The 109,896-nt window shown below is 62.5% G+C and carries 109 protein-coding genes, 2 tRNA genes, 1 pseudogene and 1 riboswitch (1 of these 113 running past the window's edge); of the genes and pseudogenes, 49 read left to right on the plus strand and 63 right to left on the minus strand.

Annotated elements, in window-relative coordinates:
- Positions 1–347 precede the first annotated feature (347 nt).
- The 6 genes from AC07OJ_RS08765 to AC07OJ_RS08790 all read right to left on the minus strand — a co-directional run bounded on the left by AC07OJ_RS08765 (position 348) and on the right by AC07OJ_RS08790 (position 7,551).
- The gene (locus AC07OJ_RS08765) at positions 348–1,247 is read right to left on the minus strand and encodes a DMT family transporter (RefSeq protein ID WP_065899454.1); all 900 of its coding nucleotides are present in this window, start codon (positions 1,245–1,247) and stop codon (positions 348–350) included.
- Positions 1,248–1,491: 244 nt separating this feature from the next.
- The gene (locus tag AC07OJ_RS08770) at positions 1,492–4,062 is read right to left on the minus strand and encodes a TonB-dependent receptor (RefSeq protein ID WP_495094391.1); all 2,571 of its coding nucleotides are present in this window, start codon (positions 4,060–4,062) and stop codon (positions 1,492–1,494) included.
- A 127-nt stretch (positions 4,063–4,189) separates the two neighbouring features.
- Complete coding sequence (locus AC07OJ_RS08775) at positions 4,190–5,158, minus strand: FecR family protein (protein ID WP_495094392.1); 969 nt, start codon at positions 5,156–5,158, stop codon at positions 4,190–4,192.
- Positions 5,155–5,694 (minus strand): RNA polymerase sigma factor, encoded by a 540-nt coding sequence (locus AC07OJ_RS08780; RefSeq protein WP_065899451.1) that lies wholly within the window; start codon positions 5,692–5,694, stop codon positions 5,155–5,157. Before AC07OJ_RS08780 ends, AC07OJ_RS08775 begins: the two co-directional genes overlap by 4 nt.
- A gap of 172 nt (positions 5,695–5,866) precedes the next feature.
- Positions 5,867–6,739 (minus strand): dihydrodipicolinate synthase family protein, encoded by an 873-nt coding sequence (locus AC07OJ_RS08785; protein ID WP_495094393.1) that lies wholly within the window; start codon positions 6,737–6,739, stop codon positions 5,867–5,869.
- A gap of 29 nt (positions 6,740–6,768) precedes the next feature.
- The gene (locus AC07OJ_RS08790; RefSeq protein WP_213551979.1) at positions 6,769–7,551 is read right to left on the minus strand and encodes an aldolase; all 783 of its coding nucleotides are present in this window, start codon (positions 7,549–7,551) and stop codon (positions 6,769–6,771) included.
- Positions 7,552–7,711: 160 nt separating this feature from the next.
- On the opposite strand from AC07OJ_RS08790, the gene AC07OJ_RS08795 reads away from it, so the two are divergent.
- Positions 7,712–8,239, plus strand: coding sequence for a helix-turn-helix domain-containing protein (locus AC07OJ_RS08795; protein WP_065899448.1), 528 nt, complete (start codon positions 7,712–7,714; stop codon positions 8,237–8,239).
- Between the two features lie 80 nt (positions 8,240–8,319).
- Here AC07OJ_RS08795 and AC07OJ_RS08800 read toward each other — a convergent pair whose 3' ends face one another.
- On the minus strand, positions 8,320–9,336 hold the full coding sequence (locus tag AC07OJ_RS08800; protein ID WP_495094394.1) for a DUF4917 family protein: 1,017 nt from the start codon (positions 9,334–9,336) through the stop codon (positions 8,320–8,322).
- Between the two features lie 125 nt (positions 9,337–9,461).
- On the opposite strand from AC07OJ_RS08800, the gene yiaY reads away from it, so the two are divergent.
- The 6 genes from yiaY (at position 9,462) to AC07OJ_RS08830 (ending at position 15,998) form a co-directional block, all read left to right on the plus strand.
- Positions 9,462–10,610 (plus strand): L-threonine dehydrogenase, encoded by a 1,149-nt coding sequence (gene yiaY, locus AC07OJ_RS08805; protein ID WP_065899446.1) that lies wholly within the window; start codon positions 9,462–9,464, stop codon positions 10,608–10,610.
- A 109-nt stretch (positions 10,611–10,719) separates the two neighbouring features.
- Positions 10,720–11,394: an NAD(P)H-binding protein gene (locus AC07OJ_RS08810; RefSeq protein WP_213551981.1), complete on the plus strand. Its 675-nt coding sequence runs from the start codon at positions 10,720–10,722 to the stop codon at positions 11,392–11,394.
- Positions 11,394–12,302 (plus strand): LysR family transcriptional regulator, encoded by a 909-nt coding sequence (locus tag AC07OJ_RS08815; protein ID WP_495094395.1) that lies wholly within the window; start codon positions 11,394–11,396, stop codon positions 12,300–12,302. The genes AC07OJ_RS08810 and AC07OJ_RS08815 overlap by 1 nt, the downstream gene beginning before the upstream one ends.
- A gap of 172 nt (positions 12,303–12,474) precedes the next feature.
- A complete protein-coding gene (locus AC07OJ_RS08820; protein WP_120447825.1) occupies positions 12,475–13,668 on the plus strand; it encodes a CaiB/BaiF CoA transferase family protein in 1,194 nt (397 codons plus the stop codon).
- Entirely contained in the window at positions 13,665–14,606 is a 942-nt protein-coding gene (locus tag AC07OJ_RS08825) for a hydroxymethylglutaryl-CoA lyase (protein WP_495094396.1), read from the plus strand. The genes AC07OJ_RS08820 and AC07OJ_RS08825 overlap by 4 nt, the downstream gene beginning before the upstream one ends.
- 60 nt (positions 14,607–14,666) lie before the next feature.
- A complete protein-coding gene (locus AC07OJ_RS08830) occupies positions 14,667–15,998 on the plus strand; it encodes an MFS transporter (RefSeq protein WP_065899441.1) in 1,332 nt (443 codons plus the stop codon).
- Here the strand turns inward: AC07OJ_RS08830 and AC07OJ_RS08835 are convergent, their stop codons facing one another.
- Positions 15,999–16,487 (minus strand): DMT family transporter, encoded by a 489-nt coding sequence (locus tag AC07OJ_RS08835; RefSeq protein WP_065899440.1) that lies wholly within the window; start codon positions 16,485–16,487, stop codon positions 15,999–16,001.
- A 77-nt stretch (positions 16,488–16,564) separates the two neighbouring features.
- On the opposite strand from AC07OJ_RS08835, the gene AC07OJ_RS08840 reads away from it, so the two are divergent.
- The 4 genes from AC07OJ_RS08840 to AC07OJ_RS08855 all read left to right on the plus strand — a co-directional run bounded on the left by AC07OJ_RS08840 (position 16,565) and on the right by AC07OJ_RS08855 (position 19,237).
- Positions 16,565–17,482, plus strand: coding sequence for a LysR family transcriptional regulator (locus AC07OJ_RS08840; protein WP_242485882.1), 918 nt, complete (start codon positions 16,565–16,567; stop codon positions 17,480–17,482).
- 12 nt (positions 17,483–17,494) lie between these two features.
- Positions 17,495–17,905 (plus strand): fosfomycin resistance glutathione transferase, encoded by a 411-nt coding sequence (fos, locus tag AC07OJ_RS08845; RefSeq protein ID WP_495094397.1) that lies wholly within the window; start codon positions 17,495–17,497, stop codon positions 17,903–17,905.
- A gap of 44 nt (positions 17,906–17,949) precedes the next feature.
- A complete protein-coding gene (locus AC07OJ_RS08850) occupies positions 17,950–18,591 on the plus strand; it encodes a LysE family translocator (protein WP_106804881.1) in 642 nt (213 codons plus the stop codon).
- A gap of 118 nt (positions 18,592–18,709) precedes the next feature.
- Positions 18,710–19,237: a DUF4142 domain-containing protein gene (locus AC07OJ_RS08855; RefSeq protein ID WP_016975135.1), complete on the plus strand. Its 528-nt coding sequence runs from the start codon at positions 18,710–18,712 to the stop codon at positions 19,235–19,237.
- A gap of 52 nt (positions 19,238–19,289) precedes the next feature.
- Here the strand turns inward: AC07OJ_RS08855 and AC07OJ_RS08860 are convergent, their stop codons facing one another.
- On the minus strand, positions 19,290–19,715 hold the full coding sequence (locus AC07OJ_RS08860) for a low affinity iron permease family protein (RefSeq protein ID WP_065899436.1): 426 nt from the start codon (positions 19,713–19,715) through the stop codon (positions 19,290–19,292).
- Between the two features lie 179 nt (positions 19,716–19,894).
- Between AC07OJ_RS08860 and AC07OJ_RS08865 the strand changes: the two genes are divergently transcribed.
- On the plus strand, positions 19,895–20,719 hold the full coding sequence (locus tag AC07OJ_RS08865; protein WP_495094398.1) for a GNAT family N-acetyltransferase: 825 nt from the start codon (positions 19,895–19,897) through the stop codon (positions 20,717–20,719).
- On the opposite strand, the gene AC07OJ_RS08870 is transcribed toward AC07OJ_RS08865, so the two are convergent.
- The 4 genes from AC07OJ_RS08870 to AC07OJ_RS08885 all read right to left on the minus strand — a co-directional run bounded on the left by AC07OJ_RS08870 (position 20,678) and on the right by AC07OJ_RS08885 (position 22,947).
- Positions 20,678–21,178: a methylated-DNA--[protein]-cysteine S-methyltransferase gene (locus tag AC07OJ_RS08870; RefSeq protein ID WP_106804878.1), complete on the minus strand. Its 501-nt coding sequence runs from the start codon at positions 21,176–21,178 to the stop codon at positions 20,678–20,680. The two genes, AC07OJ_RS08865 and AC07OJ_RS08870, sit on opposite strands and share 42 nt — an antisense overlap.
- 90 nt (positions 21,179–21,268) lie before the next feature.
- A complete protein-coding gene (locus tag AC07OJ_RS08875; protein WP_065899433.1) occupies positions 21,269–21,679 on the minus strand; it encodes a type II toxin-antitoxin system HicB family antitoxin in 411 nt (136 codons plus the stop codon).
- A 23-nt stretch (positions 21,680–21,702) separates the two neighbouring features.
- Positions 21,703–21,885 (minus strand): type II toxin-antitoxin system HicA family toxin, encoded by a 183-nt coding sequence (locus AC07OJ_RS08880; protein ID WP_065899432.1) that lies wholly within the window; start codon positions 21,883–21,885, stop codon positions 21,703–21,705.
- 168 nt (positions 21,886–22,053) lie between these two features.
- Positions 22,054–22,947, minus strand: a complete 894-nt coding sequence (locus AC07OJ_RS08885; protein WP_495094399.1) for a LysR family transcriptional regulator — start codon at positions 22,945–22,947, stop codon at positions 22,054–22,056.
- Between the two features lie 95 nt (positions 22,948–23,042).
- On the opposite strand from AC07OJ_RS08885, the gene AC07OJ_RS08890 reads away from it, so the two are divergent.
- Positions 23,043–24,206, plus strand: a complete 1,164-nt coding sequence (locus tag AC07OJ_RS08890; RefSeq protein ID WP_495094400.1) for an MFS transporter — start codon at positions 23,043–23,045, stop codon at positions 24,204–24,206.
- On the plus strand, positions 24,203–25,399 hold the full coding sequence (locus AC07OJ_RS08895) for an MFS transporter (protein ID WP_495094401.1): 1,197 nt from the start codon (positions 24,203–24,205) through the stop codon (positions 25,397–25,399). The genes AC07OJ_RS08890 and AC07OJ_RS08895 overlap by 4 nt, the downstream gene beginning before the upstream one ends.
- A 96-nt stretch (positions 25,400–25,495) precedes the next feature.
- On the opposite strand, the gene AC07OJ_RS08900 is transcribed toward AC07OJ_RS08895, so the two are convergent.
- The 13 genes from AC07OJ_RS08900 to AC07OJ_RS08960 all read right to left on the minus strand — a co-directional run bounded on the left by AC07OJ_RS08900 (position 25,496) and on the right by AC07OJ_RS08960 (position 38,777).
- On the minus strand, positions 25,496–25,801 hold the full coding sequence (locus AC07OJ_RS08900; protein ID WP_262133991.1) for a DUF6482 family protein: 306 nt from the start codon (positions 25,799–25,801) through the stop codon (positions 25,496–25,498).
- Positions 25,802–25,821: 20 nt separating this feature from the next.
- On the minus strand, positions 25,822–26,346 hold the full coding sequence (locus AC07OJ_RS08905) for a DUF3833 domain-containing protein (RefSeq protein ID WP_106804874.1): 525 nt from the start codon (positions 26,344–26,346) through the stop codon (positions 25,822–25,824).
- 198 nt (positions 26,347–26,544) lie between these two features.
- Positions 26,545–26,618, minus strand: a tRNA-Gly gene (locus AC07OJ_RS08910).
- Positions 26,619–26,826: 208 nt separating this feature from the next.
- Positions 26,827–27,711: an alpha/beta fold hydrolase gene (locus tag AC07OJ_RS08915; protein ID WP_106804873.1), complete on the minus strand. Its 885-nt coding sequence runs from the start codon at positions 27,709–27,711 to the stop codon at positions 26,827–26,829.
- Between the two features lie 304 nt (positions 27,712–28,015).
- On the minus strand, positions 28,016–28,708 hold the full coding sequence (locus tag AC07OJ_RS08920) for a 16S rRNA pseudouridine(516) synthase (RefSeq protein WP_495094402.1): 693 nt from the start codon (positions 28,706–28,708) through the stop codon (positions 28,016–28,018).
- Positions 28,698–28,904 (minus strand): cysteine-rich CWC family protein, encoded by a 207-nt coding sequence (locus AC07OJ_RS08925; RefSeq protein ID WP_065899424.1) that lies wholly within the window; start codon positions 28,902–28,904, stop codon positions 28,698–28,700. The genes AC07OJ_RS08920 and AC07OJ_RS08925 overlap by 11 nt, the downstream gene beginning before the upstream one ends.
- A 47-nt stretch (positions 28,905–28,951) precedes the next feature.
- Positions 28,952–32,569 carry an urea carboxylase gene (gene uca, locus AC07OJ_RS08930; RefSeq protein ID WP_495094403.1) on the minus strand — a complete coding sequence of 1,206 codons (3,618 nt, stop codon included), beginning with the start codon at positions 32,567–32,569 and terminating at the stop codon, positions 28,952–28,954.
- A gap of 239 nt (positions 32,570–32,808) precedes the next feature.
- Complete coding sequence (locus AC07OJ_RS08935) at positions 32,809–33,438, minus strand: urea amidolyase associated protein UAAP2 (RefSeq protein ID WP_495094404.1); 630 nt, start codon at positions 33,436–33,438, stop codon at positions 32,809–32,811.
- A 9-nt stretch (positions 33,439–33,447) separates the two neighbouring features.
- Entirely contained in the window at positions 33,448–34,173 is a 726-nt protein-coding gene (locus AC07OJ_RS08940) for an urea amidolyase associated protein UAAP1 (RefSeq protein ID WP_495094405.1), read from the minus strand.
- Positions 34,170–34,934 carry an ABC transporter ATP-binding protein gene (locus tag AC07OJ_RS08945; protein ID WP_065899420.1) on the minus strand — a complete coding sequence of 255 codons (765 nt, stop codon included), beginning with the start codon at positions 34,932–34,934 and terminating at the stop codon, positions 34,170–34,172. Before AC07OJ_RS08945 ends, AC07OJ_RS08940 begins: the two co-directional genes overlap by 4 nt.
- Positions 34,931–35,746 carry an ABC transporter permease gene (locus AC07OJ_RS08950; protein ID WP_120447837.1) on the minus strand — a complete coding sequence of 272 codons (816 nt, stop codon included), beginning with the start codon at positions 35,744–35,746 and terminating at the stop codon, positions 34,931–34,933. Before AC07OJ_RS08950 ends, AC07OJ_RS08945 begins: the two co-directional genes overlap by 4 nt.
- A gap of 12 nt (positions 35,747–35,758) precedes the next feature.
- Positions 35,759–36,826, minus strand: coding sequence for a putative urea ABC transporter substrate-binding protein (locus AC07OJ_RS08955; RefSeq protein ID WP_495094406.1), 1,068 nt, complete (start codon positions 36,824–36,826; stop codon positions 35,759–35,761).
- A 59-nt stretch (positions 36,827–36,885) separates the two neighbouring features.
- Positions 36,886–36,987, minus strand: a riboswitch (guanidine-I (ykkC/yxkD leader).
- Between the two features lie 167 nt (positions 36,988–37,154).
- Positions 37,155–38,777: a methyl-accepting chemotaxis protein gene (locus AC07OJ_RS08960; protein WP_315416011.1), complete on the minus strand. Its 1,623-nt coding sequence runs from the start codon at positions 38,775–38,777 to the stop codon at positions 37,155–37,157.
- Between the two features lie 316 nt (positions 38,778–39,093).
- Between AC07OJ_RS08960 and AC07OJ_RS08965 the strand changes: the two genes are divergently transcribed.
- The gene (locus AC07OJ_RS08965) at positions 39,094–39,459 is read left to right on the plus strand and encodes a hypothetical protein (RefSeq protein ID WP_083221300.1); all 366 of its coding nucleotides are present in this window, start codon (positions 39,094–39,096) and stop codon (positions 39,457–39,459) included.
- Between the two features lie 55 nt (positions 39,460–39,514).
- On the opposite strand, the gene dspII is transcribed toward AC07OJ_RS08965, so the two are convergent.
- Positions 39,515–40,627: an enoyl-CoA hydratase/isomerase DspII gene (gene dspII / locus AC07OJ_RS08970; protein ID WP_495094407.1), complete on the minus strand. Its 1,113-nt coding sequence runs from the start codon at positions 40,625–40,627 to the stop codon at positions 39,515–39,517.
- Between the two features lie 135 nt (positions 40,628–40,762).
- Here dspII and ung point away from each other — a divergent pair, with 135 nt between their 5' ends.
- The gene (ung, locus tag AC07OJ_RS08975; protein WP_065899415.1) at positions 40,763–41,455 is read left to right on the plus strand and encodes a uracil-DNA glycosylase; all 693 of its coding nucleotides are present in this window, start codon (positions 40,763–40,765) and stop codon (positions 41,453–41,455) included.
- A gap of 100 nt (positions 41,456–41,555) precedes the next feature.
- Here ung and AC07OJ_RS08980 read toward each other — a convergent pair whose 3' ends face one another.
- The 5 genes from AC07OJ_RS08980 to AC07OJ_RS09000 all read right to left on the minus strand — a co-directional run bounded on the left by AC07OJ_RS08980 (position 41,556) and on the right by AC07OJ_RS09000 (position 46,990).
- On the minus strand, positions 41,556–42,584 hold the full coding sequence (locus AC07OJ_RS08980; RefSeq protein WP_495006493.1) for an AbrB family transcriptional regulator: 1,029 nt from the start codon (positions 42,582–42,584) through the stop codon (positions 41,556–41,558).
- Positions 42,577–44,091, minus strand: coding sequence for a tripartite tricarboxylate transporter permease (locus tag AC07OJ_RS08985; protein WP_065899413.1), 1,515 nt, complete (start codon positions 44,089–44,091; stop codon positions 42,577–42,579). Before AC07OJ_RS08985 ends, AC07OJ_RS08980 begins: the two co-directional genes overlap by 8 nt.
- A 1-nt stretch (position 44,092) precedes the next feature.
- Positions 44,093–44,551, minus strand: coding sequence for a tripartite tricarboxylate transporter TctB family protein (locus AC07OJ_RS08990; protein WP_065899412.1), 459 nt, complete (start codon positions 44,549–44,551; stop codon positions 44,093–44,095).
- Positions 44,552–44,680: 129 nt separating this feature from the next.
- Positions 44,681–45,664, minus strand: a complete 984-nt coding sequence (locus AC07OJ_RS08995; RefSeq protein ID WP_065899411.1) for a Bug family tripartite tricarboxylate transporter substrate binding protein — start codon at positions 45,662–45,664, stop codon at positions 44,681–44,683.
- Positions 45,665–45,697: 33 nt separating this feature from the next.
- Entirely contained in the window at positions 45,698–46,990 is a 1,293-nt protein-coding gene (locus AC07OJ_RS09000; protein WP_065899410.1) for an OprD family porin, read from the minus strand.
- 235 nt (positions 46,991–47,225) lie between these two features.
- Here AC07OJ_RS09000 and AC07OJ_RS09005 point away from each other — a divergent pair, with 235 nt between their 5' ends.
- Positions 47,226–47,897: a response regulator gene (locus tag AC07OJ_RS09005; protein WP_010212220.1), complete on the plus strand. Its 672-nt coding sequence runs from the start codon at positions 47,226–47,228 to the stop codon at positions 47,895–47,897.
- The gene (locus AC07OJ_RS09010; protein WP_065899409.1) at positions 47,890–49,275 is read left to right on the plus strand and encodes a sensor histidine kinase; all 1,386 of its coding nucleotides are present in this window, start codon (positions 47,890–47,892) and stop codon (positions 49,273–49,275) included. Before AC07OJ_RS09005 ends, AC07OJ_RS09010 begins: the two co-directional genes overlap by 8 nt.
- On the opposite strand, the gene AC07OJ_RS09015 is transcribed toward AC07OJ_RS09010, so the two are convergent.
- Both AC07OJ_RS09015 and ygfZ read right to left on the minus strand, forming a co-directional pair.
- Positions 49,276–50,097, minus strand: coding sequence for an HDOD domain-containing protein (locus tag AC07OJ_RS09015; protein ID WP_065899408.1), 822 nt, complete (start codon positions 50,095–50,097; stop codon positions 49,276–49,278).
- 36 nt (positions 50,098–50,133) lie between these two features.
- Complete coding sequence (gene ygfZ, locus AC07OJ_RS09020) at positions 50,134–51,075, minus strand: CAF17-like 4Fe-4S cluster assembly/insertion protein YgfZ (protein ID WP_495094408.1); 942 nt, start codon at positions 51,073–51,075, stop codon at positions 50,134–50,136.
- 140 nt (positions 51,076–51,215) lie between these two features.
- On the opposite strand from ygfZ, the gene AC07OJ_RS09025 reads away from it, so the two are divergent.
- Positions 51,216–51,470 carry an FAD assembly factor SdhE gene (locus tag AC07OJ_RS09025; protein WP_010563680.1) on the plus strand — a complete coding sequence of 85 codons (255 nt, stop codon included), beginning with the start codon at positions 51,216–51,218 and terminating at the stop codon, positions 51,468–51,470.
- Positions 51,454–51,900, plus strand: a complete 447-nt coding sequence (locus AC07OJ_RS09030) for a protein YgfX (RefSeq protein ID WP_120447842.1) — start codon at positions 51,454–51,456, stop codon at positions 51,898–51,900. The genes AC07OJ_RS09025 and AC07OJ_RS09030 overlap by 17 nt, the downstream gene beginning before the upstream one ends.
- Here the strand turns inward: AC07OJ_RS09030 and nadB are convergent.
- Positions 51,869–53,485 carry an L-aspartate oxidase gene (gene nadB / locus AC07OJ_RS09035; RefSeq protein WP_065899405.1) on the minus strand — a complete coding sequence of 539 codons (1,617 nt, stop codon included), beginning with the start codon at positions 53,483–53,485 and terminating at the stop codon, positions 51,869–51,871. The two genes, AC07OJ_RS09030 and nadB, sit on opposite strands and share 32 nt — an antisense overlap.
- A 464-nt stretch (positions 53,486–53,949) precedes the next feature.
- On the opposite strand from nadB, the gene rpoE reads away from it, so the two are divergent.
- The 4 genes from rpoE (at position 53,950) to AC07OJ_RS09055 (ending at position 57,798) form a co-directional block, all read left to right on the plus strand.
- Positions 53,950–54,531: an RNA polymerase sigma factor RpoE/AlgU gene (gene rpoE, locus AC07OJ_RS09040; RefSeq protein ID WP_003172477.1), complete on the plus strand. Its 582-nt coding sequence runs from the start codon at positions 53,950–53,952 to the stop codon at positions 54,529–54,531.
- A gap of 32 nt (positions 54,532–54,563) precedes the next feature.
- Positions 54,564–55,151 carry a sigma-E factor negative regulatory protein gene (locus tag AC07OJ_RS09045; protein WP_003172479.1) on the plus strand — a complete coding sequence of 196 codons (588 nt, stop codon included), beginning with the start codon at positions 54,564–54,566 and terminating at the stop codon, positions 55,149–55,151.
- 16 nt (positions 55,152–55,167) lie between these two features.
- On the plus strand, positions 55,168–56,127 hold the full coding sequence (locus AC07OJ_RS09050; RefSeq protein ID WP_065899404.1) for a MucB/RseB C-terminal domain-containing protein: 960 nt from the start codon (positions 55,168–55,170) through the stop codon (positions 56,125–56,127).
- A gap of 234 nt (positions 56,128–56,361) precedes the next feature.
- Complete coding sequence (locus AC07OJ_RS09055) at positions 56,362–57,798, plus strand: DegQ family serine endoprotease (protein WP_065899403.1); 1,437 nt, start codon at positions 56,362–56,364, stop codon at positions 57,796–57,798.
- A 66-nt stretch (positions 57,799–57,864) separates the two neighbouring features.
- Here AC07OJ_RS09055 and AC07OJ_RS09060 read toward each other — a convergent pair whose 3' ends face one another.
- A complete protein-coding gene (locus AC07OJ_RS09060) occupies positions 57,865–59,298 on the minus strand; it encodes a M48 family metalloprotease (RefSeq protein ID WP_065899402.1) in 1,434 nt (477 codons plus the stop codon).
- A gap of 95 nt (positions 59,299–59,393) precedes the next feature.
- Between AC07OJ_RS09060 and AC07OJ_RS09065 the strand changes: the two genes are divergently transcribed.
- Both AC07OJ_RS09065 and AC07OJ_RS09070 read left to right on the plus strand, forming a co-directional pair.
- Positions 59,394–59,633, plus strand: a complete 240-nt coding sequence (locus tag AC07OJ_RS09065; RefSeq protein ID WP_437396690.1) for a sulfurtransferase TusA family protein — start codon at positions 59,394–59,396, stop codon at positions 59,631–59,633.
- 31 nt (positions 59,634–59,664) lie between these two features.
- Entirely contained in the window at positions 59,665–60,735 is a 1,071-nt protein-coding gene (locus AC07OJ_RS09070; protein WP_065899401.1) for an AI-2E family transporter, read from the plus strand.
- Positions 60,736–60,850: 115 nt separating this feature from the next.
- Here the strand turns inward: AC07OJ_RS09070 and AC07OJ_RS09075 are convergent, their stop codons facing one another.
- Together AC07OJ_RS09075 and AC07OJ_RS09080 are read right to left on the minus strand one after the other, a co-directional pair.
- On the minus strand, positions 60,851–61,324 hold the full coding sequence (locus tag AC07OJ_RS09075; RefSeq protein ID WP_025855402.1) for a peroxiredoxin: 474 nt from the start codon (positions 61,322–61,324) through the stop codon (positions 60,851–60,853).
- A gap of 12 nt (positions 61,325–61,336) precedes the next feature.
- Positions 61,337–61,897 carry a glycine cleavage system transcriptional repressor gene (locus tag AC07OJ_RS09080; protein ID WP_003172487.1) on the minus strand — a complete coding sequence of 187 codons (561 nt, stop codon included), beginning with the start codon at positions 61,895–61,897 and terminating at the stop codon, positions 61,337–61,339.
- Positions 61,898–62,170: 273 nt separating this feature from the next.
- On the opposite strand from AC07OJ_RS09080, the gene dapA reads away from it, so the two are divergent.
- The 5 genes from dapA (at position 62,171) to AC07OJ_RS09105 (ending at position 65,859) form a co-directional block, all read left to right on the plus strand.
- Complete coding sequence (gene dapA / locus AC07OJ_RS09085) at positions 62,171–63,049, plus strand: 4-hydroxy-tetrahydrodipicolinate synthase (protein ID WP_495094409.1); 879 nt, start codon at positions 62,171–62,173, stop codon at positions 63,047–63,049.
- A gap of 17 nt (positions 63,050–63,066) precedes the next feature.
- Positions 63,067–64,182, plus strand: a complete 1,116-nt coding sequence (gene bamC, locus AC07OJ_RS09090; protein WP_065899399.1) for an NlpB/DapX family lipoprotein — start codon at positions 63,067–63,069, stop codon at positions 64,180–64,182.
- Between the two features lie 4 nt (positions 64,183–64,186).
- Positions 64,187–64,945 (plus strand): MBL fold metallo-hydrolase, encoded by a 759-nt coding sequence (locus AC07OJ_RS09095; protein ID WP_065899398.1) that lies wholly within the window; start codon positions 64,187–64,189, stop codon positions 64,943–64,945.
- A gap of 27 nt (positions 64,946–64,972) precedes the next feature.
- Positions 64,973–65,686 (plus strand): phosphoribosylaminoimidazolesuccinocarboxamide synthase, encoded by a 714-nt coding sequence (purC, locus tag AC07OJ_RS09100; RefSeq protein WP_495094410.1) that lies wholly within the window; start codon positions 64,973–64,975, stop codon positions 65,684–65,686.
- 83 nt (positions 65,687–65,769) lie between these two features.
- Positions 65,770–65,859: transfer RNA gene (locus tag AC07OJ_RS09105), tRNA-Ser, on the plus strand.
- Between the two features lie 61 nt (positions 65,860–65,920).
- On the opposite strand, the gene AC07OJ_RS09110 is transcribed toward AC07OJ_RS09105, so the two are convergent.
- A complete protein-coding gene (locus AC07OJ_RS09110; RefSeq protein ID WP_065899394.1) occupies positions 65,921–67,147 on the minus strand; it encodes an MFS transporter in 1,227 nt (408 codons plus the stop codon).
- 279 nt (positions 67,148–67,426) lie between these two features.
- On the opposite strand from AC07OJ_RS09110, the gene AC07OJ_RS09115 reads away from it, so the two are divergent.
- Positions 67,427–67,681 carry a hypothetical protein gene (locus tag AC07OJ_RS09115; protein WP_495094411.1) on the plus strand — a complete coding sequence of 85 codons (255 nt, stop codon included), beginning with the start codon at positions 67,427–67,429 and terminating at the stop codon, positions 67,679–67,681.
- Between the two features lie 108 nt (positions 67,682–67,789).
- Here AC07OJ_RS09115 and AC07OJ_RS09120 read toward each other — a convergent pair whose 3' ends face one another.
- The 4 genes and pseudogenes from AC07OJ_RS09120 to AC07OJ_RS09135 all read right to left on the minus strand — a co-directional run bounded on the left by AC07OJ_RS09120 (position 67,790) and on the right by AC07OJ_RS09135 (position 74,472).
- Positions 67,790–68,653, minus strand: a complete 864-nt coding sequence (locus tag AC07OJ_RS09120) for a methyl-accepting chemotaxis protein (protein ID WP_495094531.1) — start codon at positions 68,651–68,653, stop codon at positions 67,790–67,792.
- Positions 68,645–69,415 (minus strand): annotated as a pseudogene (locus AC07OJ_RS09125) (MCP four helix bundle domain-containing protein); the annotation flags it as partial. The pseudogene AC07OJ_RS09125 and the gene AC07OJ_RS09120, both read right to left, overlap by 9 nt.
- A 138-nt stretch (positions 69,416–69,553) precedes the next feature.
- Positions 69,554–70,756, minus strand: coding sequence for an EAL domain-containing response regulator (locus AC07OJ_RS09130; RefSeq protein ID WP_495094412.1), 1,203 nt, complete (start codon positions 70,754–70,756; stop codon positions 69,554–69,556).
- 98 nt (positions 70,757–70,854) lie between these two features.
- Positions 70,855–74,472, minus strand: coding sequence for a transporter substrate-binding domain-containing protein (locus tag AC07OJ_RS09135; protein WP_495094413.1), 3,618 nt, complete (start codon positions 74,470–74,472; stop codon positions 70,855–70,857).
- A 165-nt stretch (positions 74,473–74,637) separates the two neighbouring features.
- Here AC07OJ_RS09135 and AC07OJ_RS09140 point away from each other — a divergent pair, with 165 nt between their 5' ends.
- The 5 genes from AC07OJ_RS09140 (at position 74,638) to AC07OJ_RS09160 (ending at position 77,877) form a co-directional block, all read left to right on the plus strand.
- Positions 74,638–75,264, plus strand: coding sequence for a response regulator (locus AC07OJ_RS09140; protein ID WP_495094414.1), 627 nt, complete (start codon positions 74,638–74,640; stop codon positions 75,262–75,264).
- Positions 75,265–75,403: 139 nt separating this feature from the next.
- Positions 75,404–75,955, plus strand: a complete 552-nt coding sequence (locus AC07OJ_RS09145) for a cytochrome b (protein ID WP_495094415.1) — start codon at positions 75,404–75,406, stop codon at positions 75,953–75,955.
- A gap of 48 nt (positions 75,956–76,003) precedes the next feature.
- On the plus strand, positions 76,004–76,555 hold the full coding sequence (locus tag AC07OJ_RS09150; protein ID WP_495094416.1) for a tetratricopeptide repeat protein: 552 nt from the start codon (positions 76,004–76,006) through the stop codon (positions 76,553–76,555).
- 60 nt (positions 76,556–76,615) lie between these two features.
- Positions 76,616–77,113, plus strand: a complete 498-nt coding sequence (locus tag AC07OJ_RS09155) for an RNA polymerase sigma factor (RefSeq protein WP_065899485.1) — start codon at positions 76,616–76,618, stop codon at positions 77,111–77,113.
- Positions 77,110–77,877 (plus strand): anti-sigma factor family protein, encoded by a 768-nt coding sequence (locus AC07OJ_RS09160; RefSeq protein ID WP_495094417.1) that lies wholly within the window; start codon positions 77,110–77,112, stop codon positions 77,875–77,877. Before AC07OJ_RS09155 ends, AC07OJ_RS09160 begins: the two co-directional genes overlap by 4 nt.
- Positions 77,878–77,879: 2 nt before the next feature.
- Here the strand turns inward: AC07OJ_RS09160 and AC07OJ_RS09165 are convergent, their stop codons facing one another.
- The 3 genes from AC07OJ_RS09165 to AC07OJ_RS09175 form a co-directional block, all read right to left on the minus strand.
- Positions 77,880–78,899 carry an AraC family transcriptional regulator gene (locus tag AC07OJ_RS09165; protein WP_495094418.1) on the minus strand — a complete coding sequence of 340 codons (1,020 nt, stop codon included), beginning with the start codon at positions 78,897–78,899 and terminating at the stop codon, positions 77,880–77,882.
- Positions 78,900–78,917: 18 nt separating this feature from the next.
- Positions 78,918–79,739: an SDR family NAD(P)-dependent oxidoreductase gene (locus AC07OJ_RS09170; RefSeq protein WP_065899389.1), complete on the minus strand. Its 822-nt coding sequence runs from the start codon at positions 79,737–79,739 to the stop codon at positions 78,918–78,920.
- Between the two features lie 112 nt (positions 79,740–79,851).
- Positions 79,852–80,793, minus strand: coding sequence for a LysR family transcriptional regulator (locus tag AC07OJ_RS09175; RefSeq protein WP_282397393.1), 942 nt, complete (start codon positions 80,791–80,793; stop codon positions 79,852–79,854).
- Between the two features lie 157 nt (positions 80,794–80,950).
- Here AC07OJ_RS09175 and AC07OJ_RS09180 point away from each other — a divergent pair, with 157 nt between their 5' ends.
- The 3 genes from AC07OJ_RS09180 to AC07OJ_RS09190 all read left to right on the plus strand — a co-directional run bounded on the left by AC07OJ_RS09180 (position 80,951) and on the right by AC07OJ_RS09190 (position 84,617).
- Positions 80,951–82,270: an MFS transporter gene (locus AC07OJ_RS09180; RefSeq protein ID WP_495094419.1), complete on the plus strand. Its 1,320-nt coding sequence runs from the start codon at positions 80,951–80,953 to the stop codon at positions 82,268–82,270.
- A 13-nt stretch (positions 82,271–82,283) separates the two neighbouring features.
- Positions 82,284–83,513, plus strand: coding sequence for a Zn-dependent hydrolase (locus AC07OJ_RS09185; protein ID WP_495094420.1), 1,230 nt, complete (start codon positions 82,284–82,286; stop codon positions 83,511–83,513).
- Between the two features lie 78 nt (positions 83,514–83,591).
- Complete coding sequence (locus AC07OJ_RS09190; RefSeq protein WP_495094421.1) at positions 83,592–84,617, plus strand: histone deacetylase family protein; 1,026 nt, start codon at positions 83,592–83,594, stop codon at positions 84,615–84,617.
- 134 nt (positions 84,618–84,751) lie between these two features.
- Here AC07OJ_RS09190 and AC07OJ_RS09195 read toward each other — a convergent pair whose 3' ends face one another.
- The 7 genes from AC07OJ_RS09195 to AC07OJ_RS09225 all read right to left on the minus strand — a co-directional run bounded on the left by AC07OJ_RS09195 (position 84,752) and on the right by AC07OJ_RS09225 (position 91,115).
- A complete protein-coding gene (locus AC07OJ_RS09195; RefSeq protein WP_495094422.1) occupies positions 84,752–85,636 on the minus strand; it encodes a hypothetical protein in 885 nt (294 codons plus the stop codon).
- Between the two features lie 83 nt (positions 85,637–85,719).
- Entirely contained in the window at positions 85,720–87,654 is a 1,935-nt protein-coding gene (locus tag AC07OJ_RS09200) for a PAS domain-containing hybrid sensor histidine kinase/response regulator (RefSeq protein ID WP_495094423.1), read from the minus strand.
- Positions 87,644–88,507: a sensor histidine kinase gene (locus AC07OJ_RS09205; RefSeq protein WP_065899383.1), complete on the minus strand. Its 864-nt coding sequence runs from the start codon at positions 88,505–88,507 to the stop codon at positions 87,644–87,646. The genes AC07OJ_RS09200 and AC07OJ_RS09205 overlap by 11 nt, the downstream gene beginning before the upstream one ends.
- Complete coding sequence (locus AC07OJ_RS09210; RefSeq protein WP_106804854.1) at positions 88,500–89,507, minus strand: ATP-binding protein; 1,008 nt, start codon at positions 89,505–89,507, stop codon at positions 88,500–88,502. The genes AC07OJ_RS09205 and AC07OJ_RS09210 overlap by 8 nt, the downstream gene beginning before the upstream one ends.
- Positions 89,498–89,902, minus strand: a complete 405-nt coding sequence (locus AC07OJ_RS09215; RefSeq protein WP_120447872.1) for an ATP-binding protein — start codon at positions 89,900–89,902, stop codon at positions 89,498–89,500. The genes AC07OJ_RS09210 and AC07OJ_RS09215 overlap by 10 nt, the downstream gene beginning before the upstream one ends.
- Positions 89,899–90,261: an STAS domain-containing protein gene (locus AC07OJ_RS09220; protein WP_106804853.1), complete on the minus strand. Its 363-nt coding sequence runs from the start codon at positions 90,259–90,261 to the stop codon at positions 89,899–89,901. The genes AC07OJ_RS09215 and AC07OJ_RS09220 overlap by 4 nt, the downstream gene beginning before the upstream one ends.
- 2 nt (positions 90,262–90,263) lie before the next feature.
- Positions 90,264–91,115, minus strand: coding sequence for an STAS domain-containing protein (locus tag AC07OJ_RS09225; protein WP_065899380.1), 852 nt, complete (start codon positions 91,113–91,115; stop codon positions 90,264–90,266).
- Positions 91,116–91,448: 333 nt separating this feature from the next.
- Here AC07OJ_RS09225 and AC07OJ_RS09230 point away from each other — a divergent pair, with 333 nt between their 5' ends.
- Positions 91,449–92,351 (plus strand): LysR family transcriptional regulator, encoded by a 903-nt coding sequence (locus AC07OJ_RS09230; protein WP_065899379.1) that lies wholly within the window; start codon positions 91,449–91,451, stop codon positions 92,349–92,351.
- Here the strand turns inward: AC07OJ_RS09230 and AC07OJ_RS09235 are convergent.
- Positions 92,343–93,101, minus strand: a complete 759-nt coding sequence (locus AC07OJ_RS09235; RefSeq protein WP_495094532.1) for a substrate-binding domain-containing protein — start codon at positions 93,099–93,101, stop codon at positions 92,343–92,345. The genes AC07OJ_RS09230 and AC07OJ_RS09235 overlap by 9 nt on opposite strands.
- The gene (locus AC07OJ_RS09240; protein WP_065899377.1) at positions 93,101–94,405 is read right to left on the minus strand and encodes an MFS transporter; all 1,305 of its coding nucleotides are present in this window, start codon (positions 94,403–94,405) and stop codon (positions 93,101–93,103) included. Before AC07OJ_RS09240 ends, AC07OJ_RS09235 begins: the two co-directional genes overlap by 1 nt.
- Before the next feature lie 196 nt (positions 94,406–94,601).
- Between AC07OJ_RS09240 and AC07OJ_RS09245 the strand changes: the two genes are divergently transcribed.
- Positions 94,602–94,745, plus strand: coding sequence for a hypothetical protein (locus tag AC07OJ_RS09245; protein ID WP_162946067.1), 144 nt, complete (start codon positions 94,602–94,604; stop codon positions 94,743–94,745).
- Positions 94,746–94,821: 76 nt separating this feature from the next.
- On the opposite strand, the gene AC07OJ_RS09250 is transcribed toward AC07OJ_RS09245, so the two are convergent.
- The gene (locus tag AC07OJ_RS09250; RefSeq protein ID WP_065899376.1) at positions 94,822–95,001 is read right to left on the minus strand and encodes a hypothetical protein; all 180 of its coding nucleotides are present in this window, start codon (positions 94,999–95,001) and stop codon (positions 94,822–94,824) included.
- Positions 95,002–95,130: 129 nt separating this feature from the next.
- Between AC07OJ_RS09250 and AC07OJ_RS09255 the strand changes: the two genes are divergently transcribed.
- Both AC07OJ_RS09255 and AC07OJ_RS09260 read left to right on the plus strand, forming a co-directional pair.
- Positions 95,131–96,054, plus strand: a complete 924-nt coding sequence (locus tag AC07OJ_RS09255; RefSeq protein WP_106804849.1) for a LysR substrate-binding domain-containing protein — start codon at positions 95,131–95,133, stop codon at positions 96,052–96,054.
- 79 nt (positions 96,055–96,133) lie between these two features.
- Positions 96,134–96,496, plus strand: coding sequence for a 5-carboxymethyl-2-hydroxymuconate Delta-isomerase (locus AC07OJ_RS09260; RefSeq protein WP_065899374.1), 363 nt, complete (start codon positions 96,134–96,136; stop codon positions 96,494–96,496).
- 15 nt (positions 96,497–96,511) lie between these two features.
- Here the strand turns inward: AC07OJ_RS09260 and AC07OJ_RS09265 are convergent, their stop codons facing one another.
- The 4 genes from AC07OJ_RS09265 to AC07OJ_RS09280 all read right to left on the minus strand — a co-directional run bounded on the left by AC07OJ_RS09265 (position 96,512) and on the right by AC07OJ_RS09280 (position 102,053).
- Positions 96,512–97,447, minus strand: coding sequence for a LysR family transcriptional regulator (locus AC07OJ_RS09265; RefSeq protein ID WP_106804848.1), 936 nt, complete (start codon positions 97,445–97,447; stop codon positions 96,512–96,514).
- Between the two features lie 137 nt (positions 97,448–97,584).
- Positions 97,585–98,772, minus strand: a complete 1,188-nt coding sequence (locus AC07OJ_RS09270; RefSeq protein ID WP_495094424.1) for a cyanate transporter — start codon at positions 98,770–98,772, stop codon at positions 97,585–97,587.
- Positions 98,773–98,988: 216 nt separating this feature from the next.
- A complete protein-coding gene (locus AC07OJ_RS09275) occupies positions 98,989–100,431 on the minus strand; it encodes an aldehyde dehydrogenase family protein (RefSeq protein WP_495094425.1) in 1,443 nt (480 codons plus the stop codon).
- Positions 100,428–102,053: a 5-guanidino-2-oxopentanoate decarboxylase gene (locus tag AC07OJ_RS09280; protein ID WP_495094426.1), complete on the minus strand. Its 1,626-nt coding sequence runs from the start codon at positions 102,051–102,053 to the stop codon at positions 100,428–100,430. Before AC07OJ_RS09280 ends, AC07OJ_RS09275 begins: the two co-directional genes overlap by 4 nt.
- 111 nt (positions 102,054–102,164) lie before the next feature.
- On the opposite strand from AC07OJ_RS09280, the gene AC07OJ_RS09285 reads away from it, so the two are divergent.
- Positions 102,165–103,043, plus strand: a complete 879-nt coding sequence (locus AC07OJ_RS09285) for a LysR substrate-binding domain-containing protein (protein WP_495094427.1) — start codon at positions 102,165–102,167, stop codon at positions 103,041–103,043.
- A 276-nt stretch (positions 103,044–103,319) separates the two neighbouring features.
- On the opposite strand, the gene AC07OJ_RS09290 is transcribed toward AC07OJ_RS09285, so the two are convergent.
- Positions 103,320–103,934, minus strand: a complete 615-nt coding sequence (locus AC07OJ_RS09290; RefSeq protein ID WP_495094428.1) for an NAD(P)-dependent oxidoreductase — start codon at positions 103,932–103,934, stop codon at positions 103,320–103,322.
- Positions 103,935–103,968: 34 nt separating this feature from the next.
- Positions 103,969–104,835, minus strand: coding sequence for an MBL fold metallo-hydrolase (locus AC07OJ_RS09295; protein WP_201143726.1), 867 nt, complete (start codon positions 104,833–104,835; stop codon positions 103,969–103,971).
- 104 nt (positions 104,836–104,939) lie between these two features.
- Here AC07OJ_RS09295 and AC07OJ_RS09300 point away from each other — a divergent pair, with 104 nt between their 5' ends.
- Together AC07OJ_RS09300 and AC07OJ_RS09305 are read left to right on the plus strand one after the other, a co-directional pair.
- Positions 104,940–105,854, plus strand: coding sequence for a LysR family transcriptional regulator (locus AC07OJ_RS09300; RefSeq protein ID WP_065902103.1), 915 nt, complete (start codon positions 104,940–104,942; stop codon positions 105,852–105,854).
- A gap of 90 nt (positions 105,855–105,944) precedes the next feature.
- Positions 105,945–106,121 carry a hypothetical protein gene (locus tag AC07OJ_RS09305; protein WP_162844255.1) on the plus strand — a complete coding sequence of 59 codons (177 nt, stop codon included), beginning with the start codon at positions 105,945–105,947 and terminating at the stop codon, positions 106,119–106,121.
- Between the two features lie 9 nt (positions 106,122–106,130).
- On the opposite strand, the gene AC07OJ_RS09310 is transcribed toward AC07OJ_RS09305, so the two are convergent.
- Positions 106,131–107,015: a helix-turn-helix domain-containing protein gene (locus AC07OJ_RS09310; RefSeq protein WP_120447879.1), complete on the minus strand. Its 885-nt coding sequence runs from the start codon at positions 107,013–107,015 to the stop codon at positions 106,131–106,133.
- Positions 107,016–107,204: 189 nt separating this feature from the next.
- On the opposite strand from AC07OJ_RS09310, the gene pobA reads away from it, so the two are divergent.
- The gene (gene pobA, locus AC07OJ_RS09315) at positions 107,205–108,389 is read left to right on the plus strand and encodes a 4-hydroxybenzoate 3-monooxygenase (RefSeq protein ID WP_213552097.1); all 1,185 of its coding nucleotides are present in this window, start codon (positions 107,205–107,207) and stop codon (positions 108,387–108,389) included.
- A 67-nt stretch (positions 108,390–108,456) separates the two neighbouring features.
- A protein-coding gene (locus AC07OJ_RS09320; RefSeq protein WP_495094429.1) for an MDR family MFS transporter crosses the window boundary here: on the plus strand, positions 108,457–109,896 show its 5' portion. It continues 78 nt past the right edge of the window; only the first 1,440 of its 1,518 coding nucleotides appear in the window; the start codon lies at positions 108,457–108,459; its stop codon lies beyond the right edge, outside the window.

Here is a 109,896-nt window from a genome sequence, read left to right on the forward strand (position 1 = left end):
AGGGGTTGGCTGACCGGCCGCCTTCGCGGGCAAGCCCGCTCCCACAGGGGGTTCAAGGTATGGCTCAGGCACCCGGGTGTATGGAGATCAAATGTGGGAGCTGGCTTGCCTGCGAAAGCGGTGGATCAGGCAGCGAATGCACCAACTGATACACCGCCTTCGCGAGCAAGCCCGCTCCCACATTTTGACCGTACCCCGCCACAGATCTCGTAGCCATCCCGCGATCCCCCTGTGGCAGCTGTCGAGCTTTAGCGAGGCTGCGAAAGCGGCGGTATTGGCGATAGCGGGGTTGGCTGACCGGCCGCTTTCGCGGGCAAGCCCGGCTCCCACACAAGCCGGCGCCTGCATTAGATAGCGTTTACCTTTGGCGCCGGCGCAGGCTGCACCGCCGTCTTGCGCCCGAGCATCACCGTGACGATCACCCCACAGGCGAACAGCCACGTAATCGGCTCGATATGTTCGCCAAAGAACAGCGCCGAAAACGCGATGGTGAAGAAGATCTGCAGCAATTGGATCTGGCTGACCCGCGCGATCCCGCCCATGGCCAGCCCGGCGTACCAGGCGAAGAATCCCAGGAACTGCGAGAACAGCGACACATAGCCAAACGCCCACCAGGTGCGCATCGAAATCGCGCCTTGATGCTGCGCCGCCAGGTACCAGACCGGGCCGATCAGCACCGGCGTCGACAGCACCAGCGCCCAGCAGATCACTTGCCAGCCGCCCATCTCCTTGGCCAGCCGGCCGCCTTCGGCATAGCCCAGCCCGCCGACGGCAATCGCGCCGAGCATCAACAAATCGCCGGCCTGAATACTGCCGGCGCCGGTGATCAGCGCGTAACTCAACACCAGCGCACTGCCGAGCGCCGCGCAGGCCCAGAAGGCTTTGGACGGTCGCTCATGCGACAGCCACGCGGCATACAGTGCCACGCACAAGGGTTGCAGGCCGTTGACCAGCGCGCCATGGGAGGCTGGCAAGGTTTGCATGGCCCAGGCCGACAACACCGGAAAGCCCAGGATCACCCCGGCGATCACCAGGCACAGCCCGCGCACCTGCCGCCAGGTCGGCCAGCGCTCACGACGCCACAGCAACAGCGCCGCCGCCGGAATCGCCGCGAACAGCGCACGGCCGAGGCCGTTGAGCAACGGGTGGATTTCCTGCACCACGATGCGGGTGAAAGGCAGGGTCAGGCTGAAGATGATGACGCCCAGCAGGCCGAGGGCCATGCCGGTATTTTCGCGCGAGCTCATGGGAGGGATCCGAAATCCAGAGGGCTTCAAGGGAAGCCCATCTAGCCACATCCCCCGCCAATCGCGGGCCTACAGCTGGGTGCGGATTTATCCGTACAGTTGCGTGCCAGGGCCGACAGTGCCGCCGCCATCGCCGCCATCGCCGTGTAGGCGCTGTCGGCTTGAGCGAGACGGCGATGGGATCGCTGCTGTTTCGCGGGTAGACCGAGTCGCCCGCATCGCCGGCACGCCGGCGCCTACAGGTTCAGAAGAACCGCGTGATGCTGATCTTGGCGTTGCGCCCTTCGCTGTAGACACCGTCGCCGCTGAGTGCTGGCTGGTAGCTGCGGTTGAACAGGTTGTCGACGGTGAAGTTGATCTCGGTGCCTTTGAGGCCCGCCTGCTGCGGTTTCCAGTTGGCGAATAGGCCCTGGGTGTCGTAGCTGGGGTTCTCGGTCTGGTCGTAGATAAAGTCGCCGATGGTGGAGTTGAAGCCGCCAGGATAGATGTCGGTAGGTACGCGATCGGTCTTGCGCACGAACTGGCCCTGCCAGCCCACCTGCGCGTCCCAGCTCGGGATCTTGGTGCCGAGGACTACCACCCATTTGGCCGGTGGAATATCCCGTGCCCACACGTGCCGGTCGGTAGCCCAAGGGTTGGTGTAGGGGTTGTCTCGTTTACCTGTAGCCCAGGAGTAAGTCAGGGAACCGAACACGTACGTCGAGTCGTAGTAGCTTTCCAGCTCGAAGCCCTTGATGGTCATGCCGCCCACGTTGCGATAGTTGGTCCTGGACGCCGCGTCGGTGCACACCGCATCGATACTGCCCGGCACGGTCATTTGCCGTTCGCAGCCGAGGCCGGTGGCCTTCATGATCTCGTCTTCGATGCGGTTGTGAAACAGCGTGGTGCGCAACTGCAGGTTGTCATCGCGGGTGAAGACGCCAGAGAAGTGCGTGACGTTGCCCGCCGTAATCGCGGTGATGCGCTCCGGGTCGAGGTTGAGGCTGGTGGCGCTGCGCGTGCTGGCAGAGCCTTGCACCTCGTACTGCTCATCGATGACCGGCGCGCGCCAGGTGCGGTTCCAGCTGGCGAAGAAGGCGACATCCGGGGTCACGTTCCAGAAGGCTGCCAGGCGTGGCGACCAACCGGTGTAGGTGCGGTCGCTGTAGTCATGGCCGACACGCGGGTCCGGGCTGCTGTAGTACGGCGCATCGTTGGCTTCGCCGCGGTTGCGCACGTGGTCATAGCGCAGGGACGGCGTGAGGGTGACGTCGCCGAGTGTCACGGCGTCCTGCAGGTAGAACGCATTGGTGTCGACTTTGCCGTGGGGCATGAAGTACGGCTGGAAATGGCCATAGTTGTATTTAGCTGTGTTGTAGGTCGCGCCCGGCATCCAGCTTTCGGTTTCGCGATCGTGCTTGCGCACCTGCACGCCGGTGGTCACGGCGTGCTCCAGCGGGCCGGTGGTAAACAGGCTGATGTTGCGCAGCTCAAGGATGCGGTCGGTGTAAGACGTTTGCATCTTGCGCCCGCCGGTGGCCAGGCTGATCACCGCATTCTCGGCGCGCTCGTCGGTCTGATCGGTCTTGGAGAACGAGTAGCTGAGTTTCAAGTCGATCAGCGGGTTGTTCAACGGCTGGTATTCGTACTTGCCTGACCAGGTGGTGTCCACGGTTTCGCGGTCGGCCAGAAAGCGTTTCAGTGCGCCTTCGTAGCCATATCGGTCGATGGCTGATTGCGTCGGCGGCGACGGGTAGGTTTTAGCCGAGAACGGCGCCATGCGCTCGCTTCTGGCGCTGGAATAGGACAGGCCCATGCTGTGCTCGTCGGTGAAGTGCGCGTTGAACTTGAGCAGCTCGCCTTCTACATCCTGCGCGCTGTTGGGCAGGCGCTTGGGGTTGATCGGGTATTCGTTGCGTGGGTCGGGCGGGGTGCCGGCGAGCTTCAAGTCGTCGCCGTCGCGTTTGGTCAGGTAGATCAGGCCATCCATGCGGCCGTCGTCGGTGCGGCCATACACTGCGCCGGTGTACACCTGTTCGTGGGTGTTGCTGGAGTAGCCGTACTTGGCCATCGCCCCGGCGTTACGCCCATCCTTGAGCAGGTCCGGTGCATCCTTGGTGATCATGTTGACCGTGCCGCCGAAACCGCCGTTGCCGTTGAACGGCGAATACGGGCCTTTCTCCACCTCAATGCTTTTGATCAGCTCGGGTTCGATGAACACCGTGCCTTGCTGGTAGCGCTCGAAGCCGCTTTTGGTCGCGCCATCCACGGTCATTGGCACATCTTCGGCATCGCCCATGCCGCGAATGTTGATGGTCTGGCCACCGGGCTTGGGCGAGCCGCCCATGGACACTCCCGGCAAGGTCTGCAGCAGCGAAGGGATGTTGTCGGGTTGGTAGCGGTCGATATCGGCCTGGCTCAAGGTGGAGCGCCCGACGGTGCTGGAGTCGACCTCGTTGCCGGTGCCGATCACGCTCAGGGCTTCCAGCTGGATCGCGCCGCTCTGGGTGGTTTTTGCCTCTTCGGGCTTTACCACGTAAGTGCTGCCGACCCTGATCAGGATGAACTCGCCGTTTTTCAGCAGGGTGCGAATCGCCACTTCCGGGCTGAACTCACCGTTGAGCGCCGGTGCCTGCACGTTCTTGAGCAGTGCTTCATCGAACAACAGCTGGATCTTCGCCTGCTGCGCCACTTGGCTCAGCGACGTGGCCAGCGACTGGGCGGGCAGTTGCAGCTTGAACGACTCGGCCTGGGCGCTGAGGCTGAAGGCCAGGCAGGTGGCAATGACGGTCGGTCGAAGAAACAGGTGCGAAGCGTGGCAAGGCGCGCGAAACATGAAATCCCCCGGTGTGGCCAAGTGGCCGAAAAATGCGTGCGTATCAAACGCAGACCGGAGGAAGACGGGGCAGGCAAAAAAATCCACACCTGCGAATGAAAAATATTCTCAAGTACTGTTTCGAGGTTTATTTGCTGGGCTCGATCCGCACGATGCCATCGGCCGAGGCCACGGTTTTCACTGGCAGCAAGGCGGGCAGGGCGTTGAGCAGGGCGTCCGGGTCGTTGACATCGAGGTTGCCGGAGACCTTCAGTTGCGCCACCGCAGTGCTGACCTGCAAGGGCGCCTGGGGACGGTAGAGGCTCAGTTCATCGATCAGGCTGACCAGCTCGCGGTTGCGAAACGACAAGTGCCCGCTGCGCCAGTCGGCCACTTCTTCGGCGGTGAGGGTTTGTTGCTGCACGGTGCCCTTGGCGTAGCTGTAGGTGGCGCGCTGCTGGGCGCCGAGCAGGGTCACCGGGCTCTTTGCGTCCGGCTCGAAAGCCACCTTGCCGTGAGCGACGCTGACCACCAGTTGCTGCTGGCTGCGGCGTACATCGAAGCCGGTGCCGACCACCCGCACATTGGCCTCGCCGGCCTGCACGAACAGCGGTCGCTCCTTGTCGGCGGCCACCTCGATATACAGCTGGCCCTTGTCCAGGTGCACGATGCGCTGGTGCGCGGTGAAGTCCACACGCAGGCGCGTGTTGGCATTTACATACAGCGTGCTGCCGTCGGGCAGGTTGAAGGTGCGCATGCCCTTGGCATGAGCCGCCACTTGCGTGTGATACAGCTCGCGGGGCGCGCCGATATGCGTGGCCAGCACGGCGCACAACACTGCGGCGGCGACGGCCAGGGCAGGGCGCCACACCGACGGTTTGCGCTTGGGCAGGGGCACCGGTTTGTTCAGTTGCTGCAACTGTGCCAGGTCGGCCCACAGTTGCTCGAACTCGGCATAGGCGCGAGCATGCGCCGCAACCGCATGCCAGGCGGCAAACGCCTTGCGGTCGGCACGGCTCGCGTCATTACGGTTACGTGCAAACCAGCTGGCGGCTTGGGCATCGATGGAGTCACTCGCTTCGATATCCAGGGCGTCGGTGTCGCTCAGGCGGTTCATTCTGGCTGCTCCGTGCCGGGGTCTGATTGAAGGCGTCGCTTGCAATGCAGCAGGGCAAAAGCGATGTGCTTTTCCACCATGCTCGTCGAAATGCCCATGCGCTCGGCGATCTGCGCCTGGCTCAAGCCTTCGAAGCGGTGCAGCATAAGGGCTTCTCGCCGGCGCGGCGAGAGTTCGGCGAGGACTTCTTTCAACTGTTCCAGGCGTTGCAAGCGCTGCGCGGCGGCCATGGGATCGTTTTGCTCGTCGGTGACCGGTTCGGCGTCCCTGTCGGCCTGATCGGAATGGGCGGTGTGCCGTACCTTCTGTCTGCGCCAGTGATCACGCAGCAGATTGCGCGCCATCTGGAACAGAAAGGCCCGTGGCTGCTCGACCTTGGCCCGGTCGCGGTAGTCCAGCCACTGGGTAAAGACATCCTGGGTCATGTCCGCCGCGTCGCTGGCGTTGTCCGTGCGTTTGCGCAGGAAATGCAGGATATCTGCATAAAACCCGCGAAAAGCATCGGCCGACAGCGGGTCGGGCTTGGGACGAGACATGGATATCCTTCGTGACGAAGCACGGCGTAGAAATGCCGCGAATGATATCGAGAATTATTGTCATTTGTCTCGGTTTAATTGTCGGCGCCGGCTTGTCGACGATCGCGTCGGGGCAGTCGATGTTGATGTTGACTGCGAGAGCGCTATCGCCGGCAAGCCGGTTCCTACAGGGTCAGCGCAGCAATGTCTTTAGTTGCTCGATCCCGGCTTCACTCAACGGGAACACCGGCAACCGTGGATCGCCGGCTTCCAGCCCGGTCAGGCGCAAGCCGGCCTTGATCGTTGCCGGTAGCCCGCCCTTGAGGATGAATTCCAGCAGCGGCAGTTGGCGGTAGAACAGTTCCCGCGCCTGGGTCAGATCATTCGCCAGCACCGCGTCGTACAAAGCCAGATTGAGCTGTGGGATCAGGTTCGGCGCTGCTGTGCACCAGCCTTTGGCGCCCGCCACGAAGGCTTCCAGTGCCAGCGGGTTGCACCCGTTGAAGAACGGCACGTCGCTGTAGCGCCGTAATTGGTGCATGCGTTGAATATCGCCGGTGCTCTCCTTGACCATCGTCACGTTCTCCACGTGCTTGACGATCCGCAGGATCAAATCCACCGACATGTCCGTGCCGCTGGTGGCCGGGTTGTTGTAGAGCATGATCGGCACGCCGATGCTGTCGCCAATCGCAGCGTAGTGGGCGAGGATTTCCGCTTCGCTGAGTTTCCAGTACGAGGCCGGCAGCACCATCACCACATCGGCGCCATTTGCCTCGGCGTAACGGGCGCGCCGCACGGCTTTAGCGGTGGTCAGGTCCGAGACGCTGACCACAGTCGGTACCCGCCGGGCAATTTTTGCCAGGCTGTAGGCGCTGACTTCATCCCACTCGGCATCGCTCAGGTAAGCGCCTTCGCCGGTGCTGCCCAGGGGCGCGATGGCATGGACGCCGGCGTCGATCAAGCGGTCGATGGAGCGGCCGAGGGCGTCGAGGTCGATGCGCTTACCGTCAGCGCTGAAGGGGGTGATGGTGTAGCCGATGATGCCGTGAATATCGGGGCTGGACATGGGAAGTCTCCTGTCAGAAAAGGGGCGGGTCAGTTCAGGCAATCGGCGTGCTGGCGCAGGCTCTGTCGCACGTAGTAATTGAACGCGGCGCCATGGCGCTTGGGCCGGGAGATCCAGTCGTGGGCCTCGCGCCCCAGCTCCGGCAGGATCGGCTTGATCGTCCCGGCCGCCATCGCCAGCAACTGCAGCTTGGCGGCGCGCTCGATCAACTGTGCAATCACGCAGGCCTCCTCGACGCTCGCGCCGGTCGACAACTGGCCGTGGTGCGAAAGCAGGATCGCGCGTTTGTCACCGAGTGCCGCGGTGATGATTTCGCCTTCTTCGTTGCCCACCGGCACCCCTGGCCAGGCCTCGAGGAACGCGCAGTCTTCGTACAGCGGGCAGAGGTCCATGTGGGACACCTGCAGCGGTACTTCCAGCATCGACAGCGCGGCGATATGCGTGGGGTGCGTGTGAATGATGCAGTTCACATCGGGGCGCCCTCGGTAGACCCAGCTGTGGAAACGGTTGGCCGGGTTGGGAATGCCGTGGCCTTCCAGCACTTCAAGGTCCTCGTTTACCAACAGCAGGTTGCTGGCGGTGATCTCATCGAAGCCCAGCCCCAATTGCTGGGTGTAATAGGTGCCGTGTTCGGGCCCGCGCGCAGTGATCTGCCCGGCGAGGCCCGAGTCGTGGCCGTGCTCGAACAGGATACGGCAGGTCAGCGCCAGCTTTTGCCGCACGGTCCACGTATTATCCGCCAGGGTATTTTGCATCTGGATCAGTGCTTGCTTGACCAGCTGGTCTTTCGGGAGTGCTAATGTCTTGGCCATATCGGTGTCCTTTGGGTGGTTCAATGGACGTCTGGTTTGCTGGTCTCCCGCTGCTCGCAAGGTCGCTGGGTGAACGCAAATGACACTAAAGATGCTATATGACACAAAGTGTCATTAGCAAGCACAGCTCATCGCTTCCTGCATGGATTAACCGCGGAATATGTCTATCCGTTTGAAATTATTGAGAAAAAAACTTGGCGTTACCTTGGAGAGCCTGGCTGAAAAGTCCGGGATGACCAAGAGCTACCTGTCCAAGGTTGAGCGCGGCCTCAACACGCCGTCGATTGCCGCCGCGCTGAAACTGGCCAAGGCGCTGAACGTGAAGGTCGAAGAGCTGTTCAGCGAAGACAGTGTCAGCCTCGACAGCTACAGCCTGGTGCGCAGCCATGAACGGCCCGACACGGCGCCCGGTTACGCGGTGCTCGCCCATCAGGTCAGCGAGCGCAGCCTGCTGCCCTTCATCATCTACCCGCCAGCGGAATTCACCGACAAGAGCTTCAAGGAGCACGTGGGGGAGGAGTTTCTGTTTGTGCATGAAGGCCAGGTCGAAGTGGATTTCATGACTGAGCGCGTGATCCTGGAGCGTGGCGATGCGCTGCACTTCAATGCGCAGAAGCCCCACCGCCTGCGCTCGGTGGGGCCGGTGCAGGCGCAATTGCTGGTGGTAGTGCACAGCGCGCAGGACTGACGTCAATTGGCTGTTGTGAACACGCTCATGGTGGGCGCTGGCTTGCCAGCGCCTGTATTTGATCGGAGTCGCCCGGAAAGTCAGCGTTCGACCGGGACTGACAGCGCAGGATTGCCCAACGGGTGGGTGCGCGCCGCAAAGAATTCCAGCGCCACGCCCGACCCATCAAACAGCTCAGAGTACCGCCGCTTCTGCTGGCGAATAAACCCGTCGCTACGGCCCGATACCGAGATTGCCAGCGTGGTCACCGGGGCTTGGCGAATCGCATCCACCAGGTGTTTATCCTGCGGCCCGAGGTCGTGGCCGAAGAGGCATAGCGCGCCTTCATGGGTCAGCAGTTGCTCATAGCAGAACGACAGGTAATCCGAGCTGCGGATGGTCTTGAGCTTCTCGTCTACCGTGCCTTCGCTGACGAACAGCGGCACATCGTCGAGGGTCTTGATCGTGTTATTGATCGCAAAACTGCTCAGCAGGGTGCTGTCGGTGGTCGGCAATTTGCGCGCGGTACCGTCGAGGTTGCGCACCAGGTGCAGGCCTCCGTGCAGGTACAGAATGCGCGTGGCCTCGGTGCGCGTGTTGCGCAGGTCGAAGCTTGAGTCGGCGCTGCGAAACAGGTCGTCGATGCCTGGCGTGTGCAGGATCGCCCAGTAGTTGAGCAAGTCGTAGTTACTGGTAAACACCGTGGTGTATTGCGCCAGCTCCGCGTTGATCGTCGCCAGCGTCGACGGCTGCACCAGGCGCCACGGAATGTGCACCGCGTGGATGGTATTGATCAGCGCTTCCTTGATCGCGTAGTAGCGATTGCGCGGTGCCGCCGAGCTGACTGCCAGGGCCTTGTTGACCCGGCTGGTGGTCTTCAGCGCGCCAAGGGCCTGTTCGAAGCTGCGGGTTTGCAGGGCGTCGAACACGCTGAGTTCGGACTGGCCCAGGGGTTTTTCTTCGACGGTGCGCGCGTTTTCGAACAGCGAGTCGTAGGCGAAGTCTTCCCAAATCGTACGGCTGGCGCCGTTGCCGATCAGAATCCCGCTGAAGGCAATGCGGCTGCGCAGTGCGCTCCAGTCTTCAAGGTGGGCGTCAATATCCTGGAAATCCTTCATTGCGGCGGGTCTACTCGAATTCGGCTGGACGGTGACTTTATCACGAGCCGGCGTTGATCCTGATCAAGATGCCGCAGGCGGGTGAAGTCGATGCTGTAGGCATAAACGTCATCCGAGGATTCGCCATGAGCAGCACCTTCTTCATTCCCGCCGTCAACATCATGGGCACCGATTGCCTCGACGAAGCCATGACCGCCATCCGCAACTACGGTTTTCGCAAGGCACTGATCGTCACCGACGCCGGCCTGGCCAAGGCGGGCGTGGCCAGCATGATCGCCGAGAAATTGGCGATGCAGGACATCGACTCGGTGATCTATGACGGCGCCAAGCCCAACCCCAATGTGGAAAACGTCGAGAACGGCCTGGCGCTGCTGCAACAGAGCGCCTGCGATTTCGTCGTGTCCCTGGGCGGCGGCTCGCCACATGACTGCGCCAAGGGCATCGCGCTGTGCGCCACCAACGGCGGGCATATCGGCGACTACGAAGGCGTCGACCGATCGAGCAAGCCGCAACTGCCGCTGGTGGCCATCAACACCACCGCCGGCACCGCCAGCGAGATGACCCGTTTCTGCATCATTACCGACGAAAGCCGCCACGTGAAAATGGCCATCGTCGACCGTAACGTCACGCCACTGCTGTCGGTCAACGACCCGGCGCTGATGGTCGGCATGCCCAAGGGCCTCACCGCCGCCACCGGCATGGACGCCCTTACTCACGCCATCGAAGCCTATGTGTCCACTGCTGCCACGCCGATCACCGACGCCTGCGCGATCAAGGCCATCGAGCTGATCAGCGCCAACCTGCGCCTGGCCGTACGCGACGGCAGCGACAATGCCGCACGGGAAAACATGGCGTACGCTCAGTTCCTGGCGGGCATGGCGTTCAACAACGCGTCCCTGGGTTTCGTGCACGCCATGGCCCACCAGTTGGGCGGCCTCTACGACCTGCCCCATGGCGTGTGTAACGCGGTGCTGTTGCCCCACGTGCAAAGCTTCAACGCCAGCGTCAGCGCCAAGCGCTTGAGCGACGTCGGCCGCGCGCTGGGAGCGGATGTCAAAGGCAGCACGGACGAAGAGGGCGCCCAGGCCGCCATCGCCGCGATTCGTGCGCTGTCCCTGGACGTCGAAATCCCCGCCGGGCTGCGCGAGCTGGGCGCCAAGTTGCAGGACATTCCGCTGTTGGCCACTAACGCGTTGAAGGACGCGTGCGGGCTGACCAACCCGCGCCGGGCGGATCAGCGTCAGATCGAGGAGATCTTTCGCAGCGCGTTCTGACGGGGCAGCCACAAGCTGCAAGCGTTAAGCTACAAGCTGTTAAGGTGTGAGGCTCGCACTGCATTCAACTTGAGCATGAAGCTTGCGGCTTGCCGCTGAGGTCCCCCTTATGAGAGTTCTGTTATTCGGTGCCACCGGCATGGTCGGCCAGGGCGTCCTGCGCGAGTGCCTGCTTGCCCCTGACGTGCAGGAAGTGGTCGCCGTCGGGCGCACGCCGCTGACCCAGGAGCATGGCAAGCTGCATCAGGTGTTGCACAGCGACATGCTGGATTTCCAGCCGTTGGAAAACTTGCTGCAAGGCTTTGACGCGTGCTTTTTCTGCCTCGGGGTGTCCTCGGCGGGTATGAATGAAACCCGCTACACCCACCTCACCTATGACCTCACCCTCGTTGCCGCCAGCACCCTGGCTCGGCTCAATCCGCAGATGACTTTCATTTACGTGTCCGGCGCCGGGACGGACAGTTCCGAGGCCGGCAAGTCGATGTGGGCGCGGGTCAAGGGCAAGACCGAGAATGCCTTGCTGCGCCTGCCGTTCAAGGCGGTTTACCTGTTCCGACCGGGGATCATCCAGCCGTTGCATGGGGTGCGCTCGAAGACGCCGTTGTATCAGGCGTTTTACTCCGTGCTCGGGCCGTTGCTGTCGTCTGTGCGTCGGCTCAAGCCGGGTTGGGTGGTCAGTACTGAAACTGTCGGCCGGGCCATGCTGGCGGCGGTGCGCCATGGCGCGCCACAGCCGGTGGTGGAGCAGGTCGAGATCAATCGCCTGGCGTCCGAGCGCGGCTGATGTTGCACAAGAGCCTGGTGCGCCGCCTGGACCTGATCACCCTGCAACTGTTCGTCGCCGTGTTCGAAGAGGGAACCCTGACCCGCGCCGCGGCCCGCGAAGCCATCGCGGTGTCGGCTGCCAGCAAGCGCCTGATGGAGTTGGAGCAGGTGCTCGGCGTGAGCCTGTTCGTGCGTCGGGCCAAGGGCATGGACCTGACCGCGGCCGGCGAGACCCTGTTGCACCATGCGCGGCAGATGCTGTTCAACGTGGAAAAAATGGGCCTGGAACTCGGTGAGCACAGCCACGGTGTGCGTGGTTACGTGCGGATGCTGGCCAATTTGTCGGCGATCATTGAGTTCCTTCCGGAAGACCTGCGCGATTTTTCCGAACTGCACCCCGAAGTCAAGACCGACCTTGAAGAGCGCCCCAGCAACGGCGTGGTCCAGGGCGTGCTGGATGGCGTCGCCGACCTGGGCATCTGCTCCAGCGACACCGACACCAAGGGCCTGCCCAGCGTGACCTATCGCCATGACAAACTGGTGGTGCTGATGCCGGCGGATCACGCATTGGCGGCGCGCTCATCCCTGGCTTTCGCCGACACCCTGGACAGCGACTACGTTGGCCTGCACGCCGCCAGCTCGATCAACATGCGCACCCACGCCGCCGCGCGCGAGGCCGGCAAAATGTTGCGCCTGCGCATCCATGTGCCGGGGTTTGATGCGATGTGCCGGATGGTCCAGGCCAATATGGGCATCGGCATCCTGCCGCAGAAGGCCTACGAACTGTTTGGCCACGCCCTGGGATTGCACGCGGTGCCGCTGACCGATGCATGGTCGCGCCGCAGCCTGATCCTGGTAGTGCGCGATGAAGCGCAGTTGTCGCCCGTCAGCCGCTTGCTGTTCGACTACCTCAGCGCGCCCCTGTAGGCGCCCGGCATGCCGGCGATGGCGATCTCGACATCACCGCAGGGCTCAAGCATCCGGTCGCCCACCAACGTGTTCGCGTTTCGCGAACGCTCCTTGCCAACTGACGGTTGGATTTTTCCTGTGCCTGTCCTCTAGCCTTGGCCGCACATTCCAAGAACAAGAGGTACACCCCATGACGGCTCCCCTGAGCGGTATCAAGGTGATCGAGATCGGTACGCTGATTGCCGCGCCGTTCGCCGCCCGGCTGCTGGGCGAATTCGGTGCCGAGGTGATCAAGATCGAAGCCATGGGCCAGGGCGATCCACTTCGCAAATGGCGAAAGCTGCACGAAGGCACATCGCTGTGGTGGTACCTGCAATCGCGGAACAAGAAGTCCCTGGCGCTGGACCTCAAGTCCGCTGAAGGCCTGGGCCTGATCAAGCAACTGCTGGGCGACGCCGACGTGCTGATCGAAAACCTGCGCCCCGGTGGCCTGGAAAAGCTCGGCCTGGGCTGGGACGTGCTGCACGCGCTCAATCCCAAGCTGACCCTGGTGCGCATCTCCGGCTATGGCCAGACCGGCCCTTACCGCGACCGCCCAGGCTTTGGTGCGATCGGCGAGGCCATGGGCGGCATTCGCTACACCACCGGCAACCCGGATTCGCCACCGGCGCGGGTCGGCGTGAGCCTGGGTGACTCCCTTGCCTCGTTGCACGGTGTGATCGGCGCGCTGATGTCGCTGCTGCGGGTCAAGACCGGCCAGGGCGACGGGCAGATTGTCGATGTGTCCCTCGCCGAAAGCGTGTTCAACCTGATGGAAAGCCTGGTGCCGGAATACGACATGCTCGGCCACGTGCGAGAACGCAGTGGTGGCGCCTTGCCTGGCATTGCACCGTCCAATACCTACCTGACCGCCGACGGTGCTTATGTGGTGATCGCCGGCAACAGCGACCCGATCTACAAGCGCCTGATGACCACCATCGGCCGCGTCGACCTGGCCGAAGCCCCTGAGTTTGCCCACAACGACGGCCGCGCGGCGAAGAGTGGGTTGCTGGATGCCGCGATCACCCACTGGACCAGCAGCTTGCCCATCGACCAGGTGCTCAGCGCCCTGGAAGCTGCCGAAGTGCCGGCCGGACGCATCTACTCGGTGGCGGATATCGTCAGCGACCCGCATTACCAGGCGCGCGATATGTTGCTCGATGCCGAGTTGCCTGGCGGTGTGTCGGTGAAGATGCCCGGCATCGTGCCCAAACTTTCCGAAACCCCCGGTGGCGTCAACTGGCAGGGTCCGGCCCTGGGCCAGCACACCGATGACATCCTTGGCAGCCTGGGCCTTACCGGCGCCGATATCCAACGCCTGAAAACCTCGGGAGTGGTGCAATGATCACTGACTATGGCGACCGGCTGATCGTCCAGGAAGTCTCCCCGCGCGATGGCCTGCAAATCGAACCGACCTGGGTCGAGACCGTCGACAAGATCGCGCTGATCGATCAGCTGTCGCTGGCCGGTTTTTCGCGTATCGAAGCCGGTTCGTTTGTGTCGCCCAAGGCCATCCCCGCGTTGCGCGACGGCGAGCAGGTGTTCCAGGGCATCGCGCGCAAACCCGGGGTGATCTATGTGGCGCTGATCCCCAACCTCAAGGGCGCCCAGCGCGCCATCGAGTCGCGCGCCGATGAGTTGAACCTGGTGATGTCCGCCAGCCAGACCCACAACCTGGCGAATATGCGCATGCGCTGCGAGGCCTCGCTGGCAGCGTTCGGTGACATCGTGCGCTTTGCCGCCGATCACGCGGTGCGCCTCAATGGCAGCATCGCCACCACCTTCGGCTGCCCGTTCGAAGGCAAGATCGATGAAGACCGCGTGCTACAGATTGTCGACGCGTATCAAGCCCTCGGCATCCAGGGCATCAGCCTGGCCGACACCACCGGCATGGCCAACCCGCGCCAGGTGGAACGCCTGGTCAAACGTGTGTTGCAGCGCGTGCCGGCGGGCGATCTGACCCTGCATTTCCACAACACCCGCGGCTTGGGCTTGTGCAATGTGCTGGCTGCCTACGAGGCCGGCGCCCGACGTTTTGATGCGGCGCTGGGTGGCCTCGGCGGTTGTCCGTTTGCGCCGGGGGCGTCGGGCAATATCTGCACCGAAGACCTGGTCAACCTGTGTGACGAGGTCGGCATTCACACCGGTATCGACCTGCCGCACCTGCTGCATATGTCCCGGCGCTTGCCGGCCTTGCTTGGCCATGAGTTGCCCGGCCAGGTGGCCAAGGCCGGGCGCAACAGCGACTTGCATCCGCCACCGGCCTACATCGCCACGCTGTAACGCCGCACCAGACAACAAAAACAATCGGACGCCTGTGAGCAGTCCGCTGGAGAGAAACCCATGAGCACTAATACGTTGGAGGCCGGCGCGCGCCCGGCCGCTGAAATCGATGCCGAAAAAGCCCTGGTCAGCAAGGTCGCCTGGCGCCTGATGCCGCTGATCATGGTGTGTTACCTGTTCGCGTTTTTTGACCGTATCAACATCAGCTTCGCCAAGTTTCAGCTGCAAACCGACCTGAGCCTCAGCGACACCGCCTACGGCCTGGGCGCCGGTTTGTTTGTGGTGGGCTATGTGATCTTTGAAGTGCCGAGCAACATGATGCTGTACAAGGTCGGCGCCCGGCGCTGGATCGCGCGGATCATGATGTCCTGGGGCCTGGCCACGGCGGCGATGGTGTTTGTCACGGCCGAGTGGCAGTTCTATGGCCTGCGCTTCATCATCGGCGCGATGGAGGCGGGCTTCGCGCCTGGCGTGTTGTACTACCTGACCCTGTGGTTCCCGCAGCATTTTCGTGGGCGCATCACCTCGATGCTGTTCCTGGCCTCGGCCTTCGCCGGCCTGGTGGGTGCACCGTTTTCCGGCCTGGTGCTCGAGCACCTCGACGGCGTACTGCAGATGCGCGGCTGGCACTGGCTGTTCCTGCTCGGCGGCTTGCCGTGCATCGGCCTGGGGTTCCTGGTGTTGACGTTGCTCAAGGACCGCATCGAAGACGCCCATTGGCTGACTTCTGCGGAAAAGGCCTTGCTGTCGAGCCGCATCGCCAAGCATGAGCCGAACACCCATGGCGGTTCACTGCTGTCGGCGATACGTATTCCGGGTTTCTTGATGCTCGGCTTTATCTACTTCCTGATCCAGGTGGCGTCCTACGGCCTCAACTTCTGGGCACCGCAATTAATCCGCAGCGCCGGCACCCAGAGCCCGGTGATGATTGGCCTGCTCACGGCCATCCCGTATGTGTGCGGTGCGATCAGCATGGTGGTGATCGGGCGTCTGTCGGATGCCACCGGCGAGCGCCGCAAGTTTGTCTGCGGCCTGGTGGTACTCGGCGCGGTGGGCTTCTTCAGTGCCGGGATCTTTGCCGACCACACGACGTTCCTGATCATCGCCCTGGGCATGTTGGGCGCGGGCATCATCGCCTCGATCCCGACCTTCTGGACGCTGCCTCCCAAGCTATTGGCCGGCGCCGGTGCGGGCGCTGCGGGTGGGATCGCGGTGATCAACACCCTCGGGCAGTTCGGTGGGATCGTCAGCCCGGTAATGGTAGGGCGGATCAAGGACCTGACCGGCAGCACCACCCCGGCGCTCTACGTGATCGGGGTGTGCGCGCTGTTGGCCGCGGCGCTGCTGCTGTGGGGCCTGCCGCAGAAACTGCGCACCCTCGACAAAGGCTGATCAGCCCGCCGTCGCCAAGGCCCGGGCCGGCGTGGCGCTGAACTGAATCAACGCCACGCCGCCGATCAACAGCAACGCCCCCAACACGCGGGGCGTTGTCAGTTGGCGCTCCACCAGGCCGAACAGGCCGAAATGGTCGAGCAGCAGCGAGGCAAGAATCTGCCCGGCCATGGCCAACGCAATAAACCCCGACGCGCCCAGCTTGGGCAGCAGCATCAACGCCAGGGAAATAAAACACACCCCGAATGCGCCGCCGGCCCACATCCACAACGGCGCCTTGCTGATGAATGCCAGGCTTGGCAACGGCAGGCGCAGCGCGATGATGACCGGCAGCAGCACGATAATGCTCACCAGCAACGAGGCGAGCGTGGCCCAGAGCGGGTGGCCAAGCCCGCGCCCGAGGTTGGCGTTGATCGCGCTTTGAAACGGCACCACCGCGCCGGCAATCACCGCCAACGCCAATAATCCCAGCCAGTGCAACGTGGTCATGGTGAATCTCCCAGAGGTTTTGCTGGACTCTAGGCTATTCGTCGCGCAAATTTAAATTCCAAATTCTTATGTCAGGCATGCAGCTGATGAATGATCTGCGCCGCATCGACCTCAACCTGTTGGTGATCCTCGACGCCTTGCTCAGTGAGCAACACGTCACGCGGGCTGCCGAGCGCCTGCACCTGAGCCAGCCCGCCGTCAGCCATGCGCTCGCGCGTCTGCGTGACCTGCTGGGCGACCCGTTGCTGGTGCGCCAGGGCGGAAGCCTGGTACCCACCGCCCGCGCCCTGGAGTTGGCGGCACCGCTGGCTGAAGCATTGGCCCAGGTACAGGCATTGCTGGCGCCGAATCGCTTCGACCCGGCCTCGGCCAAGCGGCGTTTTCGGCTGGCGATGTCGGACTACAGCGCGGCGATATTCCTGCCCGGACTGGTGCGCACCCTGCGCCGCGAAGCGCCGGGCATCGACCTGCAAATCATCCAGGCCAGCCGTGAAGGCATGGTCGACGGCGTGCTCAACGGCGACCTCGACCTGGCCGCTGGCGTGTTCCCTGACATGCCCGCCGAACTGCGCACTACGCCATTGTTCGACGAGCACTACACCTGCCTGGTGGACCGCGCCAGCCTGCCGGAAGGCGGCGTGCTGGACCTGCCCACCTACCTGTCGCGGCCCCATGTACTGCTGGAGATGCGCGGCAGCGGCACGCCGGAAATCGAGCGCGCGCTGACGGCGATTCGTGAGCGCCGACATGTGGCGATCAGCCTGCCGCACTGGGGCGTGGCGCCGCAGTTGATCCAGGGCACGGACCTGATCCTGACCGTCTCATCCCGAGGCTTGCTGAACATCGATCATCAGCACTTGGTGGCCATGCCGCCGCCGTTTCATATTCCCTCGTTTGCGTTCGAGCTGGCGTGGCATACGCGTCGCGGTGGCGATTCGGGGTTGCAGTGGTTGAAAGAGCAACTGCAGGGTGTATTGTCCGTAGGCCCCCGCTAACAGGAACCACACATGCTTTCAGGCCTCAACCACCTGACCCTGGCCGTCACCGATCTGGAGCGCAGCGTGCGCTTCTACCATGAGCGGTTGCACCTGAAACTTGACGCCACCTGGGACACCGGGGCCTACCTCTCTTTGCCGGGCCTATGGCTCTGCCTGTCGCTGGACCCTCTTCGCGAGTCCATGCCGGCGGCGGATTACACCCACTACGCGTTTACCGTCGAAGCGGCTGATTTCACCGCGCTGGTTGCGCAGCTGCGCGCCGTCGGCGTTCAAGAGTGGCGCGACAATCGCAGTGAAGGGGCTTCGTTCTACTTCCTCGATCCCGATGGCCACAAGCTCGAAGCGCATGTTGGCGACCTGGCCTCGCGTCTTGAGGCCTGCCGCAACAAGCCCTACGCCGGGATGAAGTTTTACCCCTAGCGCACATCCACCACACCTTTCCACCGTCTGTCAGAGTCGTGCCCATGACCCCATCCTTGCTGTTTGCCGTCCTCGCCTCCGGTTTCATCTACGGTATTACGCCTGGGCCAGGCGTGCTGGCCGTATTCGGCATCGGCGCCGCCCGTGGCCGACGTGCCGGAGCGGGTTTTCTGTGCGGGCACTTGCTCGGCGACGTGGTGTGGTGCAGCACCGCGCTGATCGCGATTGTGGGCGCGCGCGAAGTCGGCAGCCGTGCATTTGATGTACTGGGTGTGCTCAGCGGGTTGTACCTGTTCTGGCTTGGCTGGCGCGCGATCCGCACCCAGCGCCGCAGCAGTGATGCGCCCCAGGGCGCCGCGCGGCATCCGTTCTGGCACGGCATCCTGTTCGGCCTGACCAACCCCAAGGCCTACCCGGTGGCCGTGGCGACGTTTACTGCGTTGCTGTCCAGCCGTGCCGAACTGCTGACCTGGGCGATGCTGCCTTCGTTGATCTTTCTCAGCTTTGTCGGCGGCCTGCTGGCCTACGCGATCCTGATCGGCGTGGTCGGTGCCCAGCGGGTGCGTACCGTGTATCAGCGGCATGAAATCCTGATCACCCGACTCTGTGGCGTGATGTTCATCGGCTTTGCCATCAACGCCCTGGCCCATGCATTGCCGGGGCTGTTTGGCAGCAAACCGGCCTGAGGCGGCAGCGACCGTTCGTCGTACTGGCGAGTTTTTTCTAAACCTTTGCCGCCGTAAAAATTCGAATTCAGGGCGGGGTGTAGTCCCCGCACCCATTTTTGCCCTGGAGGAACCCATCATGAGCCGCATGGCTATCCGGTTACGCACCGCCAGTTTCGCGATGCTGCTGGGCCTCGGCGCCAGCAATGCTTTCGCCCAGTCGCCTGCCGAATTCATCGAGCAGGCTTCGGCCAAAGGTATGGCCGATATCGAAACCAGTCGCATGGCCCACGCCAAGACCTCGTCCCAGGAAATCAAGGACTACACCATCGAGGTGATCAACGAGCGCACCCTGGCCAACCAGCATCTGGCCGCCATTGCCAAGAAGCTCGACCTGCCGGTGGCGCCGCGCGAGAAGATCGTCGACAAGGCCGAGACCTTGATGCCTGAACTCAAGGACGGCGACTCGTTCGACGCCGCCTACACCGCCCAGCAGGTCAAGGAAAACGAAGACGCCATCGCCCTGTTCAAACAGGAAGGCGCAGCGTCGGACGTGCCGGAAATCAAGGCATTGGTGGATGAGACGCTGCCCAAGTTGGAAGAGCGCCTGCAAAAAGCCCGTGCCCTGGCATCGACCTACGGTAAAGGTCATCAAGGCGACGGCTGAAACTTTCGCCGGTAGCAAAAACGGCGGTTGGAGCACATCCAACCGCCGTTTTTTATGCCTGGTTCAAATCGGTTTTATTTGGCACTGCATCGTCGACGGCTTCGCCGCAACTGCTATTGAGCGTTACGCTGCCGGTGGCGCCGATGCTGCGGTATTCCTTGCGCAGTTTTTCCAGCTCCTTGCGGTCCAGCCCGTCCAGGCTCAGCACCGCGTTCTGCGCATCCTTGGACACACGCAGCAGTTCGTCGATCTTGATATGCAGGATGTCGTTGTCGCGGTTTTGCGTGTTCTGGATCAGAAACACCATCAGGAAGGTGATGATGGTGGTCGAGGTGTTGATGATCAGTTGCCAGGTGTCGTTGTAGTGGAAGTAGGGTCCGCTCAGGCTCCACAGGAAAATCAACGCGACGGCCGCGTAAAACGTCCGGGCACTGCCTGCCCAGCGGGACAGAGATTGGGAGACTGCGGAGAATTTCATGACCGTTTTCCTCAAGGATGGGTGATGGAAATACTGACCGCAGGGATGCTCTGAAATTTCTTTTTACAATTGCTGGGCGTGACCGGAGGTATGCGCTTTTTTTACAAGTGTTTAGGAGGGGGCCTACGCCGCCCCTGCCGTGATGGGCGCGAGACTGGATTTTTATCCGGATATTGCTCATGCACGCTGACGTCGCCTGTGACCTGCCCATGCTTTACCACCGAACCGAGGACCACTATTTTGCCGCCACATGCTCGCTGCATCGCCGCCACAACGCCTGCATCAACGCTTATCTGACCGACGAAGCGTTGGACCCCTTTAACCTGTTATTCATCCGGGTAGGGAGTGGCCCCCTGGGCGACGCGGTGGCCGCGATGCTGGACGTGATTCGCGGTACAACGCTGGACATACGCGTGGTGATCCATGAGGAAAAGGTCGAGGGGTTGCGTGACGTACTCACGGAGCTGGGCTTCCAGGCCGCTGAAGTTACCACCGCGATGGTGCTCGAACAGTCGCACCTTGTTCCGCCGACGAGCGACAGCGCCGTGCAGATCAGCCTGACGCAGCACTTGGATGACTGGGCAGCTCCGCTCGGCAATGCGTTTTCGATGCTGCCCGAAGGCCTCGCGCGCTATCAGGCCCGGCACGAACGGGCGCTTGAGGCGGGTGAGGCGCTTTACCACTTCATCTTGTCCAGCGAAGGGCAGGTGAGGTCTTCGTTAACGTTGTCGATGTGTGACGGGGAAGCGCGGCTGAATGATGTCGGCACGCTCATGGACTCTCGCGGACGAGGCTACGCCACCCAATTGATTCAAGCGGCCTTGCGTCACGCTACGAGCCTGGGTGCCGAACGGTGTTTTCTTGAAGCATCGACGCAGGGCCTACCGCTGTATCGAACGTTGCGCTTCACGCGCTTATTCGACTACCAGTCGTTTGTTCGTGGACCCCTCGCCGCGCCGTCATCAGAAGGCCATTTTGACTTGCCCGCGATCTTCGAGTCGTAACAGATACTGCTTGGCCTCAAGCCCCCCGGCAAAGCCGGTCAGCCCGCCTGACGCGCCAATGACGCGATGGCACGGTGCGATGATCGAGATGGGGTTACGACCATTGGCCGCCCCCACGGCACGCACGGCCTTGGGGTTGCCGATCTGTTGGGCGATCTGGCTGTAGCTGCGGGTTTCGCCGAAGGGGATGGTCAGCAGTGCCTGCCAGACCTGCCTCTGAAATTCAGTGCCGGCGAAGTCCAGCTCCAACTCGAATCGATGGCGCGTACCGGCGAAATATTCCGCCAGTTGACGCTTGGTTTCCAACAGCACCGGGCTGTCATTGGCTTCGTGCAAGGCGCCCAGGCGCACACGGTTGGCGCGCTCGCACTCCCACAGAATGGCACTGAGTTTGCCGTCGCGCGCCACCAGGGTGAGGACGCCGACAGGGGAGGGCATGAGGGTGTATTCGTAAGCCATGATCGAGCTCCTGGGTGGGCGGGTATGGGTTCAATCTAGCGCAGCCCGCGCCACTGAAAACTTCGTTTCTTGCGGTTGAATTCAGGCCGGTCAGTGCTCTTGCTGCAGCACTTTGAGCGCCGCCGACGCGAGGAAACCCGAGCGGCTTTTTTCCTCGGGGTGATGCAGCACGTATTCATCGATGCGGTTGAGCAAATAGCCCGGCAAGGTGATATTGAGCTTTTGCGCCTTGCCCAGGTACTTGGTGACATCAATGTCCACTACCGCCCAGGTGCAGCCGGCGTACTGTGGGTTGGCTGCATGCACGGTGACTTTCTGTGCGCTGGGGATCGGTGCACCGTCTTCGGCAAGGATCTCGAAGTGCCCTTCAATGGCTTCACGCGCCATGGCCATGGCGTCATCGAGGTCGTCGCCGGCCGAGAAGCAGCCAGGAATATCCGGGACTTCCACGCCCCAGGCATGGTCTTGGTCGCCGGTTGAAATTGCGATGGGATACAGCATGTTCGTTGTCCTCCAGGGACGGCTTAACTCAGCAGAGCTTGTTTGAGAATGCTCTTGGCGGTCTTGTCCAGCAGGTCCTTCTTTGGATGAGGAATCGTTACCAGCCCCGGTTTGGTCGGGTGCCTGAAGTGATGATGACTGCCCCTGATGCGGACCAGATACCAGCCATCGGCAACGATGTGCCCCATCAAATATCGGCTATCCACAGCACCTCCTTGTGGTGTGTGTTGGTGGTGACTATAACCACGAAAAATAAATTATCAACACTATACCTACCGACGGTCGGCGACCGGTATTTCGGTAGGCGGTATCTGGAGTGTATGACCGCGCAGGAAGGGCGTTTGGAAGAGGTATTGCGGGGTTTTGCGAATGCGTCAGCGAGACGGCATTCCCTCTGCGATCACGGCGAGGAACGCGTCGACCAACACACTGTGTCTGTGTGTGGGGGTCAGCACCAGCAATTGTGCGCACGCATCCGCTTCCACCAAGGGCCGATAGGTGACGCCCTTGTTCATCAAGCTGCGGGTACAGGCCGGCACCAGCGCGACCCCTTGCCCGGCAGCGACCAGCGCGATGATCGAGGTGATCTGTCGCCCGGTCGGCCCGGCGCGCAGCGGCACGCCGTGGTGGCGGTAAAGCTGCTCGATGGACTGGTTCAGTCCCGAACCGTAGTCGGCGGGAAACAGGATCAGGGGATAGGTGCTCAGTTGGGCCAGGCTGATGTGCGCCTGCTGGGCCAGCGGGCTGTCGCTGGACACTGCGGCCACCAACGGCTCCTGACCCAGCGACAGTGCCTGCACCTGCTCGTTTTGCGGCAACAACCGGCTCAGGCCGATATCCAGCCGCCCGTCCGCCACCTGCGCTCCGAGGCTGCCGGAAGCGCATTCCACCAGCGTCAATTGCACATCGGCAAAGCGCTGGGCGAAGGCCTGGATGGTCTGGCTGAACAAATCCGACAGGGCAATCGAGCTGACGTAACCCAATGTCAGCTGCCCGGCAGTGCCCGCCGCGAGTTTGGCGGCGATCACCTGCGCGAGTTCCACCTGTTCGAGTACGCCCCGGGCGTAGGGCAAAAACGCGCGGCCCTGGGCAGTGAGGGTCACCGTTCGGCTGGTGCGATCAAACAGCTTGAACCCCAACTCGGTTTCCAGCGCCGAGATCTGCCGGGTCAACGGTGGCTGCGCCAAGTGCAGGCGCAAGGCGGCGCGGCCGAAGTGCAATTCTTCGGCGACCGTCAGAAAGTAACGCAGCTTGCGTAGGTCGAGCATCCTGATCCTTGGGTATTGATCGGTCGGAAATCGGTATTGGTCACGATCATGCCGCTCATTCTATAAAGGCGTTACAAAATAAAACGAGAGGTTTCATGAAACCGCGCCTGCATTGTGCCCGCCTTGCCCTGTTCCTGTGTGGCTGCGCGGCGTTTCTCAACCTCTATGCGACCCAGAGCATTCTGCAGACCTTTGCCGCGCAGTTTCATATCAGCGCCAAGGCGGCAGGGTGGAGCATCACCGTGACCACCCTGGCGGTGGCGATCACGGCCCCTTTCGTCAGCCGCCTGACCGGGCGTTTCCAGCAGCGCAGCGTGATCGCCTTGGCTGCGTTGTTGCTGGCGGTGCCGGCGTTGATGACAGCCTATGCCGACAGTTTCGCCGAAGTGTTGGTGTGGCGCTTTGTCGAGGGCATGTTGATCCCGGTGGTGTTCGCCACCAGCGTGGCTTATATCGGCGATCGCTGGAGTGGCGGCACAGTGACTGAAGTCACCAGCCTGTATGTCGCGGGCACCGTGTTGGGCGGGTTCGCCGGGCGCTTTGTCACCGGGGTGATGACCGAGTACGTGGGCTGGCGCGAAGCCTTTGAATTGCTCGCGGCCCTGAGTTTGATGGTCGGCGGGTTTATCCAGTTTCTACTACCACCCAACCGCGCGAGGACGGTCCCCGTCAAAGCCTCTTCATCGGGGGTGTTTCGCCTGCCTTTGCTCGCCGCTTACGCCGTAGGTTTCTGCGTGTTGTTCTCGCAAGTCGCGGCGTTTACCTACGCAGGTTTGCACCTTGGCTTACCGCCTTTCAATCTCGGGCCTGCAGCGTTGGGCACGTTGTATATGGTGTTCCTGTTGGCATTGATCGTGATCCCCATCGCCGGGCGTCTCAGCAAAGCCCGTCCGCACACCGAGCTGCTGACGGTCGCTGCAGTGCTCGGCGTCAGTGGCTCGGCGCTGACCCTGACGTCGTCGCTGTGGTGCATCGTGGTGGGCCTGGCGCTCAGTTCCACCGGCGTGTTTCTCGCACAGGCCGCCGCGAATGCCTATATCAGCGCCACCGCCGATGGCAACAAGGCACGCGCTGTGGGGCTGTATCTCACCTGTTACTACCTCGGCGGCAGTTGCGGCGCCATCGTGCCGGCCTTGATCTGGGAACGCTGGGGCTGGGCGGGCTGCGTGACGCTGATCATCGGTTTCCAATTACTGACGTTGCTGATCGCCCTGACCGGCTGGAAGCCGCCTAAACCCGAGCTGATTCCTACCTCATGAACGACACCGTCGCTGTGCCTGCGTCTGAAATATCCACTCGTCGTCGTGTGCTGTTCGCCGGTTGCAGCGCTCACGCCATCCACGATGGACTCACCGACGCCATCTACGTGCTGCTGCCTATCTGGCAAGCTCAGTTCGCCTTGTCCTACGCGCAGATCGGCCTTTTACGCGGCGCCTATTCCGGGATGATGGCGGTGTTCCAATTGCTGGCCAGCCGCGCCGCCAAACGCTGGGGCCGCGTACCGCTGCTGGTGGGGGGTACGGCGTTGGCAGGGTGTGCCTACCTGTTGGTGGGGCAGGCGACCGGATTGACGCTGTTGCTGGTCGCGCTGTTGCTGGGCGGCTTGGGCGCCAGCACGCAGCATCCGCTGGCATCCTCGATGATCACCGACGCCTATGAGGACGGGGGCGGGGTCAAGCAGGCGCTGTCCCAGTACAATTTCTCCGGCGACATCGGCAAAACCCTGATCCCGGGGCTGATTGGCCTGCTGCTCACCGTCATCAGTTGGCGAGCGAGCGCCACACTGCTGGGGCTGATCGGCCTGGCGGCGGCGGGGCTGTTGTGGTGGCTTATTCCTACTCAAGCCTGCGAATCCACCGTCAGCAAAAAAGCCAGGCCGCTCAAGGGCGTCGGCTCCGTCACTGGCCTGCGCGCATTGATCCTCACCGGTACGCTCGACAGTGCCGTGCGCATGGGCTTTCTCACGTTTCTACCGTTCCTGCTGCAAGCCAAGGGCGCCGGTACCGCCGGCATCGGCCTGGCGCTGACGATGCTGTTTATCGGTGGCGCCTTCGGCAAATTGCTGTGCGGTTACCTCGGTGCACGCATTGGCATGATGAAGACCGTATGGATCACCGAAACCAGCACCGCGCTGCTGATCGTTGCCGCCGTATACCTGCCGCTGACCGGGTTGATGGTGATGTTGCCGCTGCTGGGGTTGGCGCTCAATGGTACGTCTTCGGTGCTCTACGGCGCGGTGCCGGACCTGGCCGGCGCGGGCAAGCGCGAGCAGGCGTTTGCGCTGTTCTACACCGGCACGATCGGCGGCGGGGCGCTGGCACCGGTGGTGTTTGGCGGCGTGGGGGACGCGCTGGGTGTCCCGGTGGCGGTGATGGTGCTGGCAGGAGTCTTGTGTGTGACGTTGCCGCTGGCGTGGGTAGTGCAAAGGGGGGTGGACAGGAACCAACGATGATCGCTTTTCGCAGGTGAAACTCAGTTCCGTCCTACGTCATGACCTGGGCCTCCTGGGTTGTAGCGTTCGCGCTTCATGAACGGATGAAGCCAGCATTCAAAGTGTCGCCGCCAGCGAAAACGGAATGCGCAACGCCCCGATCGGCCCTTCGCGCGTACCGCACATCTCGTCATGAACGCAGTGCTGCACCAGTACACACGGAAACGGTGGAACCCTTTGCAACAGATCGCGCAAATGCGTGGTGGAGCCGATGCGCATCGGCTTCCCGCTATCGTCCAGTAACGTCATTTCGACGTCATCCAGTCTCACGCGAGCGATATAGAAACCGCCTTCCAGCGACAACAATTCCAGCTCACGTATTTCGCCTTTCCCAGCCAGTTCGGCCAGCTGTTGCAGATTCATGATTGAGCCTCGCTTCAGGGTCATTGGCGACGAAAGAACAAAGTGACCTGACCCCACTCGACACCAAACTTGGACATACTCGAGCGGTTGATCAGGGTGTCCTCGTCCATCAGGTACATCCAGTCGTCAAAGCTGACTTCGTAGACGGAGCCATCCACCGGTAGGTTGAGACGGTAGCGCCAACGCAGTGCGTTGCCCGCCACCTCGCCGATAGCTTCGCCGACCACGTCTCCTGCCCGACCGCGCCAGCGTCCCGGGCCGTCCGGGGTTAGTGTCCAGATTCGTTGCTGACGCGTGCCGTCGCTGTAGAGAAACCGCTCGTCGAGAATCAACGCATCGCCCTCGCGCCGGCTGGCGATATTCACCTCAAAGCGCTTGGCGACTTCACCCGAACGCTTCTGGAAGATGCCCCAGGCTTTCACGGGCTTGCTGAAGAAACGCTCCAGGTCCAGCTGCGGTTGCTGGCCGGCATAGTGATCGACCCCCACGTTGCCGCAACTACTCAAACTCAACACCAGCAACAATGAAATCCATAGACGCGTCATTGTCCGGCTCCATGAAGGTGCGCGGCGTAGTGCCATCGCTCAGGATTGATACTTGTACAAAAATATTGATTTGTACATGTTTGTGCGAGGCGACTGACGAGTAGCACAAATCCCACCCATAAAAAAACCGGCCACCAAGGACCGGTTTTTTTAGGCCTCCCCCGTCAGAACCATCCTGACGTGGGCGCAAAATATGAGTGGAGCGGGTAGAGGGAATCGAACCCTCGTCGGAAGCTTGGGAAGCTACTGTTCTACCATTAAACTATACCCGCTCAGAGCGGCTGACTTTGTACCAGATGTGCGCCGGGATTTGAAGTTTTTCTTCGAAAAATGTGTGGGTTGCGTGCGCCAGGCGAGGCAGCAAACTGATCTCGGTGGGGCGCGAGCGTGCGTAAGGGCTGGGTTTGCCCGCGATAGATGGACCTTGGAGGTCAGGCTATCGCGGGCAAGCCAGTGCCTAGGCACGCTGGCGAGCGTGTTTCAGATGGCGAAGGCATGCTGGGTCTGGCCTTGGTGATAGCGCAATCGGTTGACCTGCCGCTCGGGTTTGAGAAAACCCACCACCGCCGCACGACTGTCCCGGCACGCCGCCTTGTGCTCCATGTCCAGGAAGTGCCCGGTCGCCTGGATGGTGCTGAAGCTGCTGTTCGTCACGTACTGCCCGAACTGCCTGGCGTCGTCGGCGCTGGTGTATTCGTCCCACTCGCCGTTCAAGAACAGCACCGGTACGTCGATCTGCCGTGCGGCCTTGAGGTAGCACAGGCGGTCACTGTGCAGCACCTGGCTGATGTGAAAATGCATCTGCCCGTACTCGTGCTCGGCCAGGCTGCTCACATGCTTGTAGTTGAAACGCTTGAACAGGGACGGCAAGTGTTTGCCGATGGTGCTGTTGACCAGGTGGCCGACGCTATGGCGATCGAGGTTGCCGAGGTAGTCGACACCACGCTCTAGATAGTCGCGCATCGGCGCGTTGATCACCGGGGAGAACGAGCTGATCACGGCCTTTTCCACACGGCGCGGGCGGTGGGCGAGGGCGACCAGGGTCGCGGCGCCGCCCCAGGAAAAGGACAGCACGTGCTCGGCCGCGAAGTGGTCGATCAGTTCCAGCAGGATCTGGCCTTCGACTTCTTTGGTCAGCATGTGCTCATGGCGATTATGGATCTTGGAGCGACCGGCGTAGGGCTGGTCGTACAAAACCACATTGAATTGCGGGTACAGGCTTTTCACGGTTTGGGCGAAGGATGCCGTGGTGGCCATGGAGCCGTTGACCAGGATGATGGTCTTTTCAGCAGCGTCCGCGCGATAGAACTCCGTGTAAACCCGATACTGACCCTGTATATCCAGCACAGCGATTTCTGGCCTCATGTCGTAAGACTCCTGGCAAGCGGGTAGGGCGCGCAGATCACTCTGCACGAGCTTTGTGACAGGTAGGCATACGCCTGGAAAATGAGGGCCCATGTCGATCCGATGACGGTTGGCCGACGGGTGTTGTTATGGCGGGCTGTTTGCCTGGGAGGCCCGTAGATCAAGCGCGGGCGGGGCAAGGTGTTTCTTGGAGGTTATAGGCGACTCGCCAGTCATAATTTGGCTGACGGTTTGATTCAAGCAGTCGAGTGGCCAGCTCGCAAGCCGGCAGACAGGTTTTTTGCCATCACCGGCTGAACGGTCGTCAGACCTGTCGGATTTCTTCCTCGGACAGCGCCCGATACTCGCCCGGCGCCAGGCTCAGGTCCAACACCAACGGGCCCATCCGCTCCCGGTGCAAGCCCGTCACTTTGTTGTTGAAATGCCCGAACATGCGCTTCACCTGGTGATAGCGGCCTTCGATGATGCTCAGGCGTGCGGTCCTGGGCCCCAGCAACTGCAGATCGGCGGGTTGCGTGGTCAGGTCTTCAAACGCGAAATACACGCCCGCCGTAAAGGTAGCCGCGTAGTGCGGGCCGATGTCCTGCTCGGTCTGCACGAGATAGACCTTGGGCAGCTTGGTCTGCGGTTGCGTCAGGCGCCGTGACCACTGGCCATCGTTGGTGATCAGCATCAGGCCCGTGGTGTTGAAATCCAGACGACCGGCGATGTGCAGCTCGTCTTTGTCCGGCTCATCCAACAGGTCCAGGACCGTGCGGTGTTGCGGGTCAGCGGTAGCGCTCACGCACCCCTGGGGTTTGTGCAGCATGAAGTAACGCGCCGCGCGGCCCGCCTGCAACACTTCAGCATCCACGCAGACGCGGCTGAATTCGCGTACTTCATGGTGAGGATCACTGACGGCGACACCATCAACGCTGATACGCCGCTCGACCAGCAACACCCGCACCTGCTGGCGATTGAAACGCGGCAGATTGCTGAGGAAACGGTCAACGCGCATGGCGAATCTGTTCATCGACCTGCGCGCACCGCGGGCACAGGCAGGCCTTGTTGCGCAGTTCATCGGGCAGCGCTTCAAGTATCGCCGGGTCGATGGTGACGCTATAGCACCAGCAAGGCTGATCGGCTGTACGTGGGTCGGCCAGGGTGCAGTCGTTGCGGGCACCGCAGGCAGGGCAAAGGGTTGGCGTGGTCATGGTCGGTCGGGCAGGGCCTCGGAAGTCCCTGCACGATACAGCGCCGTTCAGTCGCGTTCCAGCACGACGACCCGCTGGCCGGCGCCGATACTGCTGCCCGGCTGCACCGGAATCTTGCGCACCACCCCGGCAAACGGCGCCAGCACCGGGATCTCCATTTTCATCGACTCCAGGACCACCAGCACATCGCCGGCCGCCACGCGCTCACCCGAGCTCACCTGGACTTGCCAGAGATTGCCGGCGATATGGCTGTCGATGCTGTACTCATTGGCTTGCAGCGGCGTGTCCTGCGCCAGCGGCGGCGCTGACTCTTCACTGTCGAAATGCGCTTGGCCGCTGGCGATCCAGCGTTCGCGCTCGGCGTTGAAAGCGTGCTGCTGGTGCTCACGAAAGGCATCGATCGTGGGTGCTTCCCGCGCGAGAAATGCCTGGTAATCCGCCAGGTTCAACGTGCTGTCTTCGATGCTCAGCTCAAAACGCCCCAGGGGAAAGTCCCGCCGAATCTGCAGCAGTTCCTGCGCGCTCACCGGGTAGAAGCGAATCTGGTCGAAAAACCGCAGCAGCCATGGCTTGCCATCGAACGCCGCCACTTCGCGATAGCGGTTCCACATCTGCAACGTGCGCCCGACGAACTGATAACCGCCGGGGCCTTCCATGCCGTACACGCACAAGTAGGCGCCGCCGATGCCCACCGAGTTCTCGGCGGTCCAGGTGCGCGCCGGGTTGTACTTGGTGGTCACCAGCCGGTGGCGCGGGTCGAGCGGCGTGGCCACCGGTGCGCCGAGGTAGACGTCGCCCAGGCCCATGACCAGGTAGCTCGCCTCGAACACGGTGTGGCGCACTTCATCGAGGTTGGCCAGGTCGTTGATACGGCGGATGAACTCCAGGTTGCTCGGGCACCAGGGCGCGTCCTTGCGCACGGTGGTCATGTATTTTTCGATGGCCAGTTGGCACGCCGGGTCGTCCCAGGACAACGGCAAGTGCACGATGCGCGACGGCACCTGCAGGTTTTGCCGGGCGCACACGGCGCTCCACTCGCTGGCGATCAGTGCCAGCAGATCCGCCAGGGGCAGTTGTTCGGGCTGGTAGTGGATCTGCAGGGCGCGGATGCCCGGCGTCAGGTCGATGACGCCGTGCAGCGCACGGGCTTCGAAGGCTTGCATCAGGGCGTGGCCGCGAAAACGCAGGACCAGGTCCAACTCGGCGGCGCCGATTTCCAGCAGCAGATGGGTGTCGCCTGCGAGGCGGGCGACCAGGCGGGTGTCGCCCTCGCCGATATCCAGCACCACCGGCGACGTGTAGGCGCCCGGCGTGCCGACGATGGCGGCGCCTTGGTCGGCCTGAAGCACCGAGTTGTCGGCATCGCTGGCAAACTTGCTCCTGCAGACGCGGTTCTCTTTCATGGCCAGTTCACGGGCGGTTTTGAGGTCGACCGGCTCGAAGCGCACCTTGTCGCCGGCCTTGAGCTGCCCCAGCTGCCACAGGTCCGCCTCGATCACTGTCACCGGGCAGACGAAACCGCCGAGGCTCGGGCCATCCGGGCCGAGGATCACCGGCATGTCGCCGGTAAAATCCACCGCGCCAATGGCATAGGGATTGTCGTGGATATTCGACGGATGCAGCCCCGCCTCCCCGCCGTCCGTGCGTGCCCACGATGGCTTGGGCCCGATCAATCGCACGCCGGTACGGCTGGAGTTGAAATGCACTTCCCACGGCGTGGCAAAGAAGGTGTCGATGTACTCCGGCAGGAAATATTCCGGCGCGCCGTGGGGGCCATAAATCACTCGCAGCGTGCGCACCTGTGGCAGCGGTTCGGCGAGGCACTGCTGGCCGGCACTCGCGTCCAGCAGCGGCGCCAGGTGCAACACATCCCCGGCGCGCAACGCCCGTCCACCATGGCCGCCGAACTGGCCGAGGGTGAAGGTACTTTTACTGCCCAGGTAGTCCGGTACTTGCAGCCCGCCGCGCAGGCACAGGTAGCTGCGCGCGCCGGCGCCGGCGATGGTGCCAAGGCTCAACATCGCGCCGGCCTCGATCAGCAGCGCGGTGTTCATCGGCACCGGCTGCTCATTCAACAACAATGGAATGTCCGCGCCGGTCACCGCGACCACCGCCGCACAGTTGAAGCGCAGCAGCGGCCCGCTCATGGTGATTTCCAGCGCGGCGGCGCCGTCGTCATTGCCCAGCAGGCGATTGCCCCTGCGCAGCGCGCGGCTGTCCATCGGCCCTGACGGCGGCACGCCCACGGCCCAGTAACCGAGGCGGCCGGGATAGTCCTGCACGCTGGTTTGCGTGCCGGCGCTGAGCACCTCGAAGGTGTTGGCGACGTAGACCAGATCTTCCAGGCAACGCGTCCAGGGCCGACCGCTGGCGAAGGGGGCGGCGAGCAGAATCTGGCGCAGGTAGTCGCGGTTGGTTTCCACCCCATACAGTTGGCTGTCGCTCAAGGCCTGGTGCAGGTCCAGGCGCGCCTGTTCGCGGGTCGGGGCCCAGGCGATCAGCTTGGCGATCATCGGGTCGAAGTACGGCGGGATCTCACACCCGGCCTCGACCCACGTGTCGATGCGCAGGCCTTCGCCTGCGGGGAAGTCCACACAGGTCAACAGCCCTGGGCTCGGCTGGAAGTCGCGGCCGGGGTCCTCGGCGTACAGCCGCGCCTGGATCGCATGGCCCCGAGGTTTTACGTCCAACTCAGCCAGCGGCGGCAGTTCACCCGCCGCCAGTTGCACCATCCAGCGCACCAGGTCCACGCCCCACACCTGCTCGGTGACGCCGTGTTCCACTTGCAGGCGCGTGTTCACTTCAAGGAAGTAGAAGCGCCCGTCGGCGCTATCAAAGATAAATTCCACGGTGCCGGCGCTGCGGTAATTCACTGCCTTGGCGAGGGTGATGGCGGCTGCACACAAGGCCTCGGCCATGCCTTCGGGCAGATTCGGCGCCGGGGTTTCCTCGAGGACTTTCTGGTTGCGCCGCTGCACGGAACAGTCGCGCACGCCGAGGGCGATCACGTCACCTGCGCCGTCGCCGAACACCTGCACTTCAAGGTGACGCGCGTGCTCGATGTACTTCTCGATAAACACACCGGCGTCGCTGAAATTGTTCTGGCCCAGGCGCTTGACCGCCTCGAACGACTCGCTCAACTGCGCCGCGCTGCGGCACACGCGCATGCCAATCCCGCCGCCGCCGGCGGTACTTTTCAGCATCACCGGGTAGCCGACGGTGTCGGCGGCCCGCAACGCAGCGTCGAGGCTGTCGAGCAGCTCGGTGCCTTCCAGCAGCGGAATGTGCTGTTGCCTGGCCAGGGCGCGGGCAGTGTGCTTGAGACCGAACACGCGCAACTGTTCGGGCGTCGGCCCGACAAACGCAATGCCTGCGTGTTCACAGGCTTGGGCAAAGGCGGCGTTTTCCGACAGGAACCCGTAGCCCGGATGAATCGCCCTGGCACCGCAGGCCTTGGCGGTCGCGAGGATTTTTTCCACAGCCAGGTAGGTCGTGGCGGCGGCGCCTTCACCGAGGCTGTAGGCCTCGTCGGCGTGTTGGATATGCAGGCTCGCCGCATCGGCTTCGGCATAGATGGCGACGCCCTTGACCTGCAGTTCGCGCAAGGTGCGCAGGATGCGGCAGGCGATGGCGCCACGGTTGGCGATCAACAGTTTTTCGAACATGGCAAAACCCTGCGGGCCGTCCCGCAAAGTGAGGGAGCACTTCGGTCGTCCGAAATGCATGCGGTCAGTGTGGGAGCGGGCTTGCTCGCGAATGCGGTGTTTCAGTCAATCTATGTATCGCTGACACACCGCCTTCGCGAGCAAGCCCGCTCCCACATTTGATCTTCAGCGTTTGTGGAGGCACTGCCCGGCGCGGGCCTGGCACAGGGCAAACAACCATTGACGCAACCGGCTCATTTTCAATTCCATACCAGCAGCTCCGCAGGGGTGGGGTTGTAGGCGTTGCACGGGTTGTTCAGTTGCGGACAGTTGGAGATCAACACGATCACGTCCATCTCCGCGCGCAGGTCGACGTACTTGCCAGGGGCGGAAATCCCGTCTTCGAAGGTCAGCTCGCCGTCGGCGGTTACCGGCACGTTCATGAAGAAATTGATGTTCGGCCCGATGTCGCTTTTGCCCAGCCGGCCATCGTGGGCGCAGGCGCGCAGGTAGTTGTCGCGGCAGCTGTGCATGTAGCGTTTTTCCAGGGCGTAGCGCACGGTGTTGCTCTCCTGGGCGCAGGCGCCGCCGAGGGTGTCGTGGCGCCCGCAGGTGTCTTCGACGATGGTCAGCATCGGCTGGCCGAGGTTGGAATACAACACGCTGCCGGTGCCCAGGTACACGCTGTTCTGGCGACGCAAGGTGCGTTGCACGTCGTAGCGCTCACGTGGGTTCTTGAGGCTGTAGAACAGCGTGTCGACGGCCTGGTTGCCCTCAAGATCGAGGATGCGCAGGGTCTGCCCGGCCTTGACCTCCATCAGCCACGGCTCGCCGGCGGGGATGGTGGCGCGGTATACCGCTGCATCCGGTTGTTTCAGTGCGATAGACATGGCAGCTCCTCAGGCGAACAGGCGGTCGGTGTTGATAAAGCCGCGCGCGTTTTCCGGGCGCGAAGTGCGGCAGTGTTCGGCGACGCTGGGGTCGGCGTTCATCCAGCTCAGTTTCAGTGGTTGTGGGGCGTAGTCAGGGTTGGGGTCCATCGGGTGTTGCAGCGCGGTGAGCACCACCAGGGTGTCCATCGGGGTGTAGAGTTCGATGTAGTCGCCGGCCTTGGAGTTGCCCGGCACGAAGTGCAGGCCGCCGTCGGCATCCACGCTGACGCGGCTGAACAGGTTGAGGGTCATCAGCAGGTCGGACAGGCCCAGGCCCCACTTGCCCAACTCCACCAGCAGGTTGTCGGTGCCGTTGCGGAAAAAGCCGTTGCGCAGTTCCTGATAGCGGCCCTGGCCGTACTTCTCGGCGACTTCGGCGGCGCACAACACGCCGCCAATGCTGTCGCTCCAGCCGCAAGTGTCAGCGGTGATGGCCGCCAGTACGCGGCCCATGTCCGAGTACAGGCAATGGCCGGTGGTGAGCTTGGCGGTGTGCTGGCATTTGAGGCTGTCGGGCAGGTTCAGGCGCTCGGTTTTTTCGTTGGCGTTGAGCAGGGTCAGGCTGACGTTGGCGCCGCCGCGAATATCCGTGAGACGCAGCAGTTGACCGCGCTTGAGCACGAACGAACGGTGACCACCACCGGGTAGCATTTCCTCGGCGAACGGCGGGAACAGCGGGTTGGAATCAGTCATTTGGAAAGAGCTCCAAGTTCGGCGGCGAGCGCCTTGCGACGCTCGCTGTTCAAAGGGATGTCGTAGGTGATACGGGCGCCATAGGCGCCGGGGGCGTGGGGGTCGACGCGCACTTTGTCGAACACCAGCAGGCGCGTGCCGAGGCTGAAGCCTTCGCTCAGGTCGTGGGTGACCATGAACACCGTCAGGCGGGTTTCGCGCCACAGTTCCAGCAGCAACTGGTGCATGTCTTTGCGAATGCCTGGGTCGAGGGCGCCGAAGGGTTCATCCAGCAGCAATACGCGCGGCTGCATGATCAGCGCCTGGGCGATGGCCAGGCGTTGTTGCATGCCGCCGGAGAGCTGCGCCGGGTATTTGTCCAGCGCATGGCCGAGGCCGACCTTGTGCAGCAGTGCACCCGCCTGTTCGCGAGCCTGCTGCCTGGCCTTGCCGAACAATCGGCCGAGCAGTGCTGAACGCGGCAGTTCCAGGCCCAGGGCGACGTTGTCGAGCACGCTCAGATGCGGGAACACCGAGTAGCGCTGGAACACCACGCCACGGCTGGCATCCGGCTCGGCAGCGAGCGGTTGGCCGTCCAGCAGGATCTGGCCTTTGCTCGCGGTTTCCTGGCCCAACAGCAGGCGCAGGAAGGTCGATTTACCGCACCCCGAGGTGCCTACCAGCGTGCAGAACTCGCCCTCGGCCACGTGCAGGTTGAGGCCTTCGAGCACCACCTGGTCGCCATAGCGCTGCCACACATTGTTGACGCTGATAAAGCTCATGCCCGCGCTCCTTCGTACCAGGGGAACGCGCGTCGGGTCAGGGCCTTGAGGCCCCAGTCCATCAGCCAGGCCAGCAGGGTGATCCACACCACGTATGGCAGGATCACGTCCATCGCCAGGTAGCGGCGTACCAGGAAGATGCGGTAGCCCAGGCCATCGGTGGAGGCGATGGCTTCGGCGGCAATCAGGAACAGCCAGGCCGAGCCCAACATCAAGCGCAGGGAGATCAGCAGGCGCGGCAGCAATTGCGGGAGTACCACGCGCAGCATCAGGGTCCAGGTAGAGGCGCCGAGGGTCTGCGCCTTGACCAGCAGCTCGACCGGAATCTCGCGCGCGCGTTGCTCCAGGTCACGGGCCAGGGCCGGGGTGATGCCGATCACGATCAGCATCACCTTGGACAATTCCCCGAGCCCGAACACGATGAACAGAATCGGCAGGATCGCCAGCGGCGGCACCATCGACAGCACCGTGAGCAGCGGCGACAACGGCGCGCCAAACAGCGGCAGCGTGCCAGCGGCGATGCCCAGGCACAGGCCGGCGAGGGCGCTTATTCCCAAGCCGATGGCCAGGCGGCGCAGGCTCGATGCGCTGTCTTGCCAGAGCACGTATTCCCCGGTGCGCGCGTCGGCGCTGAACGCCAGGCGTTTCACCGCGTCGCTCATTTGCGCGGCGCTGGGCAGCAGCTTGTCGTTGGGATTTTCCGCCAGGCGCTCGGCCGAGCCCACGAAGTAGGCGAACAGCAGCAGGGCGAACGGCAGTATCACCAACAACAGGCGGCTGGAGCGTTCCGGATGACGGTTGATCAGGCGCATGGCCAGGTCCTCTTACAGCTTGCCGTCGGCGGCCATCTGCACGTAGCTGGGGTCGAAATGCAGCTTGAGGTTGGCGGTGTCGCCGCTGGTCACGCCGTTGGCGAAGCTCATGCCCACGGCGCTGGTGTCCTTGGCGCCTTCGCCGAGCAAACCGTGTTCAAACGAGAACTCGGCGACCTTGCGCATGGTCGCCGGCAGCTGCGCGCTGGTGGCGAACGCCAGGGCTTCCTTGGGTGTGGCAAACAGCTTGGTGGTGTCCAGTTGTGCCTGGAAACCCTTGAGGTCGGTGCCGGAAGCCTTGGCCATATGTTCCAGGGCCTCGGTGCTGGCGGCGCCCTTGGCGTTCATCAGTGCGACCACTTCAAACCAGGCGCCCGTCAGCGCCTTGCCGAGCTTGGGGTTGTCCTTGAGGGTCTGGGTGTTGACCACCATCATGTCCATGATTTCGCCGGGCACTTTGCTCGAGTCGAACACTTCGCTCACGCCGGGCTTGGCCTTGATCTCCGAGAGCATCGGATTCCAGGTAGTGACGGCCTGCACCTGATCGGTGTTGAAGGCGGCAGCGATATCGGCGTCGGAGGTGTTGACCACCTTCAGGTCTTTTTCAGTCAGGTCTGCCGATTCCAGCGCACGGGCCAGCAGGTAGTGGGACACCGAGAGTTCCACCAGGTTGACGTTCATGCCCTTGAGATCGGCCACGGTCTTGCCCGTGCCCTTGATGATCACCCCGTCGTTGCCGTTGGAGAAATCGCTGACCACCAGCGCGGTGCTGTCTACGCCACTGGCGGCGGGGATGGTCAGCGCGTCCATGTTGGTCATGGTGCAGCCATCGAACTGGCCGGCGGTGTACTGGTTGATGGATTCGACGTAGTCATTGAGCTGGACCATGTCGATGCTGATGCCGTACTTCTTTGCCCATTTGTCGAGGATGCCTTGGCTGCCGGCATACTCCCAGGGCATCCAGCCGGCGTAGATCGTCCAGCAGACGCTGAAGTGGTCTTTGGTAGCGGCCTGGGCAGGCAGGCTCAGCACGGCGGCAAACGCGGCGGCGAGGAGGGCGGGTAAACGGATTGAGGGCATGGGCTTCTCCAGTTGATCAAGGGCGAGCAGGAGCAACGCGGCACCGCGAACGGTGGCTTGTCTCCCGGGCTTTTATCCCGCCGTGTAACCTCAACTGGAGGTCGCCAACTCTCGGACCAGCCACTCGCTTGTGGCGAGCCGGAACCCTAGTCGGCCATTGCAAATTGTGGTGCCGCGAACCTGTGATGAATCCTGCACGGCAGATGCAAAGCGAGGTTCGTGCCAAGTGCGCCGGGGCCTGGCTGTGCAGGCGGCCCGGCGAGGAGGGAGGGTAAAGGCAAAGGCAGCGTGCGCCACGCGGGTGCGTCGGCGCACTGCAATGAGGCGCTTACAGCTGGAACTTGCTGACCAGCACGTTGAACGAAGTGGCCAGGCGTGACAGGTCCTGGCTGGAGGCGTTGGTCTGGTGCGCGCCGGCGGCAGTCTGGGTCGACAGGTCCTGGATGTTGAGCAGGTTGCGGTCGACTTCGCGGGCCACCTGGGCCTGCTCCTCGGAAGCCGAGGCGATCACCAGGTTGCGCTCGTTGATCATCGCCACACTCGCGGTAATCCGCTGCAGCGCGTCGCCGGCGTTCTGCGCCAGGGCCTGGGTATTGTTGGCCCAGGTCAGGCTTTTGTTCATCGCGGCCACCGCGTCATCGGCGCCGACTTGCACTTCGCCAATCATCTTTTCGATGTCCACGGTCGAGGTCTGGGTGCGATGGGCCAGCGCGCGGACCTCATCGGCGACCACCGCAAAACCGCGACCTTGTTCACCCGCGCGGGCGGCCTCGATGGCGGCATTCAGGGCCAGCAGGTTGGTCTGGTCGGCGATGCCGCGGATCACATCGATGACCTTGCCGATCTCGCGCACCTGGCCGGCGAGGTCGGCCACCGATTGGGTGGAGTCGTTGATCTCGTCGACCATCGATGACATGCCGGACACGGCCTGCTCGACCTGCTGGCGGCCATCTTCAGCCTCGGTGGTGGCCTGGCGCGAGGCTTCTGAAGTCGACACCGCGTTGCTGGCCACTTCGTCGACTGCCGTCGTCATCTGATTCACGGCGGTGGCGGCTTGCTGGATTTCGTCGTTCTGGCGCGTCAGGCCGCGGCTGCTTTCGTCGGTGACCGCGCTCAGTTCCTCGGCAGCCGAGGCGAGCTGGTCGGCGGCGTTGGCGATTTCCACCAGGGTACTTTTCAGGCCACCCTGCATATCGGCGAGTGCCATCAGCAGTTGCCCGGCTTCGTCGGTGCGCTCGGTGAGGATGGCTTGGGTCAGGTCGCCCTTGGCAATGCGTTGCGCACTTTCTACCGCCTGGGCGATGGGACGGGTGATCAGCCGCGTGATCAGCACGCCAATGATGATCGCAATGATAAAGGCCAGCACGATGCCGGCAATCATCCAGGTCAACGCACTGCTGCGCAGTTCATCGGCGGCGACGGCGCCTTCCTGGATCTGGCGGTTGTTGGAGTCGATCATCACGCGGATCAGGTCGCGGGCCTGGCGGAACAGTTCATTGTTGCTGCTGTTGAGCTGCGCACGGGCCTGGTCGACCTGGCCGCCATCGAGCATGGCGATGATGCGTTCGGAGTTGCTGACATAGGTCGGCCAGAGCTGGTCGAGCTTGTCGCCTGCCGCGCGTTCGTCATCCTCCAGCGGCGTGGCGCGGTACGTGGCGTAGGCGGCCTGGCTGCGCTTGAGTTCGTTGCTGATGTCGTCGCGCACACGGTTGCGGTCCTGCGCGGCGACGTCGCCCTTGCTGGCGTCCAGCAGGCGGTACAAACCACGGTTATGCGCAACCAGGCCATTGAGGGTGGCGGCCGTGTTGCTGACGGAGACCAGATTATTGGAGAACGTCAGCTCCAGCGCACTCGCCAGTCGCACTACGCCTTTGATCCCCAGCAGGCCGACCCCGAGGGTGACCAGCGCGCACAGTAGAAATGACAGCAGCAGCTTGGTGGAAATTTTCATGGCTCGAATCCGCAGATGTTGGCGAAGGGCGCACAGTAGAGCCTTCCTGGCGTTGTGCGATGTCATAGTGACATCATCGCAATCGACAAAGTTTCGAGCCAGATAAATTTACTGAATCGTTAAAGCTTCGAGCAGACTAAACACGTTCTCCCCATGCAGCCATACGGCCCTTCAAGCACCCGACATTGATGTATCAAGTTGTTACCAGAACGCACCAGATTCTGTTTTTGATGTCAGATATTTCGTCATTCGTTGAAAGATGAATGCCGCCCTCCAGCGTCGCTGGAGGAGCTCTTCCGCGGTCCAGGAGGCCGCCATGTATCGACGATTGCTACTCAGTGCGTTACTCGGTCTTACGCTTTCTGCATGTGTGCCTTACTACGATGGAGGCCAGAGCTATTACCGCTCCGAGGTCTACACCGCACCGGCGCCGGTGTATTACTACGGCGGTGGCCCGACGTACCAATACCGTCGTGACTACTACCCCGCACCGCGTTACTACGCCCCTCCACCGCGTTATTACTCGGCACCGCGCTATTACGCGCCGGCGCCTCGCTACTACCCGGCAGGCCCGAGGGCGGGCTACCGGCCTTACCCGAACCAGGGCTGGGGTGATCACGGCGGTAATGGCGGGCATGGACGTGGAGGTGATCACGGCGGCGGCCGTGGCGGTCACCGTTGATCGATCAAATACGCAAACGGCGCAGGAAGCGCCGTTTTTTTATGCCTGTAAACCCTCAGTAATCCGACAGATCTGCCAGCGGGTGCCGGCCTTCCCAGGCCTTGTTGAAATGCGCCTGCACCACGGCGTCGGGGATCGTGTTGATGTCCGGCCAATGCCAGTGGGGTGTCTGGTCCTTGTCGATCAACCGCGCGCGCACCCCTTCGCTGAACTCCGGATGACGGCAGCAATTGAGGCTCAGGGTGTATTCCATCTGGAACACCTCGGCCAGCGACAGATGGCGAGCATGCTGGATCTGTTCCCACACCAGGTGCGCGGTCAGCGGGCAGCCTTCGCTCAAGGTCTTGCCGGCGCGGCTGAACAGCGGGTCGGCGTGCTCGCGCAACAGGCTCAAGGCGCGCCAGGCACAGCGCACATCGCCGACATCCAGCCATGCATCGATCTGTGCCCGGCGCGGCAGCCATTGGGCTTCGGGTTGCTGGTCGACGGCTTCCTGGGCCAGGGCCTTGAGCAGGCTGTTGAGTTGCATCGAGGTTTGTTCCTGCCAGTTCAATTGCAGCAGGCCATCGAGCAGTTCGTCCTGTTGGTCGTCGCGCAGGAAACGGTCGGCCAGGCCCAGGTCGAGGGCATCACGACCATTGATGTGCGCGCCGGTGAGGCCCAGGAACAGGCCGAGTTTGCCCGGCAGGCGCGACAGGAACCAACTGGCGCCCACATCCGGGTACAGGCCGATGCTGATCTCGGGCATGGCCAGGCGGCTGCTCGGCGTGACGATGCGCACCGCCGCGCTCTGCAGCAGGCCCATGCCGCCGCCCAGCACGTAGCCGTGGCCCCAGCAGATCAACGGTTTGGGGTAGGTGTGCAGGCGGTAGTCGAGGCGATATTCCGCCGCGAAGAACTGCGCAGCCAGGGCCGGCACTTCTCCTGGATGTTCACGGCAGGCCAGGGCCAGGCTGCGCACCTCGCCACCGGCGCAAAAAGCCTTGGGGCCGTTGCCGCGCAGCAGTACGCAGACGATGTTCGGGTCTTTGGCCCAGGCATCCAGGCGGTCGGCCAGGGCCAGGATCATTGGCAGGGAGAGGGCGTTGAGGGACTTTTCAGCGTCCAGGCTGGCGATGCCGATGCGGGCACCGTCGCTGCCGGTCAGCTCTTCGAAGTGCAGGTTCATCGTGACCTCAATCGAGAAAGTGAAGGTTCAGTATGATCGCTTCGTGGGAAAGTGCCGATGGTGTGTCAGATCAATTGACAAGCGGGGTCGGCTTTCCTAGGGTTCGCCCATTCTTTTTCAGGCGACGACCACACCATGACCGAAGGCGACCGTATCAAACTCGAACCCAGCTGGAAACACGCCCTGCGCGATGAGTTCGAGAAGCCCTACATGGCCGAGTTGCGCGAGTTCCTGCGCCAGGAACATGCCGCCGGCAAAGAGATCTATCCACCCGGCCCGCTGATTTTCAACGCGCTCAATTCAACCCCGCTGGACAAGGTCAAGGTGGTGATCCTCGGCCAGGACCCGTACCACGGTCCCGGCCAGGCTCATGGTTTGTGCTTCTCGGTGCAGCCGGGCGTGCCGACGCCACCGTCGTTGGTCAATATCTACAAAGAGCTCAAGCGCGACCTGAACATCGACATCCCCAATCACGGCTGCCTGCAGAGCTGGGCCGACCAGGGCGTGTTGCTGCTCAACACTACCATGACGGTGGAGCGCGCCAACGCCAATGCGCATGCGGGCAAGGGCTGGCAGTTCTTTACCGATCGGATTATCGAAGTGGTCAGCGAACACCAGCCGCACTTGGTGTTCCTGCTGTGGGGCGCGCATGCCCAGGGCAAGCAGAAGCTGGTGGATGCCACCAAGCACTTGGTGCTGACCTCAGTGCACCCGTCGCCGTTGTCGGCGTATCGCGGGTTTCTGGGCTGCGGGCATTTCAGCCGCACCAACAAGTTTCTTGAGCAAAATGGCGAGACGCCGATTGAATGGCGGTTGCCACCGCTCTAACCCTCGCCATCCCACTGCAGGCGCCGGCTTGCCGGCGATTGCAGTGTGTCAGCCAACCAAGTTGTCGATGGAGCCAGCGCCATCCTCGGCAAGCCGGCGCCTAGACACGGCGGTTCCAGTGCCGGAACAGCGGCTCCGCCAGGAACAGCACAAACAGCAAGCGCATCACCTGCATTGCCGTCACCAACGGCACCGACAGTTGCAGGGTCTCGGCCGTTAGGCTCATTTCGGCAATGCCGCCGGGCATCATGCCCAGGGTCAACGAGCGCAGGTCCAGATGGGTCAAGGCGCTCAAGCCCACTGCCGCCAACGTCGCCAGCGCCATGGTCAGGGCCGTGCCGATCAAGGTGCGACCCATGAACGACGGCGCGCGGCGAAAGAACTGACGGTTGAAGTGGCAACCCAGGCCGCTGCCGATCAGCCATTGACCCATCTGGCTGCCGCCGTCCGGCAGGCCGATGTGCAGGTCCCACACCACGCTGGCCGTCGCACTCACCAGCAACGGGCCGAACAGCCACGGGTTTGGCTGGCGCAAGCGTTGCCATCCCCAGGCTACCAACGCCCCGAGCGGAAACAACAACGCCAGCCATGCCCAACTGACCGGTGCCGGATGAAACTGCGGCGCGCCGCCTTCAAGCAGGTACTTGAAGATTGCCGGCACGCACAGCACCACCACCAGCACGCGCAAACTCTGCCCCGCCGCGACCCGGCTGAGTACCGCGCCATTGCGTGCGCCGAGGTTGACCATCTCTCCGGAGCCGCCCGGCATGCTCGAGAAAAACGCGGTGGCGCGGTCTTCGCCACTGCGGCGCATCAACCACACGCCGACGATGCTCGACAGGCTGGTGACCAGCGCGCCGAAGAAGATCAGGCCGAAGTGGCTCATCACCTGCTCGATCACCACCGGGGTGAAGTGCAGGCCGATGCCGATCCCCACCACCCATTGGCCGCATTTGCGCCCGCCGGGAATTTCCGCCAATTGCCACGGCGTGAGGCACCGCACCAGGATGATCGCCAGTAACGAGCCGACCATGTACGGCAACGGCCAGCCAACCAGGCTGGCCAGGTAACCGCCGGCCAGGCCGACCAGCGGTGTTCCCCACCATTGTTTGAAGGTGACCTCAGACATCAGCCACGGCACGACGCTGCAGGGCACGTTTGCGGTAGATGCGCACCAATGGGAAGGCCAGCATCAGCGCCGTCAGTACCCACACACCGAAGGTGATCGGGCTCGACCAGAGGATGTCCAGCGCACCGTTGGAGATCGACAGCGCGCGGCGCAGGTTCTGCTCCATCAGGCCACCGAGGATAAAGCCCAACAGTACCGGCGACAGCGGGAAGTCCAGCTTGCGCAGGATGTAGCCGAAGATGCCGATGCCGACCATCAGGAACAGGTCGAAGGTGGTGGCGTGGACCGCGTACACACCAATCGCGGTGATGATCGCGATCACCGGCACCAGCGCCCAGTTCGGCACGGCGAGGATGCGCGTGAAAATGCGGATCATCGGGATGTTGAGGATCACCAGCATGATGTTGGCGATGAACAACGAGGCGATCAGGCCCCAGACGATGTCCGGTTGCTGTTGGAACAGCAGCGGGCCCGGCGTGATGTTGTACAGCGACAAGGCGCCGATCATCACCGCCGTGGTGCCCGAACCCGGCACACCCAGGGTCAGCATCGGCACCAGCGCGCCGCAGGCGGAAGCGCCGATCGCGGTTTCCGGGGCGGCCAGGCCGCGCATGTCGCCCTGGCCAAACTTGCCGCTGGCACCGGCCAGGCGTTTCTCGGTCATGTAGGCCACGGCCGAGGCCAAGGTCGCGCCGGCACCTGGCAGTACGCCCATGATGAAACCGAGCAGGCCGCAACGGATGTTCACTACAAACACCGCAGACGCTTCCTTCAGGTTGAACATCATCCGTCCGGTGGCCTTGACCGCTTCCTGGCCACGGTGGGTTTTTTCCAGCAGCAACAGGATCTCGCTGATGGAGAACAAGCCGAGCACCAGTACGACGAACTGGATGCCGTCGGTCAGGTGGATGTTATCGCCGGTAAAACGGTAGACGCCGCTGTTGGCGTCAATGCCCACTGCCGAGAGAAACAGGCCGATCAGCGCCGCGACGAAGGTTTTCAGCGGTTTGTCGCCGGCCATGCCGCCCAGGCAGACAATCGCGAACACCATCAGCACGAAATATTCCGCCGGACCGAAGGCAATCGCCCATTTGGCCAGCAGCGGTGCAAACAGCACCATGCCGCAGGTGGCGATAAACGCGCCGATGAACGAGCTCCATGCCGACAGCGACAGTGCCACACCGGCCAGGCCTTTGCGGGCCATCGGGTAGCCGTCGAGGGTGGTCATCACGGTGGACGCCTCGCCCGGGATGTTCAGCAGGATCGAGCTGATGCGGCCGCCGTATTCGCAACCCAGGTACACCGCGGCGAGCAGGATCAGCGCCGATTCCGGCGGCAGGCCCAGCGCGAAAGCGATCGGGATCAACAACGCCACGCCGTTGATCGGGCCCAAGCCCGGCAACAGGCCGACCACGGTGCCGATCAAGGTGCCGCACAGCGCGGTCACCAGGTTGTAGGGGGACAGCGCAACGCCGAAGCCCTGGCCCAAATAGCCAAAAGTATCCATGTCAGTTCTCCAGAACGTCGAGCAGGCCGAGGGGCAGCGGAACATCCATGGCTTTATCGAACAGCAGATAAAGACCAATGGCCATCAGGCTGACGATCACCACGCTGGGCAACCAGCGGCCGCCATACAGGCGCGCCATGGGGATGCCGATCAGCATGCTGCTGAGGATGAAACCCAGTGGTTCGAAGGTGCCGGCAAACACAATCAGCAGGGCCACGCAGACGCCGATCTTGATCAGGGTCTGGCGGTCCAGCGCGGGTTCTTCCTCGGTGTGCTTGGTCGGCTGTGGGCGAAACAGCATGTAGATCAGCCCCAGGCTCATCAGCCCGAGCATCAGCAGCGGGTAGGCGCGAGGGCCGACCGGCTCGTAGGAAAATGCCGCCTGATACGGCCACGCCATCAAGGCGAGGCCGGCACAGACCAGCAACATCACCGAGGCGAAAATGCGTTGTAAGAGCATAGGAAACTCCTGGGCCACTTTTGCAGGCGCGACACTGCTCGCGAAAAATGCACGGACGCCGCATGTGTCCAGCAGCACGCGTCGTCGTTGACGTTTTTCGCGGGCAAGCCCGCTCCCACAGAGGGGCGATTACTGGATCAGGCCGAACTCTTTGGCCAGCACTTTGTAGTCAGCCACCTGCTTCTTCACGTAGGTGTCCAGCTCCGGGCCGGTCATGGCGAACGGGAACAGCTCGCGCTGGTCACGCAGCTTGGCGAACTCGTCGGAGGCCAGCAGTTTGTCGAAGGCATCTTTCCACCAGGCGTAGTCGGCATCGCTGACTTTCGGCCCGAGGTAGAACCCACGCACCACCGGCCAGACGATGTCGTAGCCTTGCTCCTTGGCGGTCGGAATATTCTTCATTTCCGGCTCGTCCAGGCGCTGTTCGGAGAACACCGCGAGCAGGCGCATGTCACCGCTGAGAATGTGCGGCATGGAGTCGGAGATGTCGGTACTGCCCACCTGGATATGCCCACCGAGCAGCGCGGTGGCGATTTCACCGCCGCCCTCGAGGGCCACATAACGCAGCTCACGCGGGTTGATCCCGGCGGCCTTGGCGATCAGCGCGGTTTGCATCCAGTCCTGGCTGCCGACGGTACCGCCGGAGCCGATCACGACGCTGCCCGGATCTTTCTTCAGGGCTTTGACCAGATCGTCGAGGGTCTTGTAGGGCGAATCGGCTTTCACCGCGATGGCCCCGTAGCTGGTGCCGACCGCTGCCAGCCAGCGCACGGCGCTCTCATCGAAGCGACCGAACTTGCCCTGGGCCAGGTTCAGCAGCGAGCCACTGGACCAGGCCACCAGGGTGCCGGCGTCCGCCGGGCGCTGCGCGACCACCGCGTTGTAGGCCACCGCGCCCACGCCGCCAGGCATGTAGGTCACGCGCATCGGCTTGCTCAGCAGCTTTTCATTCACCAGCGCGCTTTGCGCCAGTTTGCAGGTCAGGTCAAAACCGCCGCCAGGGGAGGCCGGTGCGATGCATTCCGGGCGCTTGGGCTCGTCGGCGGCCAGCAGTTGGCCGGCGAACAGCATGCAGCCGGCGGCGAGGGCCAATTTACGCAGTGAAGGGGTCATGGTGATCTCCGTCTTTGTTGTTATGAGTTGTTACTACCAAAGCGCGACGCTATAGCTGACCAGCAGGCGCATTTCATCCGCGTCACGGGCTGAATAGTTGGAACGATAAGTCGCGTTGCGCAGGCGCACCGACACATCCTTGAACGTGCCGCTTTGCACCACGTAGCGGATCTCGCTGTTGCGTTCCCACTCCTTGCCGGTCTCGCCGTTCTTGAGCTTGATGTTGTCACCCGAGAGGTAACGGCTCATGAAGCTCAGGCCGGGAATCCCCAGTTTGGCGAAGTCGTAGTCGTAACGGGCTTGCCAGGAGCGCTCTTCAGCGCCGGCGAAATCGTTGATCTGCACGAAGTTGACCAGGTACGGATCGCTGCCATCCACATACGGGAAGGCGCTGTCACCGGACATGTGCTGATAACCGGCGCTGAGCTTATGGCCATTGAGCGCATAGCTGAACAGGCCGTTGAGGGATTGGTTGTCGATCTTGCCGCCACGGGCACTGCCGGTGTCATCGCTGATCGCCAGGCGCAGGTCGGTGGCGAAGGTCCCGGGCCCCATCGGGCGCGCAGCGACCAGGCCGAGGAAGTGCTGGCGGTAGACATCATCGAGCTGGGCGAAGTGGTAGCTGCCGGTGATCTTGTCGGCGAACTTGTAGTCGGCACCGCCAAAGTTGAAGTGCTTGCCGGTGGCGCCGCTGAGGAAGCGGCTGTTCTTGTTGTTGAGGGCGATGTCCTCGTAGTTGGTGTCGTCGCGGTCCTTGGCCTTGTCGAGCCGGCCTGCGGTGAACACCAGGTTCTTGAATTCCTTGGAGGTCAGCAGGCCGCCGTTGAAGGTCTGCGGCAGGATGCGCCCGTCGTTGGGCTTGAGGATCGGCAGTTCGGGGATCAGCGCCCCGATCTTCAACTCGGTGGCAGAGATTTTCACTTTGCCGGTCAGGCCGAGCTTGGAGTACTCGTTGGCGGCGCGGCCATCGTCATGGGTCGGCAGCAGGCCGGTGCCGGTGCGGTCGGGGCTGGAGTCGAGCTTGACCCCGAGCATGCCCAGCGCATCCACGCCAAAGCCGACGGTGCCGTCGGTGTAGCCCGATTGCAGGTTGAGCATGAACCCCTGGGCCCATTCGTCGCGCTTGGATTGCTGCGCACTTGTGCCGTCGCGAAAGTCGCGGTTGAAGTACATGTTGCGGGTTTCCAGGGTCGCGCTGCTGTCTTCGAAGAAGGCAGCCTGGCTGAGCGGCGCAAAGCCGGCGAGGGCAGCGGCACTGGCAAGGGCGGTGTGGGTCAGGCGAGAAGAACGAACAGGCGGGCAGGCCTGGGGCTGTGTCGACAGCATCGTTGGGTACTCCGTTATTGTTCTTATTTTGGCGAAAACGCTTCGAGGCGTTTTTCGGGCGCTACGGATCAGGTAGCTCGATGGGCATGACCCACCGTGGCTGGATGCTAAAGGGCGAAGCTTTCACTAACCTTTCAGTTGTCTTTCAATGTTTTCGGGCTTCACAGGCCAGGCGGCGCCTGTAAACTGCCCCGCAAAGCGTGGCGTCGGCCATGCCCGAACGAGGTAGAAGTCCATGCGTGTCCTCCTGGTTGAAGACCATCTGCAGCTCGCTGAAAGCGTCGCCCAGGCGCTCAAGAGCACGGGTTTGACTGTCGATGTGTTGCACGATGGCGTGGCCGCGGACCTGGCCTTGAGCAGCGAGGAATACGCGGCGGCGATCCTCGACGTAGGCCTGCCGCGCATGGACGGCTTCGAAGTGCTGGCGCGGTTGCGCGCCCGTGGAAAAAACCTGCCGGTGTTGATGTTGACCGCGCGCAGCGATGTGAAAGACCGCGTGCATGGCCTGAACCTCGGCGCCGACGACTATTTGGCCAAGCCGTTCGAACTGACGGAGCTGGAGGCGCGGGTCAAGGCGCTGCTGCGGCGCAGCGTGCTGGGCGGCGAGCGCCAGCAGGCGTGTGGAGTGCTGGTCTATGACCTCGACACGCGCCGCTTCACGGTCGGCGGCGAGCTGATGACCCTGACCTCCCGTGAGCAAGCGGTGCTTGAAGCACTGATCGCGCGACCGGGCAGGGTGATGAGCAAAGAGCAACTCGCCTCGCAGGTGTTCGGCCTGGACGAAGAGGCGAGCCCGGATGCCATCGAAATCTACGTGCATCGCCTGCGCAAGAAACTCGACGGCCAGCCCATCGCCATTGTGACCTTTCGCGGTCTCGGCTACCTGCTGGAAGCGCGCGATGCATAAGCCCAGCAGCCTGCGCTGGCGCCTGCTGTGGAACCTGGCGCTGTTGCTGGTGCTACTGATGCTGGCCAGCGGCATGAGCGCTTACTGGAATGGCCGCGAGGCCGCCGATACCGCCTATGACCGCACCCTGTTGGCCTCGGCCCGCACCATCGCCGCGGGCCTGACCCAGGTGGACGGCACCCTCAGTGCCAATGTGCCTTACGTGGCCCTGGATACGTTCGCCTACGACAGCGCCGGGCGCATCTATTACCAGGTCAATGACATCGACCAAAAGCTGATCTCCGGCTACGAAAACCTGCCCGGCCCTCCGCCCGGCACGCCACGCACCGATGATTACCCGGCACTGGCGCGTTTCTATGACGCCGTGTATCTGGGCCAGCCGGTGCGGGTGGTCAGCCTGCTCAAGGCGGTGTCCGAACCGAACATGAATGGCATGGCGGAAATTCGCGTGGCCGAAACCGACGAAGCGCGTGTGAGCATGGCCCGCAGCCTGATGGCCGACACCTTGCTGCGCCTGGGCATGCTCGCCATCGGCGCCTTGTTGTTGGTGTGGTTTGCCGTCAGTGCGGCACTGCGCCCGCTGGAGCGCCTGCGCACGGCGGTGGAAGAGCGCCAGCCCGACGATTTGCGGCCGCTGCCATTGGTGGAGGTGCAACATGAGTTCGGCCCGCTGGTGCGTTCCCTCAACCACTTCACCGAGCGTCTGCGCGGCCAGTTCGAGCGCCAGGCGCAGTTCATTGCCGATGCGGCCCACGAACTGCGCACCCCGCTGGCGGCGCTCAAGGCACGGCTGGAGCTGGGCCTGCGCAGCGACGCCCCGGCCACCTGGCGCAGCACCCTGGAAACCGCGGCCCAGGGCACGGACCGCCTGACCCACCTGGCCAACCAATTGCTGTCCCTGGCGCGTATCGAGAACGGCGCGCGGGCGATTGCCGAAGGCGGCGCGCAGTTGCTCGACCTCAGCCAGCTCGCCCGTGAGCTGGGCATGGCCATGGCGCCGCTGGCGCATGCACGCGGCGTGGCACTGGCCTTGGAGGCCGACGAGCCGGTGTGGCTGCGCGGCGAGCCGACCCTGCTCAACGAGTTGCTGAGTAACCTGGTGGACAACGCCCTGGCGCACACGCCGCCCGGCGGCAACGTGATCCTGCGGGTGACGGCGCCGGCGGTGTTGGAAGTGGAGGATGATGGCCCGGGCATCCCGCTGGATGAGCGCGACCGAGTGTTCGAACGCTTCTACCGACGCAGCCAGCAGGGCATGGGTTCAGGCCTGGGGCTGGCGATCGTCGGCGAAATCTGCCGCGCGCATCTGGCGCAGATCAGCCTGCATGATGGCGAGCTGGCGGGGTTGAAGGTGCGCGTGAGTTTTATCGCCGGTTGATCAATAGAACATCGAGCGCGCTTCATCCAGTTCCGCGCGCAAGCTGTCACTGTAGGGGTCGACCCGCAGCTTCTTGATCGCCGGCAGGGTGGACACCGGTACGCTCGCCAACGGGTGATCGGTGCCGCGATGGCAATACAGCACGGCGATCTGCACCAGGTCGATGTAGTCAAGGCTGGCGGAGTCGCGCTCCAGGTTCAAATATTGTCCCGGCAACTTCGCCAGCATTTCCGGGAAGTCCCAGCCACCGAGCAGTTTGTCGCCGAGCAGTGGGTGGATGCTGTCGATCACGTGGTTGAGGCTGACCGGGTCCGAGAGCAGCTCGTAGTGGTCTTCGGCGTAGGTCAGGATCGGCAGCACGCCGATCTGGTGCACCAGGCCGCCGAGAGCTGCCTGGTCGGGCTTGAGCAGGCTGTGGCTGCGGCACAAGGCGTAACTCACGCCGGCCACTTCCAGGCTGCGGCGCCATACATCGCGCATCTTCTGTTCGACGGCTTCGGAGCGGGCGTGGAAGATCTGTTCCATCACCAGGCCGATGGCCAGGTTACTGCTGTAGTTGGTGCCCAGCCGCGTGATGGCGGTGTGCAGGTCGGTGACTTCCTGGGTCGCGCGCAACAGCGGGCTGTTCACCACTTTGATCAGGCGCGCCGACAGCGCGGTGTCACGACCGATTACCTTGCTCAAGTGGCTGATGCTGATGTCCGGGTCTTCGGCGGCCTGACGGATGTTCAGGGCGACTTCCGGCAATGTCGGCAGAACCAGGTCATCGTTGTCGATGGCCGTCACCAACGCCTGTTGGACTTTTTCCGCCAGCTTGTTCATTCATGATCTCTAGGGTGCTGCAAAAAGGTACGGCGACTAACGCTGGATCTCTCGATCACGGTCGAGTTGGTAAGGCAGGTCGAGCAGCTGTAAACCGGGGCCTTCCAGGGTGCCAAGATGCACATCGCCACTATCGGCTGCTTCGGCTTGCAACACGGCCAGAAGTTCAATCACCTGGTCCGCTTTTGCCGCAATCACCACCTCGCCAATGGCGCTGTTGTGGCTGGGGGAAAACAGCGGGGTGCCTGGCTCGGGCATTTGCGCCGCATTGAGGCTCAAGCGGTACAGGCGGCGCTTGAGTTTGCCCAGGTACTGCATGCGCGCGACGATTTCCTGGCCGGTGTAGCAGCCTTTCTTGAAGCTGACGCCGCCCACGGCTTGCAGGTTGAGCATCTGCGGGATGAACAGCTCGCGCGTCTGGGGCATGACCTGGCCGATCCCGGCGCGGACCTGGCCCAGCAGCCATTCATTCAAGTCTGCTTGTTTCAATTGCGCGGCCAATTGGCTGCGCACGGCATCGGCATTTTCGGCGGGGACCCAGAGCTCACTGCGGCCGGGCGACACGCGAATGGCGATCAAGTGGTCGGTGCGGGCAACACTGTCGGTGTCGGCCGGCAGTTCCAGACCCAGGCTGGCGAGGACCTGATCGGCTTCGGCCAGGCCGAAACGCACCCAGGCGGCGCTTTCGTCGGTGAGCTTGGATTTGGAGAACACGGCGTATTTCTTCAGGTCCGCCAACTGCGGCTCCAGCAACTCGGTGGCCATCGCCAGCAGTACGCCGTCACCTTGCAACACAATGCGAAAACTCGATTGCATCCGGCCTTTTTGCGTACAGCGCGCGCCGAGACTGGCCTGCGTGTCGCTCAGGTAATTGAGGTTGCAGGTCAGTTGGCCCTGCAGGAATTTGGCAGCGTCGGAACCACGGACGGCGAGAACGCCTTCGTGGGACAGGGGGCAGAAGAAAGCAGAGTCAGCCATGGGTCATCGCAGGTCAAAAAGTCATGGGTGCATCATAGAGGGGCGCCCGGCAAATGGATAGTTTCCGTATGGGGCGACCAAAGCCGACTGTTCCGGTGCCGTTCGGCCTGTATACTCGCGCTCTATTTGAGGAGCGCTCCATGGTCGAAGATGTAGAACTCAATCGCCTCTACTGGCACAGCCGTCGCGGCATGCTTGAACTGGACGTGTTGCTGGTGCCATTCGTCAGAGAGGTCTATTCAACCCTTAATGAGGTGGACCGCAATGTCTATGTCCGCCTGCTGGAGTGCGAAGACCAGGACATGTTCGGCTGGTTCATGGAGCGTGCCGAGTCGGAAGACCCGGAGCTGCAGCGCATGGTCCGCATGATTCTGGACCGTGTACAACCCAAGTAATCGTTTTGAATGCCGCTGGCAGGCCTCGCGGCTCTTGCTGGCGGCGTATCTTCTTGCCCAGGCGTTCGCACTGGGTGCCCTGTTGGTGGTGGATCTACCGTTCGCCAGTCTGGGCATGCTGGTGTGCCTGGCTCATGCCGCCTGGGTTTTACCGCGCCATATCCTGTTGACTCACCGTTCGTCGATTCGTGGCCTGCGCCGTGACGAAGACGGCTGGCAGTTATTCAGCGACGAGCTGGGCTGGCACAGTGTGCAATTGCGTCCCGACAGCCTGGCGTTGCCGCTGATCGTGGTGCTGCGCTATCGGCTGAAGGGCCAGTGGCGCGTGCGTTCCCTCTGCGTGCCGAGGGATTCGCAGGCCGCCGATATACACCGGCACCTGCGGGTTCGCCTGAAGTTCAGCCGGCGTAGGTGGTTGGCACCAGAATAGTGTCGCGCGCCTCGGGCAGCATCTGCGGGTAGTCGAGGGTGTAATGCAGGCCCCGGCTCTCCTTGCGCTCCATGGCCGAGCGGATCATCAACTCCGCCACCTGGGCCAGGTTGCGCAATTCGATCAGGTCACGGCTGACTTTATAGTTGCTGTAGAACTCATCAATCTCATCCAGCAGCAACCGCACCCGGTGCTGAGCGCGTGCCAGGCGTTTGTTGGTGCGCACGATCCCCACATAGTCCCACATGAAGCGCCGCAGCTCGTCCCAGTTGTGGGCAATGATCACGTCTTCGTCCGAATCGGTGACCTGGCTGGCGTCCCAGCGGGGCAGGGCGGCCGGCACGGGGATACGCGGCAGCTGTTCGAGAATGTCCGCCGCCGCCGAGCGGGCGTAGACGAAGCATTCGAGCAGCGAGTTGCTGGCCATGCGGTTGGCGCCGTGCAGGCCGGTGAAGCTGGTTTCGCCAATCGCATACAGACCGGGCACATCCGTACGGCCTTGCTGGTCGACCATCACGCCGCCGCAGGTGTAGTGCGCGGCGGGTACCACCGGGATCGGGCCTTTGGTGATGTCGATATTGAAGGCCAGGCAGCGCTCGTAGACAGTGGGAAAGTGCGTCTTGATGAAAGCTTCGGGCTTGTGGCTGATGTCCAGGTAGACGCAGTCGATGCCCAGGCGCTTCATCTCGTGGTCGATGGCGCGGGCGACGATATCGCGCGGGGCCAACTCGGCGCGCGGGTCGAAGCGCTGCATGAAACGTTCGCCGTTCGGCAGTTTCAAGTGCGCACCTTCGCCACGCAGGGCCTCGGTGATCAGGAAACTCTTGGCTTGAGGGTGATACAGGCAGGTGGGGTGGAACTGGTTGAATTCCAGGTTGGCCACCCGGCAACCCGAACGCCAGGCCATGGCGATGCCATCGCCACAGGCGCCGTCGGGGTTGCTGGTATAGAGGTAGACCTTGGCTGCACCGCCGGACGCCAGGATCGTGAAGCGCGCACCATAGGTGTCGACTTCGCCGCTGGCGCGGTTGAGCACGTAGGCGCCGAGGCAGCGCTCGCCCGCCAGGCCCAGGCGCTTTTCGGTGATCAGGTCGACGGCGACGCGTTGCTCCAGCAATTCGATGTTGGGGCGTTGGCGTGCCTGTTCGAGCAAGGTCTTGAAGATGGCCGCGCCGGTTGCATCGGCGGCGTGGATGATGCGGCGATGGCTGTGGCCGCCTTCACGGGTCAAGTGGAATTCGAAGCCGCCGTCGTCAGTGCCCGCGTGCTCGTCACGGGTGAAGGGCACGCCTTGGTCGATCAGCCACTGGATCGCCTCGCGGCTGTGCTCGACGGTGAAGCGCACCGCGTCCTCATTGCACAGGCCGCCGCCGGCGTTGAGGGTGTCTTCGACGTGGGACTGCACCGTATCAGTGTCGTCCAGCACGGCGGCGACACCGCCCTGGGCCCAGAAAGTCGAACCGTTGGCCAGGTCGCCTTTGCTCAGTACGGCAATTCGCAGGTGGCGGGGGAGGGTCAGCGCAAGGCTCAAGCCGGCCGCGCCGCTACCGATCACCAGCACATCGTGTTGAAACTGTTGGCTCATTTGAAGGATTCCGCAAAAAGCGATCCACAGGGTTGGCGCAAACAGGACGCCCGGATCGGCGAATCAAAGGGTCACACGGGCCACTAGTATATAGAGGGGGGGAGCGGCACAATAGCCGGGCATTCGTGGCAATGTGAGATTACGGTGCGCGGCTCGGGTTAAAATCGCCTGGTTATTGAGATGGGAACTTTTTGCATAAGCCCCGACTCAATAGCAGGTTGCCCGAAAGCTGGGAAAACGTTGAGTTTATTGGCCCGTCGGGAGCATTGGACGCGTCAGAAAACCGACGACAAGATTATTCGCGCAGTCGGCATTGCCCGTGCTGCGTTTTTCGTGTGTGCCAAATCAGTGCATGCCGGAAACTTGCTTGGAGGGGGAGAACTTTTGCGAAAAGTCCGAGTCTATGTTTGCAAGCCTGATCGTTTAGTTATGCAAGCCTCCTTCAAGTACAACGAGGAGTGTTCATGCTAACCCAGGAAGAGGATCAGCAGCTGGTCGAGCGCGTTCAACGCGGCGACAAGCGAGCTTTTGATCTGCTAGTGCTGAAATACCAGCACAAAATTCTCGGGTTGATCGTGCGGTTTGTGCACGACACCCATGAAGCGCAGGACGTTGCACAGGAAGCCTTTATCAAGGCGTACCGTGCACTTGGCAATTTTCGCGGTGATAGTGCGTTTTACACGTGGCTATACCGCATCGCCATCAACACGGCGAAGAACTATCTGGTGTCTCGCGGGCGCCGCCCACCGGATAGTGATGTAAGTTCAGAAGATGCAGAATTTTACGATGGTGACCACGGCCTCAAAGATCTCGAGTCGCCGGAGCGTGCATTGCTGCGCGACGAGATCGAAGGAACCGTTCATCGCACAATTCAGCAACTGCCAGAAGATTTACGTACGGCGTTAACTTTACGTGAATTCGATGGTCTGAGTTACGAAGACATTGCGAGCGTCATGCAGTGTCCGGTGGGGACTGTAAGGTCACGGATTTTCCGGGCCCGGGAAGCCATCGATAAAGCCTTGCAACCGTTGTTGCAGGAAAACTAAAGACAGCGGCGACAGCCAAGAGAGGAACCGCCATGAGTCGTGATGCCCTGCAGGAATCGCTGTCCGCAGTGATGGATAACGAAGCGGATGAACTGGAACTTCGTCGAGTGCTCAATGCATTTGATGATGCCGAAACCCGTGATACCTGGTCTCGTTACCAAGTCGCTCGGGCGGTGATGCACAAGGATCTTCTAATCCCTCGTCTGGATATTGCTGCGGCCGTTTCTGCCGCGCTGGCTGATGAAGCCGTTCCGGCAAAAGCTGCTCGTGGTCCTTGGCGTAGCCTGGGTCGCCTGGCAGTTGCTGCCTCGGTGACTGTTGCCGTGTTGGCCGGTGTTCGCCTGTACAACCAGGACGAAATCGCCGGTGCCGAACTGGCCCAGCAGACTCAGCAACCGGTCATGGCCGGTCCGCAAGTCAAAGGCCCAGCGGTATTGGCCGGCTACAAGGAAAGCTCTGACACCACCGGCCCTATGGCCAACGGTGTGTTGCAAGGGCAATCCGGCTGGCAGGACCAGCGTCTTCCAGGCTACCTGCGCCAACACGCACAGGAATCGGCCTTGAAAGGCACTGAAAGCGCTCTGCCATATGCACGTGCTGCAAGCCTGGAAAACCGCTAAACCGTCAAGGAGCCCTATGCGCGCCATACCGCTCCTTACGCTTTTGCTCAGTGGTTGGTTTGCACTCCCCGCCCATGCCGATGAAGCCCAAGACTGGCTGACTCGACTTGGGCGTGCAGAGCAGCAGCAAAGCTTTAAAGGTACGTTTGTCTACGAACGTAACGGCAGTTTTTCCACCCATGACATCTGGCATCGCGTCCAGGATGGTCAGGTCCGTGAGCGGCTCTTGCAGCTCGATGGCTCTGCCCAGGAAGTCGTGCGTCTGGACGGCCGTACTCAATGTGTCAGCGGCACTCTGGTCGCAGGCCTTGGCAATTCGCGTGATGCACCTTCACGCGCGCTGGATCCGCAAAAACTCAATCAATTCTACGAACTGGCCGTCATCGGCAAATCGCGCGTGGCCGGTCGGAATGCGGTAATCGTTTCGATAACGCCGCGTGATCAGTACCGTTATGGCTTTGAGCTGCACCTGGACCGTGAAACCGCGTTGCCGCTCAAGTCCTTGCTGCTCAATGATCAGGGCCAATTGCTGGAGCGTTTCCAGTTCACCCGCTTGGATACTTCCCTGCCCGATGATCACGACCTGCAGCCCGGCAGCGACTGCACGCCGGTCAGCGTCGCCAAGACTCAGGCACCGCAAGCTCAGTCTGTCGAGGCGTGGCACCTGGAGTGGTTGCCGCCGGGGTTTCAGCTGAGCAACAGCAGTGTGCGTAAAGACACGCAAACCAAGGCAACCGTCGAAAGCCTGATGTATGAAGATGGCCTGGCGCGGTTCTCGGTGTTTCTTGAGCCCATCAGCGATGTAAGCGTCACGGAAACCCGCACCCAGTTGGGCCCGACGGTGGCCGTGTCCCGTCGCCTGAATACGGTGGACGGCGAAATGATGGTGACGGTTGTCGGCGAGATTCCTATCGGTACGGCCGAACGTATCGCGCTGTCAGTGCGCGGTGAAAAAAAGCCAGTCACCCAGCCGTGAGCCGTTAATCCTATGTTCATCCTGACCTTTCACTGTGTATCCACGCCAGGTTGGCTGCCGAGAGCATGAAATGTCCGGATCAGCATTTTCACTTGCAAAAATCTCTCATGTTTTTTATAGGTCAGGGCTTGTCGGCTCTGGCCTTGTTTTGTTCGCGGAACAAAGATGTCGGTCGCAGTTTTCGGCGTTTCTTGAACCCTGTCGCTCAACCCTGCTCGTCGTAACGGGAGCTGTATGTCGATACCACGTTTGAAGTCTTACCTATCCATAGTCGCCACGGTGTTGGTGCTGGGTCAGGCCTTGCCTGCGCAAGCGGCCGAGTTGCCTGACTTTACCCAATTGGTTGAGCAAGCCTCGCCTGCCGTGGTGAACATCAGTACCACGCAGAAGCTGCCGGATCGCAAAGTCTCCAACCAGCAGATGCCTGACCTCGAAGGCCTGCCGCCGATGCTGCGCGAGTTCTTCGAGCGCGGCATGCCGCAGCCACGCACGCCACGTGGCGGCGGTGGCCAGCGTGAAGCGCAATCCCTGGGGTCGGGCTTCATCATCTCGCCGGACGGCTACATCCTCACCAACAACCACGTGATTGCCGACGCCGACGAGATTCTTGTGCGCCTGGCCGATCGCAGTGAGCTCAAAGCCAAGCTGGTGGGAACTGACCCACGTTCCGATGTGGCGTTGTTGAAGATTGATGGCAAGGACCTGCCTGTGCTGAAGCTGGGTAAATCCCAGGACCTGAAAGCCGGTCAGTGGGTGGTCGCCATCGGTTCGCCATTCGGTTTTGACCACACCGTGACCCAAGGTATCGTCAGTGCTATTGGCCGCAGCCTGCCCAACGAAAACTACGTGCCATTCATCCAGACCGACGTGCCGATCAACCCGGGTAACTCCGGTGGCCCGCTGTTCAACCTGGCGGGCGAAGTGGTGGGGATCAACTCGCAGATCTACACCCGTTCCGGTGGCTTCATGGGCGTGTCCTTCGCTATCCCGATCGACGTGGCAATGGATGTTTCCAACCAGCTGAAAAGCGGTGGCAAGGTCAGCCGTGGCTGGTTGGGCGTAGTGATCCAGGAAGTGAACAAGGACCTGGCTGAATCCTTCGGCCTCGACAAGCCGGCCGGTGCCCTGGTCGCGCAGATCCAGGACGACGGCCCGGCTGCCAAGGGTGGCTTGCAGGTTGGCGACGTGATCCTGAGCATGAACGGCCAGCCGATCATCATGTCGGCTGATCTTCCACACCTGGTAGGTGCACTCAAGGCCGGCAGCAAGGCCAAGCTGGAAGTGATTCGTGAAGGCAAGCGCCAGACCGTTGAGCTGACCGTTGGCGCTATCCCTGAAGAGGGTGCAACGCTGGATGCCCTGGGTAACACCAAGCCGGGCGCGGAGCGCAGCAGCAACCGCCTGGGTATTGCCGTGGCCGAGCTGACCGATGAGCAGAAGAAATCCTTCGACCTCAAGAGCGGCGTAGTCATCAAGGAAGTGCAGGATGGTCCGGCAGCCTTGATCGGCCTGCAGCCAGGCGATGTGATCACTCACCTGAACAATCAGGCGATTGACTCTACCAAGCAGTTCACCGACATCGCCAAGGCGCTGCCGAAGAATCGCTCGGTGTCGATGCGCGTGCTGCGTCAGGGCCGTGCCAGCTTCATTACCTTCAAGCTGGCCGAGTAACCGCCAGCTCAATAAAAAGCCCCGCCTTCGGATGACGAAGGCGGGGCTTTTTTGTGGGCGATGGGTTTAGCTCATCATTCCCTTGACCAGGCGTTCCTGCTCGATCAGCTCACGCTGGCGTGCATCGATGCGTGACGACAGCGGGAAATTGTTGCCGGCGCGACGCTTGGCAAAGTCCAACTGCTGAATGGCCTGCTGGAAGTCGCCCACCAGGGCAAAGTATTCCGCACGCGCCTGGTGCAGGCCGATGATATTGCCGGACAGGCCGCGCGTCTCGGCAACCTGATACCAGACATCCGGATCGTCCGGACGAGACTTGAGCAATGCGTCGAGGGCTTTTTCTGCATCGGCGGTGCGGTTCTGCTTGAGCAGCAGATCCACTCTCACCTGATTCAACGGATAGTTGCCCGGATACTGGGTCAACATCTTATCGGTGCGCTGCTGCGCATCCGGCAGGTGGTTGTTGTCGATGTCCAACTGGATCTGGGCCAGGTTGTAGGTGATGTCAGTGGGCGCCTTGGCCAGCAACTGAGCGAGGTTTTCCCGCGCCTCCTTGAACTGCGAGCCTTTGATCTGGGCAATGGCCAAGCCATAGCGCGCCACGTCGTTTTTAGGGTTCTCATCCAGCTGTGCCTGGAAGCGCTTGGCAGCGAGCCCGGACGTATCTTCGTATTGCAGCTGCACGCGGGCGCGAATCAGCTGATAACGCAGGCTGTCTTCCTTGCCGCCGGGCTTGGCTTGCTCGGCGCGGTTGCGGGTGTCGGCGATCCGCGATTCGGTGACCGGGTGCGTCAGCAGGAATTCAGGCGGCTTGGCATCGAAACGGTACTGGCGCATCAGGCGTTCGAACATGGTCGGCATGGAACGCGGGTCGTAACCGGCTTTTTCCAGGTTGAGGATACCGATGCGGTCTGCCTCTTGTTCGTTCTGGCGCGAGAAGCGCCGTTGTTCCTGGATCGCAGCGGCCTGGGTACCGGCAATTGCGGCAATCCCCGCATCACCTGCGCCGGCAGCGGCGGCGATGATGCCGCCCAGCAGGGCCGCCATCATCGGGATCTGCATGCGCTGTTGCGCCTCGACACCACGGGCAAAGTGGCGTTGGGACAAGTGCGCCAATTCGTGTGCGAGCACCGAGGCGTATTCGCCCTCGGTCTGGGCATTGAGAAACAGGCCGCCGTTGACCCCGACAATCCCGCCGGGTGCGGCAAAGGCGTTCAATTGCGGGCTGTTGATCAGGATGAACTCCAGGCGCCGGTCATTCACCTGGCTGGTCTCTACCAGCTTGTACACGCTGGTTTCGACATAATCCTTGAGTTGCGGATCATTGAGCTGTGAGACCTGGCCGCGCAGATAGGCCAACCAGGCGCGCCCCAGTTGGTATTCCTGTTGTGGCGAGACAATGGCAGAACTGGCGTCGCCAAGTGACGGCAGGTCATCGGCGAAGCCCGGGGAGGCCAGCAGGCAAGCCAGCGTCAGCAGGGTAGGGCGCAAAAAAGTCATGCACAGAGCCTTTCGACAAAGAGCTTACTGTAGCCGGACACTGAGCTTCGGACCAGATATTCTAAGCAGCCCGAATGCGTGCCTGGAGTAAAACCATGACCGACGCTGTAGCCTTTGATGCCGAACTCGATGCCAGTGGCCTCAATTGCCCGTTGCCCTTGCTCAAGGCCAAGCTGGAGCTCAATCGATTGGCGAGTGGCGCAGTGCTCAAGGTCATCGCTACCGACGCGGGCTCCCAGCGTGATTTCCGTACCTTTGCCAAGTTGGCGGGCCATACCCTGCTACATGAAGAAGACACCGCCGGTGTGTACCGTTACTGGTTGCGCAAGGCCTGAACCGTTCGCCCCCACCACCCGAGGTTGATTGATGTTCAAAGTGTTACGAGACTGGATCCAGCGCTACTTCTCCGACGAAGAAGCGGTGGTGCTGGCGGTCCTGCTTTTCCTGGCCTTTACGGCCGTGCTGACCTTGGGCGGCATGCTGGCGCCGGTACTGGCGGGGATGGTGCTGGCTTACCTGATGCAGGGCCTGGTCACCACCCTGGAGCGCCTGCGACTGCCGGGCGGCGCTGCCGTGGGCCTGGTGTTCGCCTTGTTCATGGGCTTGCTCGTGGTGTTTATCGTGGTGGTGTTGCCGTTGCTGTGGCACCAACTGATTACCCTGTTCAACGAACTGCCGGGCATGCTCGCCAAGTGGCAATCACTGTTGCTGCTGCTGCCGGAGCGTTACCCGCACCTGGTCTCGGATGAGCAGGTGTTGCAGGCCATCGAAGCGGCGCGCGGCGAGATCGGAAAATTCGGGCAATGGGCGCTGACCTTTTCCCTGTCCAGCCTGCCGTTGCTGGTCAACATCATGATCTACCTGGTACTGGTACCGATCCTGGTGTTTTTCTTCCTCAAGGACCGCGCGATGATCGGTCGTTGGGTGAGCGGCTACCTGCCGCGCGAGCGGGCGCTGATCACGCGGGTGGCCGAAGAGATGAACCGCCAGATCGCCAATTACATCCGTGGCAAGGTCATCGAGATCATTATCTGTGGCGGCGTGACCTACATCGCCTTTATCGCCCTGGACCTGAACTACGCGGCATTGCTGGCGTTGCTGGTAGGGGTGTCGGTAGTCGTGCCGTACGTCGGTGCGGTAGTGGTGACGGTGCCGGTGATGTTGATCGCCTTGTTCCAGTGGGGCTGGAGCGACCAGTTCATCTACCTGATGGCGGTGTACGGCATTATCCAGACCCTGGATGGCAACGTACTGGTGCCGCTGCTGTTCTCGGAGGCGGTCAACCTGCACCCGGTGGCGATCATTTGCGCAGTGCTGTTGTTCGGCGGGCTGTGGGGGTTCTGGGGCGTCTTCTTTGCCATTCCCCTGGCAACGCTGTTCAAGGCGGTGCTGGATGCGTGGCCGCGGCAGGAGCCGGTGGTGGCGCCGCTGCTTTAGAACGTGGCGGGGGATTGAATACGCCATCGCCGGCAAGCCGGCTCCTACAGGGAAATGCGCTACAACTGTAGGAGCCGGCTTGCCGGCGCTGACAATCCAAAGGTCGCAGCAGCAATCAAGCCTTGTTCAAAGCCTGCGCCGCCGCCAACACCGCATCCACATGACCCGGCACTTTCACGCCACGCCATTCCTGGCGCAGCACACCTTCGCTATCGATGAGGAAAGTGCTGCGATCCACGCCCAGGTATTCCTTGCCGTACAGCTTCTTCAGCTTGATCACATCAAACAGTTGGCAAACCGCTTCGTCCTTGTCGCTGATCAGCTCAAAGGGGAATTCCTGCTTGCCCTTGAAGTTCTCGTGAGACTTCACACTGTCACGTGACACGCCAAACACCTCGGTGTTGGCGGCCTTGAATGCCGCGTACTGGTCACGGAAACCCTGGCCTTCGGTGGTGCAGCCCGGGGTGCTGTCCTTCGGGTAGAAGTAGATCACCACCTGCTTGCCCTTGAGAGCGGCGAGGCTGAAGGTCTGGCCGCTGGTGGCCTGGGCTTCGAAATCGGCTACGGGTTTGTCGATGACTACCGCCATGAAAAAACTTCCTTACATTGGGTTCTGTGGGCGCCACGGCTCGATCAGTGCGTCGAGGTTCAAGGCATCGGCGAAGTCCAGGAACTGGTCGCGCAACCAGCTGATCTGCACGCCGGCCGGCAAGGTCACGGTGAATGTGGCGTTGAGCATGGTGCCGCCGGTTTGTGGCGCCTGGTAAGTGTCGCAGGTGAGGTTCTCCAGCTCGACGTTGTGGTCGATGAAGAACTGGCACAGCTCATTGACGATGTCCGAGCGGTAGGCCGAGCTCACGTACGCTACATAAGGCAGGGCCTGGGGACGGTTCTCCAGGGCCGCGCTGCGCACCACGTTGACGGTGAAGTCGTGCTTCTTGGCCAGGCCCGGCAGGCCGGTTTCCAGGCGCGCGAGGGCATCCCAGGTGCCGGAAATCTGCAGCACCAGCGCACTGCACTCGCCGTGGCGGGTCAAGCGGGAAGTCACGACGGCGCAGCGGTTTTCATGGCTGGCGCGGCACAGGACGTTGGTCAGCTCCATGGGGTTGGCGCCGAGGGCACTGATAACAAGGAATTGTTCGCGAACTGTGGGGGTGGACATGCAGCCTTCCTAAAACGATGAGCGGTCGATACTGTGAGGGCCGTATCGATCAAAGGATGAAGGGTAGCGAAAAGCGTCGCCAAGGGATAGGAGGTGGCGTTTTCATTGCGTGAACGGCGGAATTTTCTCGGGCTTGCGGCCGTACTTTGGCCCAATGATGGCATTGCCCGTCGTTTAGTTGCTCCGGAACGCATCGTCAGGCGGTACTTAGCTTGTACAAGCATCTTGGCGCCAGTACCATTACGGCTCTCTTTTTCCGGCAGGAGCGGTTGCATGATTGCGGGCAGTATGGTGGCACTGGTCACACCCATGGATGCACAAGGTCATCTCGACTGGGACAGCCTGGGCAAACTGGTGGACTTCCACCTGCAAGAAGGCACCAACGCCATCGTGGCGGTCGGCACCACAGGTGAATCGGCCACCCTCGATGTGGAAGAACACATCCAGGTGATCGAATTCGTGGTCAAGCGCGTCGCGGGCCGCATTGCCGTGATCGCCGGTACGGGCGCCAACTCGACGCGTGAAGCGATCGAGTTGACCAGGAATGCCAAGAAGGCCGGCGCCGATGCCTGCCTGCTGGTGACCCCGTACTACAACAAGCCGACCCAGGAAGGCCTGTACCAGCACTTTCGCACCATCGCCGAAGCCGTGGACATCCCGCAGATCCTCTACAACGTACCCGGCCGCACTGCCTGCGACATGAAGGCCGAGACCGTGATCCGCCTGTCCACCGTGCCGAACATCATCGGTATCAAGGAAGCCACCGGCGACCTGCAGCGCGCCAAGGACATCCTCGCCGGCGTGAGCAGCGACTTCCTGGTGTATTCCGGTGACGACGCCACTGCTGTCGAGCTGATCCTGCTAGGCGGCAAGGGCAACATCTCGGTCACCGCCAACGTGGCCCCGCGTGCCATGAGCGAAATGTGCGCCGCCGCCATCGCCGGCGACGCCGTGACCGCCCGCGCGATCCACGAGAAGCTGATGCCGCTCAACAAGACACTGTTTATCGAATCCAACCCTATTCCCGTGAAATGGGCACTGTTCGAGATGGGCCTGATGCCGGACGGTATCCGTCTGCCGCTCACCCGCCTCAGCGCCGCCTGTCACGAACCGCTGCGACAGGCCCTGCGCCAGTCCGGCGTCCTGGTTTAATTGAGGAAGCACTACGCATGAAGCGATTGGCCGGACTTTCCGCACTTGCCTTGATTATCTCCAGCACCAGTGGCTGCGGTTGGATCTGGGGCCCGGAAGGCTACTTCCGTGACCGCGGCAGCGATTACCTGGAAGCACAAGCAACCAAACCGATGCAACTGCCGCCGGACGTCAATGTCGCCAAGCGCCTTGACCCGTTGCTGCCGATTCCACGCAACGTGGCCGACGACACCACCAAGGGTGAGTACGTGGTGCCACGTCCACAGCCGATCTCGGCCGTGGCGGATGCCAGCGACTACAGCCTGCAGAAGAGCGGCGATTCGCGCTGGATCATGGCCCAGCGTCCACCAGCCGAAGTCTGGCCGGTGGCGGTGCAGTTCTTCCAGGACAACGGCTTCCGTATTGAAGAGCAGCGTCCACAGACCGGTGAATTCACCACTGCATGGCAGCACAGCAGCGAACTCTCCGCCAGCATGGCCAAGCGCCTGCAGGCCGGTGGTGTAGCCGCTGACAGCGAAGCCCGAGTGCGTGTGCGCATCGAGCCTGGCGTGCAGCGCAATACCAGTGAAGTCTACGTCGTCAGCGCCGAGCGTCCTGCCGGCAGCACCGCCAACGTCGATTTCACCAACCGTTCGGTCAACACCGGTGTCGACTCGGCACTGGTCGACGAGATGCTGGCCAGCATGAGCCGCATTTCCGAGAAGGGCGGTTCCGTCTCCCTGCTCGCCGCACGCGATTACGACACCCCGAGCCGCGTCAGCCTCACCGAAGACGGCAGCGGCAACGTGGTGCTGAACCTGGGTGAAGACCTGGACCGTGCCTGGGCCAGCGTTGGCCGTGCCTTGGAGCAGGGCCCATGGCGTGTTGAAGACATCAACCGCAGCCTGGGCCTCTACTACATCAACGTGGCTGAAAAAGCCGAGCGCAAAGATGAAGAGCCAGGTTTCTTCGGCAAATTGTTCGGCAGCAAGCCGACCAAGGAGGAGATCGAGACCCGCGCCGAGCGCTACCAGGTTCGTTTGAGCAAGGTTGGCGAAAGCGTACAAGTCACCGTCGAGAAGAACATCAATACCGTTGCGCCAGCTGAAACAGCGCGCAAAGTGTTGGGCGTGATTCAGGACAACCTGGGCTGATCCGATGCGTTTTGCCGTTCTCGGCAGCGGTAGCCAAGGGAACGGCACGCTGGTCGCTCATGACGACACGTACGTGCTGGTGGATTGTGGTTTCTCGTTACGGGAAACCGAGCGGCGCCTGCTGCGCCTGGGGGTTCACCCCACGCAGCTGAGCGCGATTCTGGTGACCCACGAACATGCCGACCACGTGCATGGCGTGGGTTTGCTGTCTCGGCGCTACAATCTTCCGGTGTACCTCAGTCGCGGTACCTTGCGCGGGATGCGCAAACCGATTGAACCCGCAGGTTTCCTGGCCGGTGGCGAGCAACTGCAGATCGGTGCGTTGAGCATTGATGTGATTGCCGTGGCGCACGACGCCCAGGAACCGACGCAGTATGTATTCAGTGATGGCGAGCGGCGTTTCGGCGTGCTCACCGACCTGGGCTCCTACTGCGCCAAGGTGCTGGACGGTTACCGGAACCTCGATGCATTGATGATCGAATCCAACCACTGCCGGGACCTGCTGGCTCGCGGTCATTACCCCTACTTTCTCAAGCAGCGGGTCGGTGGCGAACTGGGACATTTGAACAACCACCAGGCGGCGTACCTGGTGTATGAGTTGGGCTGGCAAGACCTGCAACACCTGGTCCTGGCCCACTTGAGCAGCAAGAACAACCTGCCGACGCTTGCCCGGCAATGTTTTGTCGACACCCTTGGGTGCGACCCGGACTGGCTGCAACTGGCCGATCAAGATTCAGGGCTCGACTGGCGACACATCGCCTAGCCCACCTCACTCAAAGCGGAGCCCATCATGGAAAAACGTGAAGAACTCTACCGCGGCAAAGCCAAGTCGGTTTACAAGACCGACGACGCCAACCGCCTGATCCTGCTGTTTCGCAACGACACTTCGGCGTTCGACGGCAAGCGCATCGAACAGCTTGATCGCAAGGGCATGGTGAACAACAAGTTCAACGCCTTCATCATGCAGAAACTCGAAGCGGCCGGCATTCCGACCCAATTCGACAAACTGCTGGGCGACAACGAGTGCCTGGTCAAGAAGCTGGACATGATCCCGGTGGAATGCGTCGTGCGTAACTACGCCGCCGGCAGCCTGGTCAAGCGCCTGGGCGTGGAAGAGGGCCTCAAGCTCAATCCCTACACCTTCGAGCTGTTCCTGAAGGACGACGCCAAGGGCGACCCGTTCATCAACGAATCGCACGTCGTGGCATTCGGCTGGGGCACCGCTGAGCAACTGGCGCGCATGAAAGCGTTGTCCCTCAAGGTCAACGACGTGCTGAGCAAGCTGTTCGACGACGCCGGCCTGCTGCTGGTGGACTTCAAGCTGGAATTCGGCGTATTCCACGATGGCTCCATCGTCCTCGGCGACGAGTTCAGCCCGGACGGCTGCCGCCTGTGGGACAAGGACACCAAGAAGAAGATGGACAAAGACCGCTTCCGCCAGGGCCTCGGTGATGTGATCGAAGCCTACGAAGAAGTCGCCAATCGTCTCGGCGTACCGCTTTAATCGACGCAAGCATCTGATAGCACGGAAAAAAATCGCGTTTGGGGTTTGCTTCCGCGAAACACACTGTTATGATGCGCGCCGTTGGAGAGATGCCAGAGTGGCCGAATGGGACGGATTCGAAATCCGTTGTACCTTCACCGGTACCTAGGGTTCGAATCCCTATCTCTCCGCCATTACATAGAAAAAGCCCCGTAGCTGAACAAGCTACGGGGCTTTTTCGTTTCTGCGGTTTGATCAGCTCGGCTGGGCCACCAGGCTATTGCTCACACGACGCCCCAGTACCAGCACCGTCACGAACCCACAGCCCACCAACGCCGTGGCCAGGCTCAGCAGCACCGCGCTGCCCATCTGGTCGACAATCCGGCCGCCGAAGAACGAGCCCAGGGCGATGATCACCTGGAACAAGGCGACGAACAGTGGCATGCCGCGTTCGACATCCTTGGGGGCCACGACAAACATCCAGATACTTGCGCAGGCCGGGAAGGCGCCGAAGGCGAAGCCCCAGAGGGCGATCAGCATCGCTGCGCCGGTCATGCCGGTGGCGAAGTAGGGGAACAGGGCGGTGCTGGTGCCGATCATCAGCGCGACCAGCAGCAGGGTGTGGCGCACGCTGCGGTTGGCGGCGAAGCCGGCGAAGACATTACCCATGACCCCGGCCACGCCGTAGAGCAGCAACAGTGAGCCAATCGTCGGTCCGTCAAAGCCCGAACTGTTTTTGAAGAAGGGCGCGACGTAGGTGTAGGCGGCGAAGTGCGCCAGGCCGATCAGCAGGACGGCAATCAATCCGACCCGTGCTTGCGGGTTGATGAACAAGGCGGGCAGGTCACGCACCTGAATGGCCTTTTCCGGCTTCAGGCGGGGCAGCAGGAGCACTTGCGCCAGCAGCACCGGCACGCCGACCAGCGCGGTGACCAGGAAGGTCATGCGCCAGCCCATCAGGCCGCTGAGCCAGGTGCCCACGGGGACGCCGAGTACGGTGGCCAGGGTCACGCCCATCATGATGATCGAGGTGGCCTTCGCGACGCCCACGCCCTTGGGCGCGAGGCGGCCGCTGAGGGCGATTGCCGTGGCCCAGAAGCCGCCGATGCTGATACCCAGCAGGACGCGGCCGAATAGCAGGAGGCTGAAGTCGCTGGCGTAAGCCACGACCGAGTTGGCGATGATCATGATCAGCGTCAGGCCGATCAGCAGATAACGACGGTCCATGGCGCCAATGCTGACAGACAGCAACGGGGCGGCGAGGGCGGCCATGATACCGGGCAGGGTCACCATCAGGCCGGCGTGCCCGGCACTGATGCCGAGGTCGCTGGCGACGTCGTTGAGGACGCCCACCGGCAGAAACTCACTGGTGACCAGGGCAAAGGCGCCCACGGCGACCGAGAGAATCGCCAGCCACTGCTGTTTGACACTCTGTTGATTATGTTCGGGACGGCCGCTGGGGGCCTGGCTCGCGCTTGGCATGGTGCTGGATTCCAGAAGGGGAATGTCGCCTGAATTCAGGCGAGGGGGAGGGAAAGTGGAGGCGATTATATGAATCGGCTCTGGCAATCACACAGGCGCTCGTTTCGATAATAACCATCAGTGCAATCGATTCGACGCCCCTACAGGACGGTTGGGTTTTTCTTACCTGCATCTCCAACGCTGCCTACAGGCAATGCATTGCGACCCGTGGCGTTAGTCACTATCTTGGGCCCCACGGTTTTTCAGGTAGAAATTCCCACACTGCATAGGAAATGCATCATGAGCAAAAACACGAAAAAAACCTCCGATAAAATGGCCACGCTGGCCGCGCACACCCTCACTGATCCAAACGCCTCGGCCATTGCCAAAAGCCTGGCGGCGTCTGCATTGGCCCAGAGCGGTACCGACAAGCAGACCAGCGCCGACATGGAGGAAAAAGCCGGGAAGACCCTCCAGGGCGGCCACTACAGCGAGAAAACCAAATCCCTGGCCGCCTCGGTGCTTTCCCAAGCCAATAAAGAGCGCGGCAACTGAGTTACACGTCATGAAAAAAGCCCCGCAGCTGAACACGCTGCGGGGCTTTGTTGTTTTAGCCGTGTGGTTCAAGCGCTGCGGAGTCGGCCTAGCTGCGCAGTGGCGCGGTCAAACCACAAACTTCGCAATCATCGTATTGAGGTCCACTGCCAGGCGCGAAAGCTCCTGGCTGGCGGCGGTGGTCTGATTGGCGCCGGCGGCAGTCTGGGCGGACAGATCGCGGATATTCGTCAGGTTGCGGTCCACCTCACGGGCCACCTGCGCCTGTTCTTCGGATGCACTGGCGATGATCAGGTTGCCTTCGGTAATTCGGGTGATTGCATCGGTGATCCGTTCCAGCGACTCTCCCGCACTGTGGGCTACGGTCAGTGTCGCGCGTGCCCGTTCATTGCTGCTGTGCATCGCCGATACCGCTTGGGTCGAACCTTTCTGCACGCCGCCGACCATCTGCTCGATTTCCTGGGTCGATTGCTGGGTTCGATGCGCGAGGGCGCGGACTTCGTCGGCCACCACCGCGAAACCACGTCCGGCCTCACCGGCTCTGGCGGCCTCGATGGCAGCGTTCAGTGCCAGCAGATTGGTTTGTTCGGCAATGGCGCGGATCACGTCCAAGACTTTGGTGATGTCCTGGACGCTGTCGGCCAAACTCTGGATTTCCTCGGTTGCCGACGTCACTTCTTCGGCCAGCAAGGAGATCGACTCCACGGTGTCCATCACGTGACTGCGACCGTTGCCCGCCATGGCGTCACCCTCGCGCGAGGCGTCGGCGGTGCTGATGGCGTTGCGCGCGACTTCGTCCACCGCCGCCGTCATCTGGTTGACGGCCGTGGCCGCCTGCTCGATTTCACCGTTCTGCTCGTGCAGTGCCCGTGTCGATTCCTCGGTAACGGCCGAGAGTTCTTCGGCCGCCGAGGCCAGTTGATTGGAGGAGTCGGTAATCTGGTGGATGGTTTCACGAAGGTCAGATTGCATGGTTTCCAACGCACGCAACAGCTGGGCAGGCTCGTCCTTGCCCTCGACCACAATCGACACGGTCAGGTCGCCTTTGGCCACTTGCTCGGCGATGCGTACCGCTTGGTGCAACGGCAGCACGATGCTGCGGGTAAACAGAGTGGCGAGGAGTGCGGTAAGGAGCGTCGCCAGCACCATGGCGACGAACACCCACTTTACGGCGCTGTGGTACGTGGTGTCGGAACTCGTCGCGGCGTTGTCGGCTTCCTCGATATTGATCGCCAGCAGACTGGCCAACTCGGACCCAAGCCTGTCGCCCAGGGCGATCAGTTCGCCGTTGAGCAAGGCGATCGCTGCGGGGCGCTCGCCGTGTGCGGCCAGGTTCAATACCTCTTGCTGAACTTGCAGGTACTGCGCCTGGACCGACTTGAAACGCTCGAAGCTGGTCCGTTCGGCGTCCGCGGCGAGTTTGCCGGCGTACTGCGTGTTGTCCGCCTGAATCTTCTCGCGCAGCTGCGAAAAAGCTCGCTGGCTGGCTTTCACCTGTTCCGAGTTGTCCAGCAGCATGACGCGGTAAGTCGCGACACGTATCTCGGACATGGTGGTTTGCAGGTCGCCCAGGGCCAGAATGCTCGGCAGCCAGTTTTTATCGACTTCATCCGACTGGCTGGCCATATCGCGCATCTGGCTCAGAGAGAACAAGCCGAGCAACACCACGAGCAGTCCGACCAGGCCAAAACCACAGGCCGAACGCAGCGCTATTTTCATCTTTCTTAAACTCATGAACTCCCCCGGTGAACGGAAAAAGAGTGGCCGCAGCGCTGCCTTGTCCACGTGAAATCGCAGGAGGCAGTCGTTACACCACGCGGTTGGTTTGGATTTTTTAACCGTGCAGCCAGGCCCGGCGGGCAGCGCCAGGCATCATGGCGAGTGCGGTATGGCCGCGTTTCTGTCGAGCAGCCATGGCAGCAGGCTGTGCGCGGGCATGGGACGAGCCAGCAGGTAGCCCTGGCCCGTCTCGCAACCCAGGTGGAGCAGGATGTCGCGTTGTTCAGGGGTTTCGATGCCCTCGATCACCACCTCAATACTCAGCTCGCGGGCGAGTGACAACACGCTGGAAATCGCCGCGCGACTGCGCGGTTCCGACGACAAGTCGCGGATAAATTCGGCATCTATTTTTATTTCGTTGAACGGCAGGCTGCACAGGCGCTGCAATGAGGAATAGCCACCACCAAAGTCGTCGATGGATAACCCACAGCCCATCAAGCGCAGGCGCACCATGTTCTCAAGGCTGATGGAGCCCGGATCGAGCCTGCCGGTTTCGGTCATCTCAAAGGTCAGGCTGGACCCCGGTGCGTCGAAGCGTTTCAGCAGCAGGGCGATGTGCGCACTCATCTGCGGGTTGGCAAACTGGCTCGCATTGACATTCACCGCGAAGGTGAGTGGCACCGCGTTGGCCAGCGCCTCCTTGCGCAGCGTCAGGCATTGATCAATCTGGCGATACAACAGACTGTCCAGCAGGCCATGGCGCTCCAATACCGGAATAAATGAAGCGGGTGGCAGGATGCCCCGCTCGGGATGGTTCCAGCGTGCAAGCGCCTCCACGGAGGTGACCTGCAGTGTCCGCATAGCGAATTTGGGCTGGTAGAAGACCTCCAGTTCACCGTTCTCCAAGGCTCCCAGCACCTGGAGTTCACTGGCCACGCGGGTGACATGCAGTGTGTGAGCGTGGAGCGGATCATGGTCAAGGTACTGGCTCGCGAGTCTTTTCACGTCTTGCGCATGCATGGGCTTGCACAGCTGGCCGAGGACGCGCAGGCCGAGCAATGTCGCCATATGGCTGATGGCCTGGCGCAAGTCCAGGGCAATGCTGCTGGTGATGACCACCGATTTAAGCGCGTGTCGTTGGCTGGCACGGCGCAGGAAAGTAATACCGTCCATGCCCTCCATGCGGATGTCGCAAAAAGCGATGTCGACCGGTCCATTGCGCTCCAGCAACTGCAGCGCCTCCCAACCCTCGCAGGCTTCAAGAATGCGCGTACAACCCAGGTGCGCGAGGAGTGTGACCGCATAACGGCGCTGCACGGGCTGGTCCTCCAGCACCAGGACGCGAAGTGTGGACATTGGCATCTGAAGGGCTCATCGAAATTCTAAGGCGCCAGCTTGCCAAAGAGTGATGGCCTTTTAATCTCGAAAACCCTTACGTCTTTGCAAGAAATTTCTTAAGCAGATACCGGTCGAGAATCGCCCCGCAGCAAATCCAGAAGCCGCCGCATACAGATTTCCACCGCCTGCACCGAGGTGCTCAGGTGCATTTGCGCGGCCTCATTTGTGCAATTGGCTTCAAGGTGCTCGCAGGTGAGGATCAATTGCTCGTAGCGGATGAGCCTCGCCCCGCCTTTTACCCGATGAGCCAAGTGAGCCAGGGATTGGCGGTCATCGCGCGCCAGCAGTTCGGTGAGCTGATGCAGGTCGGCGCGGGTGCTCGATATCAGTTCTTCGCGCAGCGTTTGCAGCGCCGATGACTTGCCCAGTGTCAGCGTTTTCAACTGCGCGTCGAGTGATGCGGGGGTCAGCTCTGCACCCGTTTCATCAATGAAGTATTCCGTTTGCAGAGGCTGCAGCCGAGCGTTCAGTTGCTCCAGGCTGATGGGCTTGAAGAGGCAGTCATCCATGCCGGCCTGCAGGCAACGCTGTTTTTCCTCGGCGACCGCGTTGGCGGTGAAGCCCAGCAGCAAACACCCAGGTTCGCCCCGCGCGTGTTCGGCCTGGCGAATGGCCTGGGCCAATTGATAGCCGTTCATGCCGGGCATGTCGCAGTCTGTCACCACCACATCGAACGGTTGCGCGTTCCATAACGCCAGGGCTTGAATGCCATCGCTGGCCTCCTGAACCGCGTGACCCAGGTACGCGAGTTGTTGTGACAGCACTAGGCGATTGGCGGTGTAGTCGTCCACGATCAGCACGTTCAACGGCAGGCCCGGCACGATGTCCAGGGGCGCGCCGGCCTGCGGGGACGGCGCGTCTGTGGCCGGGAGTTCAAGCCTGAGGGTGACGCGGGTGCCTTTGCTCGGCACGCTGGACAACGCCAGGCTGCCGCCCATCAACTCGATCAGCGACCGGCTGATGACCAGGCCCAGGCCCGAGCCTTGTTGCTGATTGCCGGCCTGGCTGAACGGTGAGAACAGTTGCTGCTGATCGGCTTCGCAGATGCCCACGCCGGTGTCTGTGATACTCACCGATAACTGCAGCGGGTGAGTACCGTTGGCAGATTGCGCATGCGCGGTAATGCGCACTTCACCCACGGTGGTGAACTTGATCGCGTTACTCAGCAGGTTGGCGATAATTTGTTTGAAGCGCATGGCGTCAATCAGCACATTGCGGTCCAGGGCCGGATCGATGTCCAGGACCAGGGCAATGCCCTTTTCACGCGCCAGGCCATCGAACACGCGTGCCACCGAGTTCAAGAGCTGGAAGGGGTTGGCACTTTCGGGCGTCAGGCGCTGGCGGCCAGACTCGATTCGGGCGATGTCGAGTACATCGCCGATCAGCGCCAGCAGTTCCTTGGCGGCGCCCGATGCAACATCGATGGCGGCCCGGTCGAACAGGCCTTGTTCCGATTTGCGCGCAGCCATTTCCAGCATGCCAAGCACCGCGTTCATGGGGGTGCGAATCTCGTGGCTCATGGTCGCCAGAAAGGTGGTTTTGGCCCGGTTGGAATTGTCTGCCTCGCGCTTTGCCGTGTGCAGTTCCTCCACCAGGCGCTGGCGGTCACTGACGTCGACCCAGCCACCGATCAAGCCGTCGACACGGCCCTCACTGCCGCGAAAAGGCAGGATCCAGTGATAGATCGTGAGGACTTCACCGCTGGGCAACACGATCTGGCGATCACGTAGCATCGGTTCATCGGCGTCCATCACCGCGAGGTAGTCGCGGTGATATTCCAGGGCCTGCTCTTCGCTGGAGAGCAGGCTTTGCATCACGGTGGTGCCCAGCAGCTGTCGCTCGTCCTCGACACCGAAGACTTGCCGGTAAGCCTTGTTGCACAGCAGCAGGCGCGCCTGGCGGTCCCGCACATAGGTGGGGTGGGGCGTGCCGTTGATCAGCACACGATCAAATTCAAGCCTGGCGCTCAGTGCTCGTTCGGCGAGTTTGCGGCGCAGGACCTGACGGCGCAGCAATACAATCCACACACACGCGCTCAGCAACAGCACGGCTGCCAGCGCAAAACCCTGCAGGATCGCCGTCCGGTGTTTGGCCCAGTAGCTGTCGTCGAGGACCAACGGGCTGCGCCAGCGATTGGTCAGTTCGTCCATTTCTTCAGGCGAAATGCTCAGCAGGGCCTTGTTGAGGATCGAGAGCAGGATCGGCGAGGAACGGTCCACCGCAAATGCCAGCTGCGCGGCACGGGCGCCGACGGTTGCGCTGATCCTCAGTTGGTCAGGGTAATTTCGGCTAATCAGATAACGTGCGCTGACCAGCGTGCTGACGCTGGCGTCCACGCTGCCTTTGGCAAGCAACGAAAACGCGTCGTCAAGACTTTGCGCCTCGACGATCTGCACCTGCGGGAACTGGCGTTCAATCATCTCCCTGCTGGCATTGCCCTTGATGATCGCCAGGCGTTTTCCCGACAGGTCCTGCAAACTGTTCGGACTGTTTACCCGGTTACGCGTGACCAGTACAAACGGCGTGGACAGGTACGGGCGGCTGAAGCTCACGCGCGCCTGCCGATCGATACTGGGGGTCAGCGCCGCCAGCAGATCGGCGTTGCCCTGGTTGACGCGGGTGATCATTTCATCGACCGAGCCGCCTTTTTGCGGGTCGAATTTCAGTCCGGTCCTGAGGCTGATCTTGGCGATTACATCGGCACTCAGGCCCCTGAAGCGTTGCTGTTCATCAAAAAACGTAAACGGTAGAAAGTCTTCATTGATGATCACTTTGAGCCGTGGATGTTGTGCCAGCCAGCGTTGTTCCTCGACGCTGAACTGCACTTGATGAGTACCGGAAATACTGACGCCGCCGGCATTCCAGCGACGCGCGATAGCCATCTGTTCAGTTGAGGGGATCGCGCGAAGGGCGGCGTTGACCAGGTGCAGCAGCGGCGTGTTCTGGCGAGTCGCGGCGAACGAGAAATTGTTGACCTCCATGCGCGAGAAATCCACCAACTGCACATTGTTCAGGTAACTCTTATTGATCAGGTAACTGGCCGTCACCGAGTCGCCCAAGTAAAGATCTGCCTTGGAAAACGCCACTGCACCGACGGCATTGAGGATGGAGGGGTAGAGTTTGAAGGTGGCGTGCGGGTAGAACGCTTGCACGGTGTTCAGCGGCAGGTAATGGTCGACCATGGCCACCGTTTTACCGGCCAGGGTCGGATCGAGCAGGGGCGAATCGTTGCTGCGCGCCACCAGCGTCGGTTGGTCCAGGGTGTACGGCTCTGACAGCCGAAGGTCCGGGTCTGCGGCTTCAAAGCCATTTGCAGAAGCCAGCAGGTCGATCTCGCCGCGTTTGAGCGCCTGGATCACCTGGGGTCGGCTAGGGTAGCGCTGCACCTGGATTTGCACCGCCAGCAATTGGCCGATGAGTGCCAGGTAATCCGCACTGATACCCTCGAACTCATTGCTGTGGTTGGTGATATCAAACGGTGGATAGTCAGGTTCGGAGGTGCCGACACGCAGATGCTTTTTACTGCCCAACACTTTCAGGTCGGCGGGGCTCAGGTGCAACTCGCTGTCCGACAGTATCGATCGGCCCAGCACCGTCAATGTGACGGGCGAACCCGCCGCCCATGCCACGTGAACGCCTGCCCAGAACATCAGCATGGCTGCGAGCAACTTCAAATCAAAGGTCCTTAATGCAGAGGGAAAAGGGTGCGGTAGCAGCATAACGCTATTGTCCGGAAGGCGCGTAACTCGTCCGGATTTGAGTAGTGGCATTAAAGCATTATGGTACATTGTCGACATTATTGCCGACGAAGCACCACTAAACACCGAGGAAGCCTGCAGATGTATAAAGTCCTGGTGGTTGATGACCACCCCTTTATCAGGACCGCGCTGCGCACGCTGGTGAGTGAGGAAGGCTATGAGGTGGTGGGCGAAACGGACAACGGCGTCGACGCCATCAGCCTGGTCCGGCAACTGACCCCGGACCTGGTGTTGCTGGACATCACCATGCCGCGTCTGGACGGTATCGCGGTCACCGAACGCATCCGTGCCCTTGAGTTGAATACGCGGATCATCGTGCTCACCTCGCTGTGCTCGGAACACTACGCCACGCGTTGCATCGGCGCCGGCGCTTCAGGATTCATCAGCAAGACCGATGAGTTGAACGTGCTCGCGCTGGCCATGAAAACGGTAATGAGCGGCTACGTTTATTGTCCGGAAGCGGTGATGGGGTTTTCGAAGAAACACGCATTGGCAGTGGATGAGTCGCAGCTTATTTCCTCGCTGTCCAACCGTGAGCTTTCCGTGTTCCAGCAGCTTTCCAGAGGCATGAGCAACAAGGATATTGCGCAGAATATTTTGCTCAGCAGCAAGACGGTGAGTTGCTACAAGGCGCGCTTGATGACAAAGCTGAATGTGAAATCGGTGGTGGATTTGGCGGATATCGCCAGGCGCAACAACCTTATTTGAAGCGTTATCGAATCTGCCCCGCACCACGGTGCAGGGTTGCTTGCCCAGAGGGTTTGCGGCCGCTGAAATAAAATCCTCGCCCCACCGAATAACTTCCCCTCCTGCGGTGTTCACTCCACAGACCACCCAGGAAGCGCCCATGAACACACCTGTCGACCGCTACGACCGCCTGACCCGCGCCTTCCACTGGCTGACCGCTGCCGTGGTGATCTTCATGTTCGCCAGTGCGCATATCTGGGAAAACCTGGAAAAAGGCACGCCGCTGCGCAAGGGCCTGCAGTCGGTGCATATCTCCCTGGGCATTGCCCTGGCGGTACTGATCCTCGCGCGGATCGCGTGGCGGCTGTCTGGCGGCACCCGGCTCAAGGCCGACAGTCACCCGGCGCTTAACCTGCTGGCGAAAATGGCGCATGGTTGCCTGTACCTGTTGCTGCTGGCGCAGATTGTCCTGGGGTTCCTGTTTCGTTGGGCACAGGGCGAGCCATTCAACTTTTTCGGACTGTTTTCGGTTCCCGCGCCGTTTGCGATTGATCACGCATGGCGCGGCACGCTGGGCGGTCTGCATGACACCGTGGCGTGGGCGATCATCGGGCTGGCTGGCCTGCACGCCTGTGCGGCGCTGTGGCACCACAGCATCAAGCGTGACAACACGCTGCGCCGCATGCTGCCCGCCCCACGGGACGCTGTTTGAAGTGATGTTTGCTGCTGTATCTCCCCATCGTTACGGAGCACGACAACCATGAAGACTCGCCACCAACACCCCATTACTTATCGCACCGCGCTGCTCTTCGGTGCCTGCCTGGCTGTCGCCTTGCTCGCCGGCCAGGCCCGGGCTTCCGGCGATGAATCAGCGCCGCCCAAGCCGAACTGTCCGAAGGGCCAGGTGTGGGACACCAAGACCGGCAAGTGCGTGCTGCAAACCAGCAAGGCAACGTCGGATGCCGATCGGACCGACTACGCCTACCGCCTGGCCAAGGACGGGCGCTATGAAGAAGCCCTGGCCTTGCTCGATACCCTGAGCAACCCCAACACCGCCAAGGCCCTCAACTACCGCGGCTACGCCACGCGGAAACTGGGGCGGACCGATGAAGGCATCGGCTATTACCTGCAGTCCGTGGCGTTGGACCCCAACTACGCCCAGGTCCGCGAATACCTGGGTGAGGCCTATGTGATCAAGGGCCGGGTGGACCTGGCCCAGGAGCAGCTGCTGAAAATCAAGGCGCTGTGCGGCACCACCTGCGAAGAATATGAAGACCTGGCCGAGGCCATCACTGCCGCGCCCCAGGTGTGACATCGGTGACTGAACGAGCAGGGGGCCGCCATTACTCGAGAGGCTGAGTTTCGTCGCGAATTGGGCCAGTTGTTGCCGCGTTTATGGCGATACGGCCTGGTGTTGTCGCGACAAAAGCACCTGGCCGAGGACCTGGTGCAGGCCACGTGTGTGCGGGCGCTGGAGCGTGCCGGGCAATTTGTCGCCGGCACGCGGCTGGATCGCTGGTTGCTGGCGATCATGCACTCGATCTGGCTCAACGAACTGCGCTCGCAGCGGGTTCGCCAGGGGCAGGGCTTTGTCGATGCAGAGCAGGCGTTGTCATTCGATGGCGAAAGCCAGGCCCAGGATCACGTGCTCGCCGCGCAAGTGATCAAGCGCGTCAACGGGTTGCCCGAAGCGCAACGAGAAACGGTTTTTCTGGCGTATGTCGAAGGGCTTTCATACAAGGAAATTGCCGATGTCCTGCAAATACCGGTCGGCACAGTCATGAGTCGGCTCGCGGCCGCACGCGCCAGGCTGGCCGAGACGGCCCCGGCAAAAGCCCACGCGGGACACGCCAGTGGAGAACGCCGATGACTCACACATACCTGCCTTGCGATGAGCAGTTGGTGGCTTATCTGGATGGAGAACTGGACGCTGACCAGCGCCGGGTCATCGCCGACCAGATCCACACTCACCCCGCGGTCGCTGCGCGCCTGGAGGTGCTGCGGTGCGCTGATATGCCGTTCAAGGACGCGTTCGACAGCGTGCTGGATCAAGCGCCGACCGCTCGCCTGCAGTCGATGCTCAACGCCTTGCCGCCGGCAGCCGTCCCCGCCTTGAGTCGCCGCCGTTTCCTCGCCGTGGCCGCAGGTTTCGCGGTGGCCGGCGTGGTCGCCGATCGCCTGTTCCTGGCCTGGCCGCGTGGGGAACCCGGCCAGGGTTGGCGCGCCTCGGTGGCTGAATACATGGCGTTGTACACGCCGCAGACCCTGGACAATCTCAGCGCGGACCCGGCTGCCCACCTCGCGCAACTCAGCGCGGTGGGCACGCAACTCGGCCTGCCGTTGTCGCCTGCTGCCGTGGCCTTGCCCGGCGCCGAGTTCCGGCGGGCGCAGAGCCTGGACTATGACGGCGTGATCATCGGCCAGTTGACCTACCTGGATCCCCGCCACGGTCCACTGGCGCTGTGCATCACGGCCAACAAAAGAGCCCCGGCGACTTTCGCCACCGAGCAGCGCCGAGGCATGAACGTGGTGTATTGGGCCAGCGCGTCCCATGCCTTCATGCTGATCGGCCGAAACCCTTTCGAAGATTTGCAGATCATGGCCAGCAGCGTCGAGCGCAGCTTGCCGGCCTGATCTCAGTGACGGGTCTGCAGGGCGCGCCAACGCGTGGGCGTGGTGCCTTCCCAGGTGCGAAACGCGCGATAAAACGAGTTGGTGTCTTCGTAACCGAGCAGGCAGGCGATCTCGTCTATTTCGATCGACGGCTCCGCCAGCAGATGGCGCACCACCTCCTGGCGGCTCTCCAGCAGCAATTGCCGAAAGCCGGTGCCTTCCTCGGTCATGCGCCGCTGCAAGGTGCGTTCGCTCAGGCCCAGTTCGCGGGCCACGTCGACCATCTCCGGGCGACCACTGGCGAAGAGACGCTTGAGGGTGCTTTTCACTTGGTGGCTGATCGTGGCCGGCGCGGTCGCTTCGGCCAACGCCGCTACCAGGGCCGGGTTCAGCAGGTCGAGCAGTTCCGGGTTATGGCCAGGGAAGGGCCGTTTGAGGTCGGCGGTGTCGAACACCAAGGCATTGCGCGTGGCACCGAAACGGATGGCACAGCCGAAAAACTCCGCCAGTGCCGGGCTGTTGCTCCGGGGGCGGGCCAGTTCGACACGGCGCGCCGTGATGTGCACCCCCGAGCCGCGCCGGCCCAGCTCGACAAACGTCGCAAACGCCGCGTCGATCAACAGCCGCGGTGGCGGCTGCTGGCTGCGCAGCCAGTCGAGGGTGACCGTGCAGGTCGCGCCGTCCTCGCTCACCTGCACGCGTTCGGGCGTACACAGTTGCTTGAAGCGTGCGAGGCGATGCAGGCCATCGCGAAAGTCACGGGCAATGAAGGCGGCAAAACTGGACGGTGGCAGGGCGCTGCTGTCCAGCTGGGTGACCAGCAGGACGCCGGCCGCCGGGTCGGGATTGAGCACGCCCACGGCTTCCCACAGGCGAAAATATTCCTCGGTGCTGACGTGGCGACGATCACCGCGCTCGCCCAGGTGCAGGGTCATTGGCAGTCGTGCCTGGCGTAACACCGCTGCAGGCTCCAGCCCGATGGTTGTCAGGGCGTGCCAGAACACCTGCGGAATGTTGAAGCGCGATTGGCGTGCGTCAGACATGGACCACCTTTGTTTCAATCAATCGGAGGCTGACACACTGAGGTCATGCCATTTCTCGTCGGAAGCTGCCAGGTCCGCCGCCGCCCGCGCGGCATATTGCACCGCATCGCTGCCGATCAACAGGCGCAGGGGCGCGTCTTCACTCAGGGCCAGTTCGAGCACGATCTCGGCCACCCGCTCCGGCCCGGTCGGCAGAATGCCGGGGGAGTTGAGCAACTCAACCAGTGCACCGACACTTTGCTGATAGGGCGCACTGATCGGCGCAATCGTCATGGAGCTGCCCGACCAGTCGGTACGCATGCCGCCCGGTTCCAGCACCGTCACCTGCACGCCCAGCGGGTTGACCTCTTGCGCCAGCACGGTTGAAAAGCCGCCCACGGCCCACTTGGCACTCTGGTACGCCGCCAGGCCCGCCATGCCAATCCGCCCGCCCAACGACGATACCTGAAAGATATGCCCGCGACCCTGGGCGCGCAGGATCGGCACCACGGCCTTGCTGACGTGCACGACACCATAGAAGTTGGTGTCGATCTGTGCCGAGAAGTCCTCCAGGGTGACATCCTCGACCGACGCCAGGTCGCCATACCCCGCGTTGTTGACCACCACATCCAGGCGACCGAAGTGCGCCACGGCGGCCTCCACGGCCTGTAGGACCTGCAGGTTGTCGGTCACATCCAGTTGCAGTGGGTAGATTGCGTCACCGTACTCGGCCACCAGTTCATCCAGTTGGCGGGGAGTGCGTGCAGTGGCCGCCACACGATCGCCGGCGCGCAAGGCCGCTTCGGTGATGGCGCGGCCAAGGCCACGGGAACTGCCAGTGATAAACCAGATCTTGGACATGCGAACACCTCTTCGTTTCGAGCGGCTCTAGCAGCCTGGGCACCCAGGATGGTCGATGAACGCGGCCCGGGCACTAGCAGAAGGGCGCCAAGTGACTTGCAAAAGACGCCAATTATTCGCGGGTCAAACGCGCGGCCAGGCTCTCGATAAACACCGTCTCGGCCCGACTCATCTTCTGTTCGCGATTCCACAACAGGTGAATGTCCACATCGGCGATCCCTTCATCGGGCGGCAGCCGCCACAGCAGCCCGTTTTTCACGTCCTCCGCCACCACATGGATCGGCAGGCACCCCAGGCCGAACCCGGCGATCACCAGGCGTCGCACTTCTTCCAGGCTGGAGGACGAGGCCACGATGCGCCCGCTGAAGCCTTGCTGATCGCGAAAGATGGTCAGTGGCGAGAGCATCCCGCCGATCTGGTCGCTGGTGAAACTGACGAAGTTCTCCGACTGCAAATCACCTTCGGCCAAACCGGTACGGCCAAACAGCGGGTGGTGGCGCCCGCAAAAGAATGCGTAGCGTTGACGCAGGAACAGGTGCTGCTCCAGGCGCGGCTGCGGCCGGCGATTGAGGCTCAGTCCGAGGGTCGCGGTTTTTTCCAGCAGGGCGGCGACGATGTCGGAGCTGCGCATCACCTCGACCTCGAGGTCGACCCGCGGATGTTCGCGGTGAAAGCCCGTGAGGAAGTCATCAAAGGTCTCTGAGTTGATGCGGCTGATCATCAGCAGGCGCACTTTGCCGATCACTTCATCGCCGGGTTTTTGCAGGGCGTTGCTCATCTGCGAGACCTGGCCGTACATCTCGCCGGCGATGGCGAAAATCTGTTCGCCGGCTTCGGTCAGTACAAAGCGCGGGCCACGGCGCACGATCAGTTGGCAGTCGAGTTGTTCTTCCAGGCGTTTGAGCGCCTGGCTGATCGCCGGTTGCGTCAGGTGCAGGCGCGCGGCGGCGCGGCTGATGCTCAGCTCCTGGCCGATCACGCGAAAGGTGCGCAGCAGGTTCCAGTCCAGCCGGTCGTTGAGCAGCGGGTGAATATCGCGGCGGGGTTCGGACATGCGCGGGCTCGATTATAAGCAGGATTTATAATCGGAATAATAAATAGAAAATTGACTAATCATAGCCCCGAGACGAAAAATCCTCCTCGACAAGCGCCATAAGAGCGCCTGCGCTTGACCTTTCTCCTGCCAAAAAAATAACCAAAGGAGCCCGCCCATGAAGCCTTCCGCTTCGCCCCAGCCTCGCCGTGCTGCGGCCGCCGCTTTTATCGGCACCATGATCGAGTGGTACGATTTCTACATCTACGCCACCGCCGCTGCACTGGTGTTTGGCCAACTGTTTTTCCCTTCCGAAGACAAACTGTTCAGCACCATGGCCGCGTTCGGCACCTTCGCCGTGGGTTTCTTCGCGCGGCCCTTGGGCGGCATTGTGTTCGGCCATATCGGCGACCGGATCGGCCGCAAGAAATCCCTGGTGATCACCCTGGTGATGATGGGCGTGGTCACCGTCTGCATCGGCCTGTTGCCGACCTATGCGCAGATCGGCGCCGCAGCACCGGTCTTGCTGGTGCTGTTGCGGGTGGTACAAGGCATTGCCGTCGGCGGCGAGTGGGGCGGGGCGGTGTTGATGGCCGGCGAGCACGCGCCGAAAGGGCGGCGTAACTTCTTCGCGTCCTTCGCGCAACTGGGCAGCCCGGCGGGGTTGATCCTGTCCCTGCTGGCGTTCAGCGCAGTCACCCGCTTGTCCGAAGAAGACTTGCTCAGCTGGGGCTGGCGCCTGCCGTTCCTCGCCAGCGCCTTGCTGCTGGTGGTCGGCCTGGCGATTCGCCTTGGCGTCAACGAGTCGCCTGAGTTCCTCGAAGACAAGGCCTTCGCGGAAAAAGCCCGGGCAATCAAGCAGGACCAGGCCCCGGTGATCGAAGTGCTGAAAACCGCCTGGCGCCCACTGTTGCTGTGCATCGGTGCCAATACCCTGGGGATTGCCGGGGTGTATTTCACCAACACCTTCATGATTGCCTACAGCACTCAGCAATTGGGCCTACCGCGCTCGCAGATCCTGGAGTGCCTGTTCTTCGTGGCGATCATTCAATTCTGTGTCCAGCCCCTGGCGGCCTGGGTGGCAGAGAAGGTCGGTGCCACGCGTTTCCTGTGTGCGATGACCGTGCTGGCAATGGCCTCGCCTTATCCGATGTTCGTGCTGGTGAGCAGTGGCCAGGCGCCGTTGATCATCCTCGGCATCGCCTTGGCGGTGGTGTGCATGGCCTCGTTTTATGCGGTGATCGCAGGCTTTGTCAGCGGCCTGTTCGAAACCCGTGTGCGCTACACCGCCATCTCCCTGGCTTATCAGGTGTGCGGTGCGCTGGCCGGTGGCCTGACGCCATTGATCGGCACCTGGCTGGCCCACGAATACCAGGGCCAATGGTGGCCGATGGCAGTGTTCTACAGCCTGATCGCGGCGGTGTCGCTGGTGTGCGTATTGGCCTTGTCGCGCCGCCACGCCAGCGCGCACCGAATTGAAATGGCACAGAGTGCCTGAGGGAGATTGCAGCATGTTGAAGATTAACGGCGAACGCCTGTGGGCCAGCCTGATGGCCATGGCCGAGATCGGTGCCACTGCGCGCGGCGGCAGTTGCCGGCTGGCCTTGAGTGCCGAAGACCAAGCCGGTCGCGAACTGTTCAGTCATTGGTGTAGCGCTGCCGGGCTGACCCTCAGCGTGGACGCCATCGGCAACCTCTTCGCCCGGCGCGCCGGCACGGACAAGGACGCCGCCCCGGTGATGATCGGCAGTCACCTCGACACCCAGCCAGAAGGCGGGCGCTTTGATGGCGTCTACGGTGTACTGGCCGGCCTCGAAGTGATCCGCAGCCTTGACGACCAGGGCATCCGGACCCGCAAACCGTTGGAGATTGCGGTGTGGACCAACGAGGAGGGCGCGCGTTTTACCCCGGCCATGCTCGGTTCGGCGGTATTCACCGGCAGCCTGGCGCTGGCCCCGGCGCTGGCCACGACCGATGTCGACGGTATCAGCGTGGCCGAGGCCCTGCGCGCCACCGGCTATAACGGCGCGCGCCCGTTGGGTGGCGCGGTGGATGCGTACTTCGAAGCGCATATCGAGCAAGGCCCGATCCTGGAAGACAACGCCAAGAGCATCGGCGTGGTGACCGGCGGCCAGGCGATTCGCTGGCTCGACGTGCGCGTCGAAGGCATGGCCGCGCATGCCGGCACCACGCCGATGCCGCTGCGCAAAGATGCGCTGTATGGCGCGGCCCGGATGATCCAGGCGCTGGAGCAATTGGCCGCCGATTTTGCCCCCGATGGCCTGACCACCGTCGGTGAGCTGAGCATTGCCAAATCGTCGCGCAATACCATCCCCGGCCTGCTGAATTTCACGGTCGACCTGCGGCATCACCGCGACAGCGCTATCGACGCCATGGAGCAACAGGTGCGCCAACAGTTGCCGGCCATCGCTGAACAACGCGGGCTCACCGTCACCGTCACCCCGCACTGGGTCAGCCCGGCCACGCCCTTCGACGTCGAATGCGTGGCCTGCGTGCAAATCGCGGTGGATGCGCTGGGCTACAGTCAGCAACCAATCGTCAGCGGTGCTGGCCACGATGCCATCCACCTGGCGCGTTATTGCCCGACCGCGATGATCTTCATCCCCTGCGTCGGCGGCCTCAGCCACAACGAAGCCGAAGACGTGTTGCCCGAGGACGTGCGCCAGGGCACCGACGTATTGCTCAACGCCGTGTTGCAACGCGCCGGCCGGGCCGACTGACAACACCGTTCGGAAAGACTGAAGAAGCTCACCTGTGGGCAGCGTCTACCCGCAACCCTGTGTATTGAGGAGATTGCCATGCGTACTTTTTTCCACCCCGAACAACTGCTGCACCATCCACGCAGCTATTACTCCCGTGGCCAGATGCGCACGCCGCAGGAGGTCCCCGAGCGCGCGCGCAACCTGCTGCAGGCCGCGCAGACTCTTGGGTTCGACATCCAGCAGCCGGCCGACCACGGCCTTGAGCCGCTGCTTGCCGTGCACGGTGCGCCTTACCTGACGTTCCTGCAGGAAGCCCATCAGCGCTGGAAAGAAATCCCCGAAGACTGGGGCGACGAAGTCATGTCGAACATCTTCGTGCGCGAGCCCAACGCGCTGCGCGGCATCCTTGCCCAGGCCGCGCGCTACCTCGCCGATGGCAGTTGCCCGGTGGGCGAACTCACCTGGCGCTCGGCCTACTGGTCGGCGCAAAGCGCGGTTGCTGCCGCCCGGGACATTCTCGACGGCGCCCCGGCTGCCTACGCCTTATGCCGGCCACCGGGGCATCACGCGCGTTTCGAGGCGGCAGGCGGGTTCTGCTACATCAACAACGCAGCCGTGGCCGCACAAGTGTTGCGCGGCGGCTTCCAGCGCGTTGCCGTGCTCGACACCGACATGCACCACGGCCAGGGCATCCAGGAGATTTTCTACACGCGCGACGACGTGCTCTACGTGTCGATCCACGGCGACCCGACCAACTTCTACCCCGGTGTCGCCGGCTTCGCCGAAGAGCGTGGCAGCGCGGCGGGTGAAGGTTTCAACCTCAACCTGCCGATGCCTCACGGCGCCAGTGAGGCCGTGTTCTTCGATAAGCTTGAAGTGGCGCTGAAGGCGCTGAAGGACTTTTCGGCCGATGTGCTGGTGCTGTCGCTGGGCTTCGATATCTACGAGTTGGACCCGCAGAGCAAAGTCGCGGTGACACGCGAAGGCTTCGCGCGGTTGGGCGAATGCATTCGCGGGCTGGGCCTGCCGTGTGTGATCGTGCAGGAGGGCGGCTATCACCTGGAGACGCTGGACGCGAATGCGCAGGCGTTTTTCGATGGGCCACAGGCTTGGGTGAAGTAAGGCAAGAGTGACGTGGCACCTGCGTGACGATCTCGCGTTGTGATCGTCACGTGGCTTGTCATGAGGGCGCGGTCACCGGGAGCTTGAACGGTTTGACCAGGCGTTCTGCCGGGATAGCAACTTCCCGATCACAATCAACGCGTCGAAGCGCCGTCGTCGCCCACCGCAACATGCGTCATGGGCGGCGTCAATTCCAGTACCCGGTCACGCCCACCTTCGGCCAACAGGTAAGTGCCTCGAGTTGTCGGCACAATCGACTGCGGCGCTTTCAGGAATGACAGAATCGTCTGCCGGTGCCCCTGCTTGTCGATCAGCAGCAAACGCGCGCGATGGGTGGCGTCCTCGTTGATCCACAGGCCCCGTGCATCACACATCAGGAACGTCGGCTGGTTCAGCCCGTCCACGACCATCGGGTCGCTGCCGTCCTCGGTCAGCTCGCGCACCATGCCTTCCTTCTTTTTGGTGTAGAGCATGCGCCCGTCGCTGCAGCGGATGATCGATTCGCCTTCGTCCATGCCCGTGCGTACGACGCTCAGGCTCTGGTCACTCCAGCGATAACGCAGCACACGGCCCTCGTCGCGCCGGTCTTCCATGGCGTACAGGTAGTCGCCGTCGTCCCACAGGCCTTGCACGTTCTGGCCCCTGAACAGTTCAGTGACGTGGCCGTCCTTGAGGAAACTGACGGGCGAATCGAGGGCTTCCTGGCTGAACACCCAGCCGCCGCGCGTGGCAAACATGCCGTCGGGCTTGGACAGGTTGCCCACCACCACTTCGCGGCTGCCGTCGGGGTGGATGCGCACGATGCTGCCCTTGCCGTCGTCGAGTTCCTGGCTGACCATCAGCGAGCCGTCGTCCAGGGGCATCAGCGAGGCGGCCTTGGCCACGTCCGTGTGCAGTACCTGGTAATGCCACTGGCCGCTGGCGCTGACCGGGTAGTAAGTCTGCCAGGCAAAAAAGCCCAGAGCGGCGGTGCACACCAGAACGAGTGTGCACACTGCGGTTTTCAGGATTCGGATCATTGCTTGGCGCCGACGGATCGAAAGGTCGACCACGTTACCAAGCATGCCGCCGAACATCACCCGGCAATTGCGCGATGTCCCCTTTATCCGGCGCCTGCCGCGCCATCGAGGCCACGGCGGATCTTCTCCAGCAATTCGTCGATATGAAACGGCTTGGAGATCAGGTCCATGCCTTCACCGAGAAAGTTCTGGCGATTTGCCGCGTTCTCGGCGTAGCCGGTCATGAACAGAATCGGCAGCGCGGGGTGCATTTCGCGTGCGATGTCGGCCAGCTCGCGCCCGTTCATGTAGGGCAGCCCGACATCGGTCAGCAGCAGGTCGATGCTCGGGTCGTTGCGCAGGCTGGTGACGGCTTCGTCGCCATCGGCGGCCAGGCTGCAGCGGTAGCCGGCATCGACCAGCACCTCGGCGACAAAGCTGCGCACCGAGGGCATATCCTCGACGATCAACACGTGTTCGCCGCTGCTCTGGCCGGGGGCTGCAACCGGCCTGGTCGCCGTGCTGGCGGGACCGCTGGCGGCGGGCAGCATGATGGTCACTTCGGTGCCCTGGCGGGTCACGCTGCGGATCTGTGCGTCGCCGCCGGACTGGCGCGCGAAGCCATAAATGGTCGACAGGCCCAGCCCGGTACCCTGGCCCAGGGGCTTGGTGGTGAAGAACGGGTCGAAGACCTTGTCGATGACGCTGTGCTCGATACCCACGCCGTTGTCGCGTACCGACAGGGCGATATAGGGGCCGTTTTCCAGTTTCAGGTTGCCGTTGGAATAGGCCGGGTAGGTGGTCACCCAGATATTGCCGCCTTTGGGCAGCGCATCGCGGGCGTTGATCACCAGGTTGAGCACGGCGCTTTCCAGCTGGATCGGGTCGACCATTGCCACGGCGGGGTTGTTGGTCAGCTCGAGCTTCAGCGCGATATGTTCGCCGATGGTGCGCACCAGCAGTTCTTCCAGTGAGCGGATATGTGCATTGATGTCGATCGGTCGCGTGTCCAGCGGCTGCTGGCGGGCGAAGGCGAGCAGGCGGTTGGTCAGGCCGGCGGCACTCAGCGCCGAACTCAAGGCCGCATCGGCGTAACCCATGACCTTGTCGGTGCGCTGGCTGTCGATGCGTTTCTTGATCAGCTCCAGGCTGGTGATGATCCCGGTCAGCAGGTTGTTGAAGTCATGCGCGATGCCACCGGTGAGCTTGCCCAGGGCATCCATTTTCTGCGCCTGCAACAGCTGCGCCTCGGTGCGCGCCAGTTGGGTGGTGGCGTTGGCCAGTTCGGCCTGCTGATGACGTTCGCGGTGGCGGTGCTCGGTCACGTCCTCGACAAACACCAGGCTCAATTCGGCGCGGCGATAGGGTGAAATCTGCCACTCGGTTTCGCGCAACTGGCCGTCGACCTTCATCTGCAGCGTGCCTTTCCAGCGCTCACCGGCGGCCAGGCGCTGGCACAGCTCCTGGAGTACCGTGAGCTGGTCGGCGGCGAAGCACTCGAGCAGGGCGTCCGGGTTGAGGTTGTCGTGAATCAATTGGGCGAACGCGTGGTTGCATTCGTGCACCTTGAGCTGTGCGTCCATCACCGCAATCGGTGCGCTGATATTGAAAAAGATCTCGCGAAACCGCGCCTCGCTCTCGCGCAACGCGTATTCGGTGTCACGCACGCGCAGCAGGGTGCGCAGGGTCGCGAGCAGCACATCGGGGTCGACCGGATGGATCAGGTAGGCATCGGCGCCGGCATCCAGGCCGGTGATGATGTCGCCGGTCTCGATGGAAGCCGCCGACACATGCACCACGGGCAGCAAGGCGGTGACCGGGTCGGCGCGCAACACCCGCACGATGTCGAAGCCGCTCATGTCCGGCAGGTTGACGTCGAGGATCAGCCCGTCGATCTTTTCGCGGGCAATCAAGTCCAGCCCCTCCTGGCCGGTGCCGGCTTCGAGCACGTGATAGTCGTGGCTTTCCAGGCGCCGCCGCAGGGCGTAGCGGGTGGCGGCATTGTCGTCGACGATCAGCAGTTGAATGTCACGATTCATCGACGGGTCCGCCAGCGATAGAGAGAGGAATGATCACAAAGAACATCGAGCCCACGCCGGGAGTACTTTCGACGCCGACCCGGCCGCCAAGCAGCTCGGCAAAACGCTTGCACAACGACAGGCCCAGCCCGGTGCCGCGCAGGCGTTTTTGCAGTGGCGAGTCGATCTGCGAAAAATCTTCGAACAGGTTGCTGTGCAGTTGGGCGGGAATGCCCAGGCCGGTGTCCTGTACGGCAAAGCGGATTTCTGCCTCGCCGACCCGTTGCGCCGACACGCGGACCTCGCCTTGCACGGTGAACTTGAGGGCATTGGAAATGAAGTTGCGCAGGATCTGCGCAAGCTTCTTGTCATCGGTGTAGAGCTTGGGCAAGCCGACGGGCTCTTCGAAGATCAGGTCCACCGATGACGCGTCGACAATCGGCCGGAACATGCCGCGCAAGGCCGAGAACAGGTCGAACATATCGAACCAGGCCGGCGAGATAGTGATACGGCCCGCCTCGATCTTGGCCAGGTCGAGCAAATCGTCGACCATTTCGCGCAGTTCGCGCGCCGAACTGCGGATAAACCCCACCTGGGTGTGTTGCTCCGGGCTCAGCGGGCCATCGAGTTCATCGGCCAGCAGGCTGGTGATGCTCAGGATCGAGCCCAGCGGCGTGCGGAATTCATGGCTCATGTACGACAGGAAGCGGCTTTTCAGGTCCGAGGCCTGGCGCAGTTGATCAGCCTGCATGTCCAGCTCGGCATACAGCGCCAGGACACCCTGGTTGGTCTCGTCCAATTCCGCGCGCAACGCCTCCGCTTCCTGGCGCAGGCGCAGCACTTCATCGGCGAGGGAAACAGTGGCTTCAGCCATCGATGGCCTCCAGGGCAATCACGAAGACGGTGACGTCATCCCGTCCGCGACAGAAATCACGGTGCAAAATGGCGGCAATCAGGGCGGGGTGGCGGTGAGAAAGCCCAGGGTAGTCGGCAAGGTTCCAGCGTGACTGCAGGCCGTCGCTGTAGAGAATCAGCAACTGGCCGCTGACCTCAGCGTAGTCGAAGGGCTGCGCCTTGCGAAACTGCACGCCGACAATGCCCGGATGAGACGCCAGCCCGCGCGACTTGCCGGGACCGATCAGGCTGGCGCCGATATTGCCCACTCCGGTAAAGCGCAGGCTGTCGGCCGTGGCGTCGTATTGCGCGACCGCCACGGCGCCGCCGCGGGTGCCGGTCATGCCAATATGCAGGTCGTTGAACAACACGCCGGCGTCGAGGAACGCGTCATGGGCGAACACTTCCTCACCGGCGCGCGCGGCCCGTTCGGCCTCGCTGCCATGACCCAGGCCGTCCGCCACCATCACGCTGAAGCGGCCCGGTTGGATTGCCAGGTGCCAGGCATCGCCGCAGGCCGGGTCGTGGTGCAGGGAATGCTGGCTGACGCCGTAGCGAATGTCCTTCGCGCCGGCCGCCCGTGGGTACAGCCGCGCCAGCATCGCCGTACCGCGTTGGTCGGCGTACACATCGAAGACCTGGGCCACGCGGGAGATCGCGCCCATGCCGATGCCCTGGGTGCCGCCGGTGGAAAACCCATCCACCAGGCAGCTGTCCAGGTCGAAACCCTGGCCGCGGTCCACGGCGATCAGCTCCACGCCCTGGTTGCCGGTGGCGCGCAGATGCAACTCGCCATGGGCGGCATGCTTGAGGATATTGCTGGCCAGCTCGGTAGCCACCAGCGCGACGCGACCGGCATCGGTTTCGTCAAAGCCCAACTGCTCGGCGAATTGTTGCGCTGTACGCCGTGCGTAGCCGACCTGGCTGACGTCTTCGATCAACAGCACCTGGGTCAGGGCGCTGGGAATGTTCACGTCCATCGGGTGATCGTCACGCGGGTACCCTGGCCGGGTGCGGTGTCCAGTTCGAACTCGTCGACCAGGCGCTTGGCGCCGGTCAAGCCCAGGCCCAGGCCGCTGCCGGAGGTCCAGCCGTCGGTCATCGCCAGCTTGAGGTCGGGGATGCCGGGGCCTTCATCGCGAAAGGTCAGGCGCAGGCCGGGGCGGTGGTCTTTCTCGACCACGGCCCAATCCATATGACCGCCGCCGCCGTAGACCACGGTATTGCGCGCCAACTCGCTGACGGCGGTGACCAGTTTGGTCAGGTCGATCAAGCGCATGCCGCATTCCTGGGCCAGCTTGCGCACCAATTGTCGGGCCAGCACCACGTCCTGTTCGATGAGCACCGGGTGGGTGCCGCTGCTGGCCTGGGTCATGAGTGGTCTACCCGGTCACGCAGCAGATTCATGCCGCGCTCGACGTTCAACGCGGTCGCCACGCCCGGCAGGGTCATGCCCAGTTCCACCAGGGTGATGGCCACGGCCGGCTGCATGCCGACCAATACGGTCTGGGCATCCATGATGCGCGACAGGCCGGAAATGGTGCCGATCATGCGACCGATGAACGAGTCGACCATGTCGAGTGCCGAGATATCGATCAACACGCCCCGCGCCGAGGTGCGGCTGATGCGTTCGGACAGGTCGTCCTGCAACGTCAGTGCGAGTTGGTCATGCATGTCGACCTGGATGGTCACCAGCAGGAATTCGCCCATCTGCAAAATAGGGATGCGTTCCATACTTAAACAGCCTTGCTGATGGTGACGCCCAGGCGCTTCAGGGCCAGCGCCAGCGCATCGGCCAGGTTGGCCTTGGTGACCACGCCCTGCAGGTCGAGGCCCAGGTGCACGATGGTCTGGGCGATTTGCGGACGCACGCCGCTGATGATGCAGTCGGCACCCATCAGGCGGATGGCGGTCACGGTTTTGAGCAGGTGCTGGGCCACCAGGGTGTCCACGGTCGGCACGCCGGTGATGTCGATGATGGCAATTTCCGAGCCGGTGTCGACGATGCGCTGCAACAGCGACTCCATGACCACCTGGGTGCGTTGCGAATCCAGGGTGCCGATCATCGGCAGGGCCAGTACGCCGTCCCACAGCTTGACCACCGGGGTGGAGAGTTCGAGTAATTCTTCCTGCTGGCGCTTGATCACCGACTCACGGGATTTCTGGAACGTACGGATGGTGTGCATGCCCAGTGCGTCGAGCAACTCGGAGATTTCCCACAGCTGTTCGGCGAGTTGCGTCGGTTGCTCGGCGTATTCACGCTGCAGCAAGGCGAACAACGGACCCTTGAGGGCGAAGATAAAGCTGGCGGTCTGCTGCGAGTCCTGGCCGACCAGGGCACGGCTGTGGGAGAGCTTTTCCAGGAACACGCGGGTCTCGGCCCAGTTTTCCTGGCCGACCTGCTGGGAACCGCCTTGCTGCAATGCCGCGATCAGCAGGTTGAGGAAGTCGCTGGCCTGTTGCTTGGCGTCCTCACCCTTGACGTTGCGTGTGGCCCCCGAAGCTTCAAGGCTGGCAACCCACTCGGTCAGCAGGGTAGGGCGATGGGTGTGGAGCGCCTGAATGGTGTGAGCTTGCAAAGTTGCCACGGGGAATCTCCTTGAATGCCTGGGTGAATGGCATGCAATTTATACTAAAACGGACTGTTTTGAATTGTTTCGAGTGTTTTCGTTCAATTCGTAGAGGCCCTATGGATTGGGCGCTCCAGCGGGTTTTGGGGTTGACACGGGAAAGGTCTCTGCAGGCTCGAAAATTTAGGTGCGGTGACGCGGCGTTCGCTGGCAAATCAACCGCATGGGGCAAGTGGACTTTTTGATCGTGGCAAGCCTGCTCACCCCAACACGCTTGCCCTTCACAATCATGGCGCCCCATCGTCTCTAGGACGATAATGCCCCCCACCCCGACTCAACTGGCCGCCTCCCGTGATCATCAACTTCGACCTCAACGACCTCCAAGCCTTCCGCGCCGTGGTAGACAAGGGCAGTTTTCGCGGCGCCGCCGAAGCTATCCGCATCTCGCAGCCGGCGCTCAGTCGCCGTATCGAGAAGCTTGAGTCCGCGCTGGATGTGAAGCTGTTCGAACGCACCACGCGGCGGGTCAGCCTGACCATGGTCGGCCGCGCGTTCCTGCCGCAGGTCGAACGCATGCTCGATGACCTTGACGTCGCCCTGATGGGCATCAGCAACGTCGCCTCCACGCGCATGGGTAACGTGACCATCGCCTGCGTGCCGTCCACCGCGTACTACTTCATGCCGCACGTGATCTCCGAATTCCACAAGCTCTACCCGAAGATTCGCCTGCGGGTGCTCGACGCCAGCGCCGGTGAGGTGTGCAACGCGGTGGAAAGCGGCGAGGCGGATTTCGGCGTGAGTTTCAGCGGCAGCCTGGCCGATGAGGTGGAGTTCGAGTTGCTGCTGCAGGAGCGCTATGTGCTGGCCTGTCGGCGTGACCACCCGTTGGCCGGGCGCGACAGCGTGACCTGGGCCGAAGCCTACGAGCATGACTACATCACCGTGGACAAGACCTCGGGCAACCGCTTCCTGCTGGACCAGGCCCTGCGCGGGGTGCGGGTGAAAAAACCGAGTATCTGCGAGACGCACCACGTGACCACGATGATCGGGCTGGTGGAGGCGGGGCTGGGCGTGGCGATGGTGCCATCGATTGCGATGCCGGCGAGCGATCACCCGATCCTGCTGAGCGTGCCGTTGGTAGAGCCGCAGGTGATGCGCAATGTGGGCTTGATCAAGCGCCGCGGGCGGACATTGCCACCGGCGGCGCTGGAGTTGGAGCGGTTGGTGCGCGAGACACCGTTTCGGTCAGTGTGATACCGAGTCCAGCCCGGTCGATTGCACCACCGGTTGGGCTTCGGGCGACGCCAGGTAGCGCAGCAGCGCCTTGGCCTGCGTCGGGTGTTCGGCGTTGACCGGAATGCCCGCGGCAAAACGCGTCACCGATTGCACGTCTTCCGGGATCTTGCCGACGTAGGTCACACCCGGTACCGGCAACAATTCCGCGACCTGTTGCAAGCCCACCTCGTAGTCACCCTTGGCGACCTTCTCGGCCACCGGAATGCGTTCCACCATCGTGCCTTTGGCCGGCATGCCGAGTTTCTTGAACAACTCCTTCTCGACATACACACCGCTGGCGCTGTCCGAATACGCCACGGACTTGGCCTTGAGCAGCACCGCCTTGAGTTCGGCGTCGGTGCCGATCGCAGGCTTGGGCGCGCCGTCCTTCACCACCAGGCCGATGCGCGAGTCAGCCAATTCGACACGGGAGGCCGGATCGACCTTGCCCTGCTTGATCAGGTCGTCGAGGGCGTAGCCAACCATGATCACCACGTCGGCGTGTTCGCCACGGGCCAGGCGGTTGGGAATCGCTTCCGGCGCCTTGCCCATCGACGGGCCGAGGATGGTATCCAGGCTGTCACCGCTTTGCTTGGCGTACTGCGGGCCGAGCAATTTGTAGGCGGCGGTAAAACCGCCGGAGGTCATCACCTTGAGTTCCTCGGCCTGTGCCGTCAGCGCCAGCGCGCCGAGGGCCAGGGCCATCAGGGCCGTGAGCAGCGGCTTCATCATGCCGCCCCCTGCATCACCTGCCCGCGAGTGTTGGCGCGACGGTACAGCGCCAGCGTCGAGCACAGGGCGCACAGGGCGGCAAACATCATCCAGTAGGCCGGCGAGGCCTTGTCTTCGGTGATGTGGATGAACCAGGTGGAGATCGCCGGGGTGAAACCACCGAAGATCGCAGTCGCCAGGCTGTAGGCCAGCGAGAAGCCTGCCACGCGCACTTCCACCGGCATGATTTCGGTGAGCGCCGGGATCATCGCGCCGTTGTACATGCCATAGAGGAACGAGAACCACAGCAGGGTTTCGAGCATGTGGGCGAAGCTCGGTGCATTCACCACGTAGGACAGCGCCGGATAAGCCGTGAGAACGGTCAGTACCGTCATGGCGATCAGCACCGGTTTGCGGCCGAAGCGGTCACTCAAGGTGCCACCGATCGGTAGCCAGACAAAGTTCGACACCGCCACCAGCAGGGTCACCAGCAGCGCATCCGAGGTGCTCAGTTGCAGCACGGTCTTGCCGAAGGTCGGCGCGTACACGGTGATCAGGTAGAACGCGGTGGTAGTCATGGCGACCATCAGCATGCCGCCGATGACCACGGTCCAGTTCTTCACCAGGGTCGCCAGCACTTCACGCATGCTCGGGCGATGCTTGCGGTTGGCGAACTCTTCGGTCTCTTGCAGGTTGCGACGCAGCAGGAAGATGAACGGAATGATCACGCAACCGATGGCAAACGGAATGCGCCAGCCCCAATCGGCTACCACCGAAGGCTCCATCCACACGTTCAGGCCATAGCCGAGCGCGGCGGCGACCACGATGGAGATCTGTTGGCTGCCCGACTGCCAGCTGGTGTAGAAGCCTTTGCGGCCCGGGGTGGCCATTTCGGACAGGTAGACGGACACGCCGCCCAGTTCCGCGCCTGCCGAGAAGCCTTGCAGCAGACGGCCGAGCAGCACCAGCAACGGCGCCCACAGGCCAATGGTGTGGTAACCCGGTACCAGCACGATCAGCAACGTGCCGCTGGCCATGATCGACAGGGTCACGATCAGCCCTTTGCGGCGACCGACGTCATCGATGTAGGCACCCAGGATGATCGCGCCCAACGGACGCATCAGGAAGCCTGCGCCGAATACGGCGAAGGTCATCATTAATGACGCAAACTCATTAGCGGCGGGGAAGAACGCGGCAGCGATATAGGTGGCGTAGAAACCGAACAGAAAGAAGTCGAACTGTTCGAGGAAGTTGCCCGAAGTAACGCGGAATACCGCACCAACTTTCGAACGGGCAGAGTCGGGCCGGGTAGGGCTAGTCATGGTTTTGTGTCTCCAGCGTTCTTTTTAAAGTGCTTGTTTCGCTTAAGACCTAGAATAGTGGCTGACACATTTAGAAATGATAAGTGACAAATTTGGATAGATTGATGTGCATTGGCTATCAATCCGAGTGTCCGTCGAAATTCCAGCCCTGCTCTATGCTTGAAGGTGTGACCAATTCTTATCGATGGAGGTGGCAATGGCTGACGAACATAAGCGCCGCGATGAGCCGGAGCATGAGCAACCCCGGCGGCGGGAAGAAGAAAAACCGCAGACCTGGAAGCATCCCGATGATGGGACAGAACTGTCCGAGCGCGACCAGGAGCGCCCGTTGAAGCCTTGATATCAGGTTAAACGCGGTGCAAATGTGCGGGTGTTCGCCGCGCTGGCAGCGCGGCGCTCGCGTCAGGGGCAGGGGGTCATGAAACCAGCAACGAAATAGGAAACCCCGACGCCAGCACCAGGAACGCCACCACTGCCGCCAGGCACAGGCCAACAAACACCCGCAACAAAGTGCGGGCGGTGGGGTGGGCAATCAACCGGATAGCCCAGAGACAGAACCCGGCCACGACAATGGCCAGGGCGAGAATGACCAGCACGGAAGATGCTCCAGCGACCCTGAAGAGCTGATTTATAGTCGCAAAGGCTTACGATGAACAGTGCGCACATAGACGCAGCCCCCCGGGCTTTCTAAACTGCGGCTTGTCTTGGGGAAGGGGCAGGCGCCGATGAATCGCAATGAATTACGCAAGGCCGACATCAACCTGATGGTGGTGTTCGAAGCTTTGATGCTCGAGCGCAACGTGACCCGGGTCGCCGAGAAGCTGTTTCTCGGCCAGCCGACCATCAGTTCGGCACTCAACCGCTTGCGCACCTTGTTCAACGACCCGCTGTTCATTCGCGTCGGCCACCGCATGGAGCCCACCGCGCGGGCCGAGGAAATTATCCAGCACCTGTCGCCGGCCCTGGATTCCCTGTCGTCGGCACTGAGCCTGACCCACGATTTCGACCCGTCCATCAGCACCATGACCTTTCGCATCGGCCTGTCCGACGATGTCGAGTTCGGCCTGTTGCCGCCGCTGTTACGGGCCCTGCGCCAGGAAGCGCCGCAGGTGGTGTTCGTGGTGCAGCACGTGGACTATTGGCGGATTCCCGACCTGCTGGCCTCGGGCGATATCACCGTCGGCATCACCCAGACCCGTGGCCTGCCGGCGAACGCCAAGCGCAAGCTGCTGCGCCACATTCATCCGCGCATCCTCAGGGCGGACGCCAGCGATACGCCGCTGACCCTCGATGAATATTGCTCACGCCCCCACGTGCTGGTGTCGCACACCGCCAACGTGTCCGGGTTTGCCGATGAGTGGCTGGCCGAAATCGGCCGCAAGCGCCATGTGGTGCTGTCGGTGCCGCAATACAGTGCGCTGCCGGCGTTGCTTGCCGGCACCGACTTGATCGCCAGCCTGCCGGACTACACCGCCGAAGCCATGGCGGTATCGGGCAAGCTGTTCTGCGAGCCGTTTCCGTTCCAGACGCCGACCCTGGATTTGTCCATGGTCTGGCTCAGCCACGTCGACACCGACCCGGCCGAGCGCTGGGTGCGTTCACGGTTGGAGGCCTTCATGAGTGATCGAGGGTTGGCGGGTAAAACCTGACTGACACAGCTTTCATGCCTGGGGCGTTGCGCCCCGTGCTATATCTACGAATCTTCCTACAACAAACTTGGAGAAACCCATGCCGCACCTGCACCTGGAATACACCGCCAACCTCACAGGCCTGGCCGTCGAGAAAACCTTGCTGCGGCTGAACAATGTGCTGATGGTGTCCGGGCAATTCGCTTCCGAGTTCGATATCAAGAGCCGCGCGGTGAAGGTCGAGAGTTTCCAGGTCGGCACCTCCCTCGGCCCGCGCGGTTTCATCGCGGTGAAGCTGTCGTTGCTCAGTGGGCGCTCACCGCAGGTCAAGCAGCAGTTGTCGCAGAGCCTGTTGGCGGCGTTGCAGGATCTGGGCGACTGGCCAGAAGGCCTGCAGGTGCAACTGAGTGTGCAGTTGGTCGACATGGATCGCGATTCCTACAGCAAAGCCGCGATCGGCTGACCTTCCCAGCAGCCGCTACAACAAGCCCTGATCGGCGCAGACCTTAACCACCTGTTCCCGAAACCAGGTATTGGCGCTGTCCTGGTGACTGCTTTCATTCCACTGCATGTCCAGGGTGAAGCCCGGCAAGCCGTTGGGCGCTTCGCAATGCCCATACAGCGTGGCCGGTGCCAGCAGCTTCTGCACGCGACGCGGCAGGGTGACGACGAAGTCGGTGCCGGCAATCATCTTCAGGGCGGCGCTGTAGCTGTTGGCCCGCGCGACCACTTGGCGCTTGTGGGCCTGGCGCGAAAGCCAGCCATCGATCATGTTGGTGTCGGAGGTCCACGGCGTCGGGAACACGTGGCGCCGTGCCGTGAAGGATTGCAGGCTGAGCGCCGGCTCGCGGGGCGTCGCGCGTTTGTCGAAGACGCACACGAGGTCGTCCTCCAGCAGCATCTGGGTCTTGAAATCCTTGTGGGCGCGGTGAAAGTGCGGGCCGAAGCAGACCACCAGGTCGAGGCGGCCTTCGCGCAGGTCGTCGGCGGGAATATCGGTTTCCAGCTTCTGCACATTGACGATCACCGGCAGGTCGGCGCGGTCGAAGTTCTTCAGCAGGCGCGGCAGGATCAGCTGTTCGAAGTATTCCGGCGCGCAGACGTTGAAAGTCACGGCCTTCTGGGTGGGGTCGAACGCCTGGCCACCGGCGTGGCACAGGTTGATGCTTTCGAGGATTTTCTGCACATGGCCGTACATGGTGCTGGCCTTGTACGTAGGACGCATACCCGCCCGCGTGTTGATAAAAAGCTCATCTTCGAAGCTGGTGCGCAATTTCTTCAGGCTGTAGCTGACAGTGGACTGGCTGACGAACAGCGTTTCTGACACCTCGGTAACGCTGCTCTGGTCGTAGACGGCGATGAACACCATCAAGTCCTGCATATCGAGCTTTCTGAGCAAGTTACTGTTTAGCATCCATTCCGTCCGTAAGCCCGGTGCACCGAAGTCAGTACAAAACCGTGCAAAAGCTTAACGGAACGGACGTGCCAATAGAAAGTGCTGTAGGGCGTTTCTATGTTTGGAGTGGGACAAATACTTTTGGCAATACGACCTCAGCGGATATGCCGCGTGTAATGCCGTGGGTTGAAGCGCGTGACGATCACCAGCATCACCACGATCACGGCGGTGAGCGACCACCAGGCCCATTCAAAGCTGCCAAGTTGGTCGCGGATCATCCCGGCAATCAGTGGCGACAGGCCAGCGATCAGGTAGCCGATGCCTTGCACAAAGGCGGTGAGGCCACCGGCGCGGCGCGGGTTGTCTAGGTGGTCGAGCGAGAGGATCAGGCTCATCGGAAACAGGCCGCCGATGCCCAGGCCCAGCAGGCATGGCCACAGCAGGCTCAAATGATGAGGGCTGAGGATCAGCCCGCAGAACCCCAGGATGATCAGCACCAGCAGCACCGCGACCACGCCGCGTTTATCCTGGCGACGGTTGGCGATGGCCGGGGTGACCAGCCCGGATACCACTTCCATGGCGGTCAGGAACCCCAGCAGCAACCCGGCGTTCTGTTCGCTCCAGCCCAGCTCCACGTAGTACGGCGCCAGCCACGCCAGCACGCAGGTGTAGGACGCGGTGCCGAGGCCGAAAAAGATCGCCAGCAGCCAGGCGCGCCGATTGCCGAAAAACGATTCCTGCGCGCCCGTGCCGGCCTGGGGCATCGGCGGCACTGCCGCGCGCTGGGCATACCAGAACACCAGGGCGAGCAGGGCCAGCGCGGCCCAGATCGCCAGGCCGATGCGCCAGCTGCCGGTCTGCACCTGCACGAACGGCGCGAACGCAGCCGCCAGCGCCGCGCCGCCCATGATGGCGGTCACATACAGTCCCATGAACAGCGACACGTTATCGCTGAAGCGCGACTTGATCAGCGCCGGCATCACTGCCTGGATCAGCGCAATGCCGACACCGGCGGCAACCGCACTGACGATCAACTCCAGGGCCGAATCCAGCCACAATCGCGACAGCGTCGCCAGGCCAATCACCAGCAGCGACAGCACAATGCTGCGGTGCTCGCCCACCCGCTTGGCCAGGCCCATGCCAAAGAACATCGCCAGGCCCATCGCCATGACCGGCAACATGGTCAGCAACGCCGCACTGCTGAAACTCAACGGCACGTCACCGCGAATCGATGACAGCAACGGGCCAACGGCGGCCATCGACGGGCGCAGGTTGAGGGCCACCAGTACCACGCTGATCATCAGCCAGACGGCGGTGGTGGGTTTTGCGTGAACGTTTTCCATGGGCAGGCCTTGAATGAACAAGGGCGAATCAGGCCATGTACGGGAGAGGGGGGCAAATGAGAAAGTCGTTAGGCTTATCTAAAAAATCCAGATGACTGCAGCACCACGGGCAAAGTGCCGGAGCTGGCTGGCCGGCGATGGCGGTCTATCAGTCAAGCCTGCTGCAACTGAAAGAGTGCTATCGCCGGCAAGCCAGCGCCTGCAGGGGGCGCGGTATCAGACCGATCTAATCACGTGCTTGATCTCCTGAAACGCCGCCAGCCCCCACGGCCCCAGCTCGCGGCCGATGCTGCTCTGCTTGTAACCGCCCCACGCGGTCTGCGGGAAGATTACTTGCGGGGCGTTGATCCACACCATGCCTGCCTGCAACCCATTGGCCACGCGCTCAGCCGTTTCTGCATCGCGGCTGACCACGCTCGCGACCAGGCCGAAGTCACTCGCGTTGGCCAGCGCGATGGCTTCGTCCTCGCTGGCAATGCGGCGTACGCACAGCACCGGGCCGAAGATTTCTTCGTTCCACAAGGCGCTGTCCAGCGGCACGTCGGTGAACACCGTGGGGCGGATGAAAAAGCCCTTGGGCAGGTCCGCCGGACGCCCGCCACCACACAGCAAGCGCGCCCCCTGCTCAATGCCTCGCTGGATATGCCCCAGCACCCGCTGGTACTGCGTGCGGTTGATCAGCGCGCCCATTTCCACGTCTTCGGCAAACGGGTCCGCCACGCGGATCGCCTCCGCCCGTGCCTGCAAGCGCTGCAGGAATTCATCCGCCAGGCTGTCCGCCACCAGCACCCGGCTGGTGGCCGAACACATCTGCCCAGCGTTGAAAAATCCACCGCCACACGCCAGCTCCACCGCCAGGTCGAGGTCGGCATCGGCGAGCACCAGCAGCGATGATTTACCGCCCAATTCCAGGCTCACGCCCTTGATGGTTTCGGCGGCGCGTTGCATCACCTGCACCCCGACGGCGTTGCTGCCGGTGAAGGAGATCTTCGCCACGCGACGGTCCGCCGCCAGCGGAGCGCCCACCGCCAGCCCGGTGCCGCAGACCAGGTTGAAGACGCCCGCCGGAAAACCGGCCTCGGCAATGATGCGCGCCAATTGCAGCTCCGCCAGCGGCGTGACCTCCGAGGGCTTGAGCACCACGCAGCAACCGGCGGCGAGGGCCGGCGCGAGTTTCCAGGCGGTGGTCACCATGGGGAAATTCCACGGCACGATCAGCCCCACCACGCCGCACGGTTCGCGGCGCAGGCGGGCGCTGAAATCTTCGCTGGGCAGCGCCACCGAGGCGTCCTGGCTGGCGTCCATGGCGTCGCAGGCACCGGCGTAATACTCGAAGGTGGCGATCACGTCATCCACATCGATGCCCGCTTCAAACAGCGGCTTGCCGTTGTTGCTCGACTGCACGTGCATCAGCTGTTCGCGCTGCTCGCTCACCCCTTGGGCAACCTTGCGCAGCAGCGCGCCGCGATCACGGCCGGTGCTTTTCGACCAGTCGACAAAGGCCGCGCTGGCAGCATCGACCGCCTCGGTCACGGCATTCGCATCGCCAACGCTGACCTGCGCGAGGGTGGCTTCGGTGGCCGGGTTGATCACCTCCAGCGCCGTCTCGCCAGCTCGCCACGCACCGTTGATATACACACCGTTCACGACTGCGCTCATAGCGCTACCTCCTTCATCCAAAGACCCTGGTCGATTTCAATCAGCGTCGGCCCCTGGCGGTCAGCGGCGACGCGCAAGGCGCGGCGTAAAAGGTCGGGGCTGTGCACGCTTTCGGCCGCGCTGCCGAGCGCCTTGGCCACGCCGATGAAGTCCGGGGTGTAGATGTCCACACCGACGGGCTCGATGGCGCGGTTGAGCATGTATTTCTTGATCTCTTCGTAGCCCTGGTTATTCCACAGCAGCACGATGATGGGCGTACGCGCCTCGACCGCACTGGCGAGTTCCGGCAGGGTGAATTGCAACCCGCCGTCGCCGATCAGGCACACCACCGGCTGCCTGTCGCCACGCCCCAGCCAGGCGCCGATCGCAGCGGGGAGGGCGTAGCCGAGGGTGCCGTAGCCGGTGGAGGAATTGAACCAGCGGCGCGGGTGGTCGAGGTTCAGGGTCAGGTTGCCGCTGTACACCGGCTGGGTGGAGTCGCCCACCAGCACGGCGCCGGGCAGGGCCTCCAGCACCGTATTGAGGAACAGGGTCTGCGCGCGGGTGGCGGCGTCCCAGGTGGGCGCAAGGTCTGCCCACAGGCGGGCGACGCGTTCAGCCCCCCACTGTGGATCGCGGTGGGGTAACGGTTGGTGGCTCAGTGCGGCCAGCAAGGCTTCGGCGGCGATCTGCGCGTCGGCCACCAGCGCCACCTGTGGCGGGTAGTTGCGCACGGTCTGGTCCGCATCGATATCGACGCGCAGCAGCGCACCGGGAATTTCAAAGCCGCCGGCGAAGGTCACGTCGTAGTCGGTTTCAGCCAGCTCGGTGCCAATCGCCAGCACCACGTCGGCCTCGGCGACCAGCGTGCGGGTGGCGACCAGGGTCTGGGTCGAGCCGATCAGCAACGGGTGGGCGGCGGGCAGCATGCCTTTGGCGTTGATGGTCAGGGCCACTGGCGCGCCGAGCCGCTCGGCCAGACGCGTCAACTCGGGAGCCGCATCAATCGCGCCACCGCCGGCGAGGATCAACGGCCGCTTGGCCGCTGCGAGCAACTGGCTCATCTGCTTGACGGCCGCTGGCGCTGCACCGGCACGCGCCACGCTGACCGGCTCGCTGCCCAGCAACGCGTCGGCGTTTTCCACCAGCACGTCCAGCGGGATCTCGATATGCACCGGACGTGGCCGACCGGCCTGGAACACCGCAAACGCGCGCGCCAGGACGCCGGGCAACTCCGCCGCCGACATCAGCGTGTGCGAGAAGGCGGCCACGCCGGCGATCATCGCGCCCTGGTTCGGCAGCTCGTGCAACTTGCCGCGCCCGCCCCCCAACTGGCTGCGCGATTGCACGCTGGAAATCACCAGCATCGGGATCGAGTCGGCGTAGGCCTGGCCCATGGCCGTGGTGATATTGGTCATGCCCGGGCCGGTGATGATGAAACACACGCCCGGCTTGCCGCTGGTGCGCGCGTAACCGTCGGCCATGAAGCCGGCGCCCTGTTCGTGGCGTGGGGTGACGTGGCGGATGCTGGACCGTGCCAGGCCGCGATACAGCTCCACGGTATGCACGCCGGGGATGCCGAACACCTGGTCCACGCCGTAGCTTTCCAGGAGGTTGACCAATACTTCGCCGCAGGTCGCCATAGATGTCGCTCTTGTTATTGATTCGAGGCGGTATTGGACCGGCTGGCCCGTAGCGGCAACAATCGATAAAAAGTCATACTAGCCATGTCCTCACGTCATGGCTGAGCCCCGATGAAACGCCTTCCGCCCCTGCCTGCGCTGCACACCTTCTGGGTCACGGCCCAGTGCTGCAACTTCACCCGCGCCGCCGAGCAGCTGCACATCACCCAGGGCGCGGTGAGCCGGCAGATTGCCGGGCTTGAAAGCCACCTGGGCTATGCCTTGTTCCAGCGCCAGGCCCGCGGCTTGAGCCTGACCGAGGAAGGGCGTGAATGGTCGCTGCGCGCGCAACAGGTGTTCGGCCTGATCGCAGAGGCGGTGGAGCAGATCGGCAGCCGGCGCGAGACCCTGCAACTCAAGGCCTCCACCTGCGTGATGCGCTGGCTGTTGCCGCGCCTGATGCAGTGGCAACGGGAGCGTCCGGATGTGCCGGTGGAACTCACCACCACCGTGGCCTACACCGTCGACTTCCGTCGCGAGGCCTTCGACGCGGCGGTGATCTACGCGCCCATTGCCGAACAGTCGGACGAGGCCCGGCATTTGTTCGATGAACAACTCACCCCCGTGTGTGCGCCGGGGCTGCTCGGCACATTGCTAACGCCTTCGGACCTGCAGCAGCAGGTCTTGCTGCACCCCACGCGCGATGAGCGCGATTGGGCGCTGTGGCTGCAGGCTGCGAATACGCGCCTGAGCAATCTGGCCCAGGGGCATCATTTTGAAACCCTGGACCTGGCGATGACCGTGGCGTCACAAGGCTCCGGCGTGGCGATTGGCGACAGCGCGTTGATTGGCGAGGACTTGAAGGCCGGGCGCTTGGCGACACCGTTTGAGCTGAGGGTGCCGACGGGGATGGGCTATTACCTCGTGTACCCGCCGGGGACAGCCCCGTCGGCCGGGCTTGAAGCGCTGATGGAGTGGCTGGTGGGCCAGGCACGACAGGCGGAGCGCTGAAGAGCGAGTGTGGGGGTGGGTTTGTGCGCGAGGGCGGGGGTTCAGGGGATGTTTTCAGTGACTGGCAGGCAGCCTTCGCGGGCAAGCCCGCTCCCACATTTTTGTTCGGTGTGAGGCTTGGGATCTGGCGGCGTGGCCGGAATAGTCCAGCCGTGCACCGCAAGCATGGGCAGCGCATCCCCCTTGTGGGAGCGGGCTTGCCCGCGAAGGCGGTGCATCAGTCGACGCTGTTCCAACTGAACCACCGCCTTCACGAGCAAACCCGCTCTCGGTGAGTCAGTAGCCGACAGTGAAGCGCTGGCGCGAATGCTTGGGGGTTTCTACTTCGTCGATCAGGGCGATGGCGTAGTCGGCAAAGCTGATCCAGCTGCGGCCGGCGCTGCTTACCAGCAGGTTGTCCTGGCCCAGTCGGAATTTCCCGGTGCGTTCGGTTTCCACGAATTCCGCCGAGGGCGACAGGAAGGTCCAGTCCAGGTCCTTTTCCTGACGCAGCACGTCGAGAAACTCAGCGCCGGCGCTGGCTTCGGCTTTGTATTCAGCCGGGAAGCCTTCGCTGTCGATCACTCGTCCGCCGCCCGGCAGCAACAGCGAACCGGCGCCGCCGACCACCAGCAGGCGCTTGACCCCGGCTTTTTTCACCGGGTCGATCACGGCAGCAGCGGGGAGGGTGGCGAAGTGCGCCGCACTGATCACCACATCACTGCCACTGACGGCTTGCTGCAGGGCGTGCGCGTCGAGTGCATCGACCTGCTTGACGGTGACGCCGTCGCGCTCAGGCAGCGTATCGGTGTTACGCGCAATGGCGACCACGCTATGCCCGCGACGCAGGGCTTCTTCCAGCAATTGGCTGCCGGCACGGCCGGTAGCCCCAATGATTGCGATCTTGCTCATGACGTTCTCCAGTACGGTTAGGGTTTGAAACACTTCACCACTTCATTTCGCCCTTGGCGACTTTGGCGCTCAGTTCCAGCGAGCTTTCGTCGGCGAGGGCGGGGTAACGTTTTTTCATCGCCGCGATCAGGGTGGCAGAGTCCTTGGCCTTGGCGGTTTCCACGTCGAAGGCCTTGATGTAGTCAGCGGTAAATTTGACCGAGGCCGGCGATGGCGTGCCCAGGTAGTGACCGGGAATGACGGTGCGCGGTTTCAACTGCTCGATGCGTTGCAGGGTCGCCAGCCAGTCCTGGTGCGACTGTGCACCCTGGGTGTCGGCCATCCACAGGTGAATGTTCTCGGCAACGACTACGCCACCGATCACGGCCTTGATCGACGGGATCCACACGAAGCTGCGATCCGGCTGTGCGCTGTCCAGGCCGATTACCTCCAGGGTCTGCCCCTCCAACGTCAGGCTGTGGCCTTCGAGGACTTGCGGCACGATGGTTTTCGCCGGCTGGTCGGCGCCCATTTTCGGCCCCCAGAACGCTAGCTTGGCGGCCACGGTGGCGTTGATATGGTCGACCACCGGCTGCGGCGCCAGCACCTTGGCGTCGGGGAACGCGGCGGTCAGGGTGTCGAGGCCGAAGTAGTAGTCCGGGTCGCCGTGGCTGATGTAGAGGGTGGTCAGGTGTTTGCCGCTGGCGCGAATCTTTTGCACCAGCTGCTCGGCCTGGCCCTTGCCGAATTGCGCGTCCACCAGGATTGCGTCCCGGGTGCCGCTGACCAGCACCGAGCTGACCGGGAAGATCGCGGCCTCACCGGGATTGTAGACGTCGAGTGTCAGGTCGGCTGCCGCAGCGTTGGCGGCGAAGGCCAGGGCGGCGGCGGTCAGGGTCAAGCGCTTGAGGGTCGAGAGCATCGGGCAATCCGGCAGTGAGTAAAGGATGCACAGAGCTTAGTTGCACCAAACGCAACTAAAAATGCGATGCTGGGACATAGTTTGTTTCTGAAATCGGGCAAATCATGGATCGTCTTCAAGCAATGCGGGTGTTTGTCACGGTGGTGGATTTGGGCAGCCAGTCTGCCGCCGCCGACCATCTGGACCTGTCGCGCCCGGTGGTGTCGCGCTACCTGGCGGAGCTGGAGGACTGGGTGGGCGCGCGCCTGTTGCACCGGACCACGCGGAAACTGAGCCTCACGGCGGCCGGCGGTGAAACCCTGCCGCGCTGTCGGCAATTGCTGGAGCTGTGCGGCGACATGCAGGCCGCCGTCAGCGAGCCCGATGACGCCCCGCGCGGCCTGCTGCGACTGAGTGTCAGCACCTCGTTCGGCCAGGCGCAATTGGCCGATGCCATTGCCGAATATGTCAGGCGCTATCCCCTGGTCACCGTCGACCTGCAGATGCTCGACCGCACGGTGAACCTGGTGGACGAGCGTATCGACCTGGCCATCCGCACCAGCAACGACCTGGATCCCAACCTGATTGCGCGGCGCCTCACCGTCTGTCGCTCGGTGGTGTGCGCCACGCCGGCTTATCTGCGGGAGCATCCGGCACCGCAGAAAGTCGAAGACCTGGCCCGGCACAATTGCCTCACCCACTCGTATTTCGGCAAAAGCCTCTGGCACTTCGAAGAGCGCGGCGAGCACGTGTCGGTGCCGGTGCACGGCAACATCACCGCCAACGAGGCCAGTACGCTGTTGCGCGTGACGCTGGCCAGCGCCGGGGTGGCGATGCTCCCCAGTTATCAGGCCGGCGAGCATATCCGCCGTGGCGAACTGGTGCGGCTGCTGCCAGAGGCCGAGCCCCGGCAGATGAATATCTATGCGGTGTACGCCTCGCGCAAACACATGCCGTCGGCGCTGCGCAGCCTGCTGGATTTCCTGGTGTTGAGGTTTCCGGAAGAGCCGGAGTGGGACATCGGGCTGCAGTCGACATAAATGTGTTGAATGGCGCCCGATAATGGCAACTCACCGCAGCTGACCTATGCTTTAAACAGCACCCTGTAGATCCGTTCAGAGGTCTGTGCCATGAGCATCAAAACCCGAAAATACCTGATGATTTTCTTCCTCTGCGCCCTGGCGACCGGGCTGTATGGCACTGCCGCCTACCGTGTGGAGCAAACCCGAATGCAGCCGACCTTTGCGATCAGTTGCCATCAGGATCAATGCGTGCCCCACACCGGCAGTTTCAGCGCATTGCGTTGAAGCTTGCACCTACAGTGATGTCGGTGGTGTTTCGGTCTTGAGCTGTTCGCGAAACGCCTTGGGTGAAAACCCGACACGGCGGCGGAACAGCCGCGAGAAGTTGGTCGGGTCGGAAAACCCCAGGACCTCTGACATTTCATTGATGGTCATGCTGGTGTAAGTCAGCAGGCGCTTGGCCTCCAGCAATTGGCGGTCGTGCATGATCTGCAGCGCAGGTTGCCCACCTAATTCCCGACAAGTGCCGTTCAGGTGTGAGACCGAGATCCCCAGCTTGTGGGCCAGGTCTTCGATCTTCGGGTGTTCGCGATAATGCTGTTCAACCAACTGGGTAAAGCGCCGGAAATATTCACGTCCGCGTGGGGCCCGTGGGTGGCGGCGCTGGATGGCCTGGCGGCTGATCCACACCAGCAGCACGCTGACCAGCGCGTGCATGAGCATGTCGCGAGCCGGCTGCGCATCGGCGTATTCCTCCTGCAGGCGGGTGAACAGGCTGTTGAGGTAATCGCTGTCGTTGCCCGCCCGGTAGCTGCCGAGCGCGTGCAGCCCGTCGACCGTCGTGCCCAGTTGCGCCTGCAAGTGGCTGACCAGCGGCGCCGCCAGGGTCACGATATAGCCTTCGACATCCTCGGCAAATCGAAACCCGTGCACGCACAGCGGTGGCAGCACCTGCAGCGTCGCTTCGTTGAGGGTGGTGCGCTGCCCTTCGATTTCCAACTGTGCCTGGCCTTTGTGCACGTAGAGCAACTGGCACAGATCCGCGTGCCGGTGGGGTTGGATTTCCCACTGGTATTCCCGACTGCGGCGGGAAATGGTTTCACAGTGCAACAAATCGGGAGTCGGCCATTGCTGGCTTTCCCCGTAAAGCTTGAAGACCGGAATCGCGGTTTTGGTCATGGTTTCAATCCGATACTCAGAAGAGTGGTGCGGTAATCGCCCCGATTGGCGGAAAGCACAGGCTTTGTCTCAGTTTTCACCTTCTTATGCTGCGCACTCAAGTGAAAAATGTCAGCAACAAAACCAATGACAACTCTTTCACTTGATCCGTTCGGGTGGAACCTGTGGGCCATAACAATAATGAAAACGCTGAAAACCCAAGTCGCCATTATCGGCGCCGGTCCTTCCGGACTGCTGCTCGGCCAGCTGCTGCACAATGCGGGCATCCAGACCCTGATCATAGAACGCCAGAGCGCCGATTACGTGCAAGGGCGAATCCGCGCCGGGGTGCTGGAGCAGGGCATGGTCGACCTGCTGCGCGAGGCCGGCGTCAGCCAGCGCATGGACAGCGAGGGCCTGGTGCATGATGGCTTCGAACTGGCGCTGAATGGCCAACTCACCCACATCGACCTCAAGGCCCTGACCGGCGGCCAGTCGGTGATGATCTACGGCCAGACCGAAGTCACCCGCGACCTCATGGCCGCGCGCGCCGCAGCCGGTGCCACGACGTTTTACGAGGCGCGCGCCGTACAGCCCCACGCCATGAAAAGTGATCGACCGTGGCTGACCTTCGAGCACCAGGGCGAGGCATTTCGCCTGGAGTGCGACTACATCGCCGGCTGCGACGGTTTCCACGGTATCGCCCGCCAGTCGATCCCTGCCGAAGCGTTGCAGGTCTTCGAGCGGGTCTATCCCTTTGGCTGGCTGGGCATCCTCGCCGACACCCCGCCGGTGCACGACGAACTGGTCTACGCCAAGCATGCGCGGGGCTTTGCCCTGTGCAGCATGCGGTCGCCGACGCGCAGTCGTTACTACCTGCAGGTGCCGGTCGAAACACCGCTGGAAGAGTGGTCGGACGCGCGTTTCTGGGACGAACTGAAAACCCGTCTGCCCAGCCAGCTGGCCGATCAGCTGGTGACCGGCCCATCCATCGAAAAAAGCATCGCGCCGCTGCGCAGCTTCGTGGTGGAGCCCATGCAGTACGGGCGCCTGTTCCTGCTTGGCGATGCGGCGCATATCGTGCCGCCCACCGGGGCCAAGGGCTTGAACCTGGCGGCCAGCGACGTGAGCACATTGTTTCGGATCTTGCTCAAGGTGTATCGCGAGGGGCGGGTGGACTTGCTGGAGCGCTACTCGGCGATTTGCCTGCGGCGCGTGTGGAAGGCCGAGCGGTTCTCGTGGTGGATGACCTCGATGCTGCATCAGTTTCCCGAGGCGGACGGCTTCAGCCAGCGCATTGCCGAGAGTGAGCTGGCGTACTTCATCGGCTCCGAGGCGGGGCGTAAAACCATTGCAGAAAATTACGTCGGGCTTCCTTACGAAGCTATCGAGTAGCCTGCTATCGTATCGAGCATTCCCGCGGGCCCTCCCTTTCCCGCGGGCCCTGCTCGAAGGTTCTGCCGTGACCAACCTGAATCATCCCGCCCAACCTGTCCCTGCCGTGCGCAGTGTGCTTGCCGCCTTGATGATGGCGATCTTCCTCGGTGCCCTGGACCAGACCATTGTCGCGGTGTCCATGCCGGCCATTTCCGCGCAGTTCCACGACGTCAACCTGCTGGCCTGGGTGATCTCCGGCTACATGGTGGCGATGACGGTGGCGGTGCCGATCTACGGCAAGCTTGGCGACCTGTACGGGCGGCGGCCGATGATGTTGATCGGCATGGGCCTGTTCACCCTGGCCTCGCTGTTCTGTGGCATGGCGCAAAGCATGGAGCAGCTGGTGCTGGCGCGGATTCTCCAGGGCATCGGCGCCGGCGGCATGATCTCGGTGAGCCAGGCGATCATCGGCGACATCATCCCGCCCCGTGAGCGCGGGCGTTATCAGGGCTACTTCAGCAGCATGTATGCGGTGGCCAGCGTGGCCGGGCCGGTACTGGGCGGCTACATGACCGAGTACCTGTCGTGGCGCTGGGTGTTCCTGATCAACCTGCCATTGGGCGCCGGTGCCTGGTACGTGGCCCATCGCACCCTGGTGGGGTTGCCGGTGCCGCAGCGCAAGCCGGTCATCGACTACCTCGGCACCGTGCTGATGATCATCGGCTTGACCGCCTTGCTGCTGGGCATCACCGAAATCGGCCAGGGCCATCATTGGCGTGACGATGCAGTGCTGGGCCTGCTCGCGTGTGCGCTGGTGGCGCTGACCGCGTTTGTCTGGCATGAACGCCGTGCCCGCGAGCCGCTGCTGCCGATGCACCTGTTTGCCAACCGCAGCGCGGTGCTGTGTTGGTGCACGGTGTTTTTCACCAGCTTCCAGGCGATTTCCCTGACCGTGCTGATGCCTTTGCGCTTTCAGACGGTAACCGGCGCCGGCGCTGACAGCGCGGCCCTGCACCTGCTGCCTCTCGCCATCGGCCTGCCCATCGGCGCGTATTCCGCCGGGCGCATGACCTCGGTGACCGGGCGCTACAAGCCGATGATCCTCAGCGGCGCGCTGTTGAGCCCGCTGGCGATCCTCGGCATGGCCTACAGCGCGCCCCAGGCGGTGCTGCTGACCGGCGTGTTCATGCTGCTGTGCGGGATTGCCGCCGGCATGCAGTTCCCTACGTCGCTGGTGGGGTCGCAGAATTCGGTGGAGCAGCGTGATATCGGCGTGGCCACCAGCACCACCAACCTGTTCCGTTCATTGGGCGGGGCGGTGGGCGTGGCGTGCATGTCGGCGCTGTTGCTGGCGCTGTTGCAGGATTCCAGCTTCGCCCACCTGGCCAGCGGTGCGCTGGTGGCCGAAGGCAGTTCCGGCAACGTGCTGCTCGATGGCCTCAACGCCGCCCCGGGCCCGGCGCAGGATGCCCTGCGCGGGGAGTTGGCGGTGACCTTCCGGCATTTGCTGATGGTCAGTGCGGCG

The sequence above is a fragment of the Pseudomonas sp. GW821-FHT09C08 genome (assembly GCF_059418125.1).

What these genes read in the sequence shown, in the direction of transcription:
- AC07OJ_RS08955 (WP_495094406.1), bottom strand. Translation starts at nt 36,826, where the DNA reads ATGCCCTCAATCCGTTTACCCGCCCTCCTCGCCGCCGCGTTTGCCGCC.
- AC07OJ_RS09240 (WP_065899377.1), bottom strand. Translation starts at nt 94,405, where the DNA reads ATGACTAGCCCTACCCGGCCCGACTCTGCCCGTTCGAAAGTTGGTGCG.
- AC07OJ_RS08925 (WP_065899424.1), bottom strand. Translation starts at nt 28,904, where the DNA reads ATGACCACGCCAACCCTTTGCCCTGCCTGCGGTGCCCGCAACGACTGC.
- AC07OJ_RS09110 (WP_065899394.1), bottom strand. Translation starts at nt 67,147, where the DNA reads ATGCCAAGCGCGAGCCAGGCCCCCAGCGGCCGTCCCGAACATAATCAA.
- AC07OJ_RS09255 (WP_106804849.1), top strand. Translation starts at nt 95,131, where the DNA reads ATGAATCGCAATGAATTACGCAAGGCCGACATCAACCTGATGGTGGTG.
- AC07OJ_RS08785 (WP_495094393.1), bottom strand. Translation starts at nt 6,739, where the DNA reads ATGTCCAGCCCCGATATTCACGGCATCATCGGCTACACCATCACCCCC.
- AC07OJ_RS08950 (WP_120447837.1), bottom strand. Translation starts at nt 35,746, where the DNA reads ATGCGCCTGATCAACCGTCATCCGGAACGCTCCAGCCGCCTGTTGTTG.
- AC07OJ_RS09140 (WP_495094414.1), top strand. Translation starts at nt 74,638, where the DNA reads ATGTATAAAGTCCTGGTGGTTGATGACCACCCCTTTATCAGGACCGCG.
- ygfZ (WP_495094408.1), bottom strand. Translation starts at nt 51,075, where the DNA reads ATGGCTGACTCTGCTTTCTTCTGCCCCCTGTCCCACGAAGGCGTTCTC.
- ung (WP_065899415.1), top strand. Translation starts at nt 40,763, where the DNA reads ATGACCGAAGGCGACCGTATCAAACTCGAACCCAGCTGGAAACACGCC.
- AC07OJ_RS08840 (WP_242485882.1), top strand. Translation starts at nt 16,565, where the DNA reads ATGCAGCTGATGAATGATCTGCGCCGCATCGACCTCAACCTGTTGGTG.
- AC07OJ_RS08895 (WP_495094401.1), top strand. Translation starts at nt 24,203, where the DNA reads ATGAACGACACCGTCGCTGTGCCTGCGTCTGAAATATCCACTCGTCGT.
- AC07OJ_RS08820 (WP_120447825.1), top strand. Translation starts at nt 12,475, where the DNA reads ATGACGGCTCCCCTGAGCGGTATCAAGGTGATCGAGATCGGTACGCTG.
- AC07OJ_RS08795 (WP_065899448.1), top strand. Translation starts at nt 7,712, where the DNA reads ATGTCTATCCGTTTGAAATTATTGAGAAAAAAACTTGGCGTTACCTTG.
- AC07OJ_RS09015 (WP_065899408.1), bottom strand. Translation starts at nt 50,097, where the DNA reads ATGAACAAGCTGGCGGAAAAAGTCCAACAGGCGTTGGTGACGGCCATC.
- AC07OJ_RS08855 (WP_016975135.1), top strand. Translation starts at nt 18,710, where the DNA reads ATGAGCCGCATGGCTATCCGGTTACGCACCGCCAGTTTCGCGATGCTG.
- AC07OJ_RS09150 (WP_495094416.1), top strand. Translation starts at nt 76,004, where the DNA reads ATGAAGACTCGCCACCAACACCCCATTACTTATCGCACCGCGCTGCTC.
- AC07OJ_RS09235 (WP_495094532.1), bottom strand. Translation starts at nt 93,101, where the DNA reads ATGAAGCCGCTGCTCACGGCCCTGATGGCCCTGGCCCTCGGCGCGCTG.
- AC07OJ_RS08945 (WP_065899420.1), bottom strand. Translation starts at nt 34,934, where the DNA reads ATGAGCTTTATCAGCGTCAACAATGTGTGGCAGCGCTATGGCGACCAG.
- AC07OJ_RS09220 (WP_106804853.1), bottom strand. Translation starts at nt 90,261, where the DNA reads ATGGAACGCATCCCTATTTTGCAGATGGGCGAATTCCTGCTGGTGACC.
- AC07OJ_RS09310 (WP_120447879.1), bottom strand. Translation starts at nt 107,015, where the DNA reads ATGACCAAAACCGCGATTCCGGTCTTCAAGCTTTACGGGGAAAGCCAG.
- AC07OJ_RS09260 (WP_065899374.1), top strand. Translation starts at nt 96,134, where the DNA reads ATGCCGCACCTGCACCTGGAATACACCGCCAACCTCACAGGCCTGGCC.
- AC07OJ_RS09050 (WP_065899404.1), top strand. Translation starts at nt 55,168, where the DNA reads ATGCGCGCCATACCGCTCCTTACGCTTTTGCTCAGTGGTTGGTTTGCA.
- AC07OJ_RS09300 (WP_065902103.1), top strand. Translation starts at nt 104,940, where the DNA reads ATGGATCGTCTTCAAGCAATGCGGGTGTTTGTCACGGTGGTGGATTTG.
- AC07OJ_RS08815 (WP_495094395.1), top strand. Translation starts at nt 11,394, where the DNA reads ATGTTGCACAAGAGCCTGGTGCGCCGCCTGGACCTGATCACCCTGCAA.
- AC07OJ_RS08870 (WP_106804878.1), bottom strand. Translation starts at nt 21,178, where the DNA reads ATGGCTTACGAATACACCCTCATGCCCTCCCCTGTCGGCGTCCTCACC.
- AC07OJ_RS09075 (WP_025855402.1), bottom strand. Translation starts at nt 61,324, where the DNA reads ATGGCGGTAGTCATCGACAAACCCGTAGCCGATTTCGAAGCCCAGGCC.
- AC07OJ_RS09165 (WP_495094418.1), bottom strand. Translation starts at nt 78,899, where the DNA reads ATGTCTGACGCACGCCAATCGCGCTTCAACATTCCGCAGGTGTTCTGG.
- AC07OJ_RS09060 (WP_065899402.1), bottom strand. Translation starts at nt 59,298, where the DNA reads ATGACTTTTTTGCGCCCTACCCTGCTGACGCTGGCTTGCCTGCTGGCC.
- AC07OJ_RS08875 (WP_065899433.1), bottom strand. Translation starts at nt 21,679, where the DNA reads ATGCTGTATCCCATCGCAATTTCAACCGGCGACCAAGACCATGCCTGG.
- AC07OJ_RS09205 (WP_065899383.1), bottom strand. Translation starts at nt 88,507, where the DNA reads ATGGCTGAAGCCACTGTTTCCCTCGCCGATGAAGTGCTGCGCCTGCGC.
- AC07OJ_RS09245 (WP_162946067.1), top strand. Translation starts at nt 94,602, where the DNA reads ATGGCTGACGAACATAAGCGCCGCGATGAGCCGGAGCATGAGCAACCC.
- AC07OJ_RS08905 (WP_106804874.1), bottom strand. Translation starts at nt 26,346, where the DNA reads ATGACGCGTCTATGGATTTCATTGTTGCTGGTGTTGAGTTTGAGTAGT.
- AC07OJ_RS09210 (WP_106804854.1), bottom strand. Translation starts at nt 89,507, where the DNA reads ATGGACGTGAACATTCCCAGCGCCCTGACCCAGGTGCTGTTGATCGAA.
- AC07OJ_RS08800 (WP_495094394.1), bottom strand. Translation starts at nt 9,336, where the DNA reads ATGAAGGATTTCCAGGATATTGACGCCCACCTTGAAGACTGGAGCGCA.
- AC07OJ_RS08980 (WP_495006493.1), bottom strand. Translation starts at nt 42,584, where the DNA reads ATGTCTGAGGTCACCTTCAAACAATGGTGGGGAACACCGCTGGTCGGC.
- AC07OJ_RS08995 (WP_065899411.1), bottom strand. Translation starts at nt 45,664, where the DNA reads ATGACCCCTTCACTGCGTAAATTGGCCCTCGCCGCCGGCTGCATGCTG.
- AC07OJ_RS09045 (WP_003172479.1), top strand. Translation starts at nt 54,564, where the DNA reads ATGAGTCGTGATGCCCTGCAGGAATCGCTGTCCGCAGTGATGGATAAC.
- AC07OJ_RS09295 (WP_201143726.1), bottom strand. Translation starts at nt 104,835, where the DNA reads ATGCTCTCGACCCTCAAGCGCTTGACCCTGACCGCCGCCGCCCTGGCC.
- AC07OJ_RS09185 (WP_495094420.1), top strand. Translation starts at nt 82,284, where the DNA reads ATGTTGAAGATTAACGGCGAACGCCTGTGGGCCAGCCTGATGGCCATG.
- nadB (WP_065899405.1), bottom strand. Translation starts at nt 53,485, where the DNA reads ATGAGCCAACAGTTTCAACACGATGTGCTGGTGATCGGTAGCGGCGCG.
- AC07OJ_RS09285 (WP_495094427.1), top strand. Translation starts at nt 102,165, where the DNA reads ATGAAACGCCTTCCGCCCCTGCCTGCGCTGCACACCTTCTGGGTCACG.
- AC07OJ_RS08810 (WP_213551981.1), top strand. Translation starts at nt 10,720, where the DNA reads ATGAGAGTTCTGTTATTCGGTGCCACCGGCATGGTCGGCCAGGGCGTC.
- AC07OJ_RS09195 (WP_495094422.1), bottom strand. Translation starts at nt 85,636, where the DNA reads ATGATCCGAATCCTGAAAACCGCAGTGTGCACACTCGTTCTGGTGTGC.
- AC07OJ_RS09115 (WP_495094411.1), top strand. Translation starts at nt 67,427, where the DNA reads ATGAGCAAAAACACGAAAAAAACCTCCGATAAAATGGCCACGCTGGCC.
- AC07OJ_RS08775 (WP_495094392.1), bottom strand. Translation starts at nt 5,158, where the DNA reads ATGAACCGCCTGAGCGACACCGACGCCCTGGATATCGAAGCGAGTGAC.
- AC07OJ_RS09080 (WP_003172487.1), bottom strand. Translation starts at nt 61,897, where the DNA reads ATGTCCACCCCCACAGTTCGCGAACAATTCCTTGTTATCAGTGCCCTC.
- AC07OJ_RS08890 (WP_495094400.1), top strand. Translation starts at nt 23,043, where the DNA reads ATGAAACCGCGCCTGCATTGTGCCCGCCTTGCCCTGTTCCTGTGTGGC.
- AC07OJ_RS08920 (WP_495094402.1), bottom strand. Translation starts at nt 28,708, where the DNA reads ATGCGCGTTGACCGTTTCCTCAGCAATCTGCCGCGTTTCAATCGCCAG.
- AC07OJ_RS09275 (WP_495094425.1), bottom strand. Translation starts at nt 100,431, where the DNA reads ATGAGCGCAGTCGTGAACGGTGTGTATATCAACGGTGCGTGGCGAGCT.
- AC07OJ_RS09005 (WP_010212220.1), top strand. Translation starts at nt 47,226, where the DNA reads ATGCGTGTCCTCCTGGTTGAAGACCATCTGCAGCTCGCTGAAAGCGTC.
- AC07OJ_RS08935 (WP_495094404.1), bottom strand. Translation starts at nt 33,438, where the DNA reads ATGTCTATCGCACTGAAACAACCGGATGCAGCGGTATACCGCGCCACC.
- AC07OJ_RS08990 (WP_065899412.1), bottom strand. Translation starts at nt 44,551, where the DNA reads ATGCTCTTACAACGCATTTTCGCCTCGGTGATGTTGCTGGTCTGTGCC.
- AC07OJ_RS09130 (WP_495094412.1), bottom strand. Translation starts at nt 70,756, where the DNA reads ATGTCCACACTTCGCGTCCTGGTGCTGGAGGACCAGCCCGTGCAGCGC.
- dspII (WP_495094407.1), bottom strand. Translation starts at nt 40,627, where the DNA reads ATGAACCTGCACTTCGAAGAGCTGACCGGCAGCGACGGTGCCCGCATC.
- bamC (WP_065899399.1), top strand. Translation starts at nt 63,067, where the DNA reads ATGAAGCGATTGGCCGGACTTTCCGCACTTGCCTTGATTATCTCCAGC.
- AC07OJ_RS08765 (WP_065899454.1), bottom strand. Translation starts at nt 1,247, where the DNA reads ATGAGCTCGCGCGAAAATACCGGCATGGCCCTCGGCCTGCTGGGCGTC.
- AC07OJ_RS08780 (WP_065899451.1), bottom strand. Translation starts at nt 5,694, where the DNA reads ATGTCTCGTCCCAAGCCCGACCCGCTGTCGGCCGATGCTTTTCGCGGG.
- AC07OJ_RS08850 (WP_106804881.1), top strand. Translation starts at nt 17,950, where the DNA reads ATGACCCCATCCTTGCTGTTTGCCGTCCTCGCCTCCGGTTTCATCTAC.
- AC07OJ_RS08860 (WP_065899436.1), bottom strand. Translation starts at nt 19,715, where the DNA reads ATGAAATTCTCCGCAGTCTCCCAATCTCTGTCCCGCTGGGCAGGCAGT.
- AC07OJ_RS08985 (WP_065899413.1), bottom strand. Translation starts at nt 44,091, where the DNA reads ATGGATACTTTTGGCTATTTGGGCCAGGGCTTCGGCGTTGCGCTGTCC.
- AC07OJ_RS09055 (WP_065899403.1), top strand. Translation starts at nt 56,362, where the DNA reads ATGTCGATACCACGTTTGAAGTCTTACCTATCCATAGTCGCCACGGTG.
- AC07OJ_RS09120 (WP_495094531.1), bottom strand. Translation starts at nt 68,653, where the DNA reads ATGCAATCTGACCTTCGTGAAACCATCCACCAGATTACCGACTCCTCC.
- AC07OJ_RS09270 (WP_495094424.1), bottom strand. Translation starts at nt 98,772, where the DNA reads ATGGAAAACGTTCACGCAAAACCCACCACCGCCGTCTGGCTGATGATC.
- AC07OJ_RS09290 (WP_495094428.1), bottom strand. Translation starts at nt 103,934, where the DNA reads ATGAGCAAGATCGCAATCATTGGGGCTACCGGCCGTGCCGGCAGCCAA.
- AC07OJ_RS09180 (WP_495094419.1), top strand. Translation starts at nt 80,951, where the DNA reads ATGAAGCCTTCCGCTTCGCCCCAGCCTCGCCGTGCTGCGGCCGCCGCT.
- fos (WP_495094397.1), top strand. Translation starts at nt 17,495, where the DNA reads ATGCTTTCAGGCCTCAACCACCTGACCCTGGCCGTCACCGATCTGGAG.
- AC07OJ_RS08835 (WP_065899440.1), bottom strand. Translation starts at nt 16,487, where the DNA reads ATGACCACGTTGCACTGGCTGGGATTATTGGCGTTGGCGGTGATTGCC.
- yiaY (WP_065899446.1), top strand. Translation starts at nt 9,462, where the DNA reads ATGAGCAGCACCTTCTTCATTCCCGCCGTCAACATCATGGGCACCGAT.
- AC07OJ_RS09305 (WP_162844255.1), top strand. Translation starts at nt 105,945, where the DNA reads ATGAGCATCAAAACCCGAAAATACCTGATGATTTTCTTCCTCTGCGCC.
- AC07OJ_RS08825 (WP_495094396.1), top strand. Translation starts at nt 13,665, where the DNA reads ATGATCACTGACTATGGCGACCGGCTGATCGTCCAGGAAGTCTCCCCG.
- AC07OJ_RS08960 (WP_315416011.1), bottom strand. Translation starts at nt 38,777, where the DNA reads ATGAAAATTTCCACCAAGCTGCTGCTGTCATTTCTACTGTGCGCGCTG.
- AC07OJ_RS08940 (WP_495094405.1), bottom strand. Translation starts at nt 34,173, where the DNA reads ATGACTGATTCCAACCCGCTGTTCCCGCCGTTCGCCGAGGAAATGCTA.
- AC07OJ_RS09200 (WP_495094423.1), bottom strand. Translation starts at nt 87,654, where the DNA reads ATGAATCGTGACATTCAACTGCTGATCGTCGACGACAATGCCGCCACC.
- AC07OJ_RS08770 (WP_495094391.1), bottom strand. Translation starts at nt 4,062, where the DNA reads ATGTTTCGCGCGCCTTGCCACGCTTCGCACCTGTTTCTTCGACCGACC.
- AC07OJ_RS08885 (WP_495094399.1), bottom strand. Translation starts at nt 22,947, where the DNA reads ATGCTCGACCTACGCAAGCTGCGTTACTTTCTGACGGTCGCCGAAGAA.
- purC (WP_495094410.1), top strand. Translation starts at nt 64,973, where the DNA reads ATGGAAAAACGTGAAGAACTCTACCGCGGCAAAGCCAAGTCGGTTTAC.
- rpoE (WP_003172477.1), top strand. Translation starts at nt 53,950, where the DNA reads ATGCTAACCCAGGAAGAGGATCAGCAGCTGGTCGAGCGCGTTCAACGC.
- AC07OJ_RS09170 (WP_065899389.1), bottom strand. Translation starts at nt 79,739, where the DNA reads ATGTCCAAGATCTGGTTTATCACTGGCAGTTCCCGTGGCCTTGGCCGC.
- AC07OJ_RS08965 (WP_083221300.1), top strand. Translation starts at nt 39,094, where the DNA reads ATGTATCGACGATTGCTACTCAGTGCGTTACTCGGTCTTACGCTTTCT.
- uca (WP_495094403.1), bottom strand. Translation starts at nt 32,569, where the DNA reads ATGTTCGAAAAACTGTTGATCGCCAACCGTGGCGCCATCGCCTGCCGC.
- AC07OJ_RS09065 (WP_437396690.1), top strand. Translation starts at nt 59,394, where the DNA reads ATGACCGACGCTGTAGCCTTTGATGCCGAACTCGATGCCAGTGGCCTC.
- AC07OJ_RS09215 (WP_120447872.1), bottom strand. Translation starts at nt 89,902, where the DNA reads ATGACCCAGGCCAGCAGCGGCACCCACCCGGTGCTCATCGAACAGGAC.
- AC07OJ_RS09095 (WP_065899398.1), top strand. Translation starts at nt 64,187, where the DNA reads ATGCGTTTTGCCGTTCTCGGCAGCGGTAGCCAAGGGAACGGCACGCTG.
- AC07OJ_RS09145 (WP_495094415.1), top strand. Translation starts at nt 75,404, where the DNA reads ATGAACACACCTGTCGACCGCTACGACCGCCTGACCCGCGCCTTCCAC.
- AC07OJ_RS08790 (WP_213551979.1), bottom strand. Translation starts at nt 7,551, where the DNA reads ATGGCCAAGACATTAGCACTCCCGAAAGACCAGCTGGTCAAGCAAGCA.
- dapA (WP_495094409.1), top strand. Translation starts at nt 62,171, where the DNA reads ATGATTGCGGGCAGTATGGTGGCACTGGTCACACCCATGGATGCACAA.
- AC07OJ_RS08830 (WP_065899441.1), top strand. Translation starts at nt 14,667, where the DNA reads ATGAGCACTAATACGTTGGAGGCCGGCGCGCGCCCGGCCGCTGAAATC.
- AC07OJ_RS08865 (WP_495094398.1), top strand. Translation starts at nt 19,895, where the DNA reads ATGCACGCTGACGTCGCCTGTGACCTGCCCATGCTTTACCACCGAACC.
- AC07OJ_RS09175 (WP_282397393.1), bottom strand. Translation starts at nt 80,793, where the DNA reads ATGTCCGAACCCCGCCGCGATATTCACCCGCTGCTCAACGACCGGCTG.
- AC07OJ_RS09280 (WP_495094426.1), bottom strand. Translation starts at nt 102,053, where the DNA reads ATGGCGACCTGCGGCGAAGTATTGGTCAACCTCCTGGAAAGCTACGGC.
- AC07OJ_RS09190 (WP_495094421.1), top strand. Translation starts at nt 83,592, where the DNA reads ATGCGTACTTTTTTCCACCCCGAACAACTGCTGCACCATCCACGCAGC.
- AC07OJ_RS09265 (WP_106804848.1), bottom strand. Translation starts at nt 97,447, where the DNA reads ATGCTAAACAGTAACTTGCTCAGAAAGCTCGATATGCAGGACTTGATG.
- AC07OJ_RS09160 (WP_495094417.1), top strand. Translation starts at nt 77,110, where the DNA reads ATGACTCACACATACCTGCCTTGCGATGAGCAGTTGGTGGCTTATCTG.
- AC07OJ_RS09025 (WP_010563680.1), top strand. Translation starts at nt 51,216, where the DNA reads ATGGTCGAAGATGTAGAACTCAATCGCCTCTACTGGCACAGCCGTCGC.
- AC07OJ_RS08915 (WP_106804873.1), bottom strand. Translation starts at nt 27,711, where the DNA reads ATGAGGCCAGAAATCGCTGTGCTGGATATACAGGGTCAGTATCGGGTT.
- AC07OJ_RS09000 (WP_065899410.1), bottom strand. Translation starts at nt 46,990, where the DNA reads ATGCTGTCGACACAGCCCCAGGCCTGCCCGCCTGTTCGTTCTTCTCGC.
- AC07OJ_RS09070 (WP_065899401.1), top strand. Translation starts at nt 59,665, where the DNA reads ATGTTCAAAGTGTTACGAGACTGGATCCAGCGCTACTTCTCCGACGAA.
- AC07OJ_RS08900 (WP_262133991.1), bottom strand. Translation starts at nt 25,801, where the DNA reads ATGAATCTGCAACAGCTGGCCGAACTGGCTGGGAAAGGCGAAATACGT.
- AC07OJ_RS09010 (WP_065899409.1), top strand. Translation starts at nt 47,890, where the DNA reads ATGCATAAGCCCAGCAGCCTGCGCTGGCGCCTGCTGTGGAACCTGGCG.